Genomic DNA, 111,383 nt, shown 5'->3' with positions numbered 1-111,383 from the left:
CTGGATTGCGCGCGTCGAGCGCGGCAACGAAGGCGGAATGGTCGCTATCCCACTGATTTTCAAAGGCGTCGACCATGGCCCTGACGATGCCGGGAGATACCCCCTCGAGCCAGGGACCCGGCGGCGCGCCTGCCTTGGCATTCTCTTCGCGCAACGCCTTGCGCAGTGCATCGGCATTGGCCGGCTTGGCGATGATAGCGTCAAACTGTGCAACGCCGCCGCCTTGCGCGGCGATCAGCTCGGCATTGGCGGTGAGCGCGACGGCGCGCGTGCCGCTGTGGATCTTGCCGCGGCGACGCAATTCGGCCAGCAGGTCCACCCCGTCGCCATCGGAGAGGTGGTAGTCGAGGACGAAGAGGTCGAAGTCCTGCCGGTCAGCCAGCGCCAGCGCCGCCCGCATGGTGCCGGCCTGGCTTGCCTCGATGCCCAGCCGGCGCAGATGTTCGAGCGTGACGAAGAGGCTGACCGTGTCGTCGTCGACGGCGAGGCAGCGCAGCGCGCCCGGTGTTTCGGCCTGCGCGAGGCTGGAGGCAGGAAGGCGAGCGGTTGGGCTGGGCGCCTTTGCCACGGCCAACGGCAGCTCGACCCAGAAGGTGGCTCCGCCCCTGTGGCCGGCCATGCCGATGCTGCCGCCCATCGCCGTGACCAACCGGCGCGAGATGGCAAGGCCGAGGCCAGATCCCGACGTGGCGCCGCGGCCAGGCGTGACGGCGCCGAAGGGTTCGAACAGTGTTTTGGCGACTTCCGGGGCGACGCCCGGACCATCGTCGGCCACCTCGAAGCGCAGCAGGGCGGGGGGGCCGGCCCGCCTGCCGACTGTCAGCGTCACGGCGCCGCGGCTGTAGCGCACCGCGTTGGAGACCAGATTGGTGAGGACCTGCTGGGTCATCTCCCAATCAATCTCGACCCCCTTTGGCAGCCGTGCCGAGCGTTTCAGGTGAAAGTCGCCCCCGGCATTCTGTGCCAGGGTGGCGGCAAAGCCCCGGTAGTCGCTGAGCGCCGCATGCAGATTGATCGGCCGGGTCGTCGGCGTGGGCGGGCGGGCTTCGAGGCGCGAATAGTCCAGAACCTTGTTCAGGGTCTGTAGGAGGTGCCGGCCGGCGACTTCGATGGCATCGAGATAGCCGTCAAATTCGTCCGGCCCGGCGTCGTGCAGCAATTCGGTGGCGCCGAGGACCCCGTGCAGGGGGGTCCGGATCTCGTGGCTCATGGTGGCCAGAAACTGCGACATCGCCCGCTGCGCCCGCTGCGCCTCGTCGGTGGCGCGCCGGTGTTCGGTCACGTCGTGCAGGATCGCGACATAGCCCAGGCGCATGTTCTCGACCGAATCGTGCAGCTGCCGGACACGCAGATCGAAACAAAGGCGGCCAAGGCGGGTGTCGAGCCAGAGTGCGTCCACCCCCTCGGGTCGGTCGGGGTTCCAGAGGTCGAGACCGCTCAGCGCCTCTTCCAGCGGGAGGCGGCGCGTCCGCATGGCGCTGAGATAGACGATCTCGCCGGCTGCCGCCTCGCCCACGAAAAGCTCGGCCGCCGCCTGGTTGCCGGTGATCAGCCGACGCTCCCGGTCCAGGAGGAAAGCCGGATCGCGCAGGCTTTCGAACACCGAGAAATAGCGGTCCTTTTCCAGCGTCACGGCGCGGTTGCGGGCCTGCAGGTCGCGCAGGCGCACGTCGGCGCTGACGTCCGCCCAGGCGGCAGCGATGCTGAGCTCGGCCAGATCGAAGAAGCCGCGCACCTGGTCTCGGGCCAGCGCCTTGTCGGCATCGCCGCCGGCCGGGCCAAGCACTTCGAGATAGAGCTCGCGAAAGTGCTTCAAGAAACCCAGGTAGAGCTGCAGTGTCGCGCCGTAGCCGCGGTGCCGCTCGGCCACCTCGCGCATCCGGACGAAGCGGGGATCGGCCGCGTAGTTGACCTGCGCCTTCGGTTCCGCCGAAGCAGTCTCGGCGCGAGGCAGGTATTCGGCCAGCCCCTCGTTGACCGAGGCGACGGCCTCGACCCAGGCCGCGCGGATCGTCGTGGTGTAGCGCGCGTAGCCGGTGGCCTTGGCGCAGGCGATCGCAGCATCAACGAGGGCGCTGCTGCGCCGCTCGAAAAATTGCGAGACGTCCTCCCGTCCGTGCATCATTTTTTTCCCGGCCGGCAACGACAGCCAAGCTCCAAGGCTCCTTTTGTCCTGACGATAGGCGTTGAGCAGGCGGCGCGGCAAGCGCGCAGGGCAAAACTGTTACAAACCGCCTACAAACTAATACATCACCTCAAACACCGGGGCCCTTCCGCCGTTCTAGGCTGCCTGAAGACTAAACAACAGGCCGCGGCAGCGCCGGCAGGACCATCCCGCCCGAGGATGAAACCGGCGATGCACGCGGCGAGGGAGGGAACATGCTTCGTTGGACACGCCGTGAACTCATGAAGCGTGCGTCGCTGGCAGGAGCCGGCCTTTTCGCCGCGAACCGCGGCTGGGCGCTGAACAGGCTGGAGCCGATCGGCGAAACGCTGACGGAAGAGTATCCCTACCGCGACTGGGAGGATCTCTACCGCAACGAATTCACCTGGGACAAGATCGGCAAGGCGGCCCATTGCATCAACTGCCTCGGTAACTGCGCCTTCGACATCTATGTCAAGGACGGCATCGTCATCCGCGAAGAGCAGCTGGCGAAGTATCCGCAGATCAACTCGGCGATACCGGATGCCAACCCGCGCGGCTGCCAGAAGGGCTCGGTCCATTCCACCTCGATGTACGAGGCTGACCGCCTGCGCTACCCGATGAAGCGCGCCGGCGAGCGTGGCGAGGGCAAGTGGCAGCGGATCAGCTGGGATCAGGCAACCGAGGAGATCGCCGACAAGGTCATCGACATCTACGAGAAATACGGTCCCGGCAAGCTGATGACGCATACCGGCTCGGGCAACCAGTCGATGGTTCGGCTGGCAGCGCCCTACCGCTTCGCCTCGCTGGTCGGCGGCGTGCAGCTCGATATCTTCACCGATGTGGGTGACCTCAATACCGGCGCGCATCTGGCCTATGGCAACGCGCTGGAAAGCTTCACCTCGGACGCCTGGTTCGGCGCCGACTACATCATGATGCTACTGTTCAATCCGAACGTCACGCGTATCCCGGACGCCCATTTCATCTGGGAAGCCAAGTGGAACGGCGCGCGGGTGGTCTCGGTGGCGCCAGATTACAATCCCTCGTCGATTCACGCCGATCTGTGGCTGCCGGTCAAGCAGGGCGCCGATCCGTTCCTGGCCATGTCGATGGTGAACGTCATCATCGAGGGCAAGCTCTACAACGAAGCCTTCATGAAGGAGCAGACCGACCTGCCGATCCTGGTCCGCACCGATACCGGCATGCTGCTACGCGAGGCCGATGTCGAGGAGGACGGCTCGGCCGAGGTGTTCTACCACTGGGATGCAAAGACCGGGAAGCCGGTCAAGGTGAAGGGCTCGATGGGGTCGGAGGACAAGACCCTCAAGCTTGGCGAGGTCGATCCTGCCCTCGAAGGCACCTTCATGGTCGGCGAGATCCCCGTCACCACCGTCTTCGAGATGGTGAAGGCCGAAGCGGCAAAGTTCCCGCCCGAGGAGACCGCCTCGGTCACCGGCGTCGGCGCCAAGGTGGTCCGCGCCGAAGCCGAGACCTTCGCGAAGGCCAAGAAGGCGCTGTTGATGACCGGCTTCAACGTCGGGCGCTATTCGAATGGCATCTACACCAGCTGGGCGCTGACCCTGATGCTGGCGCTGACCGGGCACGGTGGCAAGACCGGCGGCCTCGACACCTCGTGGATCGAGTGGAATCAGCCGAAATGGCTGGAGCTGGCGCTGGCCGACTTCAAGAAGTTCCCGCGGCTGGAGGCGGGCGGTTTGGGCGAGTTCGTTCGCGGCGGGATGATGGAGCAATCCCGGGCGCATTACGACAATGCGAAGCTCAAGGCCCGCACCGGCTTCGACCTCGACGAATTGCAGGAGATGATCGACGAGTCGATCAACGAGGGCTGGATGCCCTACTTCGGTGACATGAAGGGACTGATCTCGATCGCCGACAACAAGTTCCGCCGCAACAAGGGCGCAGAAGCCTACCGCGAGAGGATCCTCGCCGAGGTCGAGGAACTGTTCGTCGACATCAACATCCGCATGGACTCGACCGCGCAATGGGCGGACTACCTTCTGCCGGCGGCGTCCCATTACGAGGCCTGGGACCTGCGCTCCGTCGCCTTCCACCGTTTCGTCAACGTGTTCTCCAGACCCGTGGAGCCGATCGGCGAGGCGAAATCGGACTGGGAGATCATGGAGCTTCTGACCCTGAAGATCCAGGAACGCGCCAAGGCGCGCGGCATCAGCAAGTACCAGGACGGCGACGTCACACGCGACTTCGACACCATCCATGACGACTACACCATGGGCGGCACGCTGATGACCGACTACGATGCCACCAAATGGCTCGTCGAGAATGGCCCCGAGTTCAACGGAGCCACGCTGGAGGAAGGGGTCGAGCGCGGCTTCTTCGTGATGGGCGAGGCCGCGGGGCCAACCCATCCGCTGAAGCCGGACGAGCCTTACCATGCCTTCGTCGGCCAGACCGAGGGCAAGGAGCCTTACAAGACGATGACAGGGCGGATCACGTTCTTCGTCGATCACCCCCGCTTCGTGAAACTGGGCGCCACGGTGCCGACCGCGCGCCACCATGCCGGCAGGGATGCATCGAACTATCCGCTGCAGTTCTTCTCGCCGCATACCCGCTGGGGTATCCATTCGAACTGGCGCAGCAACAAGTTCATGATGCGCCTGCAACGGGGCGAGCCAAATATCTACATCAACCCCAATCTGGCGGCGGCCAAGGGCATCAAGGACGGCGCGCAGGTTCGGGTCTTCAACGAGATCAGCGACTTCTACGCGCAGGCCAAGTTCTATCCCAGCCTGCCCGGCGACACGATCATGATGGAGCATGGCTGGGAACCGCACCAGTTCCCGAACTGGCGCCCGATGAATGCCTGCATGGCGACCCTGCTGCAGCCGCTCGAGCTGGTCGGGGGCTGGGGGCACCTGAATTTCGCGCTCTGGCACTGGAACGCCAACCAGCTTGCACACGAGAACAGCGTCGACATCGAAGCCGTGTGAGCCGGCGACAGGAATTGGGAGACCTCCAATGGTCAAACGTCAACTCAGCATGGTCCTCGACCTGAACAAGTGCATCGGCTGCCAGACCTGCACCTCGGCCTGCAAGCTCATGTGGACCAACCGCAACGGCCGCGAATACATGTACTGGAACAACGTCGAGACGCATCCGGGACAGGGCTATCCGCGAAACTACCAGAATTCGGGGGGCGGCTTCGACGAGGACGGGGCGCTGAAGATCGGCATCACGCCCTCGGCCGAGGACTACGGCATCCCCTGGGAATACAACTACGATCAGGCGCTGATGACCGGGACGGACCCCTGGCTGCGGCCCAACGTCAAGCCCACCTGGGGTGCCAACTGGGACGAGGACGAGGGCCGGGGCGAATATCCCAACAGCTACTATTTCTACCTGCCGCGCCTCTGCAACCACTGCGCCAACCCGGCCTGCCTTGCCGCCTGCTCGCGCAACGCCATCTACAAGCGGCAGGAGGATGGCATCGTCCTGATCGACCAGGAACGCTGCCGCGGTTATCGCTACTGCGTCACCGCCTGCCCCTACAAGAAGGTCTATTTCAACGAGCAGATCTCGAAATCCGAGAAATGCATCTTCTGCTATCCGCGGATCGAGAAGGGCCTGCCGACGGCCTGTGCCAAGCAATGCGTCGGCCGGATCCGCTGGATCGGCTACCGCGACGACGAGGCCGGGCCGATCCACCTTCTGGTCGAGAAATACAAGGTGGCGATCCCGCTGCATCCAGAATTCGGCACCCAGCCGAACGTCTTCTACGTGCCGCCGATGGCACCACCGCGGATCGACAGCGAGGGCGAGCCAACCGAGGAAACCCGGGTGCCGCTGGACTACCTGAAAAGCCTCTTCGGCGAGGCGGTCGTCGGGTCACTGGCGACGCTCAAGACGGAACGCGCCAAGAAGCAGGCCGGCACCGACAGCGAGCTGATGGATACCCTGATCGGCTATCGCCACGCCGAAATGTTCAAGCTGAGCTAGGCGATGTCAGTTCTCACCCGCCCCCCGCTGCCGCATGGCGAAAGCGCCGAAAGGGCGCAGGCCAAGGAGTCGCTCTGGCGCCTCGCCGCCCTGGCCTTCGGCCACCCGATCGAGCCGTTCCAGGACGCGCTCGTGGATGGCAGCTTCCACGCCGCCTTCGATACCGCCTGGACCCAGCTCACCGGCCGACCCTGGCCGCGCGAGGCGCCATCCGAAAGCTTCGCCGCGCTGGAGGCTGGCTACATCGCGGCCTTCGAGCATGGCCCCGGCGGCAAGCGCCTGACCTCTCTTCTGGCTGGCGAGCACGAGGAGATCCTGGGCGGTCTGGCCCGCCCCACCTTCATGCTGAACACCGCCGCCTTCTACCGCCATTTCGGTCTGCAACAGGCCACCGGTGACGAAGGCAAGGTGGACGAGCCCGACCACCTCGCCTGCCTTCTCGAGTTCATGGCCGTCCTCGCCCATCTCGAAGCCCGGGCAATTGCCGAGGCCCGGGACCCCGCCCCGCTGCGCCGGGCGCAGCGGGATTTCCTCGCCCGCTACATCGAGCCGCTGCTGGCGCTGGTCGGCGCCGCGATCCACAGGCCCGCCGGCCGGGTGCTCGATGCCACGCTCGCCCGCCTGATCCGCGACCTGCACGAGCTGGCGCGCGTCCAGATCGCCGAGCTTGAAGCCCGCGTTGGCCCCTACCGCTCGGCCACGGACCGCGAGCAGAGCTCCGTCCCGCAAGCGGCCAACACAAATCTCTGGGGTTAGGAGGAGACCATGCCCGGACTTAGGATTTCCGTGATCGCCGCAGCGCTTCTGGCGGCCCAGCCTCTCGCCGCCCAGAGCTTGAACGAAGGTAATATCAAGCTGATCGAGCCCGGCGACACGGTGCCCGTCACCAAGATCCCCGACAAGATCTTCCTGCGCACCATCAACGATCCCGACGACATCATCTGGATGCGGGTGCCGGAATACCGCGTCGACATGGCGCTGGCGCCGCCGGTCCATCCCTCGGTCGAGATCCGCTACAGCGAAGACTATCCGCAACAGAACCTGGTCTTCCAGCTCGCCCGGACCTCGGACCGCTTCTACGTCCGCCTCCGCTGGGCCGATCCGACCAAGAACATCTCGACCGAGCGCGACAAGTTCCGTGACGGCGCGGCCATCGAGTTCTCGGACAATGACGAGTACACGTCCTACATGATGGGGGACTCTCCGGAAAGCGCGGTCAACATCTGGTATTGGCACCCCGACGACAACCATGTGGAATCGCTCGCCGCCGGCGGCCCGGGCAGCATCACCCGGCTCGATGAGCAGCCCGTCACCGGGGGCAGCGCCTATACCACCGGCTCCAACCCCGACGACAGCGAATGGATCGTGGTGATGTCGCGGCCCCTGAAGGACGAGGGTCAGTATCAGGTCAGCTTCGACCGCGACACGATCCCGGTGGCCTTCGCCATCTGGCAGGGCGCCGACAAGCAGCGCGACGGGCTGAAGCTGGTCTCGGCGGACTGGATCATCGCCGACATGAAGCCCCCGGCGCCGCCGGCGGTGGGGAACTGACATGGCGCATCCGAACCTGAAGCTGCCGGACGAAGAGGGCGAGGACTGCGGCCTCGGCCATGCCTGCGGGTTCTGCCCGCAGGAGCAGACCTGCAAGCTGAACAAGCGCAGCCACAACCAAAAGCTGGTCGAAGCGCGGCTGAGCCATATCGACCAGATCATCCTGGTGCTGGCGAACAAGGGCGGGGTGGGCAAGAGCACCGTCGCCGCCAACCTCGCCGCCGGCCTTGCCGCCCAGGGCTTCCGCACCGGCATGGCGGACGCCGACATCCACGGCCCGAACCAGAGCCGGTTCTTCGGCTTTGCAGGCGCCCATGTCAGGGTCGACAGGCACGGCCTTGAAACCAAGGACTTCTCCGACCCGGCGCTGACCTATCCGGTCAAGGTCGGCTCGCTCGCCTTCCTCCTGCAAAGCGACGAGTCGCCGGTGGTCTGGCGTGACGCCTTCAAGCACGATTTCATCCACCACCTGGTGGGATCCTTCGACTGGGGCCAGCTCGACTTCCTGATCATCGACATGCCGCCCGGCACCGGCAACGAGCTCATCACGCTGACGGACCTCCTCGAAGGCTGCAACACCTCGGCTCTTCTGGTCACCACCCCGCAGGCGGTCGCCCAGATGGACAGCCTCAAAGCCGCCCGTTTCTGCGCCGAACGCGGCCTGCCGGTGATCGGCTGCGTCGAGAACATGGCCGGCGTAACCTGCCCGCATTGCCAGGGCGCCTTTCATATCTTCCCCGATGCGGGCCTTGCTGGCCGTCTCGCCGAGCTCGGGATCGCCAGCCTCGCCCAACTGCCGCTCGACCCGGCGCTTGCCGCCGGCTCCGATCATGGCCGGCCGGTGGTGCTGGACGGCAGCGTCCCTGTCGCCGACGCTTTTGGCCCTGTCATCGATGCCTGCGCGGCGCTCGGCCGGCGCGACTTCGGCGGCACGGTTGCCCGGGGCCTCGACGAGGTCTTCGAGAAGAACCTTGCAGACGAGGAGATGGAGCGCGCCCTTGCCGCGATCGGCGGGCAGGACCGCGAGGTGGTGAGCCGGGAGTTGGCCCGGATGCTGGAGGGCGAGAGCCGCCGTCTGCACAGTGCGGCCGAAGCGGCGGAGGGCAAGCGGTGAGCGAAGCGACGACGATTTCCCGCCGCGGCCTCCTGCGCGGCAAGGCCGCCGCCAGCCCGCCAATCACCGGCTGGCAAGCGCTGGAAGGTGCCCCGACCCAGCCCGGCGACGTTTTCTGGGCGGTCCATTCATGCCCGCACGGCCAGTTCGTCGGCGGCGACGACGGGATCGTCCTGCGCCTCAATGGCGCGGCCTGGAGCCGGACGCAACTGAGCACCCGCACGCCGGTCCACGCCTTCGCCAGCGATGCCGCCGGCCAGCTGGTCGCGGTCGGCTGGATGGGGGCGATCTGGCGTTTCGACGGCACGGACTGGACGCTGGAACGCGGCTGCCTTGAGGGCGCGGACGGCAGATATGCCGCCGATGCCGAAAACACGCCACTCTTCGGCGTCGCCAGCGATGCCGAGGGCCGGTTCTGGGCGGTTGGCGACAACGGCGTCATCCTCAGCGACGTCGGCGAGGGCTGGCTGCCCGAGGACTCGGGCACCTCGTTCCACCTGCGCGCCGTCACCGCGCTGGGCGATGGCCGCGTGCTGGCGGCGGGTGCCAACGGGACCGTGCTGATCCGCGACCGCGACGGCCGCTGGTCGCCGCAATCCTGCCCGGTCGCCACCACGGTCCAGTCGGCGCTGGCGCTGGCGCCGGATCATGTGCTCCTCGCCGGCGGGCGGTATTTCATCGGGGCCGGCGGCTTCCGCGGCGACCTTTTGCGCTGGGATGGCGAGGCGTTCCACAAGCTCGACCCCGGCCCCGGCGCGCCCCGCCTCCGTACCCTGCGCGCGCTGGGCAGCGGCGCTCTGGCGGTGGGCGACCGCGGCTTCAGCGCCGCAATTCGCGGCGATACCGTCACCCCGCTCGCCGCTGCCACCCTGCACGACCTCCTCGGGCTCGATGTCAGCGCCACGGGCGAGGTCCTTGCCGTCGGCGACTTCGCCACGCTCCTCGCCGGTGGTACCAAGGCCACAGCCGCCCCTGTCGTACAAGCCGCACCGGCACCGATCTGGGACAGAATGCAGACCGGCACCGACCGCCAGCTCTGGGGCGTCTGGCAGCACCCCGAAACAGGCGCCGCCTATGCCTGCGGCGAAGAAGGCACCGTCCTCATCCAGAACGGTGCGGGCTGGGAGAGGCTGCCGCCCGCCGGCACCCTTGGCCTGCATGCGCTGGCCGCGGCGGATGACGGCGGGATTCTGGCCGCCGGGCAACTGGGCGAGATCCACCACTTCGACGGCACGCACTGGCGCATGCATTTCGACCTCAAGCTCGACGTCACCATCATGGCGCTGTGGAGCGACGGCGCCGGCACTGTCATCGCCGCGGGGGACGAGGGGCTGATCCTGCGCTGGGACGGGCAGGACTGGACGCGGATGGTCTCGGGCACCCGCTCGGCCCTCTACGGCCTCTGGGGGCTCGACCGCGACCACCTGCTGGCAGTGGGCGACTATGGTCTGGTGCTGCGCTGGAACGGCACCGCCTGGCAGGAATTCAGCTCAGGCACCGAGAATTTCCTCTTCGACGTCTGCGGCACGGCGCTGGACGATATCTTCGTCGTCGGTCTCTCGGGCACGATCTGCCATTTCGACGGGCGAAGCTGGCAGCCGACACCTGCGCGCGCGCGCCACGACCTTCTCGCCATCGACGGCAACGGCGCGACGACCGTCGCGGTCGGCACCGCCGGGTCCGCGATGGTCTTCGACGGCCGCCACTGGCAGGCAGACCGCACGGGCTTCGAGGGCGGCCTGCGCGCCGTCAGCGCCGCCGGGCCGCGTGTCCTGGCGGCGGGCGACCGGGGCACAGTGCTGTGCCGGCGGCAATCCTAGACCCTCAACCTGAAAAGGCACCTTCATGCGCACCGTCCTGATCCTCGCGGCCGTCACCGTCGGCCTCTCTTCGCTCGCCGCCAGCGCCGATGGCGATCCTGCCCAGGGCGAGAAGGTCTTCCGCAAGTGCAAGGCCTGTCACGACATCGGCGAAGGCGCCAAGAACAAGGTCGGCCCCGAGCTGAATGGCGTCGTCGGCGCCCCGATTGCCGGCCGCGATGACGGGTTCGCCTATTCGGACGCACTCAAGGCCAAGGGAGCGGACGGGGCGGTCTGGACCGACGAGAACCTCACCGCCTGGCTGCACAACCCCAAGGAGTTTGCCAAGGGCACCAAGATGACCTTCGCCGGCCTGAAGAAGGACGACGAGATCGCCGACGTGATCGCCTATCTTCAGCAGAATCCCTGACCCGGAGGGCAGGGATGGAGATCGGCTATGTCATGGCGGGATCGGGCGGCGAGACCGATGCCCTGCTGGCCCGCACGGCCCGGACCCTGGCAGCGCGGGGCGCCCGCCTTGCCGGCGCCGTTCAGACCAATACGACCCGTCCCGGGGCAAGCAAGTGCGACATGGACATCCGCATCCTACCGGAAGGCGCGGTGATCCGCATTTCCCAGAACCTCGGTGCGGGCGCCCGCGGTTGCAGGCTGGACATGGCGGCGCTCGAACAGGCGGTCGGGCTGGTCGCGTCCGCGCTTGCGGCTGGCGCCGACCTGCTGATCCTGAACAAGTTCGGCAAGCACGAGGCCGCCGGTCGCGGGTTTCGCCCGGTCATCGCCGAGGCCGTCGCGCGCGGGATCCCGGTCCTGACCGGGCTGAACGCCCTCAACCGGCCTGCCTTCCTGACCTTCACCGGAGGCGCGGGCTGCCGTCTGGGCGCGACCGAGGAGGCTCTCCTTGCCTGGACCTCGCGCGTGGAACGCTCCGCCGGGCGATGTCAGAGCAACTTGGGCTGTGTCGACGCAGTGGGGTAGGTGGCGTCCCTGTATGAAGAAGCATGACGGGGCGGCTGACGGAGGGCCGGCGTATGCCGGGATACCGAGATCAGCGTGGCGGAGCTCCCGTGCGCAACCTCGTGCGCGAAGATCCGCACCCGTCCAAGGCCTTGCGATGCTGGTCAATAACACCATCAGCATTGGCATCGTGCCGGCACCGAGAGCGGCGACGACAGGCTGGGCCGCAAGGTCCACGCACTCTTCTAATGTTGGACGGCGGAGCGCAATGCGGGCGGCCAGCTCCACTTCTACGGTCTGCAGACACTGATCTTCCGCGAGATGGTCGAGGCGGGCGAAGTCTTGATGCGCCGCCGCCTGCGTCGTCCAGCCAGGATTTCAACTGCTCGAGCTGCTTGTGATAGACGGGTGCCGTCGCGTCCCAAGCCAAGGCCGAGTCACGATCGGCCTTCCTGGTCCAGAGCGTGCTGAAACGCACGCCCCCGAAGTCATAGGTGCAGATCATGTCGTCGCGGCGGACACACTCAGGTCCTTGAGATAGGGGGTGGCGCTAAGCAAGCCTTCGATGGACGGATCGTCCCAGACTTCGTGATTGTCGATAGCCGGGAAATATCGGCCATTCACACCCGCCTCGGTCACCGCGCTGTCTGGGGCAGGCTGGCACGACAGCGGCATGTCGTTCATGCGCTGCCAGTAGGGGCGTCCTCCAGGGTTTTGCCTTGATAGCCCCACGATACCATCTCCCAGAGCGACTGATTTCGTTTGGTATCCACCGGCTTCAGATACAGCGCCGGGTGGCACGCTCGCGGTGCCACCCGTTTTCCTGCCTTACTCCACCAGTTCGATTTCGCTGATCCGCCAGCTCTTGTCGAAGAAGGGCTCGAGCGGGCTGTAGAGGCGCAGGCCCACGAACCAGCCTTTCTCCGGATCGGTCTGGATCCAGTTGCCCCGGCCGACGCCCTCCGGCTGGGCGGGGGAGAACCAGATCGTGGTCGAGCCGTCGGCATCGGCTTCCGCCGCGGGCGAGGGGTAGCTCTGGCTGCCCGCCCGCGGATAGCGCTGCGGCGTCGCCAGCATCGAGCGGGTCTGGTTGTCGTAGACCGTCAGCGACCAGAAGTTCGCCTCCGGGATCCCCTTCGGCAGCGTAACCTTGTAGGTCCTGGCCCCGTCGAAGTAGTTCCTGTCAGCATCTCGCGCGGTCAGGAGGTATTGCGAGCCCACCCCGGTCAGCCGCATCGCCATCGCCGGCGTGATCCCGGTAATGCCGTAGAAGAAGGCCGTGCGGGCGTCCATCTGCCGGTAGCCGGTCGGCGGGAACGGCTTCGCGCCTTCCGACGTGATCTCCGGGATTGGTGTCTCGAACTCGTAGCCGCTCTCGAAGAGCATGTTGAACCACGACGAGTCCGGATAATAGAACCAGTCGGGGTCCCGCGGGTTCAGAAAGAGGTTGCGCGACGCGGCATTCGCCACCGCCACGGCGTCCGTCATGATTCCCTTCATGCGCGCGTCCGGCGCGAAGGGCTGCCCCTTGACGATGCCGAGGGCGGCGAGCGGGCCCATCAGCTCGACGTCGAGCGAGGTCGCGGGCTCGTCCTGCACCACCTCGTTCAGCATCTCGAAGTAGCTCCAGTCGTTCGGCGGCAACGTGTTCATCACCTTGCCGCTGCCCTCGTGGAAGACGGTCGCCGGTGGCTCGGCGATCCTTCCGAGCGTGGCGTCACCGGCGAGGAACTCGGCGATCGAAGTGCCGAAACCGCCCGGCTTGTAGGGATAGACCTTCGTGTGCGCCTTGATCATGTCGACGGAAGGCCGCGGGTCACTGCCGTCCTTCAGGAAGGAGCGGCCGAACCAGAGAATCCCGGTGGTCCCGGCATGGGCGACGAAGTAGCCACCCTCCGGAAGCTTGCCTTCGTAGCCCGGCGGCACGATCAGGTACTTGCCGCCGAGACCGCGGTCGGGGCCGGGGTTGCCCATGTCGGTCACCCAGTGGAACCAGGCGTCCTGCACGATGCCGAGGAACTCGGGCGGCGATTCGATCACCACCGGGCCGTCACTGAGGTCGAGCCAGCCCATGACGTAGATCGTGTCGGCGTTCGGGGTGAGGAACAGGGAGTTCGCATCCATCAACTCGGAGAACACCATCACCTCGTTCTCCTTGACGCCGGCCTCCTCCATGCCGCGGCGGAGGGCGCGGATGCTGACCCCGCGCAGGGTGTCCATGAAGGCGCGATAGGCAAAGGTGAAGTCGTGCTGGTCATAAAGCGCCCGAGCCGTCTCGTCGGTCGGAACGCCGTCCCTGAACTCGAATGCACCGCGTGAGGTCTCGACCAGATCAGGAGTGAACACCGACGGCGGGATTTCAGCCTCGCTCTGCGCGTGTAGCGGTGCCGCTAGGGCACAGACCGCCACGACAATGATCGGCCATTGTTTTAGCATAGGGTTCGTTCTCCGGTATCTGCTGTCCGCGCGATAACGGACCGTGCATGGCGGCTTGCAACTCGCCGACGCACAAACAATTCTAAAGAGCCAGCGCCCCCCCCCGAACGGAAGCTCTGACGTCCGCTGCAAGTTTGTGAAGGTGCAGTCCGTGAATGGTCCCGCCACTCATTTTACGCCAGTCGCCGAAAAAACGTTCTCGCGGGGCTTCAGAGCAAGACCTGCGCCGGTCGTCTCCGTCGCGGTGATGGCGGGCATTCCGGCACTCGTTCGACACACGTTTGGCGACAAGGTCCTGAGGCAGGCGAACCGCGCGGCGATGCTCGATATCGAGTCGATCGAAGGCCAGGACTGCTTCATCCCACACGCGACGATGACCGGCTTTCTGGATGAGGTCGAAAGGCGGACGGGCGAGGCCAACCTTGGGCTGCTGATGGCGCCGCATCTCTCGATTGACCGTTATGGCCTCTGGGGCGACTATGTGCTGGCCGCCGAGACACTGCGTGACGCCCTCGCACGGGCGATTTCCACCTTGGGTTATCACAGCCGGGGCGATCGGATGGAGGTCTCGGTCGAAGGAGGCTTGGCGCGAGCAAGCTACATCAACGCTGGCCGGGAAAACCCCGGCTACGCTCACGTTGCCAACGGCACCGCCGGCGTCCTGCTGAACCTGCTTCGAACCTTTCTGCCTGTCGACTGGAAGCCCCTCCTGCTGGAATTGGACATTCCGCGGCCTCGCCGTGCGGCGGCGGTCTTTGAAGACGTCTTTGCCTGCCCGGTCGCATTCGACGCGGCGGCCATCTCCATCAGCTTCGACGCCCGTATGATGGATCGGCCAGCGGTGCGGCGACCGAAGGCGCAACTGATTACGTTCGAGGACCTGGCCCGCGCCCGATTTCAACCTGCGAGCCTCGAGGATTTCCGGGGGGTCGTCCGAGCGCAGATCTGGGCACAGGTCCTGTCGGGCGAAGTCTCGATCGACAGTACGGCCCGGGCGCTCGGCACCAGCGTCCGATCGCTGCAACGCAGTCTTGATCGCGATGGATTGGAGTTCCGCGAAATGGTGAACTCCATCCGTGTCGAGCGCGCCAAGGAGCTCCTGTCTGGAACGAGAGTGTCGATAACGGAAATCTCGACCGAACTCGGCTACTCGGCCCCGGCGAATTTCGCGCGGGCGTTCCGCAAGGCGACCGGTCTGGCTCCGAAAGATTTTCGCCGCAACCTCGAAGGGGTTCTGCAGCGGCGCGACGGCAAATGAGCACATCAGCTTCAGCGCGGCCCGGTCGATCCGATGGCCACACCTTTCAGTCGCAACCGCCCGGTTCCACAACCGCATTCCAGCCGGCAGGAGGCTTGGGCTGATGACATGTCTGACCAAAAATAAATAATATATTACGCTTACTTATATCTCAGAAAGGGCTGGAGGTCAGGCCCGTTCCCTCCGCCATATTCAGACATCGAATCTGTCGGAAGGCCCCGAGTTGGGCCTTTTTTGCTTAAAAGGCATCGGCGAACCTATCTATCCTTCGGAGGCTGGGGACCGACGAGGATTGGGCCTCCATACGGCCCGCTTCTCTCTTCGAGCGCGCCTCGATAGTCACAGAACGGCGAGAAACAACCGCGAAAATACAAGAGGTTGCTGCGTTCGTGGCATCGTCTTTTTCGCGAGAAGATCCGGCAGCGCAGAACGACACGACGGCTCAGGGCGGTCGGGAGAATGGTGCAGTGGCGGCCGGTCCCCAAGCCGTTGCGGGCGCGCGCAAGATCAGCGACCCCAGCGCATACCCTTCCGGAAATCTCGGATGACAAACAGACTTCGTGCCCGTAGCCCGGTGCAATGTCGAACGGGCACTGGACGGATCGGGGAACGATCTGATTGTCGCGCGTTCCTTCGCGATGCTGGCCGACGACATCTCCGGAGCTACCAAGGCCCATTCCTGCCGCCATATCCTCATGGCCCCGACTGGGCAACATGACAACGCCGCTGCGAGGGGCGTATGTGATGAAGCCCTTGAGCGTGCGGCATCGGATGCCGTGGCGCGGTGGCAGCCGATTGCCCGGGATGGCGGTGGCGGTGCTCGGAGACGCCGGCTTGCCAGCGCTTTGCGCTGAGGCCTTCGCGCCGGCCGGGCCGATCAGAAGCGGGACCGAGCACCACGTCGCAACTAGGGCGTGCCTTTCTCCTTTCATATCTCCGCTTCAGGCGTGCATGAGGTCGCTACCATGGCCTGCCAGCGGAAGATCCCTGTTCAATTCGTTACCAGACTGATCTCGCCCGGCCGCCATGTCTGGTCGAACCAGGTCTCCAAGGGGCCGTAGAGGCGCAGGATCATGAACCAGCCCTTGCCGGGGATGGTCTGGACCCAGTTGTTCTCCATGCCGTCTGGCGCCGCTGGCCCGAAGTAGACGTCGACGGACCCGTCGTCGTTGACCTTGACGTCCTTGTTCTGGCTGCTGACGCTCGGGAACCGCTGATCGGTCTGCAGCATCGACCGGGTCTGGGTGTCGTAGACGATGGCCGACCAGAACCGCTTGGCCGGGATGTCCTTCGGCAGATGCAGCCTGTAGGTCTTGCCCCCGTCGAAGGGGTTGCCGTCGGCATCGAGCGCGGTCCAGGGATATTGCGAACCTTCGCCCACCATCTTCTCGGCCATCGCGGGCGTGACGCCGGTGGCGAGGAAGTAGAAGAACGCAGCGCCGTCCAGATTGGCGACGCCCGGCGACACTTCGAACTTGTAGCCGCCGAAGAACGGCTTGCGCCAGTTGCCGTCCGGATAGATGTAACCGTCCCGCTCACGCATCCGGTAGCCGAGGGCGCGGGCCGTCGTCGCCCCCACGTTCGCGGCGTCGGCAAGGATCTTCTTCATCCGCGCGTCCGGCGCGAAGGGCTTGCCCTTCTCGATGCCGAGCGAGGCGAAGAGGCCCAGCGTCGTCGGATCGGACCCGGTCGACGGTTCCTCCTGGATCGCCTCGTTCAGAAGTTCCCAGAACGAGTAGTCCTGCGGCGCGACGAAATTCGACGGCTCGCCCGAGAGGTTCACGTATTTCATCTCCGGAGGGCTGTCCGCCTCGCCGAGGCGATAGATCTTCAGCGTCTCCTTGACCTTCTCCACCCCCGGCTTGGGATCGCCCTCCGCGTTCAGGAAGGACCGGAACGGCATCCAGTTACCATAAGTGGTGGGGCGGACGACGAAATAACCGTCGGGCACGTCGCCGGTATGGCCGGGTGGCAGGAGCAGGTACTTCCCGCCCTTGCCCTTGTCCGCGCCGGTGATGCCCACGTCGGCCACCCAGCGATACCACATGTCATCGATCAGCCCGAGCACGTCCGGCGGGGTCTCGACCACCAGCGGCCCGTCGGTCGTGTCGAGCCAGATGAAGCTGTAGACGACGTTGTCGTTGGCGGTCAGTTCGATGGTCTTTGAATCCACCAGGTCTTCCCAGATCACGTCGGTCGTGTTCAGGGGGCCGTATTCCTTCAGCGTATTCCGCATCGAGACCTGGTTCACGATGGGGATGGCCAGCAGATAGGCCTGAAGCGCCCGCGACCGGTCGAGATTGTCGTAGATCTTGTCGGTCGACCAATCCGTCGGAACGCCGTCCTCCAGCCGCAGCAGGCCGATCGACGTCTCGAGGAGCTCAGGGCTCGCGACGCCTGGGGCTACATCCGTCGTCATCTTGTAGTTTTCGGCCGCTGCGGATGTCACGAGCAGCGCGACAGCCGAGACGGCACCGAGAAATCTAACCTTCATGAGCATAGTCCCAGTCTCCATTTCTTGGGAGCCACGTCCGACGCTAGGCGGGATCGCGCTGGCGGAACATGTGTCAGATCAAGCATTCGAACCGGCGATGCGCATCCGTTGGCAGCGAGCACGCCGGCTGCGGATTTCGAGGCCGGACGGGAGCGTCGCGACAGCGACAGGGTGGAAATCTTCATGGGCAATCTCCCGAGTCTCTTTGGCAGTCTCCGGCCCGAATCCGAAGGCTCGCGCAGAACATACAGCCGTAGGCTTTGCGGCACTTGTTTCTGGGGGACATCCTTTGCAATGCGCGCACGTGCCGCACCTCTCCAGCCTCGGGCCACCGTTCTCGCCCGGTTGCCACCGCTGCTGCGCCCTTGACGCGCGCGTCGGAGGGCAGGGCGATCGACCCGGACGATCGGTCTCCGGGCGCCCATGTGTCCCAAACCGGGATGTTTGCCCGGCTTGACCGCGCCGCGGGAGGCTCCGGTCGGCGCCGCTTCCCGCCCGTTGCCGGCCAGCCGCTCGCCGCGCTCGCTCCGGCTGGGCCGCTCCTGTGGAATGCGTGCAGGGGCTTGGGGGGGCGCCATGGATCAGGACGGTGTCCATCCCGGTTTCCACACGCGACACCCTGCACGCGCCATGACGGGCCCGGTTCCGCGGATCAAGTTTTCCTGAACGGCAATTGGTGATCCGATGGTCACCAGCCTCCGTAACCTGATGGAAGGGCAGCGGACGACCGCCCTTTTCATAAGACCTCGGATTGAAACAAGGGAGAATTGAAATGTTGCGCAAGGTCATGATGGCGACGGCAGCGTCGGTCCTGATGGCGGGCTCGGCCCTCGCTCAGGACGCATCCACCGATATCGTCGATACGGCTGTGGCGGCCGGCGATTTCTCGACGCTGGTTGCCGCCGTTGAGGCGGCCGGGCTGGTGGAGACCCTGAAGGGCGACGGCCCGTTTACTGTCTTTGCGCCGACGGATGAGGCCTTCGCCGCGCTTCCCGAAGGCACGGTCGACACGCTGTTGATGCCCGAGAACAAGGATCAGCTGGTGTCTATCCTGACCTATCACGTTGTCCCGGGGGCGGTCATGTCCTCGGACCTGACCGAGGGCATGAGTGCAGCCACCGTTCAGGGCGCCGATGTCACGTTTTCGCTGGACGGCGGGCCCAAGGTCAATGACGCCAATATCACCGGCCCCGACATCGCGGCGTCGAACGGTGTCATCCACGTCATCGACAAGGTGATCATGCCTCCGGCAAACTGATCGCGGCCGGGCGACCACGGCCAAAGCCCCGGGCATCAAGCCCGGGGCCTTCCGGGCGGGATGCGGCCGGGTTCAGACCGCTTTCTTCCGCGCGGACAGTACGAAGTTCATGCCAACAAGCACCGCGATTCCCAGCACGCACAGGCCGACGATCAACCGATCCCCCGCAACGACATTGGCGGCGATCACCCCGATCAGCGCCCAGACCACCCCGGCGCGATAGGTCCAGACGCGCGGCCGGGCCGCCGCAACCGCGACCGAGACAACCATCACCAGCAATATCAGCAGGATTGCCGCAACGCGCGGCGGCAGGATCCCGTACCCCGTGAGAACCACCGAAACGGCTACACCAGAGGCCGCCGTGAGCCAGCCGGCATAGAGGCCAAGAGACCCCCATTCCCGCCAGCCGCTCCCCACGCGGTACATGGCCAGCACAGCTCCCGCCGCCATGGGCAGGATCATGGCCGTCGCCAGCACCGGAGAATTCATCGCGGCATCGATCCAGAAGACGCCGATGAACAGGCTGAGGCCAAGGGGCCATAGCGTGTGCTTCCATGCCGGCATCGTCGCGGGCCGCCACAGCGCCCAGGCCGCGGAGGCGATCAGGCCGATATAGATCACCCCCCAGATCGAAAACGCCCAGCCCGCAGGCTGGGCGGGCCAGCGGTCGACCTGTACCGGGAAGCTCTCGGGATAGAAGCCACCAAAGCCGTTTGACAGGAACGGTGATACGGCAAAGGCGATCGTCAGCGCCAGAATAGCCAGACGGGCGGATCGGTCATTCATCTCAAGATATCCATTGTCGTGATGTGGGCGTGTTCAGGTGCAGCAAAGGCGCGCGTCTGACCTCTCAGAAGGACCGGATGTTCTCAACCCCTGCCTGCGCCTCTGTGCTGGGGCTGCAGGCGAACCCGTCCAGCCATCGCCGGCAACAATCTCCATCCGGGTCGCAACCTTCCGCGAGAAGCTCCGGGATGAAGAGGTCGAAACAGATCGCCCGCGCCCCGCAACGCGCGACCGCCGCGAAACTTCACGTCCCGCATGGCCGGCGCGGGATTGCCGCACTGCGGGAAATCGCGCGTCAGCCACAGGGTGCTGGGCGCCGCCATTCAGGCGGCCTCACCGAGATGCGCCAGTTCCACCTGCACCACATCGCAGCGCCCGGTGGCAAAGGCCGCGGCGCAGCCGTCGAGGTAGAACTGCCAGCCGCGCAGGAAAGCCTCTCCATGGCCCAGCCGGGCGATGCGCTCGCGCTCTGCATGCATCCGTTCGGACCAGATACGGCAGGTGCGGGCGTAATCCTGCCCGAAGGCATGGCTGCCCACCACCCGCAGCCCGGCCTTCTGCGCCTGATGCGCGATCGCCGCGTCACAGGGCAGCATTCCGCCCGGAAACACATGCTGGCGGATGAAATCCGAGCGGCGGCGATAGACCGAGAATTCGGCATCAGGCACCGTGATCGCCTGCAACACCGCCCGTCCACCCGGCGCCAGCCGGGACTTGAGGGTGGCGAAATAGGCGGGCCAGTAGCGTTCGCCCACGGCCTCGACCATCTCGATGGAGACAATATTGTCGAAACGCCCGGTGACATCCCGGTAGTCCTGCAGCCGCACCTCGGCGCGACCGTCAAGGCGGGCATCGGCATAGCCCTTCTGCGAGGGCGACAGGGTGATGGCGGTCACGCGATGACCACGCTCGGCTGCGGCCTCGGCAAAGCCGCCCCAGCCGCAGCCGATTTCCAGCAGGCTTTCGCCCTGAGACAGCCTCGACAGGATGCGCTGGTTCTTGCGCGCCTGGGCGCGTTCCAGATCGTCGCCGGGGGCGAACAGGGCCGAGGAATAGGTCATGCCCGGATCGAGCCAGAGGTGGTAGAATTCGTTGCCGACATCGTAATGGCTCCGGATGTTGCGCGCCGCTCCACGCCGGCTGTTCATCCGCACCAGCCGGTCCACGAGCCGCATCCGCCAGGCCTGCAACCGCCCCGGCTCGCCCCAGCCGGCAAACCTGCCAAGGTTGCGCAAGGCAATGGACAGCACGCCTTCCAGCGTCTCGCTGTGCCAGTCCCCGGCAATCCAGGCCTCGCCAAGACCGACGTCGCCCCGCAGCGCAAGGCGTTGCAACAGACGCCAGTCACGGATCTGGAGGTCGACCTGCGGGCCATGCTGGCCAAAGCTGTGCCGCGTTCCTTCCGGCGTTGTCAGGAGGAGCCGACCCCCAGCGATGCCTTCCAGGGCGGAGAAGAAGCGGGGTCGAAGCGTGGCTGTCGCGAGGCTCATAGGCTGATTTCCTGATCGGGTGGGGCGGGAGGACGACGATAGGACGCGCCCTTGAGCTTGAGCCGCAGCGCATGCCAGTAGATCTGCGCGATCACCCGCAGCGCGCCACCGGGACGGCGAAATGCACTGGAGAAGATCTCCTGGCGGGTCAGCGGCAACAGGGCGCCGCTCATCGCAGTGTCTATGCCGTCCGCACCATGGCTATGGCCGATGCGGATGGCGATACGCTCGGCGCTGAGGGCAAAGCTGAAACGGTATTCGCCCGCCACGTCCTGGTAGGGCGAGACGTGAAAGACCTTCTGCGCGGTCAGCCGGCTTTCGGCCGTGATGGGCTTCAGATCCTGGCGGGCCAGCAGATAGCTGTGACGCTCCCCGAAGGTGTTGTTGACCTCGGCAATCACGGCGATCAGCGCATCGCCCTCGAGGATGAGCCAGAAACTGACCGGATTGAACCAGAATCCCATGAAACGGGGCTGCGTCAGCAGCGCCAGCACGCGCCCTGGCCGAGGCTCGATGCCCGCCGTGGCAAATTGCGCCCAAGCCCATGCGGCCCCCAGGCCCGCGCCACGCGGGCCGCCGTGGTCGGCATCGTGAAAGGCGATCAGGCTGAAGCGATTATGCCCCATCAGCCGGGGCGGGCGAAAGGTCTCGGGGGCCAGCAGCACATGATCGGCATGGGTGGCAAAGGCGTGCCGCAGGTCACCGCGCCGGGCATGGGTGATCCGTGCCCGCATCGCCAGCACCTCGCCACGCGCCAGCCGCGACGCCAGTGTCATGGCAGCACCTGCATGGGCAGGAGGCGCCGCGCGATGCGCACGGCACTGGCAAATCCGTCCTCATGGAAACCGTTGCGCAGCCAGGCTCCGGCAAACCAGGTGTTGCGATTGCCCTGCATCGCCCCGATCCGCGCTTGCGCGTCCAGCGCCGCCTGATCGAAGACCGGATGGCGGAACGTCACCTCGTCATAGACGAGCCTTGGATCTATCCGCTCGCCGGGGTTCAGGCTGACGAAAAGCGGATCGGCCTCGGGGATGTTCTGGAGCCGGTTCATCCAGTAGCTCACGCCGACGCCCGCTCCCCCCGCATCGCCGCGGCTGACCCAGGAACTCCAGCAGCGGCGGCGGCGGGGCATCACGGATGCATCGGCATGCAGGACCGTGCGGTTCGGCTGAAACCGGATCGCCGAGAGGGCGGCATGCTCTTCGCCATCGGCATCGGCGAGCAGTGCCAGCGCCTGATCGGCATGCGTGGCAAGGATGACCTGGTCGAACACTTCGCCTTCGGCCCCCTCGGCACGCAGGGTGACGCCGCCGTCCCGGCGCGTGATCGCCCGCACCCCTGTAGCCGGCCGCAGATCGACCCCGGACCGGACAAGGGCTGCCACCAAACGCTCGACATAGGCCATCGACCCGCCGTCGACCGTCCACCACTGGTGATGCTGAGCCCGTGACATAAGCCCGTGGTTGCGCATGAAGCGTACCAGCGCGAGCGCCGGAAACGCGCCGATGTCCTGGTCTGGTGTCGACCAGATCGCGCCGCAAAAGGGATAGAGGTAATGGTCCCGAAACCTTGCCCCGAGCCGCATCGCCTCGATCAGGTCCGCAATCGTCAGGCCGGGTGCAGCCGCGACCTGGGCTTCGGCCCCGTCGTTGAAGCGCAGGATATCGAGGATCATGCGGTGGAACCGCGGGTCGATGAGGTTGCGCCGCTGCCCGAACAGCGCATCTGCGGACCGCAGCGCATATTCCACCCGCCCGCCCTCGAGCGAGACGCCGAAGCTCATGTCGCTCCTGGTCACCGGCACGTCGAGATCGCGGAACATCGCCGTCAGATGCGGGTAATTCACATAATTGAAGACGATGAAGCCGGTATCAACCGGCTGGTCGCCGTTCTTTCCGGCAATGACGGTGCGGGCGTGCCCGCCAAGCCGGGGCGAGGCCTCGTACAAGGTCACCTGGTGCTGGCGGGACAACAGCCTCGCGGCGGCCAGACCGGAGATTCCGCCGCCGACAATGGCAACTCTCTGAGGGGCACCTTTGAGCTGATCGAAGGGCATGAATTCTCCACGCTTGTTGTCAGTTCCTACGCAGGTCTGCCGCCTCTGGATCATTCACGGCGAAATATTTTCCACCCACAGTGATCCGCCGGGCAGGTCACGACGTAGCTCGGTTATGGACACCTCGATTGCGCTCGTCGGGCAACAGCCCCATAAAAAGCCGATGCCGCCGGCCGCGCCAGTGGGCCCTGGCTGGATGGGAGGGCCGCGACTGATGACTGAGCCGGTGCCAGAGGCGCTGTCCGAGTTGACCCGCGACCTGCTTGAGGTCCGCGACCGCCGGAACCGCGAAGCGTTCGGCCGGCTTTTCGACCATTTCGCGCCCCGGCTGAAGGCGATGATGCTGCGCGGCGGACTGCGGGATGGGACCGCTGAGGATGTCGTGCAGGACGTGATGCTGGCGGTCTGGCACAAGGCCTGGCAGTTCGATCCGCACCGCGCCGATGCCGCAGGCTGGGTCTATGCCATCGCCCGCAACCGCCGCATCGATATGGCCCGCCGCCGTCCTCTCGCGCAACCCGAGGAAATGCCCGAGCTCGAAAGCCTCGAACCCGACGCGGCGCAGATCCTCGCGCTCCGGCAGGAGGCCGGACATCTTGCCGAGGCGCTGTCTCGTCTTGCACCCGATCAGGCCGAAGCGCTCCGCGCCGCCTATTTTGACGACCTCCCCCACAGCCGCATCAGCGAGATGACGGGTCTGCCCCTGGGCACGATCAAGTCCCGCATCCGCCTCGGCCTTGACCGGCTGAGGCACGAGCTGAGGAAGATTGCCCCGTGACCGAGATCAATCACCATATCCCCGACGACGTGCTCGACACCTATCGTGCGGGCACGCTGCCCCATGCCTTCGCGGTGGTTGTGGCCGCGCATCTGTCGCTCTGCGATGAGTGCCGGGCGCGGATCGAGGCGGCGGACATGATCGGCGGCGTGCTTTTGAACGGCGCTGAGGGCGTGGCGCTCCGCGCAGGCGCCCGGGATCGGATGATGGCCGCCCTTGATGCACCGCCCCCGCCGCCGCTTCCGCGCGGATCCGGCGTTTTTCCCGCGCCCGTGATGGCGGAGCTTGGCGGGCAGCCGCCGAAATGGCGGATGCTGGGCGGGGGCATCCGTCAGCAGATCCTGTCGGCCGACCGCGAAGGGTCTCTTCGCCTGCTCTATATCCCGCCGGGGCGGGCGGTTCCCGAACACGGGCACCGTGGGATGGAACTGACGCTGGTGCTCCAAGGCAGCTTTTCCGACAGCGAAGGCGCCTTTCATCGGGGCGATGTCGAGGCCGCGCATGACGCGATCGACCATCAGCCCATCGCCGGCGCCGGTGCGCCCTGCATCTGCCTGGCCGCCACCGACGCGCCTCTGCGCTTCCATGCCCTGGTGCCGCGCCTTCTGCAGCCGATCTTCCGGATCTGAGAGATGGAGTTCGCGGGCAGCCGTATCTGGATCATCGGTGCCAGCGCCGGGATCGGCGCGGCGCTCGCCCGCGCCCTGGCCGGGCGCGGCGCGCAGCTCATCCTGTCGGCGCGCGACGGTGATGCCCTGGCATCCCTGGCGGCAGACTGCGCCGGTGCGCGGGTCGAACCGCTGGATCTCGCGCAACCGGGCGCACTGGCGGCCCTGACCGCCCGTCTGGCGGAAGAGACGCCGCTCGATGCGGTGATCTGCACCGCCGCACTCTATGAGCCCGGCAGGGTCGAGGATATCGACCCGGTGCAGGTGGAAGAGATCGTGCGGGTCAATGTCCTGGGCGCGTTTGACGTCGCGCGCCTCTGTCCGGCCATTCTGCGCGATGGCGGGCAACTGGTGTTGTTCGGATCGGTGGCGGGCTATCTTGGCCTTCCGGGCGGACAGCCCTACTCGGCGACCAAGGCGGCCGTGAACAATCTGGCCGAAACCCTGGTGGTCGAACTGGCACCCCGCGTCCATGTGCGGCTTGTCTGCCCGGGCTTCGTTCGCACGCGCCTGACAGAGAAGAACCGCTTTGCCATGCCGGCAATCATCACCCCCGACGAGGCGGCAGAGGCCGTTCTGCGCGGCATGGGGCGGCACGGTTTCGAGATCCACTTCCCACGACGCTTCACGCTGGCGATGAAACTCTTGCGTATCCTGCCCTATGGCCTGTCGCTGCGCCTGACGCGGCGTCTGGGCTGAGACTCAGGCCAGACGCCCCGACATCACGGCGACCCCGGCCCAGGCTGAAAAGCCGGTCAGCACCGTGCCCCAGATCGAATCCACGATCACCTGTTCCCAGGACCAGGCTGCAAGGGTGGCATAGTTGGTCATCTCGTAGGTGCCATAGCAGAGAAGGCCCAGCACCATGCCCCCTATAAGGGCCTGCATGGGATCAGCGGCCTTGAGCGCGGGCCAGGACACCATCCACAACAGGCCCGCGACATAGACGAGATAGAACAGCGCCGCAGGACCCAGCCGCAAGGGCTCGGCCAGCAGATCGCCGACATGGCGCTCGAATATCGGCCGAATGAGAAACTTGATGCCCAGAAAGTCGAGGCCGAGGAACACCCCTGCCGTGAGAAGATAAAGGGTTCCCGCTTGCATCATCGCACGCCGCTCCAGTCTCGTCAGAAATCTCTCTCTGCCCTCCATACGGCGGCAAACGGGCGTCAGATCACTCGCGCCCGCAGAAAAGGCATCATGACGTTCCGGCTGCCGCCACCCCACGCCGCACCTCTCCCGGCCTGAAGACGTTCGGATATCAGACCCATTCCCTCCGCTAAGTGCCCTCGCGAAGGCGCTCCCCCGCTGTGGAGGTATCCCGAATTTTCCTTTGCTGTCTAAGGGTGCCGGGATGGGGTGAGCACTGGTCGCCGCGCCAAAGGGGGCTGAAGCGAGCTCCAGGGCGGATATTCTCCGGACCTCTCGACAGCGTGGAGTCGTAGTGGCTTTTCTCGCTGGATCGAGCACAAGCGGCGGCACCTTGCACCTGTCACTGGCGAGCTCGGGCTTCATGACCGCCTCGACGCGCAGGACGTTCAGCCAGCGCAGGTCCAGATGCGCCCGGTCTGGCACCACGTCGATCTGCGTGGTTGGCTTCGAAGGTGGCGGAGCCTTACCACCTGCACCGGTCCCGGAGATCGGGAGCGGCACGGGGCCTCGCCGAGGACCTTGAGATCACGGAGAAGGCCAATGATCTCCGACGCCAGATGTTGGGACCGGCCACTCGCCGCCCTCACGCTCGCAACGAGCTTGCTGAGCGGCGGCGCGACGGGGGCCCTGATGGCAGCGGGCCGGGGCAGGTCCGCCGGTCGGCGGGCACAGCCGGCGTTACAGGGCGTGGGCGGCGGCAGCGCCGGTTTGTTGCCGCAGAACGCCGCGATTGTGGAAATGCTCGCCGACCATGCGGTGACGCGGGCACCGCGGCGAAACACCTTGTCATCCCGCTGAGGCTCGTCTCGTGGGGCTTGGATGCGTCCGGATCAGAAGAGAGCCAGACGCACCGCCTGGCGGAGTTCGGGATGCAGTATCCAGTAGCCCGCATCTTCCTCCTTTGCTTTCGCTCCCCGGAAACCAAGGAGGGCGGTGCCTTCCGAAGCGCCTGGAGTGTCGCCAGCCTGAACATCACCTGAAAGATACTCGGCGATCAGCAAGCCCGTCGCCATGAAGGATCTGTTGGCCGAAGCCTCGGACTTGTACCCGGCGGCGCTTGCCATGCGGGCGTCCGTCAGCCCGTCCTCGCCCGCCAGCGACAGGGCTGTGAGCATCGCATATTGCGGGCCGGACAGGGTGACCTGACGGATCGCTTCAACATATTCCTCGACGCTCGGAACGCCGATGCCTGTCTGCTGATCCCCGCGCCGTTCTCCCGTCCTGCGATGTTCGCGCGCGTCGATGACGTTGTGCAACGCGGCGATAGCTTCCTCTTCCGTCGCGCCCGTTGCCTCGGCGATCATGCCGCGGGCCTTCGCTGGAGGCTTCGGAAACGCCCGTGCGACGAAGGTTCCCGCAAGCCAGCCCGACTTGATCTGGTATCGGCCGTGCGCTCCCACGAGAATGGCGGGCGACGCACTCGGCTTGGCAGTCTTCTTCTGCTTCTTTGTCATATCTTTGAACAGCTTATGGTCTGTGTCGACGAGGCTTGCCGAATTCGATTGTGCCATTGGGGATCCTCTCCTGAATGTTCTGTATCATGCTCGGCGGAGTTCGGAACCCGTTGCGAGCCGTCGGGCTTCGGCGAATGAAATGAGGCTTCGGCTGCGTTCATCCCGCAGGGCGAGCCGCGCGCACCGCAGATATTCCCCAAGCGTCAGCCGCCGGGCCTCGGCGAGGATTTCTTCATCGCGTAGAACCTCCGGCGGACGGTAGAATGGAATTCGGCTGGCAAGGTAATGGCGTGGTGCCCGCCGATGTTTGCCGTGATCCAGCCGAGACCCGACGCCCGGTCGCGACGCAATGCGCCGTGGAGGGCGGCGTCCCGCACTGACCAGTCGGCGTCGCGGTGCCAGGATGTCTCTTCGATCTGGTGCTGGACATGGAACGGCGACAAGCCGGTCGAGGCTGTCAGCAGCATCATGGAAAGATGAACGAACAACAGGACCGCCACATCGGTTCGCAACGCGCGTGGCCACGATCGCCAGCCGGACCGCGGGAGTACACCGCCCTGCGTCATGGGGCGTCAGCGTCATAATGCCGATGATGCGGCGCGCCGGGTCATTCCGGCGCGTGTCGCGGCAGAACGATGCGTGCCCGCCATCGTGCGCGATCATGCAGGGGCGCACGAGGAATACCGCGTTCGCCGGCAGGGCAGGACCGAGATCTGAAGGCTGATGGCCAATGCCATCCATGACCCTGTGATCAGCGCGGCAAAGGGACTGGAGGTTGCCGCCAAGTCGAAGCGACTTCGCGTCAGGGGTGGAGTTCGGCAGGCCGCACAGCAGTGCTCCCGCCGAGCCTTGATGTCCCGCGACGCAGCCGGAATGGGTTCGGACGGATTGCGCATGCGGTTGGTCTGAGCAACCGGGTCCGGGTGCCAGTGAGGCACCCGGCACAGGGCAGGTCAGGCGAGCACGAGATTGGTCGCGCTTTCGCGACCGTCACGGCCCCGCTCGACGTCGAAGGTCACCTTCTGCGCGTCGGAAAGGCCAGCCAGACCGGCACGTTCGACGGCGGAGATGTGGACGAACACGTCCTTGCCGCCCGTCTCAGTTTCGATGAAGCCGAAGCCCTTTTGGGCATTGAAAAATTTCACGGTGCCATTGGCCATATCCGTGGTCTCCTGTTCAAATGCTGCCCACGTGATGCGGCAGCCCGGCAAAGTCAGACTGAATCGATCAACTGAAAGCCGGATGAACGGAAGCAGCGGTTCGAAGCGAACAACGATGGCACGACAGACATGCGCCTTCTGGGGCCGACATACAAGGGCTGTTGCGCCATATCGTGAAATTCCTCTCTCGGCGATGGTTGGCGATCCTGCGTCATTGACAAGCCCCCGACGCCTCCCCATGTACAGAACGCGTTATCGCTCTGCCGCGTGAGCAGGCGGGATTACATCCGCCCCCGGCCGTGACGCATCGTTTTCCCACATCACGAAGGGGGGAGGCCGCCCAAGGCGGCTCCGGGCACAATACGGTGCCGGAGTGCTCGTCCCGGGTGCACCCCGACTTAACGGGCGCGTTGCTTCGACGGGAGCGGACGCCAGGCCCGGCCAAGGATTGACATGACGTTCACTGAACTCGGGCTGAACGCCCGGATGGTCTCGCGGCTCGATGCCCTGGGGCTCACAGAGCCGACCCCTATCCAGGAGCAGGCCATCCCGCACGCGCTGCAAGGCCGCGACATCCTGGGGATCGCCCAGACCGGAACCGGCAAGACCGCCGCCTTCGGCATTCCACTGATCGTCTCCCTGTCGAAACGGCAGGACCGCCCCGTGCCGCACTCGGCCCGCGGTTTGGTGCTCGCACCCACGCGGGAACTGGCGGGCCAGATCGTCCGGAGCCTGCAGGGATTGACGGCAGATCTCCGCATCACGCTCGTGGTCGGCGGCAAGTCGATCAAGGCGCAGGCCGATAGGCTTGCGCGCGGCACCGACATCCTCGTGGCGACGCCGGGCCGGCTGATCGACCTGATGGAGCGCCGGGCCATCGACCTCGGCATGACACGGTTCCTGGTCCTCGACGAGGCCGACCAGATGCTCGACATCGGCTTTGCCCCTGCACTGCGCCGTATCGCACTGATGCTGGCCAAGGACAGACAGACCATGATGTTCTCGGCCACGATGCCGAAGGCGATGACGGAATTGTCCCGCCACTATCTCGACAAGCCCATCCGCGTCGAGGTTTCGCCGCCGGGCAAGGTCGCCGACAAGGTGGCTCACAGCGTCCATTTCGTCGCGAATGAGCAGAAGCAGGATCTTCTGATCGCATTGCTGAACGGGCACCGCGACGACCGCGCGCTCGTCTTTTCGCGCACCAAGACCGGTGCCGAGCGGCTGATGAAGCAGCTCGATCGCGCCGGATTCGCGACCACGTCGATCCACGGCAACAAGAGCCAGGGGCAACGGGATCGGGCCATTGCGGCCTTCAGGGCCGGATCGGTGCGCGTGCTGGTCGCGACGGATGTCGCGGCCCGCGGCATCGACATCCCCGGTGTCGGCCATGTCTACAACTACGACCTGCCGAACGTGCCAGAAAACTACGTGCACCGGATCGGGCGGACGGCCCGCGCCGGCCAGAGCGGTCGCGCGATTGCGTTCTGCGCCGCCGATGAAGTGGCAGAGTTCAAGGCCATCGAAAAGGTGCTCGGCGCCCGCGTCGAGATCGCCGGCGGCCGTCCCTGGGATGCGATGAACGGCGCGTCGACACCGCAGAAGAAGCGACGGCCGCGCCGGCGCCCGGCGGGACGTTCGGACCGGATGGCGGCGTGACCGCAGCCTGCGGCAATCCGGGGCCGGAGGACAGAGCGCGCGCTGCACCGGCGACCCGGACAAGCTTTCGCAGCGTGGCGGCGCTGTCTCCGCAGGAGGATAGGCGAATGAACAGTCCCGAATGGCGCAAGCCCGGCATCCATGGTGCCCTGACGGGCGCCGATTTTCGCGGCCGCGTGGGCTTCACCGGGGGCGGCCCGGCGACTGGGCCGGGCGCCGAGGCGCCGGACCGAGACATCGCGCAGGCGTGCCTGGCGTCGCTGGACGGCGTCATGCCACGCCGGCTCCCCGAAGCCGCGGCGGACAAGGGATGAGCAGGTTCATCGCGACAGTCAGAGAGCTGCGCTCGAGGCCGAGCCTAGGCAGACTGGTGATCGCGGCTGGCGGCCTGCTCGCCGTCCTGGCGTTTCCGGTCCTCGCGCAGAACGGCACTGGCCCGGTGCCGGACCACGCCGAAGCACGGAACTATGGCGGGGGTTGGGACTGCGCGCTCGGGTTCCGTGTGAAGGGTGGGGAGTGCGTCGCCGTCGAAATCCCGGAGAATGCCTATGCAACGGGGCGGTCCTACGGTTCGGGTTGGGAATGCCAGCGCGGATACGAAGAAGCAGGAGACACGTCCTGCAAGGCAATCCCGGTGCCCGAGCATGCCTTCCTGCAATCCTCCGGCTACGACTGGCAGTGCGAACGCGGATACTGGCAGGATCGCGAGACATGCGTTCCCATCGTTCTGCCGGACAATGCCTATCTCACGGACGACACCGCAGGCTCCGGCTGGGCCTGCGCGCGCGGTTTCACCGCCATGGCCGGCACCTGCGAGCCGATTGCGGTTCCCGAGAACGGCTATCTCACCAATGCGGACTACGGCGACAAATGGGCTTGCGAGCGGGGCTTCTTCGAAATCGATGGACGCTGCGACCCTGTGGCGCTTCCCGAGAACGCGTATCTCGACCCGGCATCCTACGGGCCGGGTTGGCGCTGCGAGCGCGGATTTGAACCCATCGACAATGCCTGCATCCGGATCGAGCTTCCGGCAAACGCGCATCTCGATCAATCCGGAAACCGTTGGCGCTGCGATCCCAGCTTTCAACTCGCGAACGGGGAGTGCAGTCCTGAACGATAGGGCACCACGATCAGACCACGGCGACGCGCTTGCAGCCGAATGCGGATCGCATTCCGCCTGCCACAGCCGACGCCACTCCTCGCCATGCTGAACGGGCTCCACTCGCACGTCAGCAATCCGGAGGGTGCACGCGGCTGGTGGCGCCGACAGAAGACTTCACCTTGTCCTCCCATGGGATCCCCCTCCATTACGCTCGACCGGATAGGGGGGAGGCGCCCAATGCCGCGGCAGGCAGTCGAGGATCTGCCCCTCGAGCGGCCGGACGAAAAGGGGGCTGTCGATGCTGCGCGGACCCGGATCGCGGTCGTGGAGAAGAGGAGGTTTCTTCTCGATCGTTGCGCGGCGGCGCCCGAGGCCGGGGATGAACGCCTTCAGAAATTCATCAGGCGTGCCCTCGGCGGCATGGACCGACTGAGAGAACGCGGGGAGCGGAAATGACGATCAAGTCTGTGGACATCGAATTCGGGCCAATCAGGGCGACGGCCGACATTGCCGCCGAGCGCTTCTGCCTGAGATGCCGATCGACCTTCTGGAGCGAAGGGTTCGGCGAGCGGATATGTTCCCGCTGCAAGGGGACAGCGGCCTGGCGCTCGGCTGTCTCCGAGAGCAGCGGACACGGCTCGCGTCGCGCCGGCGGACGGTCATAAGAGGTTTTCCCGATGCCATCCGTCACGATCATCCACGAGACCGACTATCATTATCGAACCGCGGTTGCACTTGGGCCGCACCGGCTGATGCTGCGTCCGCGGGAAACGCGGGACCTCAGCCTGACGTCCTTCAACCTCGAGATCAGTCCCGAGCCCCGCATCGACTGGTCGCATGACGTTGCCGGCAACGCGATCGCGACGGCACAGTTCGACACGAGGACGGAGCTGCTTTCGATCCGGTCGCGCACATGTGTGGATCTGCGCGCACCGGCTTGGCCCGTCTTCCCGATCGCCGCCGCCGCCGCATCCTACCCGTTCGTGTACACCCCCGACGACTGGACCGATCTCGGCGCCCTGGCCATACCACAATATGCGGATGATGCGGGGCGGCTGTCGCAGTGGGTCGAACGGTTTGTCATGGTACGGCCGACGGACACGCTCTCCTTGCTGAAGGACATCAGCAACGGGATAACCGCCAGGATCTCCTATCAGAGCCGGGAGACCGAGGGCACACAGGGGCCGCTCGAGACCCTAGACCGGGGTTGGGGGTCCTGCCGCGACTTCGCCGTGTTGTTCGCCGAGGCCGCCCGGACGCTTGGCTTCGGCGCGCGACTGGTCTCGGGCTACCTCTTCGATCCGGAAGGCGAGAGGACAGGTTCGGCGGCGACCGGCTCCACCCATGCCTGGGTCGAGATCTTCATCCCCGGCGCAGGCTGGATCGCCTTCGACCCGACCAACCGCGCCATGGGCTCGGCCAACCTGATCCCGGTTGCTGTGGCCCGGCGTATGGCTCAGGTCTCGCCGGTGAGCGGCAGCTTTCACGGAATGCCGTCGGACCTGCTGGCGCTCGATGTCCGGGTCACCGTCTCTCAAGCCTGAGCTTCGGAACATGGGGCCGGGTCCTGTCACGCCGCCTTTGGGGCACGGATTGCCCCCCCCGGATCCTCCAGGCAACGCGCCACTTCGCAAGACCTGACGAGACCTGACGCGCAAGCGTCCGCGGATGGCCGATGGCGCCTCTTTCAGGCCTGCGATACGTTGGACAGACCGGAAAAACCCCGATAAGCGATGCAACAACTCGGATTCATACGTTTGACCCCATGACCGGTATACGAGACGAGATCGGCCTGATGTGGCGGGTCAGCCCCGACATGATGTGCATCCTCGACCACGAGGGGCGCTTCAGTTCGGTCAATCCGGCCTGGCAGACGACGCTGGGCTGGTCCGAGGCAGAGATGGTGGGGCAGTCCTACTGGACGTTCGTCCACCCCGATGACGTCGCGCGTTCGGCCGAGGCCTTCGAGATCCTCGTCGCGGGCCAGCCGGTCCTCAGCTTCGAAAACCGCTACAGGACGGCAGACGGCAGCTATCGCTGGCTGTCCTGGAACGCCGTGCCTGACCGTGACCTCTTCTTCTGCACGGTGAGAGATGTGACCGATGCCAAGGGCAACGTGGACATCATCGCCGCCCAGGACAGCGAAGCCGCGTTGCGGGATGAGTTCTTGGCGGTGCTGGGGCACGACCTGCGCAATCCGGTCACTGCATTCGGCGCCGGCCTGAGGTTGCTGCGCCGTCAGGACAGCTCTCACGCGACCAGTGAAATCTTGCGCCAGATGCAGGGCAGCGTCGCGCGCATGTCCGAGCTCATCGAGAACCTGATGGATCTGGCCCGTGTGCGTCTGGGCGACGGCCTGAAACTGGAAGCGACATCCACCGGCGGCCTTGCCAGCGAGCTTGCGCAGGTCGTCGAGGAAATGCAGGTCATCGCACCCGAGACCGAGTTCGTCCTCGAGGCCGCGCTGGACTGCGAGGTGCACTGCGATACCGCGCGAATCAAGCAGGTCCTGTCGAACCTGATGGGCAACGCCCTGATCCACGGTGCGCGGGGCGAACCGGTGCGGATCTCGGCGTGCACCAGTGAAGAGCGGCTCATGATCTCCGTCACCAATGGCGGCGCGGCCATCCCCGAGGCAAATATGGAGCGGTTGTTCCAGCCGTTCTACCGCGGCGAGGCGCATCAGAGCCCCCAGGGGCTCGGTCTCGGCCTCTACATTGCGCACCAGATCGCCGAGGCGCACGGGGGCGTCATCAAGGTCACCTCCGAGCCGGGCCGGACCTGCTTCACGCTCGACATCCCGCTGGTGCCGGACCGGGCGGCTTCGGAACAGCCCTGACAGCGATCCCTCTCCGACCCTCCATCTGTCCGGCGGGTTTGGGGCGGGGCGGCGCCCTCCCGGTGCGCGACAAACGCCCGCGCTGTCGGAAACGGCCCTGCTTGTGGCGCTGTGGCCGCAGAAGCATTGTGCCGATCCCGGCAAAGGCTCACATGGTAGGATCAGACCAGCGTCGGAAGGGGCGGATTGTGGGCGGTATACTGTTGGGAGTCTGGGCGCTGCTGCTCGGCATCGTCCTGATCATGCTGGGCAACGGCATGCATTTCACCCTGATCGGCCTGCGCGGCGGGCTGGAGGGGTTTTCCTCCGCCGAGCTCGCCATCGTCACCTCCGGCTATTTCATGGGCTTCCTGTCGGGGGCGCGCTACGCGCCGGTCCTGATCCGGCGCGTCGGCCATGTCCGCGTCTTCGCCGCGCTGGGCAGCTTCATGTCGGCCGCGCTGATCTCCTTTCCGCTGCTGACCGATCCGATCGCCTGGACCCTCCTGCGGCTGCTCATCGGCTTCTGCATGTCGGGGATCTACGTCACCGCCGAGAGCTGGCTGAATGCGGCATCGACCAACGAGACCCGCGGCAAGGTCCTGTCGGCCTACATGATTGCCCAGACCGTCGGGATCATCGGCGCCCAGGGGCTGCTCACCCTCGGCGATGCCGGCACCTCCGTCCTCTTCATCGGCGCCTCGATCCTCGTCTCGATCTCCTTCGCGCCGATCCTTCTCTCCGCGAGCCCGACGCCCGTGACCGAGATCGCCCGCCCGATGACGCTGCGCCGCCTGTTCGCGAGCTCGCCGCTCGCCACGGTGGGGATCTTCCTGCTCGGCAGCATCTTCGCGACACAGTCGGGCATGGGCGCGGTCTTCGGCACGCAGATCGGCATGTCGGCGGACCGCGTCGCGCTCTTTGTCGCGACGCTCTTTGCCGGCGCGCTCGTGCTGCAATACCCGATCGGCTGGCTCTCGGACCGGATGGACCGGCGCAAGCTGATCTTCGGGGCCGCCGTCGTCGGGGCGGGGGCCTGCGCGCTCGGCTTTGCGGGCGGCGGCCGCCTGGAGTTCATGCTGGTCTCCGCCTTCGTCGCAGGCGGGGTCGCAACGCCGCTCTACGCCCTGTTCCTCGCCTACACCAATGACTTCCTCACCTTCGAGGAAATGCCCGCCGCATCCGGCGGGCTCGTCTTCACCTTCGGCCTCGGAGCGATCACCGGTCCGCTGGTGACCGGCTGGGTCATGGAGCACTTCGGGCCCTTTGCCTTCTGGCTGGTGCTCTGCGTCACCTTCATCGCCATCGCGCTCTACGCCCTCTACCGGATGACACAGCGCTCCGGCGCGCCGGTGGAATCGACCGAAAGCTATCTCGGCGTCCTGCCGACGGCCTCGCCGGTCGCGGTCGAAGCCGCCGGCACATGGTCCGCCGAAGAAGCCGAGGCCAACAGGCAGGAGGCCGAAGCCGACATCTGAGGCGAGAGGCCGGCCCGCCATCTGCCGGCGGTCTCTCGCGCTCCGTCAGGTGTCTCACCCGGTTGGCATGCCAGCCGTGGCAGGGCCACGAGCGGCGCGCAGAGCGGCCCGCCGACGGTCGGATCTGCTTGCCGGGATCCCCCGAGCGCTGATGTCTCTGGGCCCTGTCACGGGGGCACAGGACCCTGCGAGGGTGACACCCCGCAAATGCTCGAGAAGCCGCGACATGTCGACCGGCCCGGCGCCGAATTTGATACAGGGCTGGAAGCAGTCATCGGCCGCTTGGCCATGTTTCAGGGCTCCCTTCTGATCGGTCGCGAAACGAACGACCCGCACCATGGTGCGCCCGCCATTTCCCTTCCTGATCGCCATGGGGGCTGGACTCGGCGGCGCAGTCGTGGCGTCGCGCTTGTCGGCAAGCGGCTGCGTTCCCGCAAAGGATGGGGCAGGGGGCGGCCGGAATGAACCATGCCGCCTTCGTCACCTCGTGCTGATCGGCAACGTCGCCATGCCCGATGGCGCTGGCCCGACGCCGCATGAAGCTCTGCGCGGTGCGGCGGCGTCAGGAAAGGCCTGGCTGAAGTCCGGGCCGGCCTTGCCCGAGGCGTTTACCGGCCAGGCCGGTGGATCAGGCGCGTTGCGCGGGAGGGCGACAGCATGTGGCACCTCCGGCGGCGCGGATGTCTCCGCCCGGACCGGCCCGCCGCAGATCCTGCATATGGCTTGTGCATACGATGTGCATGCGTTGTGCATCGGGCCTCAGCCCCAAGCGAAGCCGATCTTGGTGAGGGCCGCGCCGCCGATCCGCGTCGTCGAACGCGCGACCTCCCGCCCGCCGAGGGCCCGGTAGAACCGGCAGCCGAGCTCGTTCGTCGCCAGCGACCAGACCATCAGCCGTGTGAGCCCGCGAGCCACAAGCTTCCGTCTCGCCTCGACAAAAAGGTGCTCGCCGAGACCCGCGCCATGGAATTCCGGCGAAAGGTAGAGCTCGTAGATTTCTCCCGTCGCCTTCCAGCTCCGCGGTCGCAACGGCCCGAGCCGCGCATAGCCCGCAATGCGCCCGTCAAGCTCCAGAAGGAGCACCGAAGCCCCCCGCCGATGGATATGCCGCCACCACCGCGGCCCCCGACTCCCGATCATCCGCTCCAGCGCCCGGCCCGGAATGATCCCGGCATAGGCATACCGCCAGGCCTCGCGGTGCAGTGCGGCGAGTGCGCTCGCATCCTCGGCAGTGGACCAGCGTGTGGTGATCATGGCGGGGTCTCCCCTCGGAAGCAGCCGTATCCCGCCAATGGTAGCGCAGATTGCCCGCCGTGTCGCTCGGCCATTTGGCCTGGTTCTGGGCGCGCTTTCGCCGATCCTGTCTGCCCCCTCGCGCAGGACTTTCGGATGGTTGACAGATATGCAAATATAACACACCTCCAGACTCAAGAAATTTTCCTTGCTGACCGTGGCATTTTCGCCACGATTGAATGAAACGGGGAGGGCAATGAGCGAGATCAATACGGAGATGCGGCCCGGGATGCGCGCAAGGACGGCGCGGCCCAAGTTGCACAGGGTCATTCTGCTCAATGACGACTATACGCCGCGGGAATTCGTGGTGAGTGTGCTTGCCTCGATCTTCCGCATGACGCGTGCCCAGGCGCAGGATGTGATGCTTACGGCGCACAAGCGCGGGGTCTGCGTCGTGGGTGTCTTCACGCGCGACGTCGCCGAGACGAAAGCGGTGCAAGGCACCGAGATGGGGCGCCGGGAGGGCTATCCGCTCACCTTCACAACCGCGCCCGAGGACTGAGCCGACAGCGGCGCCAGTAAGGGAAAGATCACATTTTCGCGGGAAACCACAGGAGGATCCTGCGGTTTTTGGTGTTTTCTCGTATGCTCTGCGCGATTTGACCAGTCCGCCGCCCTTGGCGCAAGGAAACTAGTGCATGCGTTTCGTGACCCGGAGCCTCGTCGGGCTCGCCCTTTTCGTGGTGACCCTGGGGCTCCTGGGCATGGCGGTACAGTCTGTCCGCGGCGCGCTGGCCGAGCGCGAGGCTGCGGCGGGGCAGCGCCGACCGGCGACCGAGCGGGTGTTCTCGGTCAATGTCGCCCGGCTCGGGCCGGAGACAGTGCGCCCCACGCTCGTGGCCTATGGCGATCTCCGGAGCGCCGTTCAGCTCGAGTTGCGTGCCGCCGCCGAGGGAACGCTGCTCGAACTCGCTCCGGGCTTTCGCGATGGCGGGCGGGTGCAGGCGGGCGAGACGATCTTCCGTATCGATCCCGCCGAGTTCGAGGCGGAGCTCGCGCTGGCCGAAAGCGATCTCGAGGATGCCCGTGCCGAGGAGGAGGAGGCCCGCATCGGCCTGCGGCTTGCACGCGAAGAACTCGCGGCCTCCGAGCGGCAGCAGGCCCTGCGGCAGCAGGCGCTCGACCGCGCGCAAAGCCTGCAGGGCCGGGGAGTTGGCACCGCAGCCGATATCGAGACCGCCCAGCTCGCCCTTGCGGCCTCCGATCAGATCCTCACCGGCCTCCGGCGGGAGGTGGCCGAAGGCGAGGCCCGGATCAACCGGGCCGAGATTGCGCGCCGCCGTGCGGCCATCGCCCGCGACGAGGCGGCGCGGATGCTCGCCAACACCCGGGCGGTAGCGCCCTTCGACGGGCTGCTTGCCGATGTCGATGCCGTGCTCGGGCGCCGGGTCTCGGTAAATGAAAAGCTCGGCCTCCTGCTCGACCCGGCGGCGCTCGAGGTGGCCTTCCGGGTCTCGAACGCCGAGTTCGCACGGATCTCGAAGCCTTCCGGCGATCTGCTGCCGCTCGATGTCGAGGCAAGCCTCCGGCTCGGTGGCGAGGAAGTGTCGGTGCCGGGGCACCTCGACCGGACCGGCGCGGCGTCGGGTTCCGGGCAAAGCGGGCGGCTCGTCTACGCGCGGCTCTCCCCGGAAGTGCCGGGGCCCCTGCGTCCAGGTGATTTCCTGACCGTGCGGGTGTCCGAGCCGCCGCTCGCCGATGTGGCGCTGGTGCCCGCCGCGGCGCTCGATCCGGCGGGGCGCATCCTTCTCGTGGGCGAGGACGACCGGCTCGAGGTGGCGGCTGTCCGTATCCTGCGCCGCCAGGGCAATGACGTGGTGATCGGCGGAGCGCCCTTCGGGCGGCTCTACGTCACCGCGCGCCAGCCCCAGCTCAGCTCTGGTGTCAGGGTGAAGCCGGTGATGGGCGAAGCGGCGGCGGCCCGTGCCGGGCGCGACGCTGGCGCGCTCGTGCCGCTCTCGCCGGAGATGCGTACTCGCCTGCTCGCCGCGGTCGAGCGGGATGCCGGGCTTGCCCCCGAACTCAAGGCCCAGTTTCTCTCGGTTCTTGCGGCTGAACAGGTGCCGCAGGTGATCCTGGAGCGCATCGAGGCCGGGGCGCGGGGGGGCTGAGGCGATGGCGCTCGGAACACGGGTCCGGACGGCCGGGGCAGGGCTCTTTGCCTATTTCGCCCGCCATCCGACCGCGGCGAACCTGCTCATGGTGCTCATGCTGGTCTCCGGTCTCATCGCCGGCAGCCTGATCCGCAGCCAGTTCTTTCCCGATGTGGTCATCAACACCGTCACCGTGAAGGTGAAATGGCAGGGCGCGGGCCCCGAGGACGTCGATCAAGCCATCATCGCGCTGCTCGAGCCTGCGCTCATGGCTGTGGACGGGGTGGAGAGCAGCGAGGCGTCGGCGACCGCGGGCTGGGCGACGATCGAGCTCGAGTTCGAGCCCGGCTGGGACATGAGCCAGGCTCAGGCGGATGTGGAAAGCGCCGTCGCCGGGGTCACCAACCTGCCCGAGAGCGCCGAGGATCCGCGCATCAACCGACGGCAATGGAACGACCGGGTGACGGACGTGCTGATCTGGGGGCCTGTGCCGGTGGAGCAGCTCGGCCGCTACGCTGACGAGTTCATTGCCCGGCTCTACGGGGAGGGCATGACCCGGACGGTGCTCCGCGGCCTCACCGCGCCGGTGATCCGCGTCGCGGTGCCGGAGTCAGAACTCGTGCGGCAGGGCGTGTCGCTTCGGGAGATCGCCGGCACGATCGAGAGCGCCGTCGCGGGCAGCCCGGCGGGCGAGCTCGATGCCGATGCCGCGCGGCTCCGGGCCGGCAGCGAGCGGCGCGAGGCCGAGGAGATCGGCGCGATCGTGCTCCGGCGCTCGGCCGATGGCGGCGAGGATCTTCTGGTCCGCGATGTCGCGGCGGTGACCGAGGATGGCGCCGATGCGGGCAGGGCCTATTTCCGCGATGGGCTGCCCACGGTGATGATCCGGGTGAACCGCAATGCGAAGGGCGATGCCATCGCCATGCAGCAGAAGGTGGCGGCAATCGCGGCGGATCTGGCCGAGACCCTGCCCGCGGGGGTCAAGATCGAGCTCGTCCGCACCCGCGCCGAAGAGATTACCAACCGGCTCGACCTCCTGCTTCGGAACGGCGTCCTCGGGCTTGCTCTGGTCGTGGGGCTGCTCTTCCTCTTTCTCGATGTCCGCACCGCGATCTGGGTCGCGGCAGGGATCCCGGTGGCGATGGCGGCGGCGGTCGCCATGATGTACGGGCTCGGCATCACGCTCAACATGATGTCGCTCTTCGGGCTGATCCTTTGCCTCGGGCTCGTCGTCGATGACGCGATCGTCGTGGCCGAACACGCCGACTGGCGGCACCGGCACCTGCGTGAGGCCCCCGCTGCCGCCGCCGAGAACGCGGCGCGGAGCATGGCGCTGCCGGTCTTCTCGGCCATGCTCACCACCGTCATTGCCTTCTTCGGCCTGACGACGATCGGCGGGCGGTTCGGCGAGCTCATTGCCGACATCCCGGTGACCGTGATCGTGGTGCTGCTCGCAAGCCTCGCCGAGTGTTTCCTGATCCTGCCGCATCACCTGGCCGGCACGCTCGGGCAGGGTGCGCGCCTCGAGTGGCTGAACGGACCGAGCAGGGCCTTCAACCGCCGTCTCGACGTCTTCCGCCTCCGCATCTTCATGCCCTTCGTCGCCTGGGTGGTGCGGTTGCGCTATCCGGTCGTGGCTGCCTGTGTGCTGCTGCTCGCGCAGTCGGCGGCGATGTTCATCCGGGGTGACGTGGTCTGGCGCTTCTTCGCTCCGCCGGAGCAGGGTTCCGTCACAGGCAACATCGCCATGTTGCCCGGCACCACGCGGGAGGAGACGATGGGCATGGTGCGCGAGCTCGAGCGCGCGACCTTCGCGGTGAACGCGCGCTTTGCCGAGGAATATGGCCGCGCGCCCGTCACCGCCGTCATCACCCAGATCGGCGGGACGACCGGGCGCGGCCTTCCGGGCGATGATGCGAAGGACCCGGACGAGCTCGGCGGCATCGACATTGAGCTCATCGATCCGGATTTCCGGCCTTATTCCGGCTCGCTCTTCCTTCAGGCGCTGGAGCAGGAGGTGCGCCGGCTGCCGATGATCGAGACGCTGAGCTTCCGCAGCTGGGGGAGCGGCCCCGAGGGCGATGCGCTCGACGTGAGCTTCTACGGTCCTGATGCCCGGGTTCTGAAGCAGGCCGCCGAGACGCTCAAGGCGGCGCTCGCACCTGCGGCGATCGTGACGGGGCTCGAGGATACGCTCTCCTACGACAAGACCGAGCTGATCCTCGAGCTTACACCGCTCGGCGAACGACTCGGCTTCTCGCTCGAGGCCATCGGGGCCGAGCTCTATGGCCGGTTGAGCGGCATCGAGGCGGCGGAGTTCGCCGCCGGGCCCCGCACGGCGACGGTGCGCGTGACGCTGCCCGAGGCGGAGCAGACCGCCGACTTCCTGAGCCGGACCCGGCTGCGGGCTCCCGATGGCGCCCAGGTGCCGCTTGAGGACATCGTCAGCGTGCGGAGCCAGCTCGGATTCTCGAGCCTCCGGCGCGAGAATGGCCAGCGGGTGGTCGAGGTGACGGGTGACATTGACGACAGCGACCCCGCCGCCGCGGCGGAGCTCGTGCGGCGGATTGACGGCGAGATCCTGCCGCGCATCGCCGAGCGCTTCGGGGTCGAATACCATTTCGGCGGGCTTGCCGAGCAGGAACGCAGCTTCCTGAGTGAGGCCATGGTCGGCTTCGCACTCTGCCTCGTCGGGATCTACCTCACGCTTGCCTGGATCTTCGAGAGCTGGGTGCGCCCGCTGGTCGTAGTCGCGATCATTCCCTTCGGCGTCATCGGCACCATCTGGGGGCACTGGCAATGGGGGCTCGCGCTGTCGGTCTTCACGGTGGTGGGGTTGATCGGGATGACGGGCATCATCATCAACAATGCCATCGTGCTGGTCGCGACGCTCGATGCCCATGGTGCGCGCCGGGCGACGGTCCCGGCGGTGGTGGCGGCCGCGGGGGATCGCCTGCGGCCGATCCTGCTCACGACGCTGACGACGGTTCTGGGCCTCGCACCGCTGCTTTTCGAGCGGAGCTCGCAGGCACTCTTCCTCAAGCCCACCGTGATCACGCTCGTCTACGGGCTCGGGATCGGCGGCGCGCTGGTGCTCATCCTCGTGCCTGCCCTTGTGGTCATCGAACGCGACATCGCGCTCTCGCTCCATGCCCTGCGGCGCGCGTTGCGGGTCGGGCAGCGGGGAAAGCGGTTCGCCCGCGCGCTTCGCCTCGCGGCTCTCGCCGGGCTCGGCTGGCTTGCGCTCACCCTCGGGCCGCATCTTTTCGGGGGCAGAGGGCTCGGTGACCTGCTCGCGGGCGAACTGCCCTGGCTCGGCTCCGGCGCCGGGGCGCTGGCACTGCTCGTCGCGGGATTTGTGCTGGCAATCGGCCTCTTCGCGCTCTTCGCCGCACGTGGACGCCCGGGCGGCCGGACCTGAGGCTCGGGAGAGTTCTTCGCCGTCGTCTGGCGTGAAAAAGGCGCAGGCCTCAGCCCGGCGCGACGCAGCTCGGAATGTCGATGACGCGCCGCGCGTCGATCACCGTCAGCCGGATGGCCTTGCGGTCGATCAGCATCGCGCCGCTGTGGGCCGCATTGATGCGGGCCTCGGCGACGAGCGTACTGCCCTCGAGATGGCTCTCGGGTGGGGCGATCCAGAGGCTCGGATCGCTGCTCTCGACCAGCGTAAGCTGGCCCGCTGCGGGCGGAGCATCGAAGGTTACCGCCGCGGTCAGATCGATGCCCGATCCATCAGGGCGGAGATGGCAATCAACCGTCTCCACTCCTGCCTCGTCCGGCGTGAGCGCCCGCGTCGCCAGCGCCGCCTCGATCATGGTCCTGCCGCTCGGCGCATCGTCAGGCGCGACGGTTGTCCGCAGGGTCTGCTCGGCGGGCAGGCAGATATCCTTGCAGATCCCGTAGAAGAGCCCGAGATCGATGTCGATCGGCTTGGAGGGATCGGTGGGTGTGATCCGCACCGGCAGCACGAGCTCACCCTCGTAGCCGAAGAACTGCATGCCGTTCGCATCGAAGATCCCGGGCTGCGGCCATTCATAGCGGACGGAGGCGATATTGCGGGATTGCGACCAGTCGAACTGCGGTGGGATGCCCGTTTCGCCGGGAATGCGCCAGTAGGTGTGCCAGCCCGGCGCAAGTCGGATCTGCACCGCGGCGATCCGCGCGCCGTCTGCCGTGCGCCAGCCTTCGATGAACCCGGCCTCGGCGATGCCGTCCGCGGTGACGCGCGCCATCTGGGCATGGGCTGGCGCGGCAGCAAGGAGACATGTGGCGAGAAGGGCGGTGGTATGACGGGACATCGACTCGGAACTGGGCAATTTCGGTTTCCCGGGAACATAAGATGTGCAGACGTTTGCAGGGGTCACAAGTAAGCGAGTGCCGGCGCGCGATTTCCTTGATCTCGCCCGGCATTGGCCTCATGTATTGCGAATGACAGGTGGTGATGAACAGTTTCTGGATGGCCAGCTCCTGATCGCGATGCCCGGCATGGGCGATCCGCGGTTCGAGCGCGCGGTCGTCTTCATGTGCGCGCACTCGCCCGAGGGCGCGATGGGGCTCATCATCAACAAGCCCGCCCCGGAGCTGCGCTTCCACACCCTGCTCGAACAGCTCAAGATCCCGTCGATGGTCGATCTCGACGAGACGCCGGTGCATTTCGGAGGTCCGGTCGAGCATGGCCGCGGCTTCGTGCTGCATTCCTCCGACTATGCCGTCGAAGGCGGCAGCCTGCGGGTCAATCCGAGCTTCGCCATGACCGCGACCCTTGATATCCTTCAGGACATGGCCCGCGGCGCCGGCCCTCACCGCGCGCTGCTGGCGCTGGGCTATTCCGGCTGGGGGCCGGGACAGCTCGAGAGCGAGATCCAGGAAAACGGCTGGCTCATCACCTCGGCGGAACCGGATCTCGTCTTTGCGGGCCGCGATGACTGCAAGTGGGAGGCCGCGCTGCGCACCCTCTCGATCGACCCCCGTCTCCTTTCCGTCAGCGGCGGTCGGGCCTGATCCGAACCGGGCTTTCTGATGATGCCGCCTCTCGCCGCGCTCGCTCAGCGTTGCCAGCCCATCTCGAGACGGCGGATCGCGGCGATGCGCTCTGCGGTGGGCGGGTGGCTTGCGAGCCAGACCGGCGCACGGCCGCCGGCCCCGGCCAGCCGCTCGAGCTTGGCCAGAAGGCTCACCTGCGGACCCGTACCCAGCCCTGCCTTGGTCATCAGCGCCGCGGCATAGGCATCGGCCTCGTATTCGTCCGAGCGGGAGAGATGCGCGCCGAGGAGGCTCGCGGCGAGGTTGGCGATCAGCATCCCGATGCCGGGCAGCAGGCGCCCGAGGAGGATCGCGAGCCCGGCCCGGATCGCGTTCTGGCCGCTGAAATCCACCATCCGCCGCCGGGAATGGCCGAGCGCGACATGGCCGAGCTCATGGGCGATCACACCCGCGATCTCTTCTGCGCTCACCGAACCGCGGCGGAACGCCTCGTAGAAGCCGCGGGTGATGAAGATCCGCCCGTCCGGGGCAGCGAGCCCGTTGATCGGCTCTGCCTCGAGGATCCTCACCTTGAGCCCGGGCAGATCGAGCGCGCCGGCAAGCCGGCCGAAGACCGCCTCGAGCCGAGGATCGACGAGCGGGCGCGACTGGCCGTCGAGGGCTCGTGCCGTGCGCCAGACCGAGACCTGATACATCACGAGCCCGTAGAGCACCGCGAGGAGGATCGGCGTCAGATAGACCATGCGCCAAGCCTTTCGCCGGAGCGCGCCCGCCCGGTGCCAGTTCCCGCAATCGGAGGATCGTTCAGCGCAGCCATGCCGCATATATGGGGTGATCGGCGCTCATTTCATCGTAGAGCCACACCATTCTGTCGAGAAACCAGAATTTCGCCACCATGCTGAGGGTGACCCCCATCACGAGCGGCCAGGCCTGCTCGGTCCAGAGGCCGATGGCGATGAAGGGCAGCCCGGCCAGCGTGAATCCGAGGATGAACGGCATGGCGCGGGTGTAGTGCTGCGGCACCGGGATGACGGCGCGGTTGAGCCAGACCCGCTCGCCCATCACGGCCTTCGACATCCAGGCCTTCGTGCTCGCGGGGCGGGCGAAGGCGCGCGGATTGACCCAGGTCCAGAGCGCAAGCGCGGCCAGCAGGGCATAGAGCCAGCCCCCGAGCCCGTCGCGCCAGTAGAGCACGGCGCAGACGAGCGGCACGACCGGCACTCGCGACCAGCCGCTCCAGGGGTTGGCATGCCGCTCCCATGTTTCGGCATCCATGCCCTGAAGCCGGGCGATCCGTGCAAGCGGTCCACTCGCCATCGACCTACCGCGCCAGCGCCCGGATGCCTTCCTCGAGCCCCGAGAGGGTCATCGGATACATCCGGCCTTCGAAGATCTGCGAGATGAGCCCGATCGAGGGGGTATAGTCCCAGACCTGCTCGGCGAGCGGGTTGATCCAGATCGCGTGCGGCCAGGTCTCCAACACCCGGCGCAGCCAGACCTCGCCGCTCTCGGCGTTCCAGTGCTCGTTCGCCCCGCCCGGATAGACGATCTCATAGGGCGACATCGAGGCATCACCCACGAAGATCACGCGGTAGTCGCTGCCATAGGTGTGCAGGATGTCATGGGTCGGGATCTGTGCGTTCCAGCGCCGCCGGTTGTCGCGCCAGACGCCCTCGTAGAGACAGTTGTGGAAGTAGAAATATTCAAGATGCTTGAACTCGGCGTGTGCCGCGGAGAAGAGCTCCTCCACCACGCGGATATGCGGGTCCATCGAGCCGCCCACATCGAGAAAGAGCAACACCTTTACCGCATTGCGCCGCTCGGGCCGCGTTACCACGTCCAGCCAGCCCTGCTCGGCGGTGGCGCGGATCGTCGCATTGAGGTCGAGCTCGTCCGCCGCGCCGTCGCGAGCCCATTTCCTGAGGCGGCGAAGCGCGACCTTGATGTTGCGCGTGCCGAGCTCGACCGTGTCGTCGAGATTGCGGAACTCGCGCTTGTCCCAGACCTTCACCGCCCGCTGGTGGCGGCTCTCGTCCTGGCCGATGCGCACGCCTTCCGGGTTGTAGCCATAGGCGCCGAAGGGCGAGGTGCCGGCGGTGCCGATCCACTTGTTGCCGCCCTGATGCCGGCCCTGCTGCTCGCGCAGACGCTCGGCCAGCGTCTTCATGAGCTTGTCGAATCCGCCGAGGGCCTCGATCTGCGCGCGTTCCTCGGCGCTCAGATGTTTCTCCGCGAGCTTCTGCAGCCACTCCTTTGGCAGGTCGATGCTCTCGAGAACCGCTTCGGGAGACAGCTCGCCGAGGCCGCCGAAGATCGTGGAAAACACACGGTCGAACCGGTCGAGATGCCGCTCGTCCTTCACCAGCGCACTGCGGGCGAGATAATAGAACCCCTCGGCGTCATAGAGCACGACATCGGCCGAGAGCGCCTCGAGAAAGCTCAGGTATTCCCGGAGCGAGACCGGAACCTTGGCGGCGCGTAGCCCCTCGAAGAAGCCGGTGAACATCGCTCTAGAGAACCCCGAGGCGCTGGAGCATCACCACGAGCGCCAGTGTCACCAGCGCGAAGAGGATGCCGTGCACGGCGCTGTACTGGAGGCGGTCGAGGCGGTCGCCGCCCCGGAGCCGGGCCTTGCGCCAACCGAACAACGCGCCGAGAATAAATGCAATGACGATCAGCACCAGGGCCTCACTTGGGTTGCGGGGTGAGCATGGCCGTGATCTGCGCCTGTTCGCGCGCGAGCTCTCCCGAGTTGTCCCCGAAGCCGTAGCGCGCCCAGCGCAGACTGTCGAGCCGGGCCTCCTCGGCTGAATCGGTCTTGCCGAGATCGGCGAGCGCCTCCGCCTTGATCGAGAGCAGCCCTGCCACGAGGATCGCGTTCTGACCCGCAATCGCGGCCGGCACGTGCCGGTCAGCCAGCTCGATCGAGAGGTCGTATTGCTCCATGCCGAGGGCAAGGGCAGAGACATGGACCGCCGCTTGTGCGGTGCGGATGTCCATGTCGCCAAACTCCTGCTGGAAGAGCCGGTAGGCATCGGTGAAATACTGCGCCGCCGCTACCGGGTCGCGCCGCAGGCTGAGGCGGCCGAGCGTGAGCAGCGAGACGCCGAGCCGCTGGTCCGGCGGGTCCATCTCAAGCGCGATCCGTGTGGCAGAGACCGCCGAGCGCAGCCGCTCCTCGCGGCTTGCCTGCTGCGAGAGCGCGGTCTCGATCTCGCCCGCCCAGGCACGCGACTCCGGCGCGCGCTTCTGGCTCGGCAGCCCGCGCCCCTGCGGATTGACCCGGTCGAGCACCTGCTGCACCTCCGCCGCGGCTTCGGCGCGCGTCATGCCGCTGCGAAATTCCGGCTGATAGAGCGTGCGCAAGATCAGCATGTCGAAGGAGGTTGCCGAACTGTGGAAATTGTCGTCGTTCCAGATCGAGTCGGGAAGCCGGTAGAGATCGTTTGCCGGCCCGAGCGCCTGGGTGATTTCCTCATTGAGGCAGTCGCGCACATCCTGTGGCGTCGTGTCGGGCGGCAGGAAGATCACAGCATGCGTGAGGGTCTTCTGGGTCGACCAGCGCGTGCGCGCCTCCGGCCGCTGCCGCAGAAAGTCACGCCAGTTGGTCACCCCGGGCACGATGAAACAGGCCGCATCAGGAAAGAACCGCGCGATCTGCGATTCGGGCACCGCCTCGATCACGATCTGCGCCTGCGCCGCGCTGCCGGTCTCGGCGATATCGATTCCAGCCTCGGTCCGCAGCCGGGCGAGAAGGGCGTCGAGGTCGTGCCGGTACCCCTGAAGGGCTGGGCTCTGCATGTAGACCCGGACCGGCCGTTCGTAGCGCAGCATCCCCTTTAGCGTCTCGCCGCTCTCCAGCGCAAAGGTGAGATCGAGGAAATCCTCCGCCAGATCCGCATTCGAGCGAGCCACGCCGGTGGGCCGCGATGTGTCGCCGAACCGCACGCTCGAGATCGTCCGACGCTCGCCCTCTGGCAGCGCGCAGCCCGCAAGCGCAGCAAGCGCTGCGAGGAGCGCCAGGGTACGGAGTGGGATCATCCCGGCCGCCGCCGATACTTGATGAAGGGCGTAAGTTCGCCCACGCGATCGTAAAGCGTGCGGGCGGTGGTGTTGAACTCCTGGGTCAGCCAGTAGACGTGCGGTGTCCCGTTGGCATCCGCCGCCCGGTAGACCGCCTCGATCAGCGCCCGGCCCGCGCCGGTGCCGCGCGCCTCGGGACCGACATAGAGATCCTGCAGATAGCAGGCATCCTCGATCTGCCAGCCGTGACGGTGGTATATGTAATGCACGAGCCCGAGGGCATGGTCACCCTGAAGGGCGAGGATGCCGTGGTAGTCGGTCACAGCCGGATCGATCAGCCGCGCGAATGTCGTGGCGTAGATCTCTTCGGGCAACGATGTCTGGTAGAAGTCGAGATAGGAATGCCAAAGCGCCCGCCATTGCGCTTTGTCGGTCGCCTCGATCGGCCTGAGGTCGATCATGACACCCTTCCTCCGGCGGCAGAACGGAGAAGGGTGGATGAGGTCAGCCCCGCAGCTTGCGGACGTTGGAGCGGGTCTTGGCGCGGATCGGGCGCAGCGCGGCCGAGGCCACGGTGACGGGATCGCTGCCCCGCGCAACTGCAACGGCGGCACTCTCGCCGGCCGCTGCAAAGGCTGTCGCCTTCTCGAGCACCATGCCGACGGCTTCGGGCGCGGTCATGCCGCCCTGACTCATCTTGACCGTGCGGCGGGCGATGACTTCCGCGGCCGCGAGATTCATCTGTGTGTAGTGCACAGCGAGCGTGAACCACGCATTCGCCGCCTTCAGTGACATGAATTGACCCAGCATGCTTGTTCTCTTCTTCTTCCAGGTTATGCTGCACCGCACAATAACGTAGCGCGGGCGCGTTGTCATCCGAATTCACGTGTATGGTCTCGCGCATAGGTGTCACCGCCTTTCCCCGCGCGCCATGAAGGCGAGCCGTTCGAACAGGTGCACATCCTGTTCGTTTTTGAGCAGTGCACCATGTAACGCCGGCAGGGCGTGTTTGGTTGCCTTTCTCAGATCGCCGGCGGTCAAGTCTTCGGCCAGCAGCAGCTTCAGCCAGTCGAGCACCTCGGAGGTCGATGGCTTCTTCTTCAGCCCCGGCGTCTCGCGGATCTCGAAGAACTGCGTCAGTGCGCTGTGCACGAGCTGCGGCTTTATGCCGGGAAAATGCACCTCGACGATTCGCGCCAGAGTTTCAGCGTCGGGGAAGCGTATGTAGTGGAAAAAGCAGCGCCGCAGGAAGGCGTCCGGCAGCTCCTTCTCGTTGTTCGAGGTGATGATGACGATGGGCCGGGTCTCGGCACGGATCGTCTCGCCAGTCTCGTAGACGAAGAATTCCATCCGGTCGAGTTCCTGCAGGAGGTCGTTCGGGAACTCGATATCGGCCTTGTCGATCTCGTCGATGAGCAGAACCACCTTGCCGGAAGCGGAAAACGCGCGCCAGAGCGGGCCGGGGCGGATGTAGTTCCTGACGTCGTGAACGCGCTCATCGCCGAGCTGGCTGTCGCGCAGCCGGCTCACCGCGTCGTATTCGTAAAGCCCCTGCGCGGCCTTCGTGGTGGACTTGACGTTCCATTCGAGCAACGGCAGCCCGAGACCGGAGGCAATCTGGCGCGCGAGCTCGGTCTTCCCCGTGCCGGGCTCACCCTTGACCAGCAGCGGGCGCTCCAGAGTGATCGCCGCGTTGACGGCCACCATGAGGTCCGCTGTGGCGACATACTCATCACTGCCCACGAATTTCATCGTTATTCCGTTCCTTGCCCAAGCATTGCGCAGGCACACTATCAAGGCCGACCGCTTAAGCAAGTTCCCTTAAGTTACTGGTGACAATCCCCGAGATTCCCTATATCGGGTGCAGCGGAAGACAACCGGGACGAGGCATGGGTGTGGGTGCCATGCGGGGCGAAGCCCGGGGCGCCTAGTGTTCAATTGAGGTTGCAGCGATGAAAGCCGAGACGTCGTTTGAAGTTGATTACAAGCCCAGCGAAGACGAGCCCTTCATGAACCCGCGACAGCAGGAATACTTCAGAAAGAAGCTCCTTGACTGGAAAAATTCCATCCTCGCGGAAAGCCGTGGCACCATCGAGCATATGCAGGAAGGTACCCGGAACATCCCCGATATTGCCGACCGGGCGAGCGAGGAGACCGACCGGGCGCTCGAGCTGCGCACGCGCGACCGTCAGCGCAAGGTGGTTGCGAAGATCGATGCCGCCCTCCGGCGCATCGAGGAAGGTTCCTACGGCTACTGCGAGGAGACCGGCGAGCCGATCTCGCTCAAGCGCCTCGATGCCCGTCCGATCGCGACCCTGAGCCTCGAGGCGCAGGAACGCCACGAGCGCAAGGAGCGCGTCCACCGCGACGACTAGGGTTCAGGCAAGGCCTGCCTTTGTCGCGTTTTCGATGATCGGCCCGGCCCTTGTGTCGGGCCTTTTCATTGCTCGACCAGCGCGATCGGGCGCGGGGGAGCTCAGCTCGTCGGCGGTTTGCAGGTCAGCGCGTGATCCGTCACCTCGCTCATCTTCTGGATCAGGGGCGTTCCATTGTCGGTGCCAGCCTCGACGATGAGGATCTCGCCATTCCGCCGGATGTGCCGGAAGCAGGCGGTTCCCTCGATATCCCAGTGGAAGCAGTAGAGTGGCGCGCTGTAGTCCCAGGTTCCCTGCATGCAGGTGCCGTCATAAAGCTGCAGCGTGACGTTGTGCGTGCCCGGATAATAGTGCTCGTAGGCCCAGAGTTCGCCCTCGATGCGGTAGACCAGCGTCCGGCCCTCGGCCATCGCGCGCCATTCCGCAGCGGGAATGTCGGCCGTCACACCATCCTCGGAGGAAACCGCGAGCGAATCCGCCAAGCCCGCGGGTGCCACGGTGAGGCAGGTTAACAGAAGCAGGGAAGAAAGCGGTTTCATTCGCATCATCCGTCGCGCGCCCCGGAGCGGGGCAGGAACCTTGTCGGCGCGCCGGTTCGGCTCTGGCGCAGGCGCGTGGTTAACCATATGTTCGCAGTCCCCTCAGCACAACATGCGACATGGCAATCCTTTCCTTTCCCGCGCTCTCCCGTTCCGCGCGTCGTTTCGGTCTCGCCGCAGGCCTTTCGCTCGCCCTTGCCGGCGGCGTCCGTGCCGAGATTTCCGGCGCGCCGCGGCTGATGGATGGCGATACCTTCGACATCGGCCTCGTCCGCATCCGCCTCCACGGCGTCGATGCGCCGGAGATCGGCCAGCGCTGCGCCGAGGCTGGCGGCGGCACCTGGGATTGCGGCACTGCAGCGGCAAACCGCCTCGCCGCCCTCGCCGCGAAGGGTGATTTCATCTGCACCGGTCGCGAGCGCGACCCCTATGGCCGGGTCGTCGCCTCCTGCACAGCCAATGGCGCAGATATCGGCGCTGCGCTCGTCCGCGAGGGGCTCGCCTGGGCCTATACGGAATACAGCGACGATTACGCCGAGCTCGAGGCCGAGGCCCGTGCCGCCCGACGCGGGATCTGGCAGGCCGAAACCCAGGCCGCCTGGGACTACCGCGCCGACCGCTGGCAGCGCGCGGCTGCCGTCGCGCCGCGGTTGAACTGCCCGATCAAGGGCAACATCAACGCGAAGGGCGAGCGGATCTACCACACGCCCTGGTCGAAATACTATTCCCGCACCCGTATCGACGAGGCGGCTGGCGAGAGGTGGTTCTGCGACGAGGCCGAAGCTGAAGCTGCAGGCTGGCGCCGTGCCGCCGGGCGCTGAGATGCGGTTCGGTGTGGGCAGGGCGCCACTCACCGGGCGATGCCCTGCGGCAGCCGCCCGGCGCTGATCTCGCGCGTCGGATTGAGGAGCCGCGCCTCGTGTCGATGCGTGGACGGGGCCTCGAAGCTGTTGAGAAAGAGCCGTCGCGAGAAGCGGAAACCCAGTGCACAGCTGATCCCGGTCAAGCTCTTGAGATAGGCCAGCTCCTCGATCGCCTCCACGTCTTCGACGACGATGATCATGCCGAGCGAAGTGCCAAGCGCCTTGATCGCGCGCAGGATGCTCTGGTGCGCGGCCCATCATGTCCGAGGATGGCCGCATGCCCGAAAGCCTGCGGGCCTGGGCGGCGAGAAGCCGGTCGCCGGCGCCGTGGCCATGGTAGTCTTTGATGTTCTCGAGGCCGTCCAGGGCCGCCGCTTTTCGTGCGGGGGCCGTTCGGGCTCGCTCGTGTGATTGAGATAGAGTGCCTTTGCCACCTGGATGAGTTCTGCGAGGATTTCGACCTCTTCGGGCGCGGCATTCTTGCCGCCATAGATGACGTCGGTCATCTCTTCGGAATTGAACAGCCAGAACGGAAGCTTCAGGTTTTCCGCCCCGATCGTCGCCGCCTTGCTCCCGAAAACCCGGCCGTATTTCGTTCTGCACGTCAAGAAGCACGATGCGGAGATCGTCGCGGGCCTCCGATATCGCGTTGAGGATCGAGGCCGCGGCGGTGGACTTGCCGACCCCGGTAACGCCCGCGATCGAGACGTGCCTGGTGAGCAGATGATCGGTGTTCACATATACCGCGATCGCGGCATTCTCCGCGATACGGTCGATGCGGATCGAGTGCCGACCGCCGGAACCGAATATAAGGCTGAGCTCCTCGGGGCCGATCGCGGCATAAGTCCGCACCCCACGCCGGAACCGGAAGCCCTCCGCGCCACGCTCGATCTCTTCCATGAGTTCGACCCGGGCCAGAGCTGTTGAGCCATCCTCGCACCCGGCCGCATTGCCACTGAGTGACACCTCGGAGATCATCCCGACTGGCCGCGGAGCGCGAGAACTCCGCCGACAGTCGCTGCCGCGCTGCCGCACTCGGCAAGCGGTGCCATCTGGAGGCCGACATTCGCCCGCGCGCCCTGATCGGAGAAGATGTTCCCGACCTGACGGGAACCGGCTGCGACCTCCGCTTGAAACTCATCCGACACACGGCTCTCCAAACACTGCGAAGGCGGGGTCATTACTGCGCGATCCGAATTGCCATTTCGTAAAGCGGCTCGCGTGACAGGCGCGAGGCGTCGCCAAGATCTGGCGCACGACCGCGCTGGAGCCCCTGCCAGAAATCTCCGGACCCGCCGCGCGTCGCTCCACCTTCCCTGCGCTTGACAGTCGCGGCTCGCGCTCTCCATCCTTTGGGCAACGCCTTTGGGGGGGGAGCGCTCGGTTGGCCCTGTTCGAGATTGCCACGTTCAAGGCCTTCGCGAGCGTCCTCATCGCCGCGCGCAAGCTCGGGACCGATCCGGTCTCGCTCGACGGAGCCAAGGCGCTTGCCGATCTCGCGGAAAATGGCAAAACGCTCGCTGCTGCGCTGCGCGACGCGGGTCTTGCCCCCCCTCGCGCGTGACATGGCCTTGGCCGCGGCTCAGGCCGAGCGGATGACCCATCCCGGCCCGGCGCTCGAGGATGCCAAGGCGATCTTCTGGCAGGTGGCGCCCGAGGCCTTCGCCGACGCGTCCATCTTCGCGGCGGTGGCGCTCGACGCCGCCGCTGTCACCGAGGCCATGGTTCGCGCCATCAAGGCCTCGGAGCAGAAGAAGGACTTCGAGGCCCACCCCCTCGCGGAACCCTATTTCCGAGAGGTTACCCGCCTCACCCTCGGCCGGATGCTCGCCGACGCCGACTACATTGCCAGCATCACCCCCGTCCTCTGGCGCGAGAGCCTGCGACGGCAGGGCGTGGCGCTGAATCTTCTCACCCGGATCGATGAAGCGACGCGCCGAACCGAGACCAGGATCGAGGCAGTGGAGGCGCGTTATGCCGAATTGACCTCACGGCTCGAGGCCTCTGGGGCGGCGAATGCCGCACTGGAGAGCGGCGTCTCAAGGGAGGCTCTGCTTCGCCTGGTTCGTCCGATCGCGGCAGACATCGACGATATCCCGCAAGCAATGATCGAACTCACCCGCGCGGTGGACATCGCACGGAAGGTTCAGGAAGAGGGGCGGCATGGCTCCAATCTGGGTGATTTCGTCGACGAGGTTCTTCGCAGATCCGCAGCCCTGTCGGCCAGGGGCCGGCATGAGGCCGCCATCTCGGAACTGGACGATGCACTCGAACGCGAGGAAGCGGAGTCGATGGCGCGCAAGCTCCGGCTGCTCTCGCGCTCGATCGACGAGCACCTGCTCCTACGCGATGCGGCGGGCGCCGCCCGCCAGATCGTCCGGCGCGTGACCCTGGAAACCCCTATCCCGAGGCAGGTCTTTTCTGCGCTGCGGCGTGAAAGGGAGGTTTGGTATGGACTCGGCCGCGACAAGGGGGCGCGTCTTGACATCGAAGTCGCCGCTGCGCTGGCGCGAGCTTGCGTGGAGCATGCCCTCAGCCCCGGCGAGCAGCTAATTGCGCTCAACGATCTTGGTGGCAGCTTGGCAACCTTGGGTGAACGCGAAAGCGGAGCGGTGCATCTGGAAGAGGCCCTGGGTGTGTTTCGGGCGTTGGAGGCACAGACGAAGACACTACCGCCAGCCGAACAGGCGAGGACGCAGCACAACCTCGGCATTGTGCTCGCCCTTCTCGGTACGCGTGAGACCTCCACGGCAAGGCTTAAGGACGCTCTGTCGGCCTTTTGTCTTGCGTTGAAGATGATAAGTCGGATGCGTGCGCCACGTGAATGGGCGAGGACGCTCGGCACCTTCGGAAATGTGCTCCGTACTTGGGGCGAGCGGGAGGTTGGAACGCAACGCCTTAAGAAGGCGGTGCAATCCCATCGCATGGCGTTGGTCTTGCGAGCACGGGAACGCAATCAGATGCCGCTTGATTGGGCTATGACACAGAACAATCTAGGCAATGCTCTTGCCAGCTTGGGTAAGCGCGAGCCGGGTAATGAACATCTGGAGAAGGCCGTATTGGCCTATCGCTCAGCGCTTGAGGAATGGACGCAGGATAGCACTCCTCATGAGTGGGCATTGGCTCGAAAGAACCTCGGCAGCGCACTCGCAACCATTGGTACCCGAGAGCCCGGAACTGCGCACTTAGACGAGGCGGTGTCGGCATACGAAGATGCATTGAAAGTGTGGACTTGGAACGAGGCCCCATTGCATCGGGCCAATGCGCTTGGAGACCAGGGTTTGGCAAAACTCAAAATCGCCGAACGCAACGATGATGTTGAACTGGCGCGTGAAGCGCTATTCCAGATGCAGGAGGCCGCACGTGCTCTCCGAGCTGGTGGCCACCTGCAATGGGCGCTGGACATTGAGAGTAATATTCCTTCCCCCCAGACCATCGTCGAAAGCCTCTCGCGCCCGCCGGCCTAGGCATCGCCGCCGCCCGGTCCTGCGCATCCGTTCTGCGGCGAGGGAAGCGCCCGACACTGGGCGCGCGCTTGCGCCTTCCCGGGGGCGGGGGAGAGTGTTGTCTAGGCTGGGCGCCCGGGCGCAAGAGACGCGCCGGACACGCGACAGGGTTGACAGTGCGCCGGCGAAACGGGGTGTTCCCGCCCGCTAACCGAAGGAACCCCGAAAATATCAACGGAATAACCCGCTGAGTCACAGTAAAAGCTCTGTCTTTACCGATAAAACACTCTGCCGGTCAGAGGTCGAGATCCTCGGCGAACCGGGCGTTTTCCTGGATGTACTGAAAGCGCAGCTCCGGCTTCTTGCCCATAAGCCGCTCCACCAGCCCGGCCGTATCGTCGCTGCCGTCCTCGTCGTCGGGCAGGTTCACGGTCACCCGGATGAGCGTCCGGCTCTTCGGGCTCATCGTGGTTTCCTTGAGCTGGGCCGGCATCATCTCGCCGAGACCCTTGAAGCGCGACACCTCGATCTTGCCCCGCCCGCCGAGGCCCTTTTCGATGAGCGCGTCCTTCTCCGCATCGGTCTGGGCATAGACCGAGCGCGCGCCCTGGGTCAGCCGGTAGAGCGGCGGCGCGGCGAGGAAGAGGTGGCCGTGGTCGATCAGCGCCCGCATCTGGGTGAAGAAGAAGGTCATCAGCAGCGAGGCGATATGGGCGCCGTCCACATCGGCGTCCGTCATGATGATGATCTTCTCGTAGCGCAGGTCGGCGACGTTGAAGCGCGACCCGGTTTGCACCCCCATCGCCTGGCAGAGATCCTGCAGCTCCTGGTTCGCCATCATCTTCGAAGAGGCCGCGCCCAGCACGTTGAGGATCTTGCCCCGCAGGGGCAGCACCGCCTGGGTCTTGCGATCCCGTGCCTGCTTCGCCGAGCCGCCCGCGCTGTCGCCCTCGACGAGAAAGAGCTCCGAGCCGTCCTTTGTGGCGCCCGAGCAATCCGCGAGCTTGCCAGGCAGGCGCAGTTTCTTGACTGCAGTCTTTCGCTGCGTCTCCTTCTCCGCGCGGCGTTTCGCCCGCTCCTCGGCCTTGAGCACCAGATAGTCGAGGATGGCGCCGGCGGTCTTTGTGTCCGCCGCCAGCCAGTTGTCGAACCGGTCCCGCACCGCGCCCTCGACGAGCCGCGCGGCCTCCTGCGTCGCGAGCCGGTCCTTGGTCTGGCCGACGAATTCGGGCTCGGCGATGAAGACCGATATCATTGCCGAGCCCCCGGCCATGATGTCGTCGCGGGTGATCTGCGCCGCCTTGCGGTTGTTGGTGAGCTCCCCGTAGGCCTTGATGCCCTTCAGCAGCGCCGACCAGAAGCCCTGCTCATGCGTGCCCCCCTCGGGCGTGGGAACGGTGTTGCAGTAGGAGGAGACGAAGGCGTCGCGCTGTGGTGTCCAGTTGATTGCCCATTCGACCGATCCGACCGCACCCGCTCCGTAGCGCTCGGCAAATTCGACCTTGCCGGCGAAAGCGGTGTCGGCATAGCACTGCGCCCCCTCGAGCCGTTCGGCAAGATAGTCGGCGAGACCGCCAGGGAAATGGAAGGTCGCCTGCTCCGGCGTGTCGTCCTTCGGTCCGATGCAGGCGGGATCGCATTTCCAGCGGATCTCGACGCCCGAGAAGAGATAGGCCTTGGACCTCACCATCTTCAGGAGACGCCCCGGCTTGAAGCGGGCCTCCGTCCCGAAGATCTCGGCATCGGGATGGAAGGTCACGCTTGTACCGCGCCGGTTCGGCGTCGCCCCGAGATTTGCGATCGGCCCCTGCGGGATGCCGCGGCTGAATTCCTGCCGATAGAGCTGCCGACCCCGCGCGACCTCGACGACCACAAGGTCCGAGAGCGCGTTCACCACCGAGATGCCGACTCCGTGAAGGCCGCCGCTGGTCTGGTAGGCCTTGCCGGAGAACTTGCCGCCCGCATGCAGCGTGCAGAGGATCACCTCGAGCGCGGAGCGGTCCGGGAAGCGCGGATGCGGATCGACCGGTATGCCGCGGCCGTTGTCGCGGATCGTGACGCTGTAGTCCGCATGCAGCTCCACCTCGATCCGGTTCGCATGCCCGGCGACAGCCTCGTCCATCGAGTTGTCGAGAACTTCGGCCACGAGATGATGCAGCGCCCGTTCGTCGGTGCCGCCGATATACATCCCTGGCCGCTTGCGGACGGGCTCAAGCCCCTCGAGCACCTCGATGGCGGATGCGTCATAGGCCTGCGACGCGGAATCCTCGCCGAAGAGATCGGAGGCATGGACCATGCGGACCCTCTTTCCTGTGATTTTCGGGCAGCCATTGATAGCTGCGCTCTGCTCCCGCAAACCTATATCTTGTTTGGAGGCAGGCGCAAATAGCCATGACGGCGGCAAAGGCCCCAGACCTTGCCGCCGCGCTCTCAGATCCCGGGGCAGTCCGCCTCAGCGGTAGACCGGCCGTCCGTACTGATCGTAGCCGACGAGAACAGGGGTATGCGTCTGGCCGTAGCCCTGTGGCTGGCGGTAGGCGTTGGGCTGGCACTCCTGCCGGGTGGCGCCGATTGCTGCGCCGAGACCCGCTCCCGCGGCCGTGGCGACATCCTTGCCGGAGCCCTTGCCGAACTGGTTCCCCGCGAGGCCGCCAATCACCGCGCCGCCGAGCACGCCTGCGCCGCAGTTGATGTTACGTGCGCTCGGACCCTGGCTCTGACCCTGATTGTACGAGGTGCCGCCATAGGGCGAGGCCGTGCTGCAGGCGCCGAGACCCAGCGCTGCAATGATGAGTGCGGTTCGATACATGTTACCTTCTCCCTTGACCCGTCGGGCCATTCCCGCCGGACAACGCGGGTCGGAGAAAAGCGTTCCGGGCTGTCCGGGCCGCGGGCGGGAACCCGCCGCGGTGCGGACAATCGGGGATCAACGCATCCAGAGCCGGGCGTAGGGCGGAAGCGGGATCACGCCGCCCGCGTCGCCGACGGGCGCATCGGAGAGCATGTCCCGGAGGTTGCGCGCGCCCTGCTGCACGGCCCAGCTCGCCGGGATTGCCGTCCAGGTTTCGGTAAAGTTGAAGACGCAGACGACACTGCCGGTCGGGGCACGGCGGGCAAAGACGAAGAGCGCGGCATTGCCGGTCTGGAGCACTTCGGTTGCGTTGCCGGCATGGAGCTCCGGCACCGCGGCGCGGCGGGCAAAGATCCGACGCAGCCCGGCGAGCACCTGCCCGGCGGCGGCGTCCGTGCCGGCTTCGGCCCGCGCAACCCGGTCCCAGTCCATGCGCGGGCGGTGAAGCCAGCGGCTGTCATGAGCGTGATCGGGCACGGAATGGTAGCCATAATCGTTGAGGAGCGCGATCTCGTCGCCCATGTAGACGAGGGGAATACCGCCATAGCTTGCGATGAGCGCGTGCCCCATCAGGATGCGGTCGATTGCGCGCGCGATGGCGGTTGGGTCCGCTCCGGCCTCGGCCTTCTCGAGCCCCGCGAGCGAGGCGCAGGTGCCGCTGATCCGCTTGTCGCCGGTCTCGGGATTGAACTGGAACGGCTCGCCTTTGGCGAAGGATCCGGGAAAATCGCCCTCGTAGAAGTCCGAGAGGAAGGTCCGGTGCATCGGCCCGTTCAGCCCGACCGCCGCTGCGTCCTCGTCCGTCACCGCCCAGCCGATATCGTCATGGCAGCGCAGATAGGTCGCGTAGGTTGCATTGGTCAGCGTCGGCGGAAAATGCGTGCCGAGCACATGGGTCATGAGTTGGGTGTCGCGCGCCGCGAGCGCCGACCAGAACTGCACCATCAGCGAATTGTGATAGGCGAGGTTGCCTTCCTTGCCGTCATGCTCGCCCCGGCCGAGATAGGGCAGCATCTCGGCGGGGCTCACGATCGCTTCCTCGAGATGGATCACCGCGGGGGCCACGATCCGGCAGGCCGCGCGCAGCGCCTGCAGCAGCATGTGGCATTCGGGCTCGGACTGGCAGCGGGTGCCCATCCGCTTCCAGATGAAGGCCACTGCATCGAGCCGCAGGATCTCGACACCGCGGTTGGCGAGAAACAGCATGACGCGCGTCATCTCGAGGAAGATCTGCGGGTTGGCCCAGTTGAGATCCCACTGGTGTTCGTTGAAGGTGGTCCAGACCCAGCGCTCGAAGTCCGCATACCAGGTGAAATTGCCCGGCGCGTTGTCCGGGAAGACCTCGAGCAGGGTCTTCTCGTAGCGGCCGGGCAGGTCATGGTCCTCGAACATCAGGTAGTAGTCGCGATAAGCCGGATCGCCCGCCCGCGCCTTCTCCGCCCAGGCGTGTTCCTTGGCGGTATGGTTGATGACGAAATCGACGCAGACGCTGATGCCGCGCGCCCGACAGGCCGCGGTCACCGCCTCGAAATCGGCCATGGTGCCGTAGGCGGGGTTGATGGCGCGATAGTCCATCACCGAATAGCCGCCGTCGCTGTCGCCAGGGCGAGGCTTCAGACAGGGCATGAAATGCACATAGGTGACGCCGAGGCTCTTGAGGTAGTCGAGCCGCTCGGCCACGCCCTTGAGATTGTCCGCGAAACGGTCGATGTAGAGCGCATATCCGGTCATGCCGGGGCGCTGGAACCAGTCGGGCTCGAGATCGCGTCGGAGATCGAGGAGCTTCAGATCCGCAGGCCTCTCGCGCCAGGCCTCCCTCAGGCTATCGTCGAGGGCCACGCGAAATGTCTCGAAGTCGGGATGCGCGCCGTAGAGACGCTCCAGCATGCTCCAGAGATCGTCATGGCTCCGCGCATAGCGCAACTCGAAAAGAGTGTCGTCCGAAACCGTGCCGCAATCCGAGGCTGCTGCCATGGCGTCTTCCCCCCCTTGGTCCTGTCGCATCCGGGTCGTGCAAGGCTGCCCGGGTGTCGCAGGCCGCCGGCGGCGGCCCGCTACAGAAAGTCACATTCCGGCCCCCGGTTTCAATGGCCTTCCGCATCTCCCCGGGGCCCAATTCTCCCGGTGGCCGCACGGCACCCCCCGGGGGGTGCGGCCTTGACGCGGCGTGTCCGCGCGCGCTCAATCCGGGCGGAGAAGAAGAAGGAGAGCTGCATGAAGGCGGCGGCATGACAGGAGGGGGCAGGCATGCATGTATTCGTTCTGACGGGAGCAGGGATCTCGGCCGAAAGCGGGCTCGGCACGTTCCGCGACACCGACGGCGTCTGGGCGAAGTTCGATCCGATGAAGCTTGCGACGCCCGAGGCGTTCGCCCGCGACCCGCAGCATGTGCATGAATTCTACAACCACCGCCGCTGCGGACTGCTCGCCGCGGTCCCCAATCCCGCCCATCAAGCGCTTGCCCGGCTCGAGCGCCAGCTTGTCGCCGAAGCGGGCGGCGTCTTTCTCTGCACCCAGAACATCGATGATCTGCACGAGCGCGCGGGCAGCCGCCATGTGCATCACATGCACGGCGAGCTGCTGAAATCGCTCTGCACCCGTTGCGGCGCGCGCGCCCCCTGCACGCACGATCTCTCGATCCTCGACACCTGCGCCTCCTGTGGCAGCCTCAACTGCCTCAGGCCCGATGTCGTCTGGTTCGGCGAAATGCCCTATGGCATGGAGGAGATCGAGGCAGCGCTCGAGGCGAGCGAGCTCTTCGTCTCGATCGGCACCTCGGGGGCGGTCTATCCAGCGGCGGGCTATGTCGAGCTCGCCCGCTCCCTCGGCATCGAGACCTTCGAGGTCAATCTCGCGCCGTCCGAGAATGCCCATGCCTTCGACCGCGCTCTCTATGGCCCCGCCACCGAGGCGGTGCCCGCCTTCGTCACGGAACTGCTCGAGGCGCGCTAGCGGCGGGCAGGGAGGGGCAGATGGCGTCTCCGATGGCATATGGTGTCCGGCAACGCGCGGAAATTACCCTCTTGCCCGGCTGCCGAAGGGGCAGGAGATGACGGCGGCCGGTCGTCCCCGCGCGGTCATCGTCGCGGCACTCGGTGTCATCCAGATCTTTGCCTGGGGCAGCACCTATTACCTCATGGCGGTGATGGCAGGGCCGATGGCCGCCGACACCGGCTGGGGCACTGCCGCACTCTCGGCGGGGCTTTCGGCCGGGCTGCTGGTTGCGGGCCTCGCTGCGCCGGCCGCGGGCCGGCTCATACAGGCGACCGGCGGCCGGCCGGTGCTTGCGGGCGGCATGGTCCTGATCGCCGCGGGGCTCATGCTTCTGGCCGCTGCGCCGAATCTTGCGGTCTATCTCGCCGCCTGGGCCGTTCTCGGCCTCGGCATGGCGGCCGGGCTCTACGATGCGGCCTTCTCGACCCTCGGCTGCCTCTTCGGCCGCGATGCCCGCGCCGCAATCACCCAGCTCACGCTCTGGGGCGGGTTCGCCAGCACGATCTGCTGGCCGATCTCGGCCTGGCTTGTCGAGGCTGCGGGGTGGCGCGGGGCGTGCCTTGCCTATGCCGCGCTCCATCTCTGTGTGACCCTGCCTGCGAGCCTCCTGCTGCTGCCGCGCCGACCGCCTGTGGCAGAGCCCGCCGCGCAGGGGCCTGAGGCTGGCAGCGGCCCGGCGCCTGACCTGGCCGGTCTTCGGGATCTGCGGTTCCTTTGCATCGTGGTTGCGGGTGTGACCCTCTCGATGCTGGTGACGATCTGGTCGACCCATTTCGTGACGCTGCTGACCGCGGCCGGCCATTCGATCGCAGCGGCCATCGCGCTCGGCACGCTCATCGGCCCTTCACAGGTCGCGGCCCGCGTGCTCGAGATGCTGGGGCGCGGCCGGCATCACCCGATCTGGACCATGGGGGCGGCCTCGGGTCTGGTGTTCCTGGGCTTTCTCGGGCTGAAACTGGGTATCCCGGCCTCGGCGGCCCTCGTCGCCTATGGAGCGGGCAACGGCCTTTTCTCGATTGCGCGCGGGGCGCTTCCGCTCACGCTCTTCGGGCCCGAGCGTTATGCGCAGACCATGGGCCGGCTCGCCCTGCCGATGCTGCTCGCGAGTGCCGCCGCGCCCTCGATCGGTGCCGCAGCCATTGCGCTCGTCGGTCCGGGCGGCACGCTGACCCTGCTCGCGAGCGCTGCCGCGCTCCCCTGCATTGCGACCCTCGTGCTCGCCCTCTCGCTCCGCGGCGGCGGCGAGAGGGCATGAGCCTTCCCGGAAATGCTCGCGGGCATGATTGAGGTCAAGGCCGGCTGCGTCCGCTCATGCGCAGATGCGCATGAAAGGAGCCCCCGATGATTCTGCCCGTCCTGTCCGCCCTCGCCGAACCCACCCGCCTCGCGGCCATGCACATGCTCCGCGACGGGAACGAGCATTGCGTCTGCGAGCTGATGCAGGCGCTGGGCGCGACCCAGAGCCGGATGTCGCGGCACATGCAGGTGCTGCGGCAAGCGGGCCTCGTGCTCGACCGGCGGGATGCCCAATGGGTGCGCTACCGCCGCAATCCCGGTCTGCCGCCGCAGATCGCCGCGGTGCTTGATGCCGTGCTCGACACCATGCGCGACGCGGGTCCCGCCGCAGCGCCGGGCGGGGAAAGGAGTGCTGCGTGATCACCGAGATCCATACCCTTCCGCCGCACCGCGTAACACCGCCATGGGTGTGGCACATCGCGGTTGCGACCGCCGCGCTCAGCTGGTGGTTGATCTACCGCGAGCTTCAGCCGCTCTCGGCCTAGCTCGCCACCGAGGTTCCGCTCGCGCCCGGAAGTCACGCGAGCGATGCACTCGCCTTCTTTCTCTATGATGTGCCGAAGGTCATGATGCTGCTGGCGCTCATTGTCTTCGCCATGGCCGTGGTCCGGAGCTTCTTCAGCCCGGAAAAGACCCGGGCCGCGCTGTCGGGCCGCCGTGCTGGCGTGGGCAACGTGATGGCTGCGGGGCTCGGCGTCCTGACGCCGTTCTGTTCCTGCTCGGCGGTGCCGCTTTTCATCGGCTTCGTCTCCGCGGGCATCCCGCTGGGTGTCACCTTCTCGTTCCTGATCGCGGCGCCGATGGTCAACGAGGTGGCGCTGGTGCTGCTCTTCGGCCTCGTCGGCTGGCAGGTCGCACTCTCCTATCTGGGCTTTGGCCTCGCGGTCGCCATTGCCGCGGGCTACGTCATCGGCCGGTTGCGGCTGGAGGGCTGGCTGCAGGACTGGGTTCGCGAGATCCACGCCGGAGGCGCCGTGCAAGCGCCTCTGGGCGGTGGGCTCACGGTGGTGGAACGCTATCGTCAGGGCATCGCCGCCGTGCGTGAGATCTTCACCCGCGTCTGGGTCTGGATCATCCTCGGGATCGGCATGGGCGCGCTCATCCACGGCTATGTACCCGAGGCGCTGATGGCCCGCATCATGGGGGCGGACGCCTGGTGGAGTGTCCCGGCGGCGGTGGTGATCGGCATCCCGATGTACACCAATGCGGCAGGCGTCATCCCCATCGTCGAGGCATTGCTTGGCAAGGGCGCGGCGCTCGGAACGGTCCTCGCTTTCATGATGTCGGTGATCGCGCTCAGCCTGCCCGAGATGATCATCCTCCGCCAGGTGCTGACGCTCCGCCTGATCGCCGTCTTCATCGGCGTCGTTGCGAGCGGCATCCTTGCCGTTGGCTTTCTCTTCAACGCGCTCTTCTAGGTAGGCGACCGCATGAAACGGGTGACAATCTACGGCCCTGGCTGCAAGCGCTGCGAAACGGCCGAGCGCATGGTGCGCGAGGCTGCGCGGCATCTTGGCATCGAGGTCGATGTCGAGAAGATCTCCGATCCGAAGGCCATCGCGATGGCGGGCGTGATGTCGACGCCCGGCATCGCCGTCGATGGCCGGCTCGTCCATGCCGGTGGCCTCCCCGAAGCCAGCCGGCTCGAAGGCTGGATCGCTGCCTGACCCCCGAAGCTCCTCCTTGTCAGGGACGAAGGCGCCGAGCCTACGCTGGCACGGCCCCTGTCCTGGCCGGAGAACGGACCTCTGCCGGAACGCGCAGCGGTCTGCAACCAGGCCCCGGCTACAGCCACGGGTAGCAAAAGGTCGAATGGCACCTCCGGTGCGCAGCTGCTAGAATTCCGCTCCAGCGAGCTCCAGAGGTCGGGCGCGCGGCCCGGCAAAGACCCGACAGGGCGACGGGACCGAGACTTGCAGCACGATCTCGCCTCCAGGAGCCACCAGGGGAGGTGTAGGCTTGACGGACGGGCTAATAGCCTTCGAGGAGCTGCCCAGCTGGGTGCCGGGCAACGTTATTCTGGCCAGTGATGGCCAGAACTGGAAGGATGTCGCGCTGCGCTCCTATCACTACTGCGGCCAGGACGTGATCGTTCCGCCGATGCGGGACTTCCTCCTCGTGAGCTACAGTGCCGGCAGCACGCCGATGCAGCGGCGTTTCGATGGCCGCTGGAAGCGCGAAACCCTCGGACCGGGTGCCGCCTCCCTGCTGACTCGCGCCCAGAAGGCCTACTGGAACTGGGAAGACCCGATCGACGTGACCCATGTCTACCTGTCCGGCAGGCTGGTCGCGGATGTGGCCAGCGAGGTCATGGATTGCAGCGTCAGCGAAGTGATGCTGGACGACGTCCTCAGGACGGATGACCCGGTTATGACGGCGGCGGCCAATGCGATCGCCTGCGAGGCCCGGAACCGCCTGCTCGGCGGGGCGCTCTACGTGGATACGGTTGCGCGCGGTCTCGTGGTGCATCTTCTCCGCCGCCACGCCTCGGTCAGACTGCCGCAAAGGCGCTGCAACGGTGGGCTTTCGCCGCAGCAGGAACGGCGGATACTCGAATTCATCGATGCCGAACTCGCCTCGACGCTCGATCTCAAGCTCATGGCGTCTGCGCTGGATATGACGCCTTGTGCCTTCGCGCGGCAGTTCTGCCAGAGCTTCGGCTGTCCGCCCTACGCCTTCGTGAAGGCGCGCCGGCTCGAAAAGGCCCGCCGGCTTCTGGCCACAACCGACCTGCCAATCAAGGCAATCGCCGTCGACTGCGGCTTTTGCGATCAGGCTCATCTCACGCGGATGTTCTCCGCCGAATTCGGCAAGACCCCCGCGGTCTTCCGGCGCAGCGCGCGCTGATCCGGAAGATCGCGCCGATGCAGGGCGAGCCGGCCCGGATCATTCAAAACTTCCCGCACGATCCTTCAAGACCTTCAACGGGGCGGCCTGTCACCCTTGCCGCGTGCTTCGGGCACTGTGCCCGGACAACAAAGACGCAGTCGGGCCAACGGCTGCATCCACAGAGGAGGACTCGATGCTAGACGCAACACAGAATTCCGCGCAGACCCGGCGTAATCCCGTCCCCGCCGAGCTCGATGCCCTGGTGATCGGCACCGGCGTCGCCGGACTCTACCAGTTGCACCAGCTGCGAGAAATGGGCCTGAAGGTCCATGCCTGTGACACGGCGAGCAATGTGGGCGGCACCTGGTACTGGAACCGCTACCCCGGCGCGAAGTTCGACAGCGAAGCCTATATCTACCAGTATCTGTTCGACGAAAAGCTCTACAAGGACTGGACCTGGAGCGAACGGTTCCCGGGCCAGCGCGAGATCGAGCGCTGGATGCACTACATCGCCGACCGGCTCGACCTGCGCCGGGACATCTCGTTCTCCACGACGATCACGCGAGCGACGTTCGATGAGGCGCGCGGGCTTTGGACCGTGGAGACGGATCAGGGCGAGACCATCACCGCGCGTTATCTGATCGGCTGCACGGGGATGCTCTCCGCACCGCTCGAGGACCGCTTTCCCGGACAGGCGAGCTTCAAGGGTCAGATCGTCCACACCGGGCGCTATCCGAAGGAGGGCCTTGCACTCGAAGGCAAGCGCGTCGCGGTGATCGGCACCGGAGCCACGGGCATCCAGGTGATCCAGACGATCGCACCGGAGGTTGAAAAGCTCACGGTGTTCGTGCGCACCCCCCAGTATGTCCTCCCGATGAAGAACCCCAAATACGGTCCCGATGAGGCTGCTTGGTACAAGGGGCGGTTCGATGAGCTGAAGGCGACCATCCCGCATACCTTCACCGGGTTCGAATACGACTTCAGTAACACCTGGGCGGATCTGACCCCCGAGGAGCGGCGCGCGGTGCTGGAAGAGGTCCATACCGACGGCTCGCTGAAGCTCTGGCTCGCGTCTTTCGCCGAGATGTTCTTTGACGAGGAGGTGAGCGAGGAGATTTCGGAATTCGTCCGCGAGAAGATGCGCGCGCGCCTCAAGGATCCGCGCCTGATCGATATCCTGGTGCCCAAGAAAGGCGACTACGGCTTCGGCACCCACCGTGTTCCCCTCGAGACGCAGTATCTCGAGACCTATCTCCGCGACAATGTCGAGGCGGTCAGCGTGCGCGACAATCCCATCGCGGAAATCGTGCCCGAAGGGGTCCGGCTCGAGGACGGGACCGTGCATGAGGTCGACACGATCATCATGGCCGTGGGCTTCGACGCAGGCTCCGGCGCGCTCGCGCGGATCGACATCACGGGCCGCGACGGCATGAAGCTCGCGGAGGAATGGAGGAAGGACATTCGCACCACCCTGGGCATGATGAAGTTCGGCTTCCCCAACCTCTTCATGACCGGCGCGCCGCTGGCCCCTTCCGCGGCACTCTGCAACATGACCACGTGCCTGCAGCAGCAGACCGAGTGGATCTCGGGCTGCATCCGCCATATGCAGGAGACGGGCAAGGATGTGATGGAACCGACAGCCGAGGGCGAGGATGACTGGGTCCGTCACCACGACGAGGTCGCCAATGCCACACTGATCTCCAAGACGAATTCCTGGTATACGGGCTCGAACGTTCCCGGGAAGCCGCGCCGCGTGCTGTCCTATACCGGTGGTGTCGGCACCTATCGCGGCAAGTGCGACGAGATGGCGAAAGAGGGCTATCCGGCGTTCGCGATGAGCAAGGCCGGCGCGCCGCAGGAGGCCTAGAGCCCGGAGAGATCGCGCGCGCCCGGTCCAGACGCGGGCGCGCGCTCAACAAAAATCAGACCACACAGGGAGAAAGACATGAGCCATCAGTTCAACGCGCAGTCCGTGCTCGACGGCGTCGTCAGCTCGGACCCGCGGGTGCCGGGTGTTGTCGCGATGGTGACGGATCGGGAGCGGAACATCTTCGAGGGCGCCGCCGGTGTCCGGCGGCTCGATCAGGATGCCGCGATGACGACCGATTCTGCCTTCGCGATCTTCTCGACGACAAAGGCGATCACGGCAACGGCCGCGCTCCAGCTTGTCGAGGAAGGCAAGCTCGATCTTGATGCGCCCGCCAGCACCTATGCCCCAGACATCGGCAAGCTGAAGGTGATCGAGGGGTTCGATGCGGCCGGGGAGCCGATCCTGCGGGATCCGAAGCGCCCTGTGACCACCAAGCACCTGCTGCTCCATACCGGCGGCTTCGGCTACGACTTCTTCAGCGAGACCTACAACAGGCTCGCGCAGGAAAAGGGGCAGCCGAGCGTCATCACCGCCTCGAAAGCCTCGCTGATGACACCGCTGCAATTCGATCCGGGCGACCGCTGGGAATACGGCACCAACATCGACTGGTGCGGCCAGGTGGTCGAGGGCATCACCGGCAAGCGGCTGGGCGAGGTGTTCCAGACCCGCATCTTCGAGCCGCTCGGCATCGAGGACATGACCTTCGAGTTGAACGACGGCTTGCGCGCGCGTCTGGCGGGGATGCACGCCCGCGGTGCGGACGGTTCGCTGACGCCGATGGATTTCGAGCTGCCCGACACGCCCGAGATCCACATGGGTGGCCACGGCCTCTACGGCACGGTGGGCGATTACATGCGGTTCATCCGCATGTGGCTCAACGACGGGATGGGCGAGAACGGCCGCGTCCTGAAGCCCGAGACCGTCGCGATGGCAGAGAAGAACCACCTCGGCGACAAGAAGATCTGCATGCTGCCCGGTGTGATCCCGTCGCTTTCGAACGACGCCGAGTTCTTTCCGGGGCAATCCAAGTCCTGGTCCTACAGTTTCATGGTCAACGACGAGGAAGCGCCCACGGGCCGGCCGGCCGGCGCGCTCGGCTGGGCGGGCCTCGCAAACCTCTTCTACTGGATCGACCGGCACAACGGCTACGGTGGCTTCTGGGCGACGCAAATCCTGCCTTTCGGCGATCCCGTGTCCTTCACCGGCTACATGGAGTTCGAAACGGCGTTCTACGCGTCCCTTAGGGCGGCGAAGGCCGCCTGAACCGGGTGCGCGGCCGCCGCTCAGGCGGCCGCGTCTTCGATGTCGGGTACTGTCCCCGGATCCTTGCCGGCAACGCGGAGGCACCTCCCCATCGCATCCAAGTGCGAGACGCCTGGACCCGGACTGCGGCCAGATCTGTGCTGCTGTGATCCCGGCGGCGCCGGTTTCCCGGCAGATGGGGTCGCCCTTCTTATGGCGCCGATGCTGTCGGCGCAGGCGCTGGCTTCACGGTCGAACACGGCCACCGCATGAGCGTCCTGCAGCCTGATATGGTGGCGCCGGTTGCCGCCCTCAGCGGTCTGTTCCCGCATGAAATCGGTCGGGGGGGCGTCAGGAAAGATCCGCACGCCCGCTGCCCGAAGCGTGCCATTGAGATCAAGGGTAAGCTGCGCCGAAAGCACTTCCCCAGCCTTCATACAGGGAGCCGATCGCGCATCAGCTGATTTTCCGGGACTGTATGCTGCACAGGCGATCTTGCGGCGCATTGCTGTGCACCGAGAACAATAGTTGTCCGCGTCTCACGCCGAGCAACAAGGGCGGTCAGCAGCCGCCAGCGGTGGTGGGAGCGCTTATGTGGCGAGTTCCGCGAGGAAGCTTGGCCAGGAGCGTTTCGTCAGGGTCGCCCTGATGACGGCGGCCGCAGCAGTGAGCCATGGCCTCGTCCGCGTCAGGCGGCACTGTCTCCCCGCTCTTCGCGTGCGGCAAGCCGGTCCAGCCGGTCAATCTCGGCGGCGATCATCGCCCCGGCCCGCACGAGGTTCGCGCGGCGGTCGCGCGGCTTCCAGAAGGCCGCGGGCAGCCACCAGTCGCCCGGCGGCTCTGCACGCCACTGCGGGAAGCGGCCCCAGCGGAGGAGGGCGTTGGCGCTCCGGGCCAGTTCGCCCTTCAGATACTGATCGTCATGTTCGGCGGTGAAGCCCTCAACCTCGATCTGGCGCCGCCGTTCCTCGGCGATCGCCTCGGCTCCTGTGCTCATATGCGTCTCCTGTCTTCCTCCCCGCGCCAACATTGAGTGTGTAGATGTGAAGCAATAATGACCACAAGCAAGTTTCCGAAGACGCACGAAACGACGCGCGGCTGCCGCCAGCGCGAAGCCCTCCCCGGAGGATAACCAACCCTGTCAGAACGCGTGGAGCGACCTCCATTCTTGAGGTAGGATTGGCAATGCGCGAGGCGCTGCTCTGCTCCGCGCAAGATATTTTAGTGAGGAATTTAAGATGGCCTATGCAAAGGCATATTTCGCCGTAGATATGGGCGCACTTTCCGGCTGGTATGGAACCATCACCGTTGCAAACGACAAGACGATCCAATTACAGGACGGCGGGTGGACCCAAGTCTACACCGGTAAGTTCAGCTATGACCTGTTCTACAATGTTTACGGGACGCTTATGGGGTATTCCGAATCATACCGGGGTGTAACCTGGTATGAAGTTTCTGGAATCCGTCGCGACGCCCACACATTTTACACCTACATGGAGTCGGGCAATGCAGAACGGGCAGTAGGCTACCTGCTCTCAGGCTCAGACCAGCTTGTCGGCTCCTCGCAAAACGACGTGCTGTTCGGCTTTGGCAGCGCCGATCGCATCAAGGGCAACGGGGGCAATGATGCTCTTGACGGCGGCAGCGGCCGCGATGCGATCAGCGGCGGAGCGGGCAGCGATAAGCTTTATGGCGGGGGCGGGAACGATCGCCTGTTCGGGGATGGCGGCCGCGACGAGCTTTCCGGCGGCGCGGGCGGCGACATGCTCCGCGGTGGCCTCGGCCGGGACAAGCTCACCGGTGACAGCGGTGATGACCGCTTCGTCTTCAGGTCGGCGGCCGAGGCCGGGCGGGGGAGCGAGCGCGACGCGATCCTGGATTTCGAACGAGGGCACGACGTTATCGTCTTGGCGGCGATCGATGCGAACACGAAGGCCAGAGGCGATCAGGCGTTTCATTTCATCGGGCATGATGCCTTTGGTGGCCACGCCGGCGAACTCCGGTTTCACAACGAAATCCTGAGGGCTGACACCAATGGAGACGGGCGCGCCGATTTCGAGATCGAGATCTCTGACCTTTCATCGCTGGGGCGTGGCGATTTTCTCTTGTGACGCGGCCGATTGACGCCGGGCGTCTCACATCTCACATGGACGAGCGGTCATGGGCGCGTAAGCCGGGGTGATGCATCCGGCTTGTCGCCTCGGCCTGCACTTCGGCGAGGACTGGTCAGTTGCCAGCCACGGAATGGCAATCAGCGCGCCGACCAGAGCGACGTCCCGCATTCAGAGTGCCATTCACTCTGAAGCAGACTCGCGCTATATCAAGAAAGGATTGGCGACCCCTCCAGGACTCGAACCCGGAACCTGCTGATTAGAAGTCAGCTGCTCTATCCTGTTGAGCTAAGGGGCCGTCTCTCAGTGCGTCCAGGCGCCGCGGCGCTGGGCGGCGAAGTTGTCGCCATAGCCGTTCTGCCGGAGCACATGCGCCCGCGGCTTCGGCTCGAAGACCTGATGCACGATGCCGTTCTTCTCGGCATAGGCAACGGCCTCTTCCTTGGTGTCGAAGCTCAGCCGCACCTGGGAGTTCATGTCGCCCGAGCCGGTCCAGCCCATGAGCGGATCGAGGGTGCGTGCCTCTGCCGGCACGAACTCGAGAACCCAGCGCTTCGTCCTGGCCTGACCCGACTGCATGGCATTCCGGGCGGGCTTGAAAATTCTGGCGATCATCGGACCAACTCCGCACAAGACACGTCTCCGCTTATGGCCAATTGCCGGCGCGGGATCAAGCCGTTGGCTTGGGGGGAGATCTGCGGGGGGAGGGGAGGGGAGCAGGGGATCGGGTCGTCAACCGGATACGAGGGAGCGAGGGGTGGGGTGGGTGTGCGCACCCGGCTGACGACCACTGTGCTGCTTGCAGGATTAGTAATACACGCATACCGGGCATACACGCAATGGTTTAGTTACTTAAAATCGACTGTATTGAAGGTGGAAAATTTTAACCTTCGTTAACGACTTCTTAACCTTGCCAATGGCGCTCCAAAGGCCAATGTGGAAAGGACCTTCCGGGAGATTTCGATGCCCAGCGCAACCGACGGACCGCTGATCCTGCCGCAGCCCGCAAAGCCCGCCCGCGACAAGCTCGAGGGCGGCCGGCGCTTCGTGCTCAGATCCGAATTCGAGCCCGCGGGCGACCAGCCCACGGCAATTGCCGAGCTTTCCGAAGGCATTCGCGCCGGCGAGCATAACCAGGTCCTGCTCGGCGCCACCGGCACCGGCAAGACCTTTACCATTGCCAAGGTCATCGAGGCCACCCAGCGCCCCGCGATCATTCTCGCCCCGAACAAGACCCTGGCCGCCCAACTTTACGGCGAGTTCAAGGGCTTCTTCCCGGAAAATTCCGTGGAGTATTTCGTCTCCTACTACGACTACTACCAGCCGGAGGCCTACGTCGCCCGCTCGGACACCTATATCGAGAAGGAATCCCAGATCAACGAGCAGATCAACCGGATGCGGCACGCCGCCACCCGGGCTCTTCTCGAACGCGACGACGTCATCATCGTCGCCTCCGTCTCCTGCATCTACGGCATCGGCTCGGTCGAGACCTACGGTGCGATGACCCAGGATCTCATCGTCGGCCAGGCCTATGCCCAGCGCGACGTGATCGCCGGTCTGGTGGAACAGCAATACCACCGCAACGATCAGGGTTTCCAGCGCGGCTGCTTCCGGGTCCGCGGCGATTCGCTCGAGATCTGGCCGGCCCACATGGACGATCGCGCCTGGCGGCTCTCCTTCTTCGGCGACGATCTCGAGGCGATCCACGAGTTCGACACGCTGACCGGGGCAAAGACCGAGTCGCTCGACAAGGTCCGCGTCTACGCCAACAGCCATTACGTGACGCCGCGCCCGACGATGCGCCAGGCGATCAAGGGCATCAAGGAAGAGCTCCGCATCCGCGTCGACCAGCTCGTCGCCGAGGGCAAGCTCCTCGAGGCCCAGCGGCTGGAGCAGCGCACGAACTTCGACCTCGAGATGCTGGAGGCCACCGGCGTCTGCAACGGCATCGAGAACTACTCGCGCTATCTCACGGGCCGCAAGCCCGGCGAGCCGCCGCCCACGCTCTTCGAGTATATCCCCGACAACGCCATCGTCTTCGCCGACGAGAGCCATGTGTCGGTCCCGCAGATCGGCGGCATGTATCGCGGCGACTTCCGGCGCAAGTTCACGCTGGCCGAGCACGGCTTCCGGCTGCCCTCCTGCACCGACAACCGCCCGCTGAAGTTCGAGGAATGGGACGCGATGCGGCCCCAGTCGGTCTTCGTCTCCGCAACCCCCGCCGCCTGGGAGCTGGAGCAGGCGGGCGGTGTCTTCACCGAACAGGTGATCCGCCCCACCGGCCTTCTCGATCCGCCGGTCGAGATCCGCCCCGTCGAGATGCAGGTCGACGACCTGCTCGACGAGGTCCGCAAGGTCGCGGGCGCGGGCAACCGCGTGCTCGTCACCGTGCTCACCAAGCGCATGGCCGAGGATCTCACGGAATACCTGCACGAGCAGGGCATCCGGGTGCGCTACATGCATTCCGACATCGACACGCTCGAACGCATCGAGATCCTGCGCGACCTGCGCCTCGGCGCCTTCGACGTGCTCGTGGGCATCAACCTGCTGCGCGAGGGGCTCGACATCCCCGAATGCGCGCTGGTGGCGATCCTCGACGCCGACAAGGAGGGCTTCCTGCGCTCCGAGACCTCGCTCATCCAGACCGTGGGCCGAGCCGCGCGCAACGCCGATGGTCGGGTCATCATGTATGCCGATCACATCACCGGCTCGATGGAGCGCGCCATCGCCGAGACCAACCGCCGCCGGGAGAAGCAGGTCGCCTACAACGAGGAGCACGGCATCACCCCGGCGACGGTGCGCAAGAACGTCGCCGACGTGCTCGAGGGCGTCTTCAAGGGCGACACCGACATGTCGCGCGTCACTGCGAAGGTCGCGGCGAAGCCGCTCGTCGGCGCCAATCTCCGCACCCATCTCGATGCGCTCCACAAGGAGATGCTGAAGGCCGCCGAGAACCTCGAATTCGAGGAGGCCGCCCGCCTCCGCGACGAGATCAAGCGCCTCGAGGCGGTCGAACTCGCCGTCGCCGACGACCCCCTTGCCCGTCAGGCCGCGATAGATCAGGCCGCCGAGGAAGCCGTGAAGGGCAGGGGCCGCTCGACCGCCGGCAGGGGCGGCACACGGACCTACAGGGGCAAGAGCCAGAAGCGGATGGGCTGATGCCGGGGGGCCGCGCAATGCCCGGCGAAAGCCCCTCTGCGGGACACCTGTCGACGATTTGAGCGCCGCAGCGCGGCACTCGGAAAGGCTGAAGGATGCTGACGGCGGAGGTGTTTCTCGAAGAGGTGGTAAGGCCGAATGTCGCGGCGCAACGCCGGAATGTCGGCGATATGCGCCTCGCGGTGAATGCCATCCTTGCCGCCGACGCCTTCTGGGGCCTCCTGCATGCGGAATGGAAGAACACCAACGGCCCCGCAGGCCACCCTGCGCCCCCTCCCGATGACGGCACGTTCAGAGCCAAGGTTGCGGCGAGAAACCAGCCCTATCGTCTGCTGAGGGATTTCGCCTTCGCGATCAAGCACGGCGAGCTTGTCGGCAGCAAACCGCGTCTGGTGCGGAAACCGAACGTCAAGCCGCTCGACCGTGTCTGGGACGATAATGCAATCTGGTCAGACGACGAATACTGGTCCGACACGGAAACCTGTATCGAAACAGATGCCAGCGAGAAACCCGACCTTCCTGCCGGGATCGCACCGGTGAAATCTGTTCTCGCGGCGGCGGTCGAATGCGCCGCAGCAGCAAGGCCGGGCGTTCCGTATCTTGAAGCCACGCTCCCGGATCTGCCGGGATGGAAGGCGACATGAAAGCGCCCGGGCTGCGCCGGCACCGCGCGCCCTGCTGCCCCCTCACTCCCCCGTCGCGAGGTTCTTCACCAGAAACCCCTCGGCCCGGGCCCAGCTCTCGGAGAAGACGGCGATGCTGCTGGGCGCCGCTCCGGTGCCTCTGCCACTCGTCCTTGCGTGCCGTCCGGCGAAGCAAAGCCACCGCCCACAGCCCCGTTAATGAATCTTTAGGAATTTTATCTATAAATATCAATTATTTGGTGTAATTTTCACGGTGAAACGCCCCGTTTTCACCGCACCCCGCAGGCTCTTCGCTCAGCGTCCCGGCCGGAATTCTGACGGGGACACACCGGTGTGGGACTTGAAGGCGCGCCAGAACGCCGTGCTGTCGGAATAGCCGAGCGCCCGTGCGATCTCGGCATTCGAGGAGCGGCCCTGCCGCAGATGAACCTGGGCGAGGTCCATCCGCCTTTCCTGGATCAGGGTGCGCAGGGAAGTGTCGTGCGCGGCAAGCCGCCTCTGCAGGGTCCGGGTCGAGATGTTGAGCTCGGCCGCGATGAGCGGCAGGCCGATGCGCCCCTCGCTCAGGTGCAGGCCGATCAGCGTGCGGACCTTGCCCAGCAGCCCGTCCCCGTCTCCGGCGGGCTGATAGAGATCATCGACATGGCGCTCGAGGATCGCGATCAGATCCCGGTCCTCTTGCCGGTGCGGGCGATCGGCTTCCCGCAGGTCGAAGACGAGGCGATTTGCCGGCGCGCCGTAGAGGGGCTGCAGCCCGAAGATGCGTGCGGCCTCGGAGGCGTCCTCGGGGCGCTTGTGCTCGAGATGGATCTCGAGCGGACGGGCGGAGCGCCCGAAGGCATCGCGCGCAATCGCAAGGGTCGCCGCCACGGTAAACTCGTTGTCCTGCTGGCGCGGCCACAGCTCGGGATCCTCGAGCCGATAGTCCCAGATCAGCAGATCCTCCTCGGAATGCACCCGGACGGCGGTCCCGCCCTGCCAGGCCATCAGGAACCGGGCAAGCCGGTTCAGGCCGCGATGCAGCGAGGAGGAGGAGTTGAACAGCAGCCCCACCGGGCCGAGATGGGACGGCCGGAACCCGGTCCCCACCCGCGCCGCGAAATGCGGATCGCCATCGATCGCGGCAGCATCCTCGAGAAAGGCGACGTAGCGCGCGAGCGGGATCTCGCAGTAGGGGTCCTTCAGCTGCGCCCGCGTCAGCATGTGGCGCGCCATCAGCTTCTCCGCGCGGTGTGCCCGGCGGTCGAGTTCGGCGACGATCGGCGCGAGGGACGAGACACGGATCAGCGCGATGCGCCCGGCCCCGGATCGGCTGCCCGCCGAAGATGCCTCCACCCCCAGTTTTCTCCTTTCGCAGGGCCAGATCCCCAAGACCCGGCCCGCCGCACATCGCCCTTGGCGCATGTTATCGAATAATTGGCGTGAATTGCAATCTGCGCAGGGCAGCCATTCCCCTAGGTTCTATCTCACCCAATCAATCAAGACCAAATTCGTTCGCACCACCAACGGGAGACTGCCACCTGTGACCAATTCTCCATTGCCCGACGCGCAGCCGACCGCGCCCCAGCTTGCCCGGGGATCCATCGGACCTGCCCATATCGTCTTCTTCGTCGTTGCCGCCGCGGCGCCGCTGGCCTCCGTGGTGGGCGCATCGCCCGCCGCGTTCGCCTTCGGCAACGGCGCGGGAGTCCCGGGGATCTATCTGCTCGCGGGGCTACTCTACCTTGTCTTCTCGGTCGGCTTCACCGCCATGAGCCGCTTCGCCGGATCGGCCGGCGGCTTCTACACCTATGTCGCCAAGGGGCTCGGCCGGCCGGTCGGCGTCGCCGCGGCGAGCATGGCGATCCTGACCTACAAGTCGATCCAGATCGCGGTCTACGTGCTCTTCGGGATCTTCGTCTCTGGCGCCCTCTCACGTCTCGGCGTCGAGGTCGTCTGGTGGGTGCCGATCATCGTTGTGAAGGGGGTGATCTGGCTCTGCGGCGCGCGGAACATCGCGTTCTCCGGCAAGCTGCTCGGCGCCTGCATGCTGGCCGAAGTGGCGATCCTGCTGCTGCTCGATCTCGGCATTCTTCTGCGCGGCGGCGGCCCGGCCGGCATCAACCTCACCTCCTTCGCGCCCTCGAGCGTCTTCGTGCCCGGGATCGGCGTTGCGCTCGTCTTCGTCGTCGGCTCCTTCATGGGCTTCGAGGCCACCGCGATCTTCTCCGAGGAAGCTAGGCACCCCGAACGGACAATCCCCGTCGCGACCTTCTCGGCCGTGGCTCTGATCGCCGGGTTCTATGCCTTCTCGACCTGGTGCATCACGCTCTACTACGGTCCCGCCGCGGCTCAGGACGCAGCGCTCGCCGGGCTCGACAGCTTCTTCTTCACCGCCGCGGCCGACGTGCTCGGGCCCTGGTCGGTCGCGACGATGGAGCTTCTCCTGATCGTCAGCCTCTTCGCCTCCGCCCTCTCGTTCCACAACACCATCAACCGCTACTTCTTCGCCCTGGGGCGCGAAGGCGTGCTGCATCGCGGGCTCGGCCAGGTGCATGAAGTTCACGGCTCGCCGCATATCGCCGGCCGCGCCCAGAGCATCATTGCCCTCCTGCTGCTCCTTGCCTTCGTGATCTCCGGCCTCGACCCCTACGCGGTCGTCTTCTCCTGGACTTCGGCGATCGCGGTCATCGGCATCCTTCTGGTGCAGATCCTGGTCTCGGTCTCGATCATCGCCTACTTCCGGAGCCTGCCGCAGGGGCTCGGAGCCTGGCCTCGCGTCATCGCGCCGTCCCTCGCGGTCGCCGGGCTCGCGCTTGCGCTCACCGTGGTAATCCTCAACCTGCCGCTTCTGGCAGGGACCGACAATCCGATCGTCTGGTTCCTCCCGCTGATCGTCGTCGCCGCCGGGCTCTTCGGTCTGCTCTACGCCCTCGTCCTGCGTGCCCGGCGCCCGGCCCTCTACGAGGCGCTCGGCCAGGCGGTTGCCGAAATCTGACCGCCAGTCCTCCGCACTCTGCGCTCTCGCCCTCGGCGTCATCATGCCGGACTGGGTGAGCCGCTACTGAGCCGGTCGCGCTCCGGCACCGCGACCGCTCCAGACCGGACCCCACCTCGAACCGGCGCCAGCCTGACCGGCGCCCCACCCCCAACCCACCGAAACGCCGCGCCGGACCGCATCCGGCGCCAACCGGGAGGATTGCCCATGGCTGCCCTGGACAGACGCATCATGAACCGCCTTGACGCGCTCAACTACTACACCGCCACGAAGAAATACGATCTCGCCTTTCCCCGCCTGACGCAGGACATCGAAGCCGATGTCGTGGTGATCGGCGGCGGGTTCTCGGGCATCAACACCGCGCTCGAACTCGCCGAAAAGGGCATCACCGACGTCGTCGTGCTCGAGGCGAAACACCTCGGCTACGGCGGCACCGGCCGCAACGGCGGGCAGGTGATGGCCGGCATCGGCCACGATCTCAACGCCGTCAAGAAGCACGTCGGGCCGGAAGGGCTCGAGACGCTCTTCAAGATCGCCAACCTCGGCGCGGGCATCATCCGGGAGCGCATCGAGAAATACGGCATCAACGCCGATTTCTGCCAGGGCTATGGCTACCTCGCCTACAACGAACGGCAGGTGAAGACGCTGCGCACCTGGGAAAAGGAGTTCAGCGCGGTCGATCCGGACGAGGACATCGAGCTGCTGACCGGCGCGGCGGTCAGCTCGGTGATCGGCTCCGACGTCTATGCCGGGGTGCTGAAACACATGGGCGGCGGCCATGTCCATTCGCTCAACCTGCTGCTGGGAGAAGCGCAGGCGCTCGCCTCGCATGGCGCGCGGATCTTTGAGAACAGCCCCGTCATTTCGGTCGACTATGGGGATCGCATCACCGTGCGGACCAACGCGGGCAAGGTGACGGCCTCCAAGCTGCTCTGGGCCTGCGACAGCTTCCTCAACAAGCTCGAACCCTCCATCTACGGCAAGACGATCAACACCTACGCCTTCCAGATCGCGACCGAGCCGCTGTCCGATGCGCTGATCGAGCGGATCAGCCCGATCCGGGGCGCCTATTCCGACATCCGCCCGGTCATCGACTACTTCCGGGTGACGCGGGAGAACCGGCTGCTCTACGGGTCCGCGACCCGGCTCTTCGACTACATTCCCGAGGATCTTGCGGGCTGGAACCGCGCCCTGATGCTGAAGACCTTCCCCTATCTCGCGGACGTGAAGGTCGAGCTCGCCTGGGGCGGACCGATGGCCTGCTCGGCCAATCTCTTCCCGCAGATCGGCACGCTCGATGGCCGCCCGAACGCCTTCTACGTCCAGGGCTACTCCGGCTTTGGCGTCACGCCGAGCCACATCGTCTGCAAGGTGCTGGCGGAAGGCATGAGCGAGGGATCGGCCCGCTACGATCTCATGAGCTCGATCCCGCATGTCTCCATCCTCGGCCGAGACGCCGCGCGGGCGCCGATCACCAGCGCCGCCAAGGCCTGGCACCAGCTCTCCGGCTACTTCAACGGCCGCCGCTAATTCCCAAACCACAGGAGAAGACCAAGATGATGACCCCGTTCGACACCAACACCATTCCCGCGCTCGACAGCTGGGGCACCGTCGCCGATCTCGGCTCCGAGATCCTCGAGGGCGAATGCGCCGCGCTGGGCAAGATGGTGTTCGGCGCGCCTGCCGATCCGGTCTCCTGCGCCTACTTCGGCGCCACCAGGGGCGTCTTCCGCATGACCTACCCGTTCAACGAGCACGCCGTCGTGGTCGAGGGCGAGGTCACGCTGAAGAACGAGGCGACCGGCGAGAGCCGCACCTACGGCCCCGGCGAGGGCTGGTTCGTCGAGAAGGGCACGCCGGTGCTGTGGACGGTGAAGACCGACCGCTTCGTCAAGAACTACCTCGCCGTCGCCTGAGGGCGCCCCGGGCCCGCTTGGAGGCAGTGCCTGCGTCCGTCGCGGACGCGGCCCGTCCGCCTCCGGCGCCGACCAGGTCCATCCATGCAGAAAAAGGGCGGCCGCAGCAGCGCGGCCGCCCGGCAAAGATATCAGGGAGAAAACAGGGCATGAGCATTTTCAGCTTGTCCATCAACGGCGCGCCCGTCTCGGTCGAAGCCACGTTTCCGGTCTACAACCCGTCGAGCGGTGACATCGCGGGCCACGCCCCCAATGCGACCGAGGCGCACCTCGACCGTGCGGTCGCCGCGGCGAAAGCCGCCTTCGAAAGCTGGTCGCAAACGCCCGACGAGGCGCGCCGCGCCGCCTGCGAGGCCGTGGCCGCGCGGATCGGGGCGCATGCCGAGGAGCTCGCGCAGCTCGTCACCAGGGAGCAGGGCAAACCGCTCGGCGGCATGGGTTCGCGCTGGGAAATCGGCGGGGCGCAGGCCTGGGCGGCCTACACCGCAGGGCTGTCGCTGCCGGTGAAGGTCCTGCAGGACGACAACGCCGCCCGCGTGGAACTGCACCGCAAGCCGCTCGGTGTGGTCGGCTCGATCACGCCCTGGAACTTCCCGGTCATGATCGCGGTCTGGCACATCCTGCCCGCCATCCGCACCGGCAATACCGTGGTCATCAAGCCCTCGCCGCTGACCCCGCTCTCGACCATCCGTCTCGTCGAGATCATGAGCGAGGTGCTTCCGGCCGGCGTCGTCAACGTGGTCACCTGCGATGACAAGGTCTCCAACCTCGGGGCGGCGATGTCGGCCCATCCCGACATCCGCAAGATCGTCTTCACCGGCTCCTGCGCCACCGGCGCGCGGGTGATGCGATCGGCGGCCGAGACCATGAAGCGGCTGACCCTCGAGCTCGGCGGCAACGATGCGGGGATCGTGCTGGCGGATGCCGATCCGCAGGCCATCGCCGAAGGGCTCTTCTGGGGCGCCTTCCTCAACAACGGCCAGACCTGCGCGGCCATGAAGCGGCTCTACGTGCACGAAAGCATCCACGACGCAGTCTGCGAGGCGCTCGTCGCCTATGCCCGGACCATCCGCGTCGGCGACGGCATGGACGAGCAGAGCATCCTCGGGCCGATCCAGAACGCCATGCAGTTCGAGAAGGTCCGGCGCCTCGTCGAGGATGCGAAGACCAAGGGCCGCGTCCTTCTCGGGGGCGAGGCGGGCACGGGGCTGTTCTTCCCGCCGACCCTTGTCGCGGGCCTGAAGAACGGCGATCCGCTCGTCGACGAGGAGCAGTTCGGCCCGGCCCTGCCGATCATCGCCTTCTCCGATGTCGAGGAGGCGATCGCGGCGGCAAACGCTTCGGAGAACGGCCTCGGCGGCTCGATCTGGACCTCGGACATCGCGGCGGGCCGGCAACTCGCCCAGCGCCTCGAATGCGGCTCGGTCTGGATCAACCGGCACGGCGCGATCCAGCCCAACGCTCCCTTTGGCGGGGTGAAGAAATCCGGGCTGGGCGTCGAGTTCGCGGAAGAGGGCCTCGCCGAATACACCGACATCCAGGTCGTGTTCTCCTGATCCGGTGCGGCGGAGCCGCGGCCGCTACCGCGCAGCGAGCTGCCGGAGGCACTTCCGGAGGACCGCCTGCTCTTCCGCGCTGAAGGCCCGGGCGAGCGAGCGGTCGTAGTCGGCGGCCTGTTTCGTGAGCTTGCGGTAGGCCGTCCGGCCTGCCGCGGTGAGCGAAAGGCTCGCGGAGCGCCGGTCCGAGTCGAAGTCCTTGCGCATGAGGAATCGCTTCTCCTCGAGCGCGGTAACGGCGCGGGAGATCTTGGTCTTGTGGATCAGGGAGCGCTTGCCGATCTCGGTCGCGGTCATGTCGCCGTAGCGGCCGAGATGGAAGAGGATCCGCCACTCCGTCCGCAACATGCCGTAATCATTACGGTAAATGTTCTGGAAGCCCAGGCTGGCGGCTTCGGCAGCCTGGTTCAGCAGATACGGCAGGAAATCTGCCAGATCGAAGTCGGGGTCATCTGAATGTGTCATGGGGGCAAGATTACGTCTTGATGGTTACAAATGCAACTTTTAACACAGCAACCAAATGGAGGAGGTTAACATGGACGACCAGTTCACCGCGCAGGGCCTGACCCGCGCCGAAGCGCCCTGCGGCACGACCGCGGGCTACATGCCGGGCTTCGGCAACGACTTCGAAACCGAGGCCCTGCCGGGCGCGCTGCCGCAGGGGATGAACAGCCCGCAGAAATGCGCCTACGGGCTCTATGGCGAACAGCTGACCGGCACCGCCTTCACCGCCCCCTCGCATCAGAACGAACGCACCTGGTGCTACCGTATCCGGCCGTCGGTGAAGCATGTCGGCCGCTTCAGCCGCATCGACATGCCCTACTGGAAGTCCGCACCGCACGTGCTGCCCGAGGTCACCTCGCTCGGCCAGTACCGCTGGGATCCGGTGCCGCACTCCGACGTGCCGCAGACCTTCGTGACCGGCATGCGCACCATGACGACCGCGGGCGACGTCAACACCCAGGTCGGCATGGCGGCACACGTCTATCTCGCCACCGCCTCGATGGAAGACGAATACTTCTTCTCCGCCGACAGCGAGCTGCTGGTCGTGCCGCAGGAGGGCCGCCTGCGCTTCTGCACCGAGCTCGGGATCATCGACCTCGAGCCGAAGGAGATCGCCATCCTGCCCCGCGGTCTCGTCTACCGGGTCGAGGTGATCGAGGGCCCCGCCCGCGGCTTCGTCTGCGAGAACTACGGCCAGAAGCTCGAGCTGCCGGGCCGCGGCCCGATCGGCGCGAACTGCATGGCCAACCGCCGCGACTTCAAGACCCCCGTGGCGGCCTTCGAGGACCGCGACGTGCCCTCCCGCGTGATCGTCAAGTGGTGCGGACAGTTCCACGCCACCGAGATCGACCACTCGCCGCTCGATGTCGTCGCCTGGCACGGCAACTACGCGCCGGTGAAATACGATCTCCGCACTTACTGCCCGATCGGCGCCATCCTGTTCGATCATCCCGACCCGTCGATCTTCACCGTGCTGACCGCCCCCTCGGGCGTCCCCGGCACCGCAAACATCGACTTCGTGCTGTTCCGCGAACGCTGGATGACGATGGAAAACACCTTCCGGCCGCCGTGGTACCACAAGAACGTCATGTCCGAGCTCATGGGCAACATCTACGGCGAATACGACGCCAAGCCGCAGGGCTTCGTGCCGGGCGGGATCAGCCTGCACAACATGATGCTTCCGCACGGGCCCGACAACGAAGCCTTCGAGAAGGCGACCTTCGCGGATCTTCGCCCCGAGAAGCTCGACAACACGATGTCCTTCATGTTCGAGACCCGCTTCCCGCAGCAGCTCACCGAGTTCGCCGCGAAGGAAGCGCCGCTGCAGGACACGTATATCGACTGCTGGGACAGCCTGAAGAAGCGCTTCGACGGCACGCCACAGGGCAACTGGGACTGATCCGACCGCGATCCACCCCGCGCCACCGCACCAGTGGCGGCGCGGACGGAGCCAGAAAAACACTTCAAAGGAGGACACCCCCCGTGCCCCTGATGCGCAGCTGGGTCGCAGGCGCAAACGCGCCCGATTGCGACTTCCCGCTCAACAACCTGCCCTATGGCGTCTTCTCCACCGACGGCGCGCAGCCCCGGTGCGGCGTCGCGATCGGCGACAGCGTCCTCGACCTGAGGGCCGCCGAGGCCGCCGGCCTTCTGCCGCTCGCCGGCGGCCCCTACTTCCCCGCGCCGGCCTGGAACGCGCTGATGGCCGCCGGCCCCGAAACCTGGGCCGCCCTGCGCGCGGACCTCATCCGCCTGCTCTCGGACGGGGCGGCGCAGGCCGAACAGGTCCGGCCGTATCTGGTGCCGCTTTCGGCCGTGCGCATGCACATGCCGTTCACCGTCGCCGAATACACCGACTTCTACGCCTCGAAGAACCACGCCTTCAACGTGGGCACGATGTTCCGCGGCCCCGAGAATGCGCTGCCTCCGAACTGGCTGCACATCCCGATCGGCTACAACGGCCGCGCCTCCTCGGTGGTGGTCTCGGGCACCGATGTCCGCCGGCCCTGGGGGCAGCTCAAGGGACCGAACGACCCGGCCCCCCGCTTCGCGCCCTCGCAGCGCTTCGACATCGAGCTCGAGTTCGGCGCGATCGTCGGCCAGCCCTCCACCGCGGGCCGGCCCGTCACCGTGGCCGAGGCCGAGGCGATGATCTTCGGCTACGTGCTGCTCAACGACTGGTCGGCGCGTGACATCCAGGCCTGGGAATACCAGCCGCTGGGGCCGTTCCAGGCCAAGGCCACCGCCACGACGATCAGCCCCTGGATCGTCACCGCCGCCGCGCTGGAGCCGTTCCGCACGCCGACGCCCGCGCGCGAGAAGGAGCTTCTGCCCTATCTCGCCGAAGCCCGGCCGGGCCTCTACGACATCGCGCTGGAGGTCGGCCTGACGCCGGAGGGTGGCACCGAAACCGTCATCTCGCGCACGAACTACCGCGAGATGTACTATTCCGCGGCGCAGCAGCTCGCGCATCACACCACGTCGGGTTGCGCGATGCGGGTGGGCGACCTGCTCGGCTCGGGCACGATCTCGGGCCCGGAGAAGGACGCGCGCGGCTCGCTCCTCGAGCTGTCCTGGGGCGGCAAGGAGCCGTTCACGCTCGAAGGCGGCGCGACCCGCAGCTTCATCGACGACAACGACACCCTGAACCTGCGCGGCGCGGCCCGCGGCGACGGCTACAGAATCGGATTCGGAGAGTGCGCCGGCAAGGTCCTGCCCGCGCTCGCCGATCCCTACGCACGCTAGAAAGGACAAGACAATGTCAAAGGCATTCGCTTCCGCAGGCGATCTCGCGGAAAAGACCGTCAGCTTCACCGAAGTCGGCGAGGGGCTCTACGCCTTCACCGCCGAGGGCGACCCCAACACCGGCGTCATCATCGGCGACGAGAGCGTGATGATCGTCGAGGCGCAGGCGACGCCGCGGCTGGCACGAAAGGTCATCGACTGCGTGCGCAGCGTGACGGACAAGCCGATCAGCCATGTGGTGCTGACCCACTATCACGCGGTCCGCGTGCTCGGCGCCTCGGCCTACGGCGCGCGCGAGATCATCATGAGCGATACCGCCCGCGCCATGGTGGCCGAACGCGGCCGGGAAGACTGGGACAGCGAATTCGGCCGCTTCCCCCGGCTCTTCCAGGGCCATGACGAGATCCCCGGCCTCACCTGGCCCACCACGACCTTCTCGGATGCGATGACGGTCTATCTCGGCAACCGCCGGGTGGACATCCTCCATCTCGGCCGCGCCCACACCGCCGGGGACGCGGTGGTCTGGGTGCCGGACCAGGAAGTGATGTTCACCGGCGACATCGTCGAGTTCCACTCGGCCTGCTACTGCGGCGACGGCCATTTCCGCGACTGGCCCGACACGCTCGCGGCCATCGCCGAGTTCGAGCCGAAATCGATCGCTCCGGGCCGCGGCGATGCGCTGGTCGGTCCCGAGATGGTCGCCCGGGCGCTGGAAAACACCGGCGAATTCGTCCGCTCCACCTTCAAGCCCGTCGAGCGCGTCGTCGCCCGCGGCGGATCCCTGAAGGAAGCCTGGGACGCCGTACGCGCGGAATGCGATCCGAAATTCGCCGACTACGCCATCTACGAGCACTGCCTGCCGTTCAACGTCGCCCGTGCCTACGACGAGGCCCGCGGCATCGACACGCCGCGCGTGTGGACCGCCGAGCGCGACCGGGAAATGTGGAACCAGCTGCAGGGCTGAGCCGGAACCCAGGGAGGAAAAAAGAAAATGTTCCAGGATCGCTACATGCTGGCGTTCAGGCTCTATCCATACGCACGCAGCGTGGATCAGGACGCCGATGCGCCGGTGCGCCACCCGGTCGTTGTCATGGGAGGCGGCCCCATCGGGATCGCCGCCGCCCTCGACCTCGGCCTGCAGGGAATTCCGGTGGTGGTGCTCGACGATCACGAGGGGGTCGGCATGGGAAGCCGGGCCATCTGCTTTGCCAAGCGCACCCTCGAGATCGCCGACCGCTACGGCTGCGCCCTGCCGATGCTCGACAAGGGCATCGTGTGGAATGTCGGCAAGGTCTTCCACCAGGATCGCAAGATCTTCGAATTCGATCTCCTGCCGGAGGACGGCCACAAGTTCCCGGCCTTCATCAACCTCCAGCAGCCCTATTTCGAGCAGTTCCTGATCGAGCGGGTGCGCGAGGCGCAGGCCCGGGGCGCGCCGATCGAGATCCGCGGCAAGAACCGGGTGGACGGCGTCGAGGCCCATGACGACCACGTCACCCTCGAGGTGATGACCCCCGACGGCCCCTACAGGCTCGAGGCCGACTGGCTGATCGGCTGCGACGGCGCGAACTCGCCGCTCCGCAACATGCTCGGCTACGATTTCGGCGGCAAGGTCTTCAGGGACAGCTTCCTCATTGCCGATATCCGCATGAAGGCGGATTTCCCGACCGAGCGCTGGTTCTGGTTCGACCCGCCCCATGTCGGCGGCGCCTCGACCCTTCTCCACCGGCAGCCGGACGACACCTGGCGCGTCGATTTCCAGATCGGCTGGGAGGTCGATCGCAAGGAAGAGATGAAGGAGGAGAACATCCGGCGCCGGCTCGACTCGATGCTGGGCGAAGGCGTCGACTACGACATTGTCTGGTCCTCGATCTACACCTTCCAGTGCAAGCGGATGGAACGCTTCCGGCACGGGCGCGTGATCTTTGCCGGCGATGCCGCGCATCAGGTCTCGCCCTTCGGCGCCCGCGGCGCCAACTCGGGCATTCAGGATGTCGACAACCTCGGCTGGAAGCTCGCCCTGGTGATCGGCGGCCACGCGCCCGAAAGCCTGCTCGACAGCTACGATGCCGAGCGGGTTCATGGCGCGGACGAGAACATCCTCAACTCGACCCGCTCGACCGACTTCATCACGCCGAAGTCCGAGATCAGCCGCATCTTCCGCGATGCCGTCCTCGATCTCGCCGAGCAGCATGCCTTCGCCCGGCCGCTGGTGAACTCGGGCCGCCTGTCGGTGCCCTGCGTCTATGACGGCTCCGCGCTCAACACGCCGGATGGTCTCGCGGACGGCCCGGCCCGCACCCGCCCCGGCGCGGCCTGCCCGGATGCGCCCGCAGGCGGGGGCTACCTGCTCGAGCGGCTCGGCGGGGGCTTCACGCTGATGACGATCGACGCCGAGGCCCCGGCCTCGATCGAGGAGAACGGCATCGTGGCCACCCGCCTCGCGCTCGACACGGCCTCCGATCCGGATGGTGTGCTCCGCGCGCGCTATCTCGGCGACGCGTCCGCGGCCGTCTACCTGATCCGCCCCGACCAGCACGTCGCCGCGCGCTGGCCGGCCTTCGACGACAACGCGGTGCGTGCGGCCCTGCGGCGCGCGCTCGGCAGGGAGTGAGACCAATGGCAAGCCTGACCCTGAGCCCCAACATCGCCCGCCCCGACGATTTCTACGCCGATCTCGTCGCCGCGCACGAACACCTCAGCAAACCGGAAAGCGACGCCTTCAACGCGCGGCTGATCCTCATCCTTGCCAACCAGCTGGGCGACAACGCCCTGCTCTGCGAAGCCCTGCGCGCCGCAACCCGCCCCGAAGCGGCCATCCCGGCGGGGGAGGCGGCTGCCGCGGTGCGGCCCGACCGGGCAACGGAGCCGCAGGGTGCCTGACCGGCGGACGAGCCCCCCGTCCGCCGGCACGGTCGTCCTCTGGGACTACTGGCGCAGCTCGGCGAGCTACCGGGTGCGGATCGCGCTGAACCTCGCCGGGATCGCATACCGCACCCGCGCGGTCGATCTTCTGGCGCAGGACCAGCGCAGCCCCGAGCATCTTGCCCGCAATCCCCAGGGGCTGGTGCCGGTGCTCGAGATCGACGGCGCCCGGCTCACCCAGTCGCTGGCCATCCTCGACTATCTCGAGGCGACCGGGCGGCTGGCGCTCCGCCCCGCCGATCCGCTCCTGCAGGCGCGGATCGAGGCCGCCGTGCTTGCCATCGCGGCCGAAATGCATCCGGTCTGCAACGTGCGCATCCTGGCGCGCATCGAAGCCCTCACCGGCCGGCCGGAGGCGCGGGGCGAATGGGTCCGGGCGATACTGACGCCCGAACTCCAGGCGCTCGAGACGATGCTCGCCGGTCCCGGCCCTTATGCCTTCGGGCGCGAGATCACCCGCGCCGATCTCTGCATCGTGCCCCAGCTCTACAATGCGCGGCGCTGGGAGGTGGACCTGTCGGGCATGCCCCGGCTCCGCGAGATCGACGCAGCCTGCGGGGCGCACCCGGCGTTCATCGCCGCGCATCCCGACCGGGCGAGGGCCGCCGCCGGCGGCCCCGCCTGACCCGTAACCCGATCAACCCGGTGGCGATGGTCCGGCCAGGACGCGAAAGGCCGGGCCACCCGCCGGAAAACAACAGGGAGGACTGAACATGAAACTCTATCCTGCGATCTGCGCCACGCTTGCGCTCAACCTGATGGCGTCGCCCGTGCTGGCGGAGACCACGCTCGTGCTGTCGAGCTGGCTGCCGCCGCGCCACCCGATCGTCGTCAACGCGATCGAGCCCTGGGCGGAAGAGGTCGAGCAGGTGACCGACGGCCGCGTGAGCGTGCGCGTGCTCCGCAAGCCGCTCGGCACGCCGCCCGCTCATTTCGACATGGCGCGCGACGGGGTGGCCGACATTACCTACGGCCTCCACAGCTTCACCGAGGACGATCGCTTCGAGAACGCGAAGATCGGCCAGTTCTCGTTTCTGGGCGACGATGCCGTCGAGGCCTCGAAAGCCTTCTGGACCGTCTACACCGAAGACCTCGGCGCGGTGCAGGAGCACGCGGGCACCAAGCTGCTCGGCCTCTTCGTCCATGGCCCGGGCCTCCTGCACAACAACGTCCGCAAGATCGAGACGCCGGAGGATTTCCAGGGGCTGAAGATCCGCGTTCCCGGCGGCTACATCGCCGATCTGACCGGCGATCTGGGGGCGACGCCGGTCTTCATGTCCTCGCCCGAGGTCTACGAGAAGCTGTCGCGCGGGGTGATCGACGGCGTCGCCTTCACCTACGAGGCCCTCACCGCGTTCAATCTGACGGACTACATCAAGTATTCGATGACGGTGCCGGGCGGCATCTACAACACCACATGGTTCATGGTGATGGACCAGGACAAATGGGACGAGATCAGCCCGGAGGACCAGGCCGCCATCGAGAAGATCTCCGGCCTCGCCTTCGCCGAGCGCGTCGGCAAGGCCTGGAATGATGCCGACACCGCCGCCACGGCGGAAATCGCCGCGGCCGGGATCGAGGTCTACGCGGCGCCCGAGCCCGTGCTTGCGGCCATAAGCGAGCACGCGGCGCAGCGTGAGGCGGCCTGGGCCGACGGCCTCGGGGCCGATTATGACGGCCAGGCGGCCCTCGCGCGCTTCCGCCAGATGACAGGCATCTCGGAATGACCCAGCGCGTGCTGATCCGTGGTCTCGAAGGGCTGGTGGCGCTGCTGCTGCTCGCCCTCATCGCCGTGACGGCGGTCGATGTGGTCGGCCGCTATCTCATGAACGCCCCCCTTTCGGGGGCCTTCGAGATGACCGAGCTCATCCTCGGAGCTCTCGTCTTCGCTGCCCTGCCGCTGGTCAGCAAGAGCGGGTCGCATGTCGAGGTCGACCTGCTCGTCAGCGTGCTCCCGACGCGCGTGAACCACCGGCTGGGCCTCGCCGCCGCCGCGATATCGGCCGCCGTGCTCGTCTACTTCGCCTGGCAGCTCGGACGTCTCGGCCTCAACCAGCTGCACGAGGGGTCCCGTTCCGTCTCGCTCGGCGTGCCCTACTGGCCGTTCGCGGCGCTCGGCGCCGTGTGCTGCCTGCTTGCGGCATGGTTCGGGATCAGGCGGGCGGTGCGGACATGACCATCTCGCTCATCGGGCTTGCCGTCCTGCTCGTCCTGGTCTTCGCGCGCGTTCCCATCGCGTTCGCCATGGCGCTGGTGGGGGCCGGCGGCTTCGCCGCCATGCGCGGCATCGAGGCGACCGGCGCCATGGTCGGCACGACCGTCTTCGAGACCGGTCTGAGCTACTCGCTCTCCGTGGTGCCGCTCTTCATCTTCATGGGCAACGTGCTGGCGCGCTCCGGCATCGCCCACGGGCTCTTCGCCGGGGCCGACCGCCTCTTCGGCCGGATGCGCGGCGGCCTCGCGCTCGCAACCGTCCTGAGCTGCGGCGGCTTCTCCGCCGTCTCGGGCTCGTCGCTGGCCACCGCGGCCACCATGTCGCGCGTCGCCATGCCGCCGATGCGCCGCTTCGGCTATGCCGACAGCCTGGCGACGGGCGCGATTGCCGCGGGCGGCACGCTGGGGATCCTCATCCCGCCCTCGGTGATCCTCATCATCTTCGGCCTGCTGACGGAATCCGACATCGGCAAGCTCTTCATCGCCGGTCTCGTGCCCGGGCTCCTCGGGATCCTGCTCTACATGCTCGCCGTCATCGTCGCGGTGCGGCTGAACCCCGCGCTCGCCCCGCCCGTCTCGCAGCCCGAGCCCATGTCGCAGCGCGACAAGGTCGGCGTGCTCGGCACGCTGGCGCTCTTTACCTTCATCATGGTGGGGATCTACGGCGGCTTCTTCACCCCGATCGAGGCCGCCGGCATGGGCGCGCTCTTTGCCCTCCTCCTCGCCCTCGCCATCCGCGGCCTGAGCTTCAGCGATTTCTGGGGCGCCTGCCTCGAAAGCGTCGTCTCCTCGGCGATGATCTTCGCCATAATCATCGGCGCGGAGATCTTCTCGGCCTTCGTGAATTTCGCGGGCCTTCCCGACGCGCTCGTCGACATCGTCTACGACCTCGACGTCTCGGCCTGGGTCGTGATCGCGATCATGGTCGCGATCTACCTGGTGATGGGCTGCGTCTTCGAGAGCCTCTCGATGATCCTGCTGACCGTGCCGGTCTTCTATCCGATCATCGAGCAGCTCGATTTCGGAACCGGCCTGCTCGCCGATCCCGAAATGGCGCTGATCTGGTTTGCCATCATCGTCGTCGTGGTGACGGAGATCAGCCTGATAACCCCGCCGGTCGGGATGAACGTCTTCGTGCTCCGGGCGAACCTGCCCGATGTCGGGCTCGCGACCATCTTCCGCGGCGTCCTGCCGTTCTGGGTCGCCGACATCGTCCGCCTCGGCCTGCTGATTGCGGTGCCGTGGATCTCGCTGGTATTGCTGCAATGAAACCCAGCGAGAGGCCATCCCCCGTGAGCACCCCCGCCCGCCCAGCGCGTGAGCCCGATGACGCGCGCTACCCGCCGACATCGAGATCGCTGCCGATCGCGCTCATCCGGGCGCGGGAACGGGTGATGGGGCCATTTCGCGAGATGCTGGCGAAGGCGGGCGTCACCGAACAGCAGTGGCGCATCCTGCGGGTGCTGGACGAGCACGGGCCGATGCCGATCACCGCGATCGGCGAGCTGGCCTGCCTGCAGGCCCCGAGCCTCAGCCGGACCATCCAGATCCTCGTGGAGAAGGAGATGGTCAGGCGCGTCCGCGACACCTCCGACCGGCGGCGCCAGACCATCTCGCTCGCCGAGGCGGGCGCCGCCGTCATCTACTCGAACATCGGCGAGTCGCGGCGGATCGCGAAGGCCTTCGAGGAAAGGCTCGGCCCGGAGAAGCACCGCCGCCTGCTCGACCTCCTCGACGAACTCTCGCAGCTCTGAGCCCCGCACCGGGCCCGGAAGGGGCGCGCCACCGACGAAAAAGGCCGGGCCGCTGCGAGGCGGCCCGGCCGGTTGTCTCTCGGGGCGGGGGAGATCCCCGCCGGGCTCACTCGGCCGGTGTGGCGAGAAGCTCGGCGTTCCCCTCGGGGCGGAAACGCTGCGCCGACGGCATGTACTGCATCAGCAGGTAGTAGCTGAGGCCGGCCGGGATCAGGCTCGCATACCAGGAGATTCCCGAGAAGATCAGCGCGAAGACCACGCCGATGGCCGAGGCGATGACACCCGCCCAGTTGATCCCGGCGTAGGGGCCCGTCGCGTCGTAATGGGCGGCGATATCGAGCGTGCGCTTGCGGATCGCGTAGTAGTCCACCACCATCACCGCGAAGATCGGGCCGAGGAAGGCCGAATAGGTCTGGATGAAGAGGTTGAGCCCGGCGGCGCTCTCGTCCTTCACCAGCTCCCAGGGGAAGGCGCAGAAGGCGAGAAGGCCGACGATGACGGCGGACTTGCGGAAGCTGAGCCCGAAGGTCTCCATCAGCGCATAGGCCGGCGGCACCACGTTGTTGAGGATGTTCGTCGTGAGCTGCGCGAAGGCGATGAAGAGCAGCGTCACCACCAGCAGCACCGGGTTGTCCACGGCGGAGGCGAAGACATCGATCGGATCGACCACGCCGGTGGCCGAGGAGACCATGATGCCGATCATGCCCATGAAGAGCGTCGCGGGCAGGATCGAGTTGGCATAGATCATCACCTGCCGGAACGGCCCGACGGTCTTGTGAAGCTCGCGGCTGTAGTCAGAGACGTTGAGCATCATGGTGGCGTAGATCCCCATGAAGAGCATCGTCGCCCCCCAGAACGGCGCACCCCAGGTGCCCTCGGCATCCACCAGGTTGGTGCCGATCGCATCGCCATAGCGGTTCAGCACCGAGACGAACATGTAGATCAGCGCGCCGATGATGAAGACCGAGCCGATGTTCTCGACCCACTTGATGCCGTGGAAGCCGAAGATCGAGAGGCCGATCTGCAGGAACTGGAAGGCGACGAACCAGAAGATCACGCTGTCGAAGCCGAACATCGTCGCGGAGACGAGATTGAGCGCGCCGGCGCCAACCCAGCTCTGGAAGCCGAACCAGACGATCGCCGGAACGGAGCGGACGAGCGCCGGCAGCTTGTTGCCGGTGAAGCCGAAGGAGGTCCGCGCCTGCACCATCATCGGGATGCCGTATTTGTGCCCGGCCTGGCCATTGATCGCGAGCGCGAGCCCGATGACGAGGCAGCCGATGGTGATCGCGACGATGGTCTGGACGAGATTGAGCGTGCCGACGAGGCCGGAGCCGACCGTGAACGTGCCGATGGAGACACAGCCGCCCAGCCAGGCGAAGAGATAGGACCAGGGGTCCATGATCCGTGTCTTCTGGGGGGCGAGGTTCTCCTCGCCGAAGGGCTTGTCCTCCACGACGGCGCCACCGCCCGACAGGCCGTTATCCGATGAATGCTTGATCTCGTTCATTCACGTCTCCTTGTCTGGTATTCGGGTTGGAAGGGGCAGGCTGTTTTGCGAGCGGCGCGGCATAGGCGCCGATCTTGCTGGTGCGCAGACCGGCGCCAACAAGAGCCTCGGCAAACTTCGTGGCAGCGGCAACGCCGTCGATCACCGGCAGGCCGTTCTCGCGGCTCAGTTCCGCGGCGAGATCGGCCATGCCGGCGCAGCCGAGGACGATGGCCTCGGCCTTGTCGATCTCGATGGCGCGGGTGATTTCCGCCTGGATCAGGGCGCGCGCGTTGCTGCCCGGCGCTTCGAGCGCGAGCACCGCAACATCGGCCGCGCGCACGTTGCGGCACTGGGTCGAGAGGCCGTAGCGATGCACCAGCTCCTCGAGGAGCGGCACCGTCCGCGACAGCGTCGTGATCACCGTGAAGGAGGTGGCGATCATGCTGGCGGCCTTGATGCCTGCCTCGCAGATCCCGATCACCGGCCCGGTTGCCAGCTCCCGGCAGGCGCCGATGGCCGGATCGTCGAAGCAGGCCACGACGATCGCATCCGCGCCCTCGGCCTCGGCTTTCTGGACCTCCGCAAGGAGATACGGCGCGCACATCACCTCGTCGCGGTGGCCTTCGATGCTCGCCGGCGCGCCATGGGCCGTGCGCCCGATGATCTCGACGCCGGGGCCCGCAACCGACCGTGCGGCCTTCACGATCGTCTCGGTCATGCGGACGGTTGAATTGGGGTTGATGATGCAGAGTTTCAGGGGAGCCTCCTGTGTCATGCGCACTCCCTGTCTATCATAATTGTTCACAATTTTTGGATTCAATTATCGACAACAAACGATTCCACCGAAAATATTGAACAGATCGCAACGATTGGCTATTTGGGATGCAATGAGCCAGTCACCCGAACAGCAGATCGTCGAGCATGTTCTCGACGCCATCGCAGACCAGAAGCTCCGGGCTGGAACGAAGCTTGGCGAGCAGTCGCTGAGCGAGATATTTTCCTGCAATCGCACGCAGGTAAGGCGCGCGCTTGCCACGCTGACCGGCTATCACGTCGTGGAACATCTGCCGAACAGGGGCGCCTATGTCGCCACCCCCTCGGAGGCCGATGCCCGGCACGTCTTCGAGGCAAGGCGCGCCATCGAGATGACGATCTGCAAAAATGTCGTGCAGTTTGCAAACCCTGCCGATCATGCCCGCCTGCGGGCCAATCTGGCCCAGGAACACGAGGCGAATGCCGCCGGAAACCGCGCGCTCGCGATTCGTCTCTCGCGCCAGTTCCACCTGATCCTGGCGGAGGTCGGGCGCAATCCGGTACTGTCGCAATATCTGGAGGAACTCACGATGCGCACCTCCCTCGTTCTCGGGCTCTATGGCAGCGACCAGCGCAGCCTCTGCGCCGTCGATGAGCACGCGGGCATTCTCGATGCGATCGAGCGCCGCGACGAGGCCGCGGTCTGCCGGGAAATCGAGGCGCATCTCCGCCATATCGAGGCGGCGGTGGATTTCGCCGGCGCCCCGAAACCTCGCGGCGCGCTGTCGAGCCTCCTCGGCCCGATCGTCATCCCGACCTGACCGCCCCTTCCCGGGCACCAGAGGCCAGGATCGCCCGCAAAAACGCCCCTCCCGCCCGGACAAAAGCCGGCCTCCAAGGCACCATTAATGAATCATGAGTGATTTTATCAAGATATATCAGAGAGATGGCAAAATTTTCACGGTGAAACGCCCCGTTTTCACCATGACCCTCCCGGATCCGCACCACTCCTGCGCGGCCGCTGCTCCCCAGGCCATCGTGAGCGTGACCCGATGAGCCTCACTCCCCCGTCGCGAGGTTCTTCACCAGAAACGCCTCGGCCCGGGCCCAGCTCTCGTCATTGTCGCCGCGGAAGTTGAGGTCGCGGCGCTGCACCACCTGGCCGCTCTCCACATCCACCACCTGGACGAACATCTGCATGATGAGGGAGGAGGTCTTCAGCACCGAGCAGAAGAGCGCGCGCTCCGCACCGCTCTCCCGGCTGAGATCGAGAAGGCACTGCGGCACCTCGCGCGGGCAGGCCGCCGCGACCTTATCGGCGGTGATCACCACCGTTTCGGACCCCTGCGAGGCCATGTCGCGCGCAAGTCCCTCGGTCAGCGCGGCAAGCCGCGCGTCATGCGCCGCGGTCTGGTCCTGCGCCTCGCCCGAGGTGTCGAGGAGTTTCACCGGCAGGATCGCGAGCCGCTCGGCCCGTGCCTCCGGGGCCAGTGCCATCGCCGCCAGTATCGCCATACCCCAGATCGCCCGCCGCATCGTGCCGCCCTCCCGTTCCTGTCATGTCACGGAGATGATACTCGGCGGGTGGCGCCTGCGAACCCATCCTTCCGGCGCAGCGCCCGCCCGTCTGTCACACTTCAGTGGGAAAGTGCCCCGACTGTCGCCCCGGCAGCGGTGCCCACGATCGGGCCGCCAAGCACCGTGCCCACCGCCGCGCCGCCAAGCGCGCCGGTGGCCGCGCGCTGTTCGACCGTATTGCCGCAGGCCGCGAGGGCCGGCATCAGGAGGCAGAGAAGAAGGCGCAGACGCAGGGACATGGGTTTTCCCGAGGCTTTCAATCGGCCTGAGCCTGCCCGAAAACCCTAGCCGGATCAATGCCTCGGCTGCGCGAATTGATCGGATCTGCTGCGCGCCAAGATCAGTCGGCGGTCACCGCACCTATGGTCGCGCCCGCTGCCGTGCCCACGATCGGGCCGCCAACGGCTGTGCCGACGACTGCGCCACCAACCCCGCCGGTCGCGGCGCGCTCTCCGACAGTATCGCCGCAGGCGGCAAGCAGCAGCATCGCCCCGAACAGTCCGGTCAATCGCAAGGCCATGGCCCTATCTCCCCTTTGTCTTGTTGTTCGGGCAGAGAACGCGGGGTGCGGGCTCAGGGTTCCCGCCTGGGCGCCCGCGCCCCCACAAGCGCTTCGGAAAGGTGCAGTGCTTCGTCGAACACGTCCCGCGTGCTGCCGAGCCGGAGGTTGCGGTAGCGCGAGGCGAAATGGGTCTCCGCCGCGAAGAGGACCGCCGTGCGCTCGACGGCGATCCCCCGGGCGGCGAAGACCTCGGCATAAATCGCCGCCAGCCGCTCCGGATCGACCGGTCCGTCCCCCTTCCGGGCATAGCGAAGCACTGTGTGCAGGTCCGATCCGGCCGGGGCCAGCGCCGCGTGGCCGAAATCGAGGATCACCGGCCGCTGGTCTGGCTGGATGAGGATGTTGCCCGGCCCGAAATCCATGTGGCTGAGGCAGAGCGGCCCGCCGTAAAGCCGTTGCCTGAGCGCGCCCCAGCGCGCTTCCACCGCCCGGAGCGACCGGGCGATCCGGCGCGCCGAGCGCCGGTCGACCGAAAGCGTGCGGACGATACGCCGCCGCGTCGGCACCCGGTGCGCCTTGGCCCCGGCCGAAACCTTGAGCGCCGGCGCCGCCGCGCCCGCGTGGCTGGCGTTGAAATCCGCGATCGCGCGCACCACGATCTCCAGATTGCCGGTGTAGCGCGAGGTCCGCCGTTTCGTGAGGCCGGGGCTTGGCCCGAGGTCGGGAAAGACCAGCAGGCTCAGAAGCCGCCCGCGCTGTCGCGCCACCGGCGGCAGCAGGCGGTAATGCGCGCCCTCCACGGCGATCTCCCCGCGCTCCCAGGCGTCCCAGAACCGCATCTCACGCCCGAGCGTCGGCACGCATTTGACGAAGCGCGTCGTGCCCGCTGCATCGGTCGCGAGGCAGGCGAAGAAGCCGCCCTTGGTGCCGCCGAGCGGCCGGAACTCGGTCAGCGCCCCGCGCAGGCACGATGCCTCCGCGTCGGCGGGATCTTCCGGGGCCTGTCCGAAGGCCAGATCAATGATCGCGAGGATGTGGCGGCGATAACTCTCGAGATCGCCGCGCGCCCGCGCCCGCCGGGCGCCAAGCGCGCTGAGCGCGATCCGGAGACGCGCCGGCAGCGGAGGCCTTCCGGTCATCGCCTAGTCGAAGATGAACTTCGCCAGCACCAGCACGACGACCGCGCCGAAGATCGCGGCGACGAGGATCGCCGCGAGCCCGCCGGCCGCCAGTACGCCGACGCCGATTGCGGCGAGCACGAAAGGCGTCGCGACCGCGGCCAGCACGCCGAGCACGAGATACCCCGCCCGGTTGCGCCCGCCCGCGACGACCGAGGCGAGCCATCCCGCCAGCAGGCCGATCACGACCAGCAATACGAGCCCGATCCCGCCGATTGCCTGAAGAAATCCTTCCATGTCCCTCTGCTCCTTTCGTCCGCGGCCTTGCGCCGTTTCATGCATATGGGGCGTGCATACGATGTGCATAGGATGTGCAGGCGGCGAACGGGAAGAATCTGCCCACCGCCCGGCCGGAGTCAACGGGTCACGACGAAGACGTTCCGCCCCTTGCTCCCGTCCGGCGTCCCGGCCCGACCGGCCGCATCGGACGGCCGGTGGTGTGGCAGGATCTGCGGATGGGAACCGCTCATGAAGCGGTCCATCGCCTCGCTCACCCGCGTCTGCGCCTGCGGAACGCCGAATGCAGTGCCCGCCGGAACGCCCCGTCTCGTACCCAGCTGCACGACCTGCGCGAGACGAGGGGTTCCTGATGCTGCGCCCCTGTCGCGAGGCCGACGAACTCGACGGGTCGCCGCTTTCCGGCAACCCGTTTCAGCCTGGGGCGGCGCTGGGCGAGACGCGACGCCTGTAGCCTCCCATGTTGAAGTCATAGAAATATCAAGGGGGTAAGGTTTCCGGTCAGGCCGGTTCGCTGCCCTGCCGGACCAGTTCCCAGAATTCCGAGCGGTCGTTGGTGCGCGGAAAGGCTTCTGTGGGCACGTCCACATCGAGGAAGGCGCAGAGCGGCTCCCAGCCCTCCCGTACCTCGAAGACCAGAAGCTGCTCCGGCGGGATCGTCGCCTTGACCCTCTCGTTATGCGCCGTGAAGGCGGCGGCCAGCTGCGCCCCATCGAGCCCGGGCGGGAACCCCGTCGCGCTGATGACCGCGACCGCCATGTCGAGCCAGGCCTGCATGTGCGGCGGCGCCTCGTTCTGCCGCGCGCAGAGCGCATAGATCGTCTCGCTGAAGCTCGCCGCCCAGCTTTCCGGGCTTCGAAGCGTGAGAATGAACTTCGCATCCGGATAGGCCTGATAAAGCTCCGGAATGAAGCCCGCGACCGGCCAGTCCACGGCGCTCTGATAGCCCGCCAGGATCTTCGCCCAGTCGGCCTTGCCCTTCACCGCGGCCTGCCAGAGCGGCAGCGCCTGCGGCATGTGCGCCATGACCTCGGTCATGTGGTAGCAGGGGTCGAACCCGAGCCGCTCGAGCGCAGCCTTCAGCGAATATGTGCCCGTCCGGCCGACACCTGCACCAATCACCTTCACCGTCATGATCCTCTCCTCCCGTTGCGGCTTCAGCCATTTCCGGCTTGCCGTGCTCCGGATCATGAATGAAACTTGTAATCTGTCTAACGAATAGATTGCATGCATCATGAGCGAAATCGATCTGAGCCGGCTTGATCTCAATCTGCTTGTGGTCTTCACCGTGCTGATGCGCGAACGGAACGTGACCCGCGCCGCCGAGGATCTGGGCCGCACGCAGTCCGCCGTCAGCCATTCGCTCGCCCGCCTGCGCGCGCAACTCGGCGACCCGCTCCTCATCAAGGCCGGCGGGCGGATGACGCCGACCCCCTATGCACTGCGGCTCCACGAGGACATCGTGCCGATCCTGCGCAGCATCCAGCATGTCGTCTCGCCGCCCGAACCCTTCGATCCGGCGACGAGCCGCCGTCAGTTCCGCATCGCCTTTCCCGACAATTCGCGCGCCTTCCTCACGAACATCTATGCGCGGGTGCAGCGGGAGGCCCCCGGAGTGGCCGTGGAATGGCTGACCCCGAGTGCCGACATGCTGCCAATGGTCGCGGGCGGCCAGATCGACATCTGCGAGCTTGCGGGCTCGGCGCCGCTGCCCGAAGGCGTCGAGGCGCATCAGGGGCAACCCTACACCTGGATGACCTACATGCGGCGGGATCACCCGGCCGCGCAGGACTGGGGGCCGGCGGCTTGGAAGACCTGGCCGCATGTGAAGGTCTCCGTCGATACGAGAAGCCCGAGCCCGGTCGATGAGGTGACCCGCGGGAGCGGGCTCACGCGCCGGATCGGGGCGCGGATCCCGAATTTCGCCTCCCTCGGGCCGCTGCTTGCGCGGACCGACTTCATCGCGACCCTGCCGCCCATCACCATGGTCGATGTGCTGGAGGAATACGACATCCTGGCGCTGCAGCCCCCGGTAGAGATTGCACCGATGCCGCTGCGCTTTCTCTGGAGTTTCCGGCTGAGCAACGACCCTGGAAGCCGCTGGTTCCGCAATCTCGTGATCGAGACGTTTTCCGAGCTGCACCGCAAGGCGGAGGTCACCCTCGCGACCCGCTGGATCGACCGGGCGATGGGGAAGGGGGCGCCGCGCGCATGAGCGTCGCCCCGCCTCGGGTCAGGCCGCGATGAAGTCCCGCACGAAGGCGGTTGCCGGTTTCGCGCGGATCTCGGCCGGTTTGCCCGCCTGCTCTATCCGGCCCATCGACATCACGACGACGAGATCGGCAAGCTCCATTGCCTCCTCCTGGTCGTGGGTCACGAAGACCGATGTGATCCCGGTGCGGTCGTGGATCTCGCGCAGACCCTGGCGCAGCTCCTTGCGCACCTTCGCATCGAGCGCCCCGAACGGCTCGTCGAGCAGAAGCATCCGCGGCTCGATCGCCAGCGCGCGGGCCAGTGCGACCCGCTGGCGCTGGCCGCCCGAGAGCTGGTTCGGATAACGGCCGCCGATGTCCGGAAGCTGGATGAGGTCGAGCAGCCGGTTCACCCGCCGGCCGATCTCGGCCTCGGTCGGACGCTCCCTGCGCTTCCGCGCCCGCAGCCCGTAGGCCACGTTTTCGAAGACGGTCATGTGCCGGAAGAGCGCATAGTGCTGAAAGACGAACCCCGCCCGCCGCTCCTGCACGGTGAGTCCGGTGGCATCCTGGCCGTCGAACAGCACCCGCCCGGAGGTGGGAAACTCGAGCCCGCCGAGGATGCGCAGGAGCGTGGTCTTGCCCGATCCCGACGGACCGAGCAGCGCGATGAGTGCGCCCGATGGAATGGAGAGCGAGACCGGATGCAGCGCCCGTTCGGTGCCGAATTCCTTGGCGAGTTCCTCGATATCGATATGCATCGCATGTCCTTTCAGTGCCGCCGAGTGGCCGCCAGCAGATCCGCATGACGCCATTCGAGGAGCGATTTGAGGGCAAGGGTGACGAGCGCGAGCAGGGCGAGCACGCCGGCGAGCGAAAAGGCCGCGACCGAGAGATACTCGTTGTAGAGAATCTCGATCATGATCGGCATGGTCGTGGTGACGCCGCGGATCTTGCCCGAGACCACCGCAACAGCGCCAAACTCCCCCATGGCGCGCGCTGTCGAGAGCAGCACGCCATAGAGCAGCGCCCAGCGGATGTTGGGGAGCGTCACGGTGAGGAAGCTCCGCCACCCGCTCGCGCCGAGCGAAAGCGCGGCCTCCTCCTCCGAGCTGCCCTGCTCGATCATCACCGGAATGAGCTCGCGGGCCACGAACGGGAAGGTCACGAACATCGAGGCGAGCACGATGCCGGGAAACGCGAAGACGATCTTCATGTCATGGGCGACGAGCCAGGCCCCGAACGTCGAATTGGCACCGAAGAGCAGCACCAGCGCGAGACCGGCGACAACCGGCGAGACCGAGAAGGGCAGGTCGATCAGCGTGACGAGGAAGGTCTTGCCGGGGAAGTCGAACTTCGTGATCGACCAGGCGGCGGCGATGCCGAAGACTGCGTTGAGCGGCACCGCGATCGCCGCGACGATGAGCGTGAGGCGGATCGCGGAGCACGCATCCGGCGAGGCAAGCGCCTCGACCGACGCAGCCCAGCCCTGCCGAAGCGCCTCGCCGAAGACGGCGAGAAGCGGAGCGAAGAGCAGGACCGAGATCAGCGCAAGTACCGTGCCGATCAACGCGATGCGCACACCGCGCGGCTCGGTCGTGATCTCCTTGTGTCGGCGGGAGGGGCGCGTGGGGCGCGGAACTCCCGCGCCGCCGGAGGCGAGGGCAAGTTCAGACATGACGTTCTCTCCAGGCGGGCTCGGGCAAGGCCCGCAGGCGCAGCCTGCCGCTGACCCAGGCGAGCAGGGCCGCCCAGAGGACGGTGACCGCCGGTCCGACGACGAGATAGATCGCGAGCGCGAGCCAGGGGGTGCCGTTGCCCACCAGGGCGAAGATTGCACCCGTGAGGCCGGCGAAGCCGCCGAGGAAGGCGATGGCGAGGCCCGCTTCCGGGGTGAGGCCGCGCGGGTGCGGGCCGGCATCATCGGCGCGGGTGGTCGGGAAAGCTGGTCTAGACAAGTCCGATCCTCCGTCTGCTCCAGATCTGGATGGCGTTGATGGCGAAAAGCATCGCGAAGGAGATCACCAGCATGGCGATGCCGATCGCTGTTGCGGCGTCGTAGTTGTATTCCTCGAGCCGGATCACGATCAGAAGCGGCGCGATCTCGGTCTTGAAAGGCAGGTTGCCCGCGATGAAGATCACCGAGCCGTATTCCCCCACCGAGCGCGCCAGGGCGAGCGCGAAGCCGGTAAGAAGCGCCGGCGTGAGCGTCGGCAGGATCACCCGGCGGAGCGTGGCGAGACGCTGCGCGCCGAGCGTGGCGCTGGCTTCCTCCAGCTCGCGGTCGAGCTCCTCGATCACGGGCTGGACGGTCCGGACCACGAAGGGCAGGCCGATGAAGACCAGCGCCATCCAGATCCCGAGCTCGGAATAGGCAACCTGGATCCCGAGGGGCGCGAGCGCCTGGCCGAAGGCGCCGTTCGGTGCATAGAGGGCGGTGAGCGAGATGCCCGCCACCGCCGTTGGCAGCGCGAAGGGCAGATCCACGGCCGCATCGATGAACCGCCGGCCCCAGAAGCGGTAGCGCACCAGAACCCAGGCGAGCGCGAGCCCGAAGACGAGGTTGAAGAGCGAGGCGGCGAGCGCCACGCGGAAGGAGAGGCTCAGCGCCGCCCAGATGCGGCGGGAGTTCACCATGTCCCAGAGCTCGCCCGGGCCGATCATCAGCCCCCGGCCCAGCAGCGCGCCGATCGGCAGCAGGACCACGATCGAGAGCACGGTCATCGTGATCCCGAAGCTCAGCCCGAAGCCGGGCAGCGGCGAGGGCGCGCGGAGAATGCCAACCCGCATCGGATCACTCCTCGTAGATCTGGTCGAAGATGCCGCCGTCGCCGAAATACTCTGGCTGCACCTTCGGCCAGCCGCCGAAATCGGCGATGGTGGCGAGCGTCACCTCGGGAAAACGTGCGACATCCTCCGGCGCCGCGGCCGAAGTGTCCCAGGCCCGGTAGTAGTGGTGCAGCGCCAGCGCCTGCGCTTCGGGGCTGTAGAGGTGCTGGAGATAGGCTTCCGCCGCAGCGCGCTGCGCGTCCGAGGTGATGTTTCCATCGACCAGCGTCACCGGCGGCTCGGCGAGGATCGAGACCGAGGGCACGACGATGTCGAACGCATCATCGCCGAGTTCGTCGAGCGCGAGAAAGGCCTCGTTCTCCCAGGCCAGCAGAACATCGCCGATACCCCGCTGGGTAAAGGTCGTGGTCGCGCCGCGTGCGCCCGTGTCGAGGACCGGCACGTGACGATAGAGCGCGCCGACGAACTCCCGCGGCGCGATGTTGTTCTTCTCGGCATAGGCCCAGGCGGCGAGAAAGTTCCAGCGCGCGCCGCCCGAGGTCTTCGGGTTGGGGGTGATGACTTGCACATCGTCGCGCACGAGATCATCCCAGTCCGCGATGCCGCGCGGATTGCCCTCGCGCACGAGGAAGACGATCGTCGAGGTATAGGGCGCGGAATTGTGGGGCAGACGCTCTTGCCAGTCGCCCGGAATGCGGTCGGTCCGCTCGGCGATGGCGTCGATATCGGCCGAGAGCGCCAGCGTCACCACCGTCGCGTCGAGCCCGTCGATCACTGCGCGCGCCTGCGCACCCGCGCCGCCATGGGATTGCTCGATCTTCACTGCGGGATGGCCCTGCGCGGTCCACCATTCGTTGAAGAGCGTGTTGTAATCGCGGTAGAATTCGCGCGTAGGGTCATAGGAGACGTTGAGGATCTGAACCGTCTCCTGGGCGCGGAGCGGGGCGGGGGCGCCAAGAGCGATCCCGAGCGTCGCGAACACGGCCAGCGCGCCGCTTCGTTGCCGCCGCAAGACCGCGGCGCGCGTCCGATGCTGCCGGAGATCGGCGCGCCGGGCGGGTACGAAGGCGGGCAGGCCGGTCAGGCGCCCTTGGCCCGTCTCGATCTCGATCCGGCCATCTCCAAGGCTGCGGACGAAGCGCCCGCGGGCAAAGGCATGAGAGCCAAGCTGAATGGTGCGGTACATCGGTCAATCCTTCGCTGATCCCTGGCGGCAGTCAGGTGCCAGGTCGGCGCGCAGTTGCGTCCGGCGGGGCCGGGTTTCTGCCCGCCTCCCGCACTCCGGACGCCGCTTGCGCCGTGTGATGCCACAATAACGACAGGATTGGTCGTGATTATCAAAGGAAAAATCACGTTCTTTTTGGTCGTGATTTTAGGGGATCATTCTCCGCTGATGCGCTCCGGAGCGGCCAGGCGCTCCAGCGGCTCCGAATCTTCCTGAAGATCGGCGAGCGTCAGCGATTCGATCATCAGGATGTAGGCGGCATAGAACCCGCCGAAAACCGCCCGCACCTTGCAGGCCTCTTCATCCTTGCAGTCCTCGCAGCGCTGATAGGCCCGCCGCGACAGGCACTGCAGCGGCGCGAGAGGCCCGTCGATCAGCCGCAGAATCTCGGCAAGCGAGACGCGCCGCGGATCCTTGATGAGCTCGTAGCCCCCATTGCGTCCACGGCGGCTGCCGATGAGGCCCGCGCGTTTCAGGTCGAGAAGGATGTGCTCAAGAAACCGCTTCGGCGCGCCGGAGCGCTCTGCAATCTCCTCGATGCGCAGGGATTCGCCATCGCTGGCCTTCTCGTTGGCAAGAACCATGAGGGATTTCAGAGCGTATTTGGTCTTGTGGGTAATCATCCGCGCAAGGTGGTCCTGGAAATGACGAGTATCAATTATCAATATCGTCTTTATCAGCCGCCCTCGGAAAAGCGAACCTGCAAAAACACGATAAAGACTATCGACATTATGAGGCGTTCTGTCATGCTGGCCCACGACTCGTTCTGCCCGCCCATGTCGGCAAAAGGGAAACGGCATGAAACTCGACCGCATCGACCTCAAGATCCTCGATCTCCTGCAACGGGACGCGACGATCCCCGTCGCACGAATCGCCGACCAGGTTGGCCTCTCCCAGACCCCGTGCTGGAAGCGCATCCAGAAGCACGAGGAGGCGGGCGTGATCCGGGCCCGCACCGCGTTGCTCTCGCCTGATGCCTTCGGCCTCTCGCTGACCGCGTTCGTCATGGTGGAGGCCGACGAGCACACCGCCGAGTGGCGCAAGGCCTTTCTGGAGGCGGTCGGGAAGCTCGAGCCCGTGCGGGATGTCTATCGCCTCGCCGGGAACCACGATTTCCTGCTGCGCATCGTCGTGCCGGACATGGCGGCCTTCGACCGCTTCTATGCCGAGCTGACCGATGCCATCCGCCTGCGCAGGGTGAATTCGTTCTTCGCGCTGGAGACGGTCCGCACCACGACCGCCCTGCCGCTCGAGGGGCTGATCGCGGCCTCCTGACCCGCGCGGCCGCAGGGCTCAGGGGGCGGCGATGTCGCGGAAGCTCGAGGGGGTGATCCCGGCGATCCGGCGGAAGGCGCGGGTGAAGTGCTGCGGATTGCCGTAGCCGGTGGCAAACGCGATATCGATGATCTTGTTATCCGGATCGGCCAGCAGCTTGCAGGCGGCTCCGAACCGGACCTGCTGCTCGATCTGTTGATAGGTCAGCCCATTTTTCTCCAGCCGGCGCTGGAACGTCCGCTTGCTCATGCCGGCAATCTTTGCCGCCAGCGCAATGTCGAGATGTCCGTCACCGAGATAGGGCAGGATCGCGGCACGGATGGCCGCGACGAAATCCCAGGCTTCGAAGACCGCCTCCTCCTGCGGGGGGGAGGCGGCCCGTGTCGCCGGATGCTGCGGGCAGACCCGCGCCAGCACCTCGGAGGAGAGCAGGATCGAGTTGTGCGGCTGGCCCACGAGAATGCGCGTGTTCCCGAAGGCCTCGAGCAGTTCCGTCACGGGCTTGCCGGCGCAGACGAATGTCATCTCCGCCGGGCACCAGCCCGCCCCCGCAACGCTGCGGACGATCGAGATCATCGCATGGAGCTTCAGCCATTCGGAATAGGCGGTGGAGCCCATCTCCGCGGGCACGTGCAGATCACAGATGAGCCGGACCTGCGCGCCCTCCCGCCGCATTCGCACCCTCACCGCGCTGTTCTCGCGATGGACGACGCGCGACAGCGCCTCGATTCGCGCAAACCCCGTCGGCTGTGCGAGGATCGCCGCCTGCACCGCGCGGTCGAAGGTCCCGAGCGTCATGAGGTTGCCGGCCAGGAAGCCAAGCTCCGTCGGCATCGCGTCCTTGCCGCAGCGGGCGAGGAAATCGAGGCCGAGCGGCACGCTGATATAGGCATCCGGCATGTCCTCGAGCCGCGAGGGCAGATGCGACCGGGCCAGATCGCGATCGACCGGCGCACCCATGGCGCGCAAAAGGTCCGTATAGAGAATCAGATGGGCGGCCCGGGCGATGGGCACACGCCTCATTACTTAGCGGTCCTGGTGCACAGGAAGTGCATTCCGGATGAATGATCGGTCTGCATGGGTACCTGAATCTGCCTGGGCAGACGTTAGCACAGGCGCGGGAGGCCGCGAAAGCCTGTCCGGGCGCCTTTCGCGCCGGGCTGCGGGCCCGATGATTTCCCGTGCTCATATCGTGATGCGAATTGGCACGAAATGGGCAGAATCGTCGAGTGCCCTGCCGCTATGATCCCGCTCGCTCCATGCCGTCGGCATTCGGCACCTTTCGCGGTAAGATGATGAACAGCCTTCGACTTCCCACCCGACCGGCACGCCCCGCCGAACCCGCCCCCGACCGCACCGCAAGAACGCTGCGGGCCTTGGCGCCCGGCGCGCCGGGCAGGGGCTGTTTCACCCCGCCGCCGGTGCCAGACAGTGCCGCAAGAGCCTGCGCGCCCGCCCCCCTGAGGAAGAGAGACAGGATGACCCCGGCCTTCCGCCTTGCCGCCGCCCTCGCCGCGGCCTTCTGCCTTGCCAGCCCCGCCCTCGCGCAGACAGCCGCCGAGCCCGCAGGCGCCGGGGCCGAGGACTCCGCAACCCCGACCGCCGATTTCCTCTTCGTCCAGACCTCCGGCGGCATGGCCTATTCGGCGGACCAGAACCGCCTGACCCTCGATCACGTGAGCCCCGTCACCCTCTTCTTCACCGACCGGCCGGAGCGGATCGCGGGCAACATGAGCACCTCGGCCTTCGTGCCGTTCTGGAGCGAGGGCAGCGACAGCTTCCTCTCCGATCCGCCCAACGCCGACCTCTCGATCCTCGAGGACGGCACGCTGCACCAGGTGGTGGTCGAGCTCCACGATCCGGTCCTCGAGGGGGATCAGCTGCACTACACCGTCGAGATCCTGAGCGGTGACATGCCCGAGCTCGCCGACAACGCCTCGCTCTTCATCGACATCATCGGCATGCCGCTGACGCCCGTCTCCTTTGCGGGTGTCGACCGGCGCGCCTACCGCCGCGCCGTGTTCCGCTGAGGCGCGGCAAACCGGAAAGGAGGTCCGGCATGTTCCCCATGATTTCCCCGGTATCCCGCCACAACGGACCCCGGTCTTGCAACCGCAATCGCAAAGGTACGACCCTCATGAAGAACCTCTCCCTGACCTCGCTGCTCTCCACGGGTCTGCTGCTCGCGGCCGGACCGTTGGCGGCGCAGGACACCGGCTGGGAGTTCACCATCACGCCCTACGCCTGGCTGCCGGGGCTCTCGACCTCCGTCGATACCCGCTTCGGCACCGTCGATAGCGATACGAGCGGCAGTGACGCGCTCTCCGACCTCGATTTCGCCTTCATGGGCTCGGCAGAAGCGCGCAAGGGGCGCTGGGGCGCGATCGTCGATGTGATCTACTCCGACCTCTCCCAGACCGAGGACACGCCCTTCGGCCGGCTGTTTTCCTCGGCCAAGGTCGATACCAAGGTGATGGCCCTGAGCGGCTATGCCGCCTTCCGCGCCTACGAGACCGATCGCTTCAAGCTCGATTTGCTGGGCGGCTTCCGCTACTATGATGCCAAGGTCGACGTCTCGTTCGCCCCCGGCCGCCTGCCGGGCGAAAGCCGGGAGCTGAGCGAGAGCTGGACCGACCCCGTCTTCGGCGCGCGCGGCAGCTTCGCCTTCACCGACAAGTGGGTCGGTACCGCTGCCTTCGACTTCGGCGGCTTCGACGGCAGCAACGACTCGACCTGGCAGGCGCTCGCGACCGTGGCCTACCGCTTCAACGACAACTGGTCGGTGCTGGGCGGCTGGCGTTACCTGGACATCCAGAAGGAAATCGACGGACGCGACCTGCAGGTGCAGCTCAACGGCCCTGCGATCGGCGTCTCCTACCGTTTCTGAGGCGCCGGGAGGGCCCCTCATGACCAGATGCACCGCACCATCCGATCCTGCCCGGCCGGGGATACCCGCCCGGCGCGTGGATGGCGGCGGGCATGCGGCGGCGCGCTTCCGGCGTGCCGCAACCCCCTTTCGCGCCTCCTGCCCTGGGCGGGGCGTGCGAGAGAACCGCTTCAACCCGGGACACTGGCGTCAGACCCCGGTGTCTCACTCCAGACTGAGGGAAATACCATGAAAGTCATTCTCGTTTCTGCTGCCGTGGCTGGCCTTTTCGCCCTGCCCGCATTCGCTCAGGAAGAAGTCACGTGCGGGGATTACACCCTCATGGACAACGCCGCCCAGATGGAAACCATTGCCCGGATCGAGGCCCAGACCTCGGAAATGGACAAGCAGGAAAACCTCACTGCGGCCGCCATCCATGAAAAGCTCACCGCCGACTGCAAGGACCAGGTCGATGTCCTCGTGATCGACGTCGTGAAGGGCTACATGGAATAATCCGGAACGAACCGGGCACGGGAGGGGACATCCCTGTCGTGCCCGCATCCGTCGCCGCGGGCCTGCCCTGCGTCAGGCCCGCGGCGCGATCGGCGCCTTCCGCCGCAGGGCGAAGAGCGAGAGCGCCAGCGCCGCGAAGTTGGCCGGTGCCCACATCCGGATCTCGCCCCAGATGATGTGACGCGGGATCGCCGGAAACCGGATCAGAGGCAGCCCGAGTGCCGCGAGCGGCGCAAGCCATGGCCCGATCCGTGTGAGCGCACCCGCGATCTCTGACGTCCCGATGAAGCCGAGCAGCCAGACCGGCGCCGACACCGCCCGGACGAGTCCCATCCTCGCCATTTCACCGATCGACACGAAGGCATGACTTCCGCCCGTCCTGCCCTAAGCAAGGGCGAGCCGCCGCCGGATTGTGCTGCGGCCCGGTTGCGTTCCGGCGGCCGGGGCAGGGGAGGGGGCGCGGCTGCCCGCGCCGCCCGCCGGGGTTTCAGCGCTCGGGAACGAGCACCTCGCGCTTGCCGACATGGTTGGCCTGACTGACCACGCCCTCGTCCTCCATCTGCTCGACGAGCCGCGCGGCCTTGTTGTAGCCGATGGCGAGCTTGCGCTGGATGTAGGAGGTCGAGCACTTGCGGTCCTTGGCGACAATGGCAACGGCCTGATCGTAGAGCGCATCGTCGCCATTGGTGTTGCCGCCGAGCCCGAGCACGAGGTCGATCTCGCTTTCGGTCTCCGCCTCCGGCCCGTCCATCACGCCGGACTCGTAGTCGGGCGGCCCGAGCGCCTTCAGATGGCGGACCACCTCCTCGACCTCCTCGTCCGAGACGAAGGGCCCGTGCACGCGGGTAATCCGCCCACCGCCCGCCATGTAGAGCATGTCGCCCATGCCGAGGAGCTGTTCGGCCCCCATCTCGCCGAGGATGGTCCGGCTGTCGATCTTCGAGGTCACCTGGAAGGAGATCCGGGTCGGGAAGTTGGCCTTGATCGTGCCGGTGATGACATCGACCGAAGGCCGCTGGGTGGCCATGATCAGGTGGATGCCGGAGGCTCGCGCCATCTGCGCCAGCCGCTGGATGCAGGCCTCGATCTCCTTGCCCGCGACCATCATCAGGTCCGCCATCTCGTCGACGATGACGACGATGTAGGGCATGGTCTCGGGGTGAAAATCCTCGCTCTCGAAGATCGGCTCGCCGGTATCGTCGTCGAAGCCGGTCTGCACCGTGCGGGTGAAGGCCTCGCCCTTGGCGAGCGCATCACGCACCCGCGCATTGTAGCCGTCGATGTTGCGCACGCCCATCTTCGACATCTTGCGGTAGCGCTCCTCCATTTCCGCCACCACCCACTTGAGGGCGACGACCGCCTTCTTGGGGTCGGTGACGACGGGGGACAGCAGATGCGGGATGCCGTCATAGACCGAAAGCTCGAGCATCTTCGGGTCGATCATGATGAGCCGGCACTCGTCGGGCGAGAGCTTGTAGAGGAGGCTCAGGATCATGGTGTTGACCGCGACCGACTTGCCCGAACCGGTGGTGCCCGCGATCAGCAGATGCGGCATGCGGGCGAGGTTTGCCACCACCGGCTCGCCGCCGATGTCCTTGCCGAGCGCGAGCGGCAGCGCATGGGTGCTGTCGCCATAGGCCTTGGCGGCGAGGATCTCCCGCAGGAGCACCTTCTCGCGGTGATCGTTCGGCAGCTCGATCCCGATCACCGAGCGGCCCGGAATCGTCGAGACGCGGCAGGCGAGCGCCGACATCGAGCGCGCGATATCGTCCGAAAGCCCGATCACGCGGCTGGCCTTCAGCCCCGCCGCCGGTTCGAGCTCGTACATCGTCACCACCGGGCCGGGCCGGATCGAGACGATCTCGCCGCGCACGCCGTAATCGTCGAGCACGTTTTCGAGCATCCGCGCGTTCTCCTCGAGCGCCTCGTCGGAGAGGACGTGCCGCACGATGCTGTCGGGATGCTGGAGCAGCGAGAGGGCAGGAGGGGCATATTCCTCCATCTCGACCTCGCCGTTGAGCGCAAGCTCGGGCTGTTCCTCGGCCCGCGCCCGGAGGCTCTTGCGCAGCGACGGCTTCGGCCCGGCCTTCTTCACCCGGCTCTCGCCCGGTTCGATCAGGATCTCGTCGTCATCGTCCTCGACCTCGAAATCCGGGATGGGCTCCCGGGCGCGCAGGGAGGCGCGCGGTGCCGCGGCGGCGGCCGTCGTCTCCGTGCCGGCCGAGAGCGGCGGGGTGTTGCGCAGCACCGGCGTGCGCTCGGCATCGGCCTCGGCGCGGGCCCTGACGGCGGCGGTGATCTTTGCCATCACGCCATCCTCATCGGGCCGCGCCGCGGGCATCGGCTCGGCCTCGGCGCGCGCCGGGAAGGGGGGGATGCCGCCCGACCGGCGCGAGGGCTTCGGCAGCGGCGGCGCGACGGTATCCTCGGCGCGGCGGGCGCGGCGCTCGGAGGCATAGCTCTGTGCCGAACGCGCGCCACTGGCGACACCCTTCGCGGCGCGGCCGGTCAGCCGATGCAGCCCGGCATAGAGCGTGATCGAGCCGTCGCGGAGATAGCGCAGGAAGCGGCGCGCCTCCTGCAGCGTCACGCCGAGCGCGAATGCCGTGGTGACGATGAACACCGCCCCGAGCGCAAAGCTCGCCGTGAGCAGCGCCGGCCGGACGCCCAGCGGCAGCAGCGTGAGGAAGTTCCCCAGCACCGCATCGCCCAGCATGCCGCCGAGTCCGAAATCGTTCGGCCAGCCCGCGAGCGGCACGTGGGTTGAGGCAAAGGCCGCGGCGGCGAGGATCGCGACCGGGGTGGCGAGCGCCCGGCTTACCGCACGGGTCTCGCCCGCATGCAGCACGAGCCGGCTGCCCCAGACCATGAGCGCCGCCGGAATGCCGTAGGAGGCCCAGCCGAGCGCGCGGAAGAGCGGATCGGCGATCCAGGCGCCCACCAGCCCCAGTGCGTTCTGTGGCGGCGCGTCGGTCGAGTTGAAGAGGCTCGGATCATCCGGCGAATAGGTCCAGATCAGGATGAAGGCGAGGGCCCCGAGACCGAGAAGGATCAGGCCGAGAAGCTCCGTGCCGCGCCGGCGCAGCGCCTCTTCGGTATCGCTTTCCACGAGCGGTGCCCGGCGCTTGGCCTTGCTGCGTGCCGCCATCTCAGACCGTCCTTTCCTGAATGTTGTCCGTCTCCATGACCGTCCGGATCGCCCGGAGCCCGGCTCCGACCTCCGCGGCCTCCGCCACCAGCGCCACGCGCACATAGGCCCGCCCCGGGTTGGAGCCATCAGCCGCATCGCGCGAGAGATAGGCCCCGGGCAGCACCCGGACCCCGGTTCGGCGGTAGATCTCGACCGCCGCCCGCTCGCCGTCGCCCACATCGAGCCAGAGGAAGAACCCGGCCTGCGGCGAGAGATAGCCCGGCATCCCGCCGAGGATCTCGTCGGCCAGCTCGAACTTCTCGCGATAGAGCCGCCGGTTCTCGATCACATGCGCCTCGTCCGACCAGAGCGCCACCGCCGCATGCTGGAGCGGCAGCGGCAGCGGTGCGCCGGAATAGGCGCGCAGCCGCAGCAGGGCGGCGATCGTCTCCGGCCCGCCGGCGGCAAAGCCCGAGCGCAGTCCCGGCGCGCTCGATCGCTTCGAGAGCGAATGGAAGACCAGCACCCGCTCGGGGTCCGCGCCCACCTCCTGCGCCACCTCGAGCGCGCCCACGGGCGCCGTGTCGCGATAGATCTCGCAATAGCACTCGTCGGCGAGGATGCGGAAATCGTGCCGCTCGGCAAGCGCGATCAGCCCCCGCCAGTAGTCCCGATCCGCCACGGCGCCCTGCGGATTCGCGGGGGAGCAGACATAGGCCAGCGTGACCCGGTCGAGCACCGCCGCCGGGAGCGACCCGAAGTCGGGCAGGAAGCCCGTTTCCGCCGTCGCCGGAACCATCACCGGTTCCGCGCCGACGGCAAGGGCCGCCACGCCGTAGCACTGGT

At 66.5% G+C, this 111,383-nt stretch carries 108 protein-coding genes, 1 tRNA gene and 2 pseudogenes (2 of these 111 only partly in view); 59 read left to right on the top strand and 52 right to left on the bottom strand.

The features are described from left to right. On the bottom strand, window positions 1-2,125 hold the 5' portion of the coding sequence (locus ACF66B_RS07520; protein WP_392664528.1) for an ATP-binding protein. 212 nt of this gene lie to the left of the window's left edge; the window shows 2,125 of its 2,337 coding nt (coding positions 1-2,125); it begins with the start codon at window positions 2,123-2,125; its stop codon lies beyond the left edge, outside the window. 254 nt (window positions 2,126-2,379) lie between these two features. On the opposite strand from ACF66B_RS07520, the gene ACF66B_RS07515 reads away from it, so the two are divergent. The 8 genes from ACF66B_RS07515 to ACF66B_RS07480 are packed head-to-tail and all read left to right on the top strand — an operon-like array spanning window position 2,380 to window position 11,578. Further along, on the top strand, window positions 2,380-5,112 hold the full coding sequence (locus ACF66B_RS07515; RefSeq protein WP_111430739.1) for a molybdopterin-dependent oxidoreductase: 2,733 nt from the start codon (window positions 2,380-2,382) through the stop codon (window positions 5,110-5,112). 28 nt (window positions 5,113-5,140) lie between these two features. Beyond that, on the top strand, window positions 5,141-6,118 hold the full coding sequence (locus ACF66B_RS07510; protein WP_111430740.1) for a 4Fe-4S dicluster domain-containing protein: 978 nt from the start codon (window positions 5,141-5,143) through the stop codon (window positions 6,116-6,118). Window positions 6,119-6,121: 3 nt separating this feature from the next. Further along, complete coding sequence (locus ACF66B_RS07505; RefSeq protein WP_111430741.1) at window positions 6,122-6,874, top strand: molecular chaperone TorD family protein; 753 nt, start codon at window positions 6,122-6,124, stop codon at window positions 6,872-6,874. A 9-nt stretch (window positions 6,875-6,883) separates the two neighbouring features. After that, window positions 6,884-7,669, top strand: coding sequence for a dimethylsulfide dehydrogenase (locus ACF66B_RS07500; protein ID WP_111430742.1), 786 nt, complete (start codon window positions 6,884-6,886; stop codon window positions 7,667-7,669). A gap of 1 nt (window position 7,670) precedes the next feature. Continuing rightward, window positions 7,671-8,783 (top strand): P-loop NTPase, encoded by a 1,113-nt coding sequence (locus ACF66B_RS07495; protein ID WP_111430743.1) that lies wholly within the window; start codon window positions 7,671-7,673, stop codon window positions 8,781-8,783. Continuing rightward, complete coding sequence (locus tag ACF66B_RS07490; protein ID WP_392664523.1) at window positions 8,780-10,603, top strand: glycosyl hydrolase; 1,824 nt, start codon at window positions 8,780-8,782, stop codon at window positions 10,601-10,603. The genes ACF66B_RS07495 and ACF66B_RS07490 overlap by 4 nt, the downstream gene beginning before the upstream one ends. A gap of 25 nt (window positions 10,604-10,628) precedes the next feature. Continuing rightward, window positions 10,629-11,012, top strand: a complete 384-nt coding sequence (locus tag ACF66B_RS07485; RefSeq protein ID WP_111430744.1) for a cytochrome c family protein — start codon at window positions 10,629-10,631, stop codon at window positions 11,010-11,012. Window positions 11,013-11,026: 14 nt separating this feature from the next. After that, entirely contained in the window at window positions 11,027-11,578 is a 552-nt protein-coding gene (locus ACF66B_RS07480; protein WP_111430745.1) for a DUF2478 domain-containing protein, read from the top strand. 480 nt (window positions 11,579-12,058) lie between these two features. On the opposite strand, the gene ACF66B_RS07475 is transcribed toward ACF66B_RS07480, so the two are convergent. Continuing rightward, window positions 12,059-12,241 carry a hypothetical protein gene (locus ACF66B_RS07475; protein ID WP_111430746.1) on the bottom strand — a complete coding sequence of 61 codons (183 nt, stop codon included), beginning with the start codon at window positions 12,239-12,241 and terminating at the stop codon, window positions 12,059-12,061. A gap of 144 nt (window positions 12,242-12,385) precedes the next feature. Further along, complete coding sequence (locus tag ACF66B_RS07470) at window positions 12,386-13,993, bottom strand: DUF1254 domain-containing protein (protein ID WP_111430747.1); 1,608 nt, start codon at window positions 13,991-13,993, stop codon at window positions 12,386-12,388. 151 nt (window positions 13,994-14,144) lie between these two features. Between ACF66B_RS07470 and ACF66B_RS07465 the strand changes: the two genes are divergently transcribed. Then, window positions 14,145-15,251 carry an AraC family transcriptional regulator gene (locus tag ACF66B_RS07465; protein ID WP_162683338.1) on the top strand — a complete coding sequence of 369 codons (1,107 nt, stop codon included), beginning with the start codon at window positions 14,145-14,147 and terminating at the stop codon, window positions 15,249-15,251. 991 nt (window positions 15,252-16,242) lie between these two features. Here the strand turns inward: ACF66B_RS07465 and ACF66B_RS07460 are convergent. Further along, on the bottom strand, window positions 16,243-17,745 hold the full coding sequence (locus tag ACF66B_RS07460) for a DUF1254 domain-containing protein (RefSeq protein ID WP_392664519.1): 1,503 nt from the start codon (window positions 17,743-17,745) through the stop codon (window positions 16,243-16,245). A 772-nt stretch (window positions 17,746-18,517) separates the two neighbouring features. Between ACF66B_RS07460 and ACF66B_RS07455 the strand changes: the two genes are divergently transcribed. Then, window positions 18,518-19,003 (top strand): fasciclin domain-containing protein, encoded by a 486-nt coding sequence (locus ACF66B_RS07455; RefSeq protein WP_111430750.1) that lies wholly within the window; start codon window positions 18,518-18,520, stop codon window positions 19,001-19,003. Window positions 19,004-19,075: 72 nt separating this feature from the next. Here the strand turns inward: ACF66B_RS07455 and ACF66B_RS07450 are convergent, their stop codons facing one another. The 4 genes from ACF66B_RS07450 to ACF66B_RS07435 form a co-directional block, all read right to left on the bottom strand. Further along, window positions 19,076-19,789, bottom strand: a complete 714-nt coding sequence (locus ACF66B_RS07450; RefSeq protein WP_111430751.1) for a hypothetical protein — start codon at window positions 19,787-19,789, stop codon at window positions 19,076-19,078. 323 nt (window positions 19,790-20,112) lie between these two features. After that, a complete protein-coding gene (locus ACF66B_RS07445; protein ID WP_111430752.1) occupies window positions 20,113-21,279 on the bottom strand; it encodes a cyclopropane-fatty-acyl-phospholipid synthase family protein in 1,167 nt (388 codons plus the stop codon). Next, the gene (locus ACF66B_RS07440) at window positions 21,276-22,055 is read right to left on the bottom strand and encodes a DUF1365 domain-containing protein (RefSeq protein WP_111430753.1); all 780 of its coding nucleotides are present in this window, start codon (window positions 22,053-22,055) and stop codon (window positions 21,276-21,278) included. Before ACF66B_RS07440 ends, ACF66B_RS07445 begins: the two co-directional genes overlap by 4 nt. Then, the gene (locus ACF66B_RS07435) at window positions 22,052-23,335 is read right to left on the bottom strand and encodes an FAD-dependent oxidoreductase (protein ID WP_111430754.1); all 1,284 of its coding nucleotides are present in this window, start codon (window positions 23,333-23,335) and stop codon (window positions 22,052-22,054) included. Before ACF66B_RS07435 ends, ACF66B_RS07440 begins: the two co-directional genes overlap by 4 nt. Before the next feature lie 214 nt (window positions 23,336-23,549). Between ACF66B_RS07435 and ACF66B_RS07430 the strand changes: the two genes are divergently transcribed. Genes ACF66B_RS07430 through ACF66B_RS07420 form a run of 3 tightly spaced genes read left to right on the top strand, consistent with a single transcriptional unit; the run spans window position 23,550 to window position 25,480 of the window. Next, window positions 23,550-24,113, top strand: a complete 564-nt coding sequence (locus ACF66B_RS07430) for a sigma-70 family RNA polymerase sigma factor (protein ID WP_111430755.1) — start codon at window positions 23,550-23,552, stop codon at window positions 24,111-24,113. After that, the gene (locus ACF66B_RS07425; protein ID WP_111430756.1) at window positions 24,110-24,742 is read left to right on the top strand and encodes a ChrR family anti-sigma-E factor; all 633 of its coding nucleotides are present in this window, start codon (window positions 24,110-24,112) and stop codon (window positions 24,740-24,742) included. Before ACF66B_RS07430 ends, ACF66B_RS07425 begins: the two co-directional genes overlap by 4 nt. A gap of 3 nt (window positions 24,743-24,745) precedes the next feature. Next, entirely contained in the window at window positions 24,746-25,480 is a 735-nt protein-coding gene (locus ACF66B_RS07420; RefSeq protein WP_111430757.1) for an SDR family NAD(P)-dependent oxidoreductase, read from the top strand. Window positions 25,481-25,483: 3 nt separating this feature from the next. Here the strand turns inward: ACF66B_RS07420 and ACF66B_RS07415 are convergent, their stop codons facing one another. Continuing rightward, entirely contained in the window at window positions 25,484-25,885 is a 402-nt protein-coding gene (locus ACF66B_RS07415) for a DUF2177 family protein (RefSeq protein ID WP_111430934.1), read from the bottom strand. A 588-nt stretch (window positions 25,886-26,473) separates the two neighbouring features. Between ACF66B_RS07415 and ACF66B_RS07410 the strand changes: the two genes are divergently transcribed. Then, window positions 26,474-26,731, top strand: coding sequence for a hypothetical protein (locus ACF66B_RS07410; protein ID WP_111430758.1), 258 nt, complete (start codon window positions 26,474-26,476; stop codon window positions 26,729-26,731). 32 nt (window positions 26,732-26,763) lie between these two features. Here ACF66B_RS07410 and ACF66B_RS07405 read toward each other — a convergent pair whose 3' ends face one another. The 3 genes from ACF66B_RS07405 to ACF66B_RS07395 form a co-directional block, all read right to left on the bottom strand. After that, a complete protein-coding gene (locus ACF66B_RS07405) occupies window positions 26,764-27,444 on the bottom strand; it encodes a hypothetical protein (protein ID WP_111430759.1) in 681 nt (226 codons plus the stop codon). A 146-nt stretch (window positions 27,445-27,590) separates the two neighbouring features. After that, complete coding sequence (locus ACF66B_RS07400; RefSeq protein WP_392664510.1) at window positions 27,591-27,875, bottom strand: hypothetical protein; 285 nt, start codon at window positions 27,873-27,875, stop codon at window positions 27,591-27,593. A gap of 465 nt (window positions 27,876-28,340) precedes the next feature. Next, entirely contained in the window at window positions 28,341-28,547 is a 207-nt protein-coding gene (locus ACF66B_RS07395; protein WP_111430761.1) for a cold-shock protein, read from the bottom strand. A gap of 486 nt (window positions 28,548-29,033) precedes the next feature. On the opposite strand from ACF66B_RS07395, the gene ACF66B_RS07390 reads away from it, so the two are divergent. The 6 genes from ACF66B_RS07390 to ACF66B_RS07365 all read left to right on the top strand — a co-directional run bounded on the left by ACF66B_RS07390 (window position 29,034) and on the right by ACF66B_RS07365 (window position 35,604). Continuing rightward, a complete protein-coding gene (locus ACF66B_RS07390) occupies window positions 29,034-30,206 on the top strand; it encodes a DEAD/DEAH box helicase (RefSeq protein WP_392664507.1) in 1,173 nt (390 codons plus the stop codon). 107 nt (window positions 30,207-30,313) lie between these two features. Continuing rightward, the gene (locus ACF66B_RS07385; protein ID WP_111430763.1) at window positions 30,314-30,520 is read left to right on the top strand and encodes a hypothetical protein; all 207 of its coding nucleotides are present in this window, start codon (window positions 30,314-30,316) and stop codon (window positions 30,518-30,520) included. Next, window positions 30,517-31,326 (top strand): hypothetical protein, encoded by an 810-nt coding sequence (locus ACF66B_RS07380; RefSeq protein WP_111430764.1) that lies wholly within the window; start codon window positions 30,517-30,519, stop codon window positions 31,324-31,326. Before ACF66B_RS07385 ends, ACF66B_RS07380 begins: the two co-directional genes overlap by 4 nt. A gap of 659 nt (window positions 31,327-31,985) precedes the next feature. Then, window positions 31,986-32,852, top strand: a complete 867-nt coding sequence (locus tag ACF66B_RS07375; protein ID WP_111430766.1) for a transglutaminase family protein — start codon at window positions 31,986-31,988, stop codon at window positions 32,850-32,852. A 221-nt stretch (window positions 32,853-33,073) separates the two neighbouring features. Continuing rightward, window positions 33,074-34,147, top strand: a complete 1,074-nt coding sequence (locus ACF66B_RS07370; protein ID WP_111430767.1) for a PAS domain-containing sensor histidine kinase — start codon at window positions 33,074-33,076, stop codon at window positions 34,145-34,147. 242 nt (window positions 34,148-34,389) lie between these two features. Further along, window positions 34,390-35,604 (top strand): MFS transporter, encoded by a 1,215-nt coding sequence (locus tag ACF66B_RS07365; protein WP_392664825.1) that lies wholly within the window; start codon window positions 34,390-34,392, stop codon window positions 35,602-35,604. Between the two features lie 759 nt (window positions 35,605-36,363). Here the strand turns inward: ACF66B_RS07365 and ACF66B_RS07360 are convergent. Next, window positions 36,364-36,858, bottom strand: coding sequence for a GNAT family N-acetyltransferase (locus ACF66B_RS07360; protein WP_111430769.1), 495 nt, complete (start codon window positions 36,856-36,858; stop codon window positions 36,364-36,366). A gap of 235 nt (window positions 36,859-37,093) precedes the next feature. Between ACF66B_RS07360 and clpS the strand changes: the two genes are divergently transcribed. The 3 genes from clpS to ACF66B_RS07345 all read left to right on the top strand — a co-directional run bounded on the left by clpS (window position 37,094) and on the right by ACF66B_RS07345 (window position 42,411). Further along, a complete protein-coding gene (clpS, locus tag ACF66B_RS07355; RefSeq protein ID WP_111430770.1) occupies window positions 37,094-37,399 on the top strand; it encodes an ATP-dependent Clp protease adapter ClpS in 306 nt (101 codons plus the stop codon). A 136-nt stretch (window positions 37,400-37,535) separates the two neighbouring features. Further along, window positions 37,536-39,008 carry an HlyD family efflux transporter periplasmic adaptor subunit gene (locus tag ACF66B_RS07350; protein ID WP_111430771.1) on the top strand — a complete coding sequence of 491 codons (1,473 nt, stop codon included), beginning with the start codon at window positions 37,536-37,538 and terminating at the stop codon, window positions 39,006-39,008. A gap of 4 nt (window positions 39,009-39,012) precedes the next feature. After that, entirely contained in the window at window positions 39,013-42,411 is a 3,399-nt protein-coding gene (locus tag ACF66B_RS07345) for an efflux RND transporter permease subunit (RefSeq protein WP_111430772.1), read from the top strand. Between the two features lie 49 nt (window positions 42,412-42,460). Here ACF66B_RS07345 and ACF66B_RS07340 read toward each other — a convergent pair whose 3' ends face one another. Next, window positions 42,461-43,306 (bottom strand): protein-disulfide reductase DsbD domain-containing protein, encoded by an 846-nt coding sequence (locus tag ACF66B_RS07340; RefSeq protein WP_162683339.1) that lies wholly within the window; start codon window positions 43,304-43,306, stop codon window positions 42,461-42,463. A 112-nt stretch (window positions 43,307-43,418) separates the two neighbouring features. On the opposite strand from ACF66B_RS07340, the gene ACF66B_RS07335 reads away from it, so the two are divergent. Next, on the top strand, window positions 43,419-43,991 hold the full coding sequence (locus tag ACF66B_RS07335; protein WP_111430774.1) for a YqgE/AlgH family protein: 573 nt from the start codon (window positions 43,419-43,421) through the stop codon (window positions 43,989-43,991). A 44-nt stretch (window positions 43,992-44,035) separates the two neighbouring features. Here ACF66B_RS07335 and ACF66B_RS07330 read toward each other — a convergent pair whose 3' ends face one another. From ACF66B_RS07330 to ACF66B_RS07295, 8 genes are all read right to left on the bottom strand, one after another. Beyond that, window positions 44,036-44,716, bottom strand: a complete 681-nt coding sequence (locus tag ACF66B_RS07330; RefSeq protein ID WP_111430775.1) for a M48 family metallopeptidase — start codon at window positions 44,714-44,716, stop codon at window positions 44,036-44,038. 61 nt (window positions 44,717-44,777) lie between these two features. Beyond that, entirely contained in the window at window positions 44,778-45,290 is a 513-nt protein-coding gene (locus ACF66B_RS07325; RefSeq protein WP_392664498.1) for a DUF6653 family protein, read from the bottom strand. A gap of 4 nt (window positions 45,291-45,294) precedes the next feature. Then, window positions 45,295-46,479 (bottom strand): VWA domain-containing protein, encoded by a 1,185-nt coding sequence (locus ACF66B_RS07320; protein WP_111430776.1) that lies wholly within the window; start codon window positions 46,477-46,479, stop codon window positions 45,295-45,297. A gap of 4 nt (window positions 46,480-46,483) precedes the next feature. After that, on the bottom strand, window positions 46,484-46,654 hold the full coding sequence (locus tag ACF66B_RS07315; protein WP_111430777.1) for an apolipoprotein acyltransferase: 171 nt from the start codon (window positions 46,652-46,654) through the stop codon (window positions 46,484-46,486). Window positions 46,655-46,661: 7 nt separating this feature from the next. Continuing rightward, window positions 46,662-48,014 carry a DUF2927 domain-containing protein gene (locus ACF66B_RS07310; protein ID WP_111430778.1) on the bottom strand — a complete coding sequence of 451 codons (1,353 nt, stop codon included), beginning with the start codon at window positions 48,012-48,014 and terminating at the stop codon, window positions 46,662-46,664. After that, window positions 48,011-48,457: a GNAT family N-acetyltransferase gene (locus tag ACF66B_RS07305; protein WP_111430779.1), complete on the bottom strand. Its 447-nt coding sequence runs from the start codon at window positions 48,455-48,457 to the stop codon at window positions 48,011-48,013. The genes ACF66B_RS07310 and ACF66B_RS07305 overlap by 4 nt, the downstream gene beginning before the upstream one ends. 43 nt (window positions 48,458-48,500) lie before the next feature. Continuing rightward, window positions 48,501-48,806: an antifreeze protein gene (locus tag ACF66B_RS07300; protein ID WP_162683340.1), complete on the bottom strand. Its 306-nt coding sequence runs from the start codon at window positions 48,804-48,806 to the stop codon at window positions 48,501-48,503. Between the two features lie 99 nt (window positions 48,807-48,905). Continuing rightward, window positions 48,906-49,748, bottom strand: coding sequence for a MoxR family ATPase (locus ACF66B_RS07295; RefSeq protein WP_111430781.1), 843 nt, complete (start codon window positions 49,746-49,748; stop codon window positions 48,906-48,908). A 200-nt stretch (window positions 49,749-49,948) separates the two neighbouring features. Here ACF66B_RS07295 and dksA point away from each other — a divergent pair, with 200 nt between their 5' ends. Beyond that, the gene (gene dksA, locus ACF66B_RS07290) at window positions 49,949-50,371 is read left to right on the top strand and encodes an RNA polymerase-binding protein DksA (RefSeq protein ID WP_111430782.1); all 423 of its coding nucleotides are present in this window, start codon (window positions 49,949-49,951) and stop codon (window positions 50,369-50,371) included. A gap of 101 nt (window positions 50,372-50,472) precedes the next feature. On the opposite strand, the gene ACF66B_RS07285 is transcribed toward dksA, so the two are convergent. Next, the gene (locus ACF66B_RS07285) at window positions 50,473-50,910 is read right to left on the bottom strand and encodes a hypothetical protein (protein ID WP_111430783.1); all 438 of its coding nucleotides are present in this window, start codon (window positions 50,908-50,910) and stop codon (window positions 50,473-50,475) included. Between the two features lie 119 nt (window positions 50,911-51,029). Between ACF66B_RS07285 and ACF66B_RS07280 the strand changes: the two genes are divergently transcribed. Continuing rightward, window positions 51,030-51,731 carry a thermonuclease family protein gene (locus tag ACF66B_RS07280; RefSeq protein WP_111430784.1) on the top strand — a complete coding sequence of 234 codons (702 nt, stop codon included), beginning with the start codon at window positions 51,030-51,032 and terminating at the stop codon, window positions 51,729-51,731. Window positions 51,732-51,760: 29 nt separating this feature from the next. Here ACF66B_RS07280 and ACF66B_RS07275 read toward each other — a convergent pair whose 3' ends face one another. From ACF66B_RS07275 to ACF66B_RS07265, 3 genes and pseudogenes are all read right to left on the bottom strand, one after another. After that, window positions 51,761-51,973 carry a hypothetical protein gene (locus ACF66B_RS07275; protein ID WP_111430785.1) on the bottom strand — a complete coding sequence of 71 codons (213 nt, stop codon included), beginning with the start codon at window positions 51,971-51,973 and terminating at the stop codon, window positions 51,761-51,763. Between the two features lie 436 nt (window positions 51,974-52,409). Then, window positions 52,410-52,673, bottom strand: a pseudogene (locus ACF66B_RS07270) (helicase HerA domain-containing protein); the annotation flags it as partial. 74 nt (window positions 52,674-52,747) lie between these two features. Then, window positions 52,748-52,921 carry a hypothetical protein gene (locus tag ACF66B_RS07265; RefSeq protein ID WP_162683341.1) on the bottom strand — a complete coding sequence of 58 codons (174 nt, stop codon included), beginning with the start codon at window positions 52,919-52,921 and terminating at the stop codon, window positions 52,748-52,750. A 236-nt stretch (window positions 52,922-53,157) separates the two neighbouring features. Between ACF66B_RS07265 and ACF66B_RS07260 the strand changes: the two genes are divergently transcribed. Together ACF66B_RS07260 and ACF66B_RS07255 are read left to right on the top strand one after the other, a co-directional pair. Beyond that, window positions 53,158-53,337: a hypothetical protein gene (locus ACF66B_RS07260; RefSeq protein WP_111430787.1), complete on the top strand. Its 180-nt coding sequence runs from the start codon at window positions 53,158-53,160 to the stop codon at window positions 53,335-53,337. After that, the gene (locus ACF66B_RS07255; RefSeq protein WP_111430788.1) at window positions 53,279-55,240 is read left to right on the top strand and encodes a tetratricopeptide repeat protein; all 1,962 of its coding nucleotides are present in this window, start codon (window positions 53,279-53,281) and stop codon (window positions 55,238-55,240) included. Before ACF66B_RS07260 ends, ACF66B_RS07255 begins: the two co-directional genes overlap by 59 nt. Before the next feature lie 274 nt (window positions 55,241-55,514). On the opposite strand, the gene parE is transcribed toward ACF66B_RS07255, so the two are convergent. The 3 genes from parE to ACF66B_RS07240 form a co-directional block, all read right to left on the bottom strand. Continuing rightward, window positions 55,515-57,515, bottom strand: coding sequence for a DNA topoisomerase IV subunit B (parE, locus tag ACF66B_RS07250; RefSeq protein WP_111430789.1), 2,001 nt, complete (start codon window positions 57,513-57,515; stop codon window positions 55,515-55,517). Window positions 57,516-57,671: 156 nt separating this feature from the next. Continuing rightward, window positions 57,672-58,028 (bottom strand): glycine zipper 2TM domain-containing protein, encoded by a 357-nt coding sequence (locus ACF66B_RS07245; RefSeq protein WP_111430790.1) that lies wholly within the window; start codon window positions 58,026-58,028, stop codon window positions 57,672-57,674. 117 nt (window positions 58,029-58,145) lie between these two features. After that, window positions 58,146-60,044, bottom strand: coding sequence for an amylosucrase (locus tag ACF66B_RS07240; protein ID WP_111430791.1), 1,899 nt, complete (start codon window positions 60,042-60,044; stop codon window positions 58,146-58,148). Between the two features lie 273 nt (window positions 60,045-60,317). Here ACF66B_RS07240 and ACF66B_RS07235 point away from each other — a divergent pair, with 273 nt between their 5' ends. The 8 genes and pseudogenes from ACF66B_RS07235 (at window position 60,318) to ACF66B_RS07200 (ending at window position 68,322) form a co-directional block, all read left to right on the top strand. Continuing rightward, the gene (locus ACF66B_RS07235) at window positions 60,318-61,022 is read left to right on the top strand and encodes an NAD-dependent deacylase (protein WP_111430792.1); all 705 of its coding nucleotides are present in this window, start codon (window positions 60,318-60,320) and stop codon (window positions 61,020-61,022) included. Between the two features lie 97 nt (window positions 61,023-61,119). Then, entirely contained in the window at window positions 61,120-62,319 is a 1,200-nt protein-coding gene (locus tag ACF66B_RS07230) for an MFS transporter (RefSeq protein ID WP_111430793.1), read from the top strand. A gap of 86 nt (window positions 62,320-62,405) precedes the next feature. Then, window positions 62,406-62,720: a metalloregulator ArsR/SmtB family transcription factor gene (locus tag ACF66B_RS07225; RefSeq protein ID WP_111430794.1), complete on the top strand. Its 315-nt coding sequence runs from the start codon at window positions 62,406-62,408 to the stop codon at window positions 62,718-62,720. 47 nt (window positions 62,721-62,767) lie between these two features. Further along, a pseudogene (locus ACF66B_RS07220) lies at window positions 62,768-63,778 on the top strand (permease). Between the two features lie 12 nt (window positions 63,779-63,790). Then, window positions 63,791-64,027 (top strand): thioredoxin family protein, encoded by a 237-nt coding sequence (locus ACF66B_RS07215; protein WP_111430795.1) that lies wholly within the window; start codon window positions 63,791-63,793, stop codon window positions 64,025-64,027. Window positions 64,028-64,319: 292 nt separating this feature from the next. Beyond that, window positions 64,320-65,207, top strand: coding sequence for an AraC family transcriptional regulator (locus tag ACF66B_RS07210; RefSeq protein WP_111430796.1), 888 nt, complete (start codon window positions 64,320-64,322; stop codon window positions 65,205-65,207). Between the two features lie 175 nt (window positions 65,208-65,382). Continuing rightward, window positions 65,383-67,056 carry an NAD(P)/FAD-dependent oxidoreductase gene (locus tag ACF66B_RS07205; RefSeq protein WP_111430797.1) on the top strand — a complete coding sequence of 558 codons (1,674 nt, stop codon included), beginning with the start codon at window positions 65,383-65,385 and terminating at the stop codon, window positions 67,054-67,056. Window positions 67,057-67,134: 78 nt separating this feature from the next. Next, window positions 67,135-68,322 carry a serine hydrolase domain-containing protein gene (locus tag ACF66B_RS07200; RefSeq protein ID WP_111430798.1) on the top strand — a complete coding sequence of 396 codons (1,188 nt, stop codon included), beginning with the start codon at window positions 67,135-67,137 and terminating at the stop codon, window positions 68,320-68,322. Between the two features lie 667 nt (window positions 68,323-68,989). Here the strand turns inward: ACF66B_RS07200 and ACF66B_RS07195 are convergent. Further along, window positions 68,990-69,298, bottom strand: a complete 309-nt coding sequence (locus tag ACF66B_RS07195; RefSeq protein WP_111430800.1) for a hypothetical protein — start codon at window positions 69,296-69,298, stop codon at window positions 68,990-68,992. 241 nt (window positions 69,299-69,539) lie between these two features. On the opposite strand from ACF66B_RS07195, the gene ACF66B_RS07190 reads away from it, so the two are divergent. Next, window positions 69,540-70,412, top strand: coding sequence for a M10 family metallopeptidase C-terminal domain-containing protein (locus ACF66B_RS07190; RefSeq protein WP_111430801.1), 873 nt, complete (start codon window positions 69,540-69,542; stop codon window positions 70,410-70,412). 221 nt (window positions 70,413-70,633) lie between these two features. Here the strand turns inward: ACF66B_RS07190 and ACF66B_RS07185 are convergent. Both ACF66B_RS07185 and ACF66B_RS07180 read right to left on the bottom strand, forming a co-directional pair. Beyond that, a tRNA-Arg gene (locus ACF66B_RS07185) sits at window positions 70,634-70,710 on the bottom strand. Between the two features lie 5 nt (window positions 70,711-70,715). After that, window positions 70,716-71,027, bottom strand: a complete 312-nt coding sequence (locus tag ACF66B_RS07180; protein ID WP_111430802.1) for an ETC complex I subunit — start codon at window positions 71,025-71,027, stop codon at window positions 70,716-70,718. Between the two features lie 348 nt (window positions 71,028-71,375). Between ACF66B_RS07180 and uvrB the strand changes: the two genes are divergently transcribed. Together uvrB and ACF66B_RS07170 are read left to right on the top strand one after the other, a co-directional pair. Further along, window positions 71,376-73,571, top strand: coding sequence for an excinuclease ABC subunit UvrB (gene uvrB, locus ACF66B_RS07175; RefSeq protein WP_111430803.1), 2,196 nt, complete (start codon window positions 71,376-71,378; stop codon window positions 73,569-73,571). A 95-nt stretch (window positions 73,572-73,666) separates the two neighbouring features. Then, complete coding sequence (locus ACF66B_RS07170; protein ID WP_111430804.1) at window positions 73,667-74,215, top strand: hypothetical protein; 549 nt, start codon at window positions 73,667-73,669, stop codon at window positions 74,213-74,215. Between the two features lie 294 nt (window positions 74,216-74,509). On the opposite strand, the gene ACF66B_RS07165 is transcribed toward ACF66B_RS07170, so the two are convergent. Beyond that, window positions 74,510-75,550: an AraC family transcriptional regulator gene (locus tag ACF66B_RS07165; protein WP_162683342.1), complete on the bottom strand. Its 1,041-nt coding sequence runs from the start codon at window positions 75,548-75,550 to the stop codon at window positions 74,510-74,512. A 187-nt stretch (window positions 75,551-75,737) separates the two neighbouring features. On the opposite strand from ACF66B_RS07165, the gene ACF66B_RS07160 reads away from it, so the two are divergent. The 4 genes from ACF66B_RS07160 to ACF66B_RS07145 all read left to right on the top strand — a co-directional run bounded on the left by ACF66B_RS07160 (window position 75,738) and on the right by ACF66B_RS07145 (window position 80,664). Beyond that, window positions 75,738-77,192 (top strand): APC family permease, encoded by a 1,455-nt coding sequence (locus tag ACF66B_RS07160; protein ID WP_392664483.1) that lies wholly within the window; start codon window positions 75,738-75,740, stop codon window positions 77,190-77,192. Between the two features lie 207 nt (window positions 77,193-77,399). Then, the gene (locus tag ACF66B_RS07155; RefSeq protein ID WP_392664480.1) at window positions 77,400-78,722 is read left to right on the top strand and encodes an NAD(P)/FAD-dependent oxidoreductase; all 1,323 of its coding nucleotides are present in this window, start codon (window positions 77,400-77,402) and stop codon (window positions 78,720-78,722) included. Window positions 78,723-78,748: 26 nt separating this feature from the next. Then, a complete protein-coding gene (locus ACF66B_RS07150) occupies window positions 78,749-79,108 on the top strand; it encodes a cupin domain-containing protein (protein ID WP_392664478.1) in 360 nt (119 codons plus the stop codon). A gap of 149 nt (window positions 79,109-79,257) precedes the next feature. Beyond that, window positions 79,258-80,664: an aldehyde dehydrogenase family protein gene (locus ACF66B_RS07145; protein ID WP_111430807.1), complete on the top strand. Its 1,407-nt coding sequence runs from the start codon at window positions 79,258-79,260 to the stop codon at window positions 80,662-80,664. Between the two features lie 24 nt (window positions 80,665-80,688). On the opposite strand, the gene ACF66B_RS07140 is transcribed toward ACF66B_RS07145, so the two are convergent. Next, a complete protein-coding gene (locus ACF66B_RS07140) occupies window positions 80,689-81,129 on the bottom strand; it encodes a MarR family transcriptional regulator (RefSeq protein ID WP_111430808.1) in 441 nt (146 codons plus the stop codon). A gap of 70 nt (window positions 81,130-81,199) precedes the next feature. Here ACF66B_RS07140 and hmgA point away from each other — a divergent pair, with 70 nt between their 5' ends. The 10 genes from hmgA (at window position 81,200) to ACF66B_RS07090 (ending at window position 90,806) form a co-directional block, all read left to right on the top strand. Further along, window positions 81,200-82,567 (top strand): homogentisate 1,2-dioxygenase, encoded by a 1,368-nt coding sequence (hmgA, locus tag ACF66B_RS07135; protein ID WP_111430809.1) that lies wholly within the window; start codon window positions 81,200-81,202, stop codon window positions 82,565-82,567. Between the two features lie 83 nt (window positions 82,568-82,650). Then, complete coding sequence (fahA, locus tag ACF66B_RS07130; protein ID WP_111430810.1) at window positions 82,651-83,913, top strand: fumarylacetoacetase; 1,263 nt, start codon at window positions 82,651-82,653, stop codon at window positions 83,911-83,913. A gap of 13 nt (window positions 83,914-83,926) precedes the next feature. Continuing rightward, a complete protein-coding gene (locus ACF66B_RS07125) occupies window positions 83,927-84,877 on the top strand; it encodes an MBL fold metallo-hydrolase (RefSeq protein ID WP_111430811.1) in 951 nt (316 codons plus the stop codon). A gap of 27 nt (window positions 84,878-84,904) precedes the next feature. Then, entirely contained in the window at window positions 84,905-86,527 is a 1,623-nt protein-coding gene (locus tag ACF66B_RS07120) for an FAD-dependent oxidoreductase (RefSeq protein WP_111430812.1), read from the top strand. 5 nt (window positions 86,528-86,532) lie between these two features. Then, on the top strand, window positions 86,533-86,796 hold the full coding sequence (locus ACF66B_RS07115) for a DUF2783 domain-containing protein (RefSeq protein ID WP_111430813.1): 264 nt from the start codon (window positions 86,533-86,535) through the stop codon (window positions 86,794-86,796). After that, entirely contained in the window at window positions 86,789-87,463 is a 675-nt protein-coding gene (gene maiA / locus ACF66B_RS07110; RefSeq protein ID WP_111430814.1) for a maleylacetoacetate isomerase, read from the top strand. The genes ACF66B_RS07115 and maiA overlap by 8 nt, the downstream gene beginning before the upstream one ends. An 88-nt stretch (window positions 87,464-87,551) precedes the next feature. Further along, window positions 87,552-88,565 carry a TRAP transporter substrate-binding protein gene (locus ACF66B_RS07105; protein ID WP_111430815.1) on the top strand — a complete coding sequence of 338 codons (1,014 nt, stop codon included), beginning with the start codon at window positions 87,552-87,554 and terminating at the stop codon, window positions 88,563-88,565. Then, window positions 88,562-89,014 carry a TRAP transporter small permease gene (locus ACF66B_RS07100; protein ID WP_111430816.1) on the top strand — a complete coding sequence of 151 codons (453 nt, stop codon included), beginning with the start codon at window positions 88,562-88,564 and terminating at the stop codon, window positions 89,012-89,014. Before ACF66B_RS07105 ends, ACF66B_RS07100 begins: the two co-directional genes overlap by 4 nt. Beyond that, window positions 89,011-90,321, top strand: a complete 1,311-nt coding sequence (locus tag ACF66B_RS07095; protein ID WP_111430817.1) for a TRAP transporter large permease — start codon at window positions 89,011-89,013, stop codon at window positions 90,319-90,321. Before ACF66B_RS07100 ends, ACF66B_RS07095 begins: the two co-directional genes overlap by 4 nt. Window positions 90,322-90,344: 23 nt before the next feature. Further along, complete coding sequence (locus tag ACF66B_RS07090; protein WP_392664470.1) at window positions 90,345-90,806, top strand: MarR family transcriptional regulator; 462 nt, start codon at window positions 90,345-90,347, stop codon at window positions 90,804-90,806. Between the two features lie 106 nt (window positions 90,807-90,912). Here ACF66B_RS07090 and ACF66B_RS07085 read toward each other — a convergent pair whose 3' ends face one another. Beyond that, a complete protein-coding gene (locus ACF66B_RS07085; protein WP_111430819.1) occupies window positions 90,913-92,316 on the bottom strand; it encodes an NCS1 family transporter in 1,404 nt (467 codons plus the stop codon). Continuing rightward, window positions 92,288-93,055, bottom strand: coding sequence for an aspartate/glutamate racemase family protein (locus ACF66B_RS07080; protein ID WP_111430938.1), 768 nt, complete (start codon window positions 93,053-93,055; stop codon window positions 92,288-92,290). Before ACF66B_RS07080 ends, ACF66B_RS07085 begins: the two co-directional genes overlap by 29 nt. A 130-nt stretch (window positions 93,056-93,185) precedes the next feature. On the opposite strand from ACF66B_RS07080, the gene ACF66B_RS07075 reads away from it, so the two are divergent. Continuing rightward, window positions 93,186-93,872: a GntR family transcriptional regulator gene (locus ACF66B_RS07075; protein ID WP_111430820.1), complete on the top strand. Its 687-nt coding sequence runs from the start codon at window positions 93,186-93,188 to the stop codon at window positions 93,870-93,872. A 238-nt stretch (window positions 93,873-94,110) separates the two neighbouring features. Here ACF66B_RS07075 and ACF66B_RS07070 read toward each other — a convergent pair whose 3' ends face one another. The 6 genes from ACF66B_RS07070 to ACF66B_RS07045 form a co-directional block, all read right to left on the bottom strand. Continuing rightward, window positions 94,111-94,587 (bottom strand): DUF2380 domain-containing protein, encoded by a 477-nt coding sequence (locus ACF66B_RS07070; RefSeq protein WP_392664466.1) that lies wholly within the window; start codon window positions 94,585-94,587, stop codon window positions 94,111-94,113. A gap of 101 nt (window positions 94,588-94,688) precedes the next feature. Next, on the bottom strand, window positions 94,689-94,868 hold the full coding sequence (locus ACF66B_RS07065; protein WP_111430821.1) for a hypothetical protein: 180 nt from the start codon (window positions 94,866-94,868) through the stop codon (window positions 94,689-94,691). Window positions 94,869-94,969: 101 nt separating this feature from the next. Next, window positions 94,970-95,149 (bottom strand): hypothetical protein, encoded by a 180-nt coding sequence (locus ACF66B_RS07060; RefSeq protein WP_111430822.1) that lies wholly within the window; start codon window positions 95,147-95,149, stop codon window positions 94,970-94,972. A gap of 53 nt (window positions 95,150-95,202) precedes the next feature. After that, window positions 95,203-96,270, bottom strand: coding sequence for a phosphotransferase (locus ACF66B_RS07055; protein WP_111430823.1), 1,068 nt, complete (start codon window positions 96,268-96,270; stop codon window positions 95,203-95,205). A gap of 3 nt (window positions 96,271-96,273) precedes the next feature. Next, the gene (locus tag ACF66B_RS07050; RefSeq protein WP_111430824.1) at window positions 96,274-96,546 is read right to left on the bottom strand and encodes a GlsB/YeaQ/YmgE family stress response membrane protein; all 273 of its coding nucleotides are present in this window, start codon (window positions 96,544-96,546) and stop codon (window positions 96,274-96,276) included. A gap of 501 nt (window positions 96,547-97,047) precedes the next feature. Then, complete coding sequence (locus ACF66B_RS07045) at window positions 97,048-97,680, bottom strand: sulfotransferase family protein (protein WP_111430825.1); 633 nt, start codon at window positions 97,678-97,680, stop codon at window positions 97,048-97,050. 100 nt (window positions 97,681-97,780) lie between these two features. Between ACF66B_RS07045 and ACF66B_RS07040 the strand changes: the two genes are divergently transcribed. After that, window positions 97,781-98,761 carry a LysR family transcriptional regulator gene (locus ACF66B_RS07040; RefSeq protein WP_111430826.1) on the top strand — a complete coding sequence of 327 codons (981 nt, stop codon included), beginning with the start codon at window positions 97,781-97,783 and terminating at the stop codon, window positions 98,759-98,761. A gap of 18 nt (window positions 98,762-98,779) precedes the next feature. Here the strand turns inward: ACF66B_RS07040 and ACF66B_RS07035 are convergent, their stop codons facing one another. The 6 genes from ACF66B_RS07035 to ACF66B_RS07010 form a co-directional block, all read right to left on the bottom strand. Continuing rightward, window positions 98,780-99,499, bottom strand: a complete 720-nt coding sequence (locus ACF66B_RS07035; protein ID WP_111430827.1) for a sulfate ABC transporter ATP-binding protein — start codon at window positions 99,497-99,499, stop codon at window positions 98,780-98,782. 11 nt (window positions 99,500-99,510) lie between these two features. Further along, window positions 99,511-100,416: a sulfate ABC transporter permease subunit CysW gene (gene cysW / locus ACF66B_RS07030; RefSeq protein WP_111430828.1), complete on the bottom strand. Its 906-nt coding sequence runs from the start codon at window positions 100,414-100,416 to the stop codon at window positions 99,511-99,513. Next, the gene (locus tag ACF66B_RS07025) at window positions 100,409-100,696 is read right to left on the bottom strand and encodes a hypothetical protein (RefSeq protein WP_111430829.1); all 288 of its coding nucleotides are present in this window, start codon (window positions 100,694-100,696) and stop codon (window positions 100,409-100,411) included. The genes cysW and ACF66B_RS07025 overlap by 8 nt, the downstream gene beginning before the upstream one ends. Beyond that, complete coding sequence (gene cysT, locus ACF66B_RS07020; protein ID WP_111430830.1) at window positions 100,689-101,528, bottom strand: sulfate ABC transporter permease subunit CysT; 840 nt, start codon at window positions 101,526-101,528, stop codon at window positions 100,689-100,691. Before cysT ends, ACF66B_RS07025 begins: the two co-directional genes overlap by 8 nt. A 4-nt stretch (window positions 101,529-101,532) precedes the next feature. Next, window positions 101,533-102,714: a sulfate ABC transporter substrate-binding protein gene (locus ACF66B_RS07015; protein WP_392664461.1), complete on the bottom strand. Its 1,182-nt coding sequence runs from the start codon at window positions 102,712-102,714 to the stop codon at window positions 101,533-101,535. Window positions 102,715-102,908: 194 nt separating this feature from the next. After that, the gene (locus ACF66B_RS07010) at window positions 102,909-103,376 is read right to left on the bottom strand and encodes an Rrf2 family transcriptional regulator (protein ID WP_111430831.1); all 468 of its coding nucleotides are present in this window, start codon (window positions 103,374-103,376) and stop codon (window positions 102,909-102,911) included. A 175-nt stretch (window positions 103,377-103,551) separates the two neighbouring features. Between ACF66B_RS07010 and ACF66B_RS07005 the strand changes: the two genes are divergently transcribed. Further along, window positions 103,552-104,028 (top strand): Lrp/AsnC family transcriptional regulator, encoded by a 477-nt coding sequence (locus tag ACF66B_RS07005; protein ID WP_111430832.1) that lies wholly within the window; start codon window positions 103,552-103,554, stop codon window positions 104,026-104,028. An 18-nt stretch (window positions 104,029-104,046) separates the two neighbouring features. Here the strand turns inward: ACF66B_RS07005 and ACF66B_RS07000 are convergent, their stop codons facing one another. Further along, the gene (locus ACF66B_RS07000; protein WP_111430833.1) at window positions 104,047-105,051 is read right to left on the bottom strand and encodes an AraC family transcriptional regulator; all 1,005 of its coding nucleotides are present in this window, start codon (window positions 105,049-105,051) and stop codon (window positions 104,047-104,049) included. Window positions 105,052-105,506: 455 nt separating this feature from the next. Here ACF66B_RS07000 and ACF66B_RS06995 point away from each other — a divergent pair, with 455 nt between their 5' ends. From ACF66B_RS06995 to ACF66B_RS06985, 3 genes are all read left to right on the top strand, one after another. Then, a complete protein-coding gene (locus ACF66B_RS06995; RefSeq protein ID WP_392664458.1) occupies window positions 105,507-106,058 on the top strand; it encodes a hypothetical protein in 552 nt (183 codons plus the stop codon). A 107-nt stretch (window positions 106,059-106,165) separates the two neighbouring features. Further along, the gene (locus tag ACF66B_RS06990; protein ID WP_111430834.1) at window positions 106,166-106,915 is read left to right on the top strand and encodes an outer membrane beta-barrel protein; all 750 of its coding nucleotides are present in this window, start codon (window positions 106,166-106,168) and stop codon (window positions 106,913-106,915) included. Between the two features lie 228 nt (window positions 106,916-107,143). Continuing rightward, a complete protein-coding gene (locus ACF66B_RS06985; RefSeq protein ID WP_111430835.1) occupies window positions 107,144-107,407 on the top strand; it encodes a hypothetical protein in 264 nt (87 codons plus the stop codon). Between the two features lie 72 nt (window positions 107,408-107,479). Here ACF66B_RS06985 and ACF66B_RS06980 read toward each other — a convergent pair whose 3' ends face one another. The 3 genes from ACF66B_RS06980 to ACF66B_RS06970 all read right to left on the bottom strand — a co-directional run. Further along, window positions 107,480-107,740: a hypothetical protein gene (locus ACF66B_RS06980; RefSeq protein WP_162683343.1), complete on the bottom strand. Its 261-nt coding sequence runs from the start codon at window positions 107,738-107,740 to the stop codon at window positions 107,480-107,482. Between the two features lie 154 nt (window positions 107,741-107,894). Next, window positions 107,895-110,555, bottom strand: a complete 2,661-nt coding sequence (locus tag ACF66B_RS06975) for a DNA translocase FtsK (protein ID WP_111430837.1) — start codon at window positions 110,553-110,555, stop codon at window positions 107,895-107,897. 1 nt (window position 110,556) lies between these two features. Then, window positions 110,557-111,383, bottom strand: the 3' portion of a protein-coding gene (locus ACF66B_RS06970) for an aminotransferase class I/II-fold pyridoxal phosphate-dependent enzyme (RefSeq protein ID WP_111430838.1). Its footprint extends 382 nt past the window's final position; 827 of the gene's 1,209 nt are visible here — the last part of the coding sequence; its start codon lies beyond the right edge, outside the window; it ends in the stop codon at window positions 110,557-110,559.

The sequence above is a fragment of the Amaricoccus sp. B4 genome (assembly GCF_043226085.1).
Taxonomy (GTDB): domain Bacteria; phylum Pseudomonadota; class Alphaproteobacteria; order Rhodobacterales; family Rhodobacteraceae; genus Amaricoccus.
This window is presented reverse-complemented; position numbering and strand designations above follow the sequence as displayed.

Coding starts and splice junctions, on each gene's coding strand:
- ACF66B_RS07515 (WP_111430739.1), top strand. CDS start 2,380: ATGCTTCGTTGGACACGCCGTGAACTCATGAAGCGTGCGTCGCTGGCA.
- ACF66B_RS07510 (WP_111430740.1), top strand. CDS start 5,141: ATGGTCAAACGTCAACTCAGCATGGTCCTCGACCTGAACAAGTGCATC.
- ACF66B_RS07505 (WP_111430741.1), top strand. CDS start 6,122: ATGTCAGTTCTCACCCGCCCCCCGCTGCCGCATGGCGAAAGCGCCGAA.
- ACF66B_RS07500 (WP_111430742.1), top strand. CDS start 6,884: ATGCCCGGACTTAGGATTTCCGTGATCGCCGCAGCGCTTCTGGCGGCC.
- ACF66B_RS07495 (WP_111430743.1), top strand. CDS start 7,671: ATGGCGCATCCGAACCTGAAGCTGCCGGACGAAGAGGGCGAGGACTGC.
- ACF66B_RS07485 (WP_111430744.1), top strand. CDS start 10,629: ATGCGCACCGTCCTGATCCTCGCGGCCGTCACCGTCGGCCTCTCTTCG.
- ACF66B_RS07480 (WP_111430745.1), top strand. CDS start 11,027: ATGGAGATCGGCTATGTCATGGCGGGATCGGGCGGCGAGACCGATGCC.
- ACF66B_RS07475 (WP_111430746.1), bottom strand. CDS start 12,241: ATGAACGACATGCCGCTGTCGTGCCAGCCTGCCCCAGACAGCGCGGTG.
- ACF66B_RS07470 (WP_111430747.1), bottom strand. CDS start 13,993: ATGCTAAAACAATGGCCGATCATTGTCGTGGCGGTCTGTGCCCTAGCG.
- ACF66B_RS07460 (WP_392664519.1), bottom strand. CDS start 17,745: ATGAAGGTTAGATTTCTCGGTGCCGTCTCGGCTGTCGCGCTGCTCGTG.
- ACF66B_RS07455 (WP_111430750.1), top strand. CDS start 18,518: ATGTTGCGCAAGGTCATGATGGCGACGGCAGCGTCGGTCCTGATGGCG.
- ACF66B_RS07450 (WP_111430751.1), bottom strand. CDS start 19,789: ATGAATGACCGATCCGCCCGTCTGGCTATTCTGGCGCTGACGATCGCC.
- ACF66B_RS07445 (WP_111430752.1), bottom strand. CDS start 21,279: ATGAGCCTCGCGACAGCCACGCTTCGACCCCGCTTCTTCTCCGCCCTG.
- ACF66B_RS07440 (WP_111430753.1), bottom strand. CDS start 22,055: ATGACACTGGCGTCGCGGCTGGCGCGTGGCGAGGTGCTGGCGATGCGG.
- ACF66B_RS07435 (WP_111430754.1), bottom strand. CDS start 23,335: ATGCCCTTCGATCAGCTCAAAGGTGCCCCTCAGAGAGTTGCCATTGTC.
- ACF66B_RS07430 (WP_111430755.1), top strand. CDS start 23,550: ATGACTGAGCCGGTGCCAGAGGCGCTGTCCGAGTTGACCCGCGACCTG.
- ACF66B_RS07420 (WP_111430757.1), top strand. CDS start 24,746: ATGGAGTTCGCGGGCAGCCGTATCTGGATCATCGGTGCCAGCGCCGGG.
- ACF66B_RS07415 (WP_111430934.1), bottom strand. CDS start 25,885: ATGCAAGCGGGAACCCTTTATCTTCTCACGGCAGGGGTGTTCCTCGGC.
- ACF66B_RS07410 (WP_111430758.1), top strand. CDS start 26,474: ATGATCTCCGACGCCAGATGTTGGGACCGGCCACTCGCCGCCCTCACG.
- ACF66B_RS07405 (WP_111430759.1), bottom strand. CDS start 27,444: ATGGCACAATCGAATTCGGCAAGCCTCGTCGACACAGACCATAAGCTG.
- ACF66B_RS07395 (WP_111430761.1), bottom strand. CDS start 28,547: ATGGCCAATGGCACCGTGAAATTTTTCAATGCCCAAAAGGGCTTCGGC.
- ACF66B_RS07390 (WP_392664507.1), top strand. CDS start 29,034: ATGGTCTCGCGGCTCGATGCCCTGGGGCTCACAGAGCCGACCCCTATC.
- ACF66B_RS07385 (WP_111430763.1), top strand. CDS start 30,314: ATGAACAGTCCCGAATGGCGCAAGCCCGGCATCCATGGTGCCCTGACG.
- ACF66B_RS07380 (WP_111430764.1), top strand. CDS start 30,517: ATGAGCAGGTTCATCGCGACAGTCAGAGAGCTGCGCTCGAGGCCGAGC.
- ACF66B_RS07375 (WP_111430766.1), top strand. CDS start 31,986: ATGCCATCCGTCACGATCATCCACGAGACCGACTATCATTATCGAACC.
- ACF66B_RS07370 (WP_111430767.1), top strand. CDS start 33,074: ATGACCGGTATACGAGACGAGATCGGCCTGATGTGGCGGGTCAGCCCC.
- ACF66B_RS07365 (WP_392664825.1), top strand. CDS start 34,390: ATGCTGGGCAACGGCATGCATTTCACCCTGATCGGCCTGCGCGGCGGG.
- ACF66B_RS07360 (WP_111430769.1), bottom strand. CDS start 36,858: ATGATCACCACACGCTGGTCCACTGCCGAGGATGCGAGCGCACTCGCC.
- clpS (WP_111430770.1), top strand. CDS start 37,094: ATGAGCGAGATCAATACGGAGATGCGGCCCGGGATGCGCGCAAGGACG.
- ACF66B_RS07350 (WP_111430771.1), top strand. CDS start 37,536: ATGCGTTTCGTGACCCGGAGCCTCGTCGGGCTCGCCCTTTTCGTGGTG.
- ACF66B_RS07345 (WP_111430772.1), top strand. CDS start 39,013: ATGGCGCTCGGAACACGGGTCCGGACGGCCGGGGCAGGGCTCTTTGCC.
- ACF66B_RS07335 (WP_111430774.1), top strand. CDS start 43,419: ATGACAGGTGGTGATGAACAGTTTCTGGATGGCCAGCTCCTGATCGCG.
- ACF66B_RS07330 (WP_111430775.1), bottom strand. CDS start 44,716: ATGGTCTATCTGACGCCGATCCTCCTCGCGGTGCTCTACGGGCTCGTG.
- ACF66B_RS07325 (WP_392664498.1), bottom strand. CDS start 45,290: ATGGCGAGTGGACCGCTTGCACGGATCGCCCGGCTTCAGGGCATGGAT.
- ACF66B_RS07320 (WP_111430776.1), bottom strand. CDS start 46,479: ATGTTCACCGGCTTCTTCGAGGGGCTACGCGCCGCCAAGGTTCCGGTC.
- ACF66B_RS07310 (WP_111430778.1), bottom strand. CDS start 48,014: ATGATCCCACTCCGTACCCTGGCGCTCCTCGCAGCGCTTGCTGCGCTT.
- ACF66B_RS07305 (WP_111430779.1), bottom strand. CDS start 48,457: ATGATCGACCTCAGGCCGATCGAGGCGACCGACAAAGCGCAATGGCGG.
- ACF66B_RS07300 (WP_162683340.1), bottom strand. CDS start 48,806: ATGCTGGGTCAATTCATGTCACTGAAGGCGGCGAATGCGTGGTTCACG.
- ACF66B_RS07295 (WP_111430781.1), bottom strand. CDS start 49,748: ATGAAATTCGTGGGCAGTGATGAGTATGTCGCCACAGCGGACCTCATG.
- dksA (WP_111430782.1), top strand. CDS start 49,949: ATGAAAGCCGAGACGTCGTTTGAAGTTGATTACAAGCCCAGCGAAGAC.
- ACF66B_RS07285 (WP_111430783.1), bottom strand. CDS start 50,910: ATGAAACCGCTTTCTTCCCTGCTTCTGTTAACCTGCCTCACCGTGGCA.
- ACF66B_RS07280 (WP_111430784.1), top strand. CDS start 51,030: ATGGCAATCCTTTCCTTTCCCGCGCTCTCCCGTTCCGCGCGTCGTTTC.
- ACF66B_RS07275 (WP_111430785.1), bottom strand. CDS start 51,973: ATGATCATCGTCGTCGAAGACGTGGAGGCGATCGAGGAGCTGGCCTAT.
- ACF66B_RS07255 (WP_111430788.1), top strand. CDS start 53,279: ATGGCAAAACGCTCGCTGCTGCGCTGCGCGACGCGGGTCTTGCCCCCC.
- parE (WP_111430789.1), bottom strand. CDS start 57,515: ATGGTCCATGCCTCCGATCTCTTCGGCGAGGATTCCGCGTCGCAGGCC.
- ACF66B_RS07245 (WP_111430790.1), bottom strand. CDS start 58,028: ATGTATCGAACCGCACTCATCATTGCAGCGCTGGGTCTCGGCGCCTGC.
- ACF66B_RS07240 (WP_111430791.1), bottom strand. CDS start 60,044: ATGGCAGCAGCCTCGGATTGCGGCACGGTTTCGGACGACACTCTTTTC.
- ACF66B_RS07235 (WP_111430792.1), top strand. CDS start 60,318: ATGCATGTATTCGTTCTGACGGGAGCAGGGATCTCGGCCGAAAGCGGG.
- ACF66B_RS07230 (WP_111430793.1), top strand. CDS start 61,120: ATGACGGCGGCCGGTCGTCCCCGCGCGGTCATCGTCGCGGCACTCGGT.
- ACF66B_RS07225 (WP_111430794.1), top strand. CDS start 62,406: ATGATTCTGCCCGTCCTGTCCGCCCTCGCCGAACCCACCCGCCTCGCG.
- ACF66B_RS07215 (WP_111430795.1), top strand. CDS start 63,791: ATGAAACGGGTGACAATCTACGGCCCTGGCTGCAAGCGCTGCGAAACG.
- ACF66B_RS07205 (WP_111430797.1), top strand. CDS start 65,383: ATGCTAGACGCAACACAGAATTCCGCGCAGACCCGGCGTAATCCCGTC.
- ACF66B_RS07200 (WP_111430798.1), top strand. CDS start 67,135: ATGAGCCATCAGTTCAACGCGCAGTCCGTGCTCGACGGCGTCGTCAGC.
- ACF66B_RS07195 (WP_111430800.1), bottom strand. CDS start 69,298: ATGAGCACAGGAGCCGAGGCGATCGCCGAGGAACGGCGGCGCCAGATC.
- ACF66B_RS07190 (WP_111430801.1), top strand. CDS start 69,540: ATGGCCTATGCAAAGGCATATTTCGCCGTAGATATGGGCGCACTTTCC.
- ACF66B_RS07180 (WP_111430802.1), bottom strand. CDS start 71,027: ATGATCGCCAGAATTTTCAAGCCCGCCCGGAATGCCATGCAGTCGGGT.
- uvrB (WP_111430803.1), top strand. CDS start 71,376: ATGCCCAGCGCAACCGACGGACCGCTGATCCTGCCGCAGCCCGCAAAG.
- ACF66B_RS07170 (WP_111430804.1), top strand. CDS start 73,667: ATGCTGACGGCGGAGGTGTTTCTCGAAGAGGTGGTAAGGCCGAATGTC.
- ACF66B_RS07155 (WP_392664480.1), top strand. CDS start 77,400: ATGGCTGCCCTGGACAGACGCATCATGAACCGCCTTGACGCGCTCAAC.
- ACF66B_RS07150 (WP_392664478.1), top strand. CDS start 78,749: ATGATGACCCCGTTCGACACCAACACCATTCCCGCGCTCGACAGCTGG.
- ACF66B_RS07145 (WP_111430807.1), top strand. CDS start 79,258: ATGAGCATTTTCAGCTTGTCCATCAACGGCGCGCCCGTCTCGGTCGAA.
- ACF66B_RS07140 (WP_111430808.1), bottom strand. CDS start 81,129: ATGACACATTCAGATGACCCCGACTTCGATCTGGCAGATTTCCTGCCG.
- hmgA (WP_111430809.1), top strand. CDS start 81,200: ATGGACGACCAGTTCACCGCGCAGGGCCTGACCCGCGCCGAAGCGCCC.
- ACF66B_RS07125 (WP_111430811.1), top strand. CDS start 83,927: ATGTCAAAGGCATTCGCTTCCGCAGGCGATCTCGCGGAAAAGACCGTC.
- ACF66B_RS07120 (WP_111430812.1), top strand. CDS start 84,905: ATGTTCCAGGATCGCTACATGCTGGCGTTCAGGCTCTATCCATACGCA.
- ACF66B_RS07115 (WP_111430813.1), top strand. CDS start 86,533: ATGGCAAGCCTGACCCTGAGCCCCAACATCGCCCGCCCCGACGATTTC.
- ACF66B_RS07105 (WP_111430815.1), top strand. CDS start 87,552: ATGAAACTCTATCCTGCGATCTGCGCCACGCTTGCGCTCAACCTGATG.
- ACF66B_RS07100 (WP_111430816.1), top strand. CDS start 88,562: ATGACCCAGCGCGTGCTGATCCGTGGTCTCGAAGGGCTGGTGGCGCTG.
- ACF66B_RS07095 (WP_111430817.1), top strand. CDS start 89,011: ATGACCATCTCGCTCATCGGGCTTGCCGTCCTGCTCGTCCTGGTCTTC.
- ACF66B_RS07085 (WP_111430819.1), bottom strand. CDS start 92,316: ATGAACGAGATCAAGCATTCATCGGATAACGGCCTGTCGGGCGGTGGC.
- ACF66B_RS07075 (WP_111430820.1), top strand. CDS start 93,186: ATGAGCCAGTCACCCGAACAGCAGATCGTCGAGCATGTTCTCGACGCC.
- ACF66B_RS07070 (WP_392664466.1), bottom strand. CDS start 94,587: ATGCGGCGGGCGATCTGGGGTATGGCGATACTGGCGGCGATGGCACTG.
- ACF66B_RS07065 (WP_111430821.1), bottom strand. CDS start 94,868: ATGTCCCTGCGTCTGCGCCTTCTTCTCTGCCTCCTGATGCCGGCCCTC.
- ACF66B_RS07060 (WP_111430822.1), bottom strand. CDS start 95,149: ATGGCCTTGCGATTGACCGGACTGTTCGGGGCGATGCTGCTGCTTGCC.
- ACF66B_RS07055 (WP_111430823.1), bottom strand. CDS start 96,270: ATGACCGGAAGGCCTCCGCTGCCGGCGCGTCTCCGGATCGCGCTCAGC.
- ACF66B_RS07050 (WP_111430824.1), bottom strand. CDS start 96,546: ATGGAAGGATTTCTTCAGGCAATCGGCGGGATCGGGCTCGTATTGCTG.
- ACF66B_RS07045 (WP_111430825.1), bottom strand. CDS start 97,680: ATGACGGTGAAGGTGATTGGTGCAGGTGTCGGCCGGACGGGCACATAT.
- ACF66B_RS07040 (WP_111430826.1), top strand. CDS start 97,781: ATGAGCGAAATCGATCTGAGCCGGCTTGATCTCAATCTGCTTGTGGTC.
- ACF66B_RS07035 (WP_111430827.1), bottom strand. CDS start 99,499: ATGCATATCGATATCGAGGAACTCGCCAAGGAATTCGGCACCGAACGG.
- cysW (WP_111430828.1), bottom strand. CDS start 100,416: ATGTCTGAACTTGCCCTCGCCTCCGGCGGCGCGGGAGTTCCGCGCCCC.
- cysT (WP_111430830.1), bottom strand. CDS start 101,528: ATGCGGGTTGGCATTCTCCGCGCGCCCTCGCCGCTGCCCGGCTTCGGG.
- ACF66B_RS07015 (WP_392664461.1), bottom strand. CDS start 102,714: ATGTACCGCACCATTCAGCTTGGCTCTCATGCCTTTGCCCGCGGGCGC.
- ACF66B_RS07010 (WP_111430831.1), bottom strand. CDS start 103,376: ATGATTACCCACAAGACCAAATACGCTCTGAAATCCCTCATGGTTCTT.
- ACF66B_RS07005 (WP_111430832.1), top strand. CDS start 103,552: ATGAAACTCGACCGCATCGACCTCAAGATCCTCGATCTCCTGCAACGG.
- ACF66B_RS07000 (WP_111430833.1), bottom strand. CDS start 105,051: ATGAGGCGTGTGCCCATCGCCCGGGCCGCCCATCTGATTCTCTATACG.
- ACF66B_RS06995 (WP_392664458.1), top strand. CDS start 105,507: ATGACCCCGGCCTTCCGCCTTGCCGCCGCCCTCGCCGCGGCCTTCTGC.
- ACF66B_RS06990 (WP_111430834.1), top strand. CDS start 106,166: ATGAAGAACCTCTCCCTGACCTCGCTGCTCTCCACGGGTCTGCTGCTC.
- ACF66B_RS06985 (WP_111430835.1), top strand. CDS start 107,144: ATGAAAGTCATTCTCGTTTCTGCTGCCGTGGCTGGCCTTTTCGCCCTG.
- ACF66B_RS06980 (WP_162683343.1), bottom strand. CDS start 107,740: ATGGGACTCGTCCGGGCGGTGTCGGCGCCGGTCTGGCTGCTCGGCTTC.
- ACF66B_RS06975 (WP_111430837.1), bottom strand. CDS start 110,555: ATGGCGGCACGCAGCAAGGCCAAGCGCCGGGCACCGCTCGTGGAAAGC.